Source organism: Actinotalea alkalitolerans, from assembly GCF_023369855.1.
Taxonomy (GTDB): domain Bacteria; phylum Actinomycetota; class Actinomycetes; order Actinomycetales; family Cellulomonadaceae; genus Actinotalea.
In genome coordinates, this window is record NZ_JAMBPP010000009.1 from 1 (window position 1) to 115,343 (window position 115,343).

At 71.8% G+C, this 115,343-nt stretch carries 104 protein-coding genes (1 of these 104 running past the window's edge); 34 read left to right on the top strand and 70 right to left on the bottom strand.

Going from position 1 to position 115,343, the window contains the following annotated elements:
- Positions 1-375: helix-turn-helix transcriptional regulator (locus M1R94_RS12340; protein WP_249382008.1), on the top strand; the 375-nt coding region annotated here is incomplete at its 5' end.
- 447 nt (positions 376-822) lie between these two features.
- Positions 823-1,227, top strand: coding sequence for a hypothetical protein (locus M1R94_RS12345; RefSeq protein ID WP_249382009.1), 405 nt, complete (start codon positions 823-825; stop codon positions 1,225-1,227).
- Between the two features lie 370 nt (positions 1,228-1,597).
- Here the strand turns inward: M1R94_RS12345 and M1R94_RS12350 are convergent, their stop codons facing one another.
- A complete protein-coding gene (locus M1R94_RS12350; RefSeq protein ID WP_249382010.1) occupies positions 1,598-1,870 on the bottom strand; it encodes a DUF4190 domain-containing protein in 273 nt (90 codons plus the stop codon).
- Positions 1,871-2,120: 250 nt separating this feature from the next.
- Entirely contained in the window at positions 2,121-2,828 is a 708-nt protein-coding gene (locus tag M1R94_RS12355; RefSeq protein WP_249382011.1) for a GntR family transcriptional regulator, read from the bottom strand.
- 169 nt (positions 2,829-2,997) lie between these two features.
- On the opposite strand from M1R94_RS12355, the gene M1R94_RS12360 reads away from it, so the two are divergent.
- Together M1R94_RS12360 and M1R94_RS12365 are read left to right on the top strand one after the other, a co-directional pair.
- Complete coding sequence (locus M1R94_RS12360) at positions 2,998-5,868, top strand: FAD-binding and (Fe-S)-binding domain-containing protein (RefSeq protein ID WP_249382012.1); 2,871 nt, start codon at positions 2,998-3,000, stop codon at positions 5,866-5,868.
- Positions 5,865-6,500: a cysteine hydrolase family protein gene (locus M1R94_RS12365; protein ID WP_249382013.1), complete on the top strand. Its 636-nt coding sequence runs from the start codon at positions 5,865-5,867 to the stop codon at positions 6,498-6,500. Before M1R94_RS12360 ends, M1R94_RS12365 begins: the two co-directional genes overlap by 4 nt.
- A gap of 139 nt (positions 6,501-6,639) precedes the next feature.
- Here the strand turns inward: M1R94_RS12365 and M1R94_RS12370 are convergent, their stop codons facing one another.
- Positions 6,640-7,644, bottom strand: coding sequence for a LacI family DNA-binding transcriptional regulator (locus M1R94_RS12370; RefSeq protein ID WP_249382014.1), 1,005 nt, complete (start codon positions 7,642-7,644; stop codon positions 6,640-6,642).
- A gap of 172 nt (positions 7,645-7,816) precedes the next feature.
- Between M1R94_RS12370 and M1R94_RS12375 the strand changes: the two genes are divergently transcribed.
- The 4 genes from M1R94_RS12375 (at position 7,817) to M1R94_RS12390 (ending at position 11,615) form a co-directional block, all read left to right on the top strand.
- The gene (locus M1R94_RS12375; RefSeq protein ID WP_249382015.1) at positions 7,817-8,842 is read left to right on the top strand and encodes a TRAP transporter substrate-binding protein; all 1,026 of its coding nucleotides are present in this window, start codon (positions 7,817-7,819) and stop codon (positions 8,840-8,842) included.
- 85 nt (positions 8,843-8,927) lie between these two features.
- Positions 8,928-10,061 carry a M24 family metallopeptidase gene (locus tag M1R94_RS12380; protein ID WP_249382016.1) on the top strand — a complete coding sequence of 378 codons (1,134 nt, stop codon included), beginning with the start codon at positions 8,928-8,930 and terminating at the stop codon, positions 10,059-10,061.
- Positions 10,062-10,147: 86 nt separating this feature from the next.
- Positions 10,148-10,909, top strand: coding sequence for a 5-deoxy-glucuronate isomerase (locus M1R94_RS12385; protein WP_249382017.1), 762 nt, complete (start codon positions 10,148-10,150; stop codon positions 10,907-10,909).
- Between the two features lie 34 nt (positions 10,910-10,943).
- Complete coding sequence (locus tag M1R94_RS12390; protein WP_249382018.1) at positions 10,944-11,615, top strand: ribulose-phosphate 3-epimerase; 672 nt, start codon at positions 10,944-10,946, stop codon at positions 11,613-11,615.
- 13 nt (positions 11,616-11,628) lie between these two features.
- Here the strand turns inward: M1R94_RS12390 and M1R94_RS12395 are convergent, their stop codons facing one another.
- From M1R94_RS12395 to M1R94_RS12405, 3 genes are read right to left on the bottom strand one after another with little or no spacing between them, the layout of a single operon-like run.
- Positions 11,629-12,402, bottom strand: coding sequence for an SCO1664 family protein (locus M1R94_RS12395; RefSeq protein ID WP_249382019.1), 774 nt, complete (start codon positions 12,400-12,402; stop codon positions 11,629-11,631).
- Entirely contained in the window at positions 12,399-12,956 is a 558-nt protein-coding gene (locus M1R94_RS12400) for a DUF3090 domain-containing protein (protein WP_249382020.1), read from the bottom strand. Before M1R94_RS12400 ends, M1R94_RS12395 begins: the two co-directional genes overlap by 4 nt.
- 9 nt (positions 12,957-12,965) lie before the next feature.
- Positions 12,966-13,682, bottom strand: coding sequence for an MSMEG_4193 family putative phosphomutase (locus tag M1R94_RS12405; protein ID WP_249382021.1), 717 nt, complete (start codon positions 13,680-13,682; stop codon positions 12,966-12,968).
- Positions 13,683-13,816: 134 nt separating this feature from the next.
- Between M1R94_RS12405 and gtfA the strand changes: the two genes are divergently transcribed.
- Positions 13,817-15,340, top strand: a complete 1,524-nt coding sequence (gene gtfA, locus M1R94_RS12410) for a sucrose phosphorylase (protein WP_249382022.1) — start codon at positions 13,817-13,819, stop codon at positions 15,338-15,340.
- Positions 15,341-15,429: 89 nt separating this feature from the next.
- Here the strand turns inward: gtfA and M1R94_RS12415 are convergent, their stop codons facing one another.
- Both M1R94_RS12415 and M1R94_RS20425 read right to left on the bottom strand, forming a co-directional pair.
- On the bottom strand, positions 15,430-16,440 hold the full coding sequence (locus tag M1R94_RS12415; RefSeq protein ID WP_249382023.1) for a TIGR00341 family protein: 1,011 nt from the start codon (positions 16,438-16,440) through the stop codon (positions 15,430-15,432).
- 109 nt (positions 16,441-16,549) lie between these two features.
- A complete protein-coding gene (locus M1R94_RS20425) occupies positions 16,550-17,014 on the bottom strand; it encodes a WhiB family transcriptional regulator (protein ID WP_283253345.1) in 465 nt (154 codons plus the stop codon).
- A 161-nt stretch (positions 17,015-17,175) separates the two neighbouring features.
- Between M1R94_RS20425 and M1R94_RS12425 the strand changes: the two genes are divergently transcribed.
- Positions 17,176-18,417 (top strand): MFS transporter, encoded by a 1,242-nt coding sequence (locus M1R94_RS12425; RefSeq protein ID WP_249382024.1) that lies wholly within the window; start codon positions 17,176-17,178, stop codon positions 18,415-18,417.
- A gap of 32 nt (positions 18,418-18,449) precedes the next feature.
- Here the strand turns inward: M1R94_RS12425 and M1R94_RS12430 are convergent, their stop codons facing one another.
- The gene (locus M1R94_RS12430; protein ID WP_249382025.1) at positions 18,450-19,001 is read right to left on the bottom strand and encodes a DUF427 domain-containing protein; all 552 of its coding nucleotides are present in this window, start codon (positions 18,999-19,001) and stop codon (positions 18,450-18,452) included.
- 484 nt (positions 19,002-19,485) lie between these two features.
- Between M1R94_RS12430 and M1R94_RS12435 the strand changes: the two genes are divergently transcribed.
- Both M1R94_RS12435 and M1R94_RS12440 read left to right on the top strand, forming a co-directional pair.
- The gene (locus M1R94_RS12435) at positions 19,486-21,423 is read left to right on the top strand and encodes a putative bifunctional diguanylate cyclase/phosphodiesterase (protein WP_249382026.1); all 1,938 of its coding nucleotides are present in this window, start codon (positions 19,486-19,488) and stop codon (positions 21,421-21,423) included.
- A gap of 10 nt (positions 21,424-21,433) precedes the next feature.
- The gene (locus M1R94_RS12440; RefSeq protein WP_249382027.1) at positions 21,434-21,994 is read left to right on the top strand and encodes a DUF5317 family protein; all 561 of its coding nucleotides are present in this window, start codon (positions 21,434-21,436) and stop codon (positions 21,992-21,994) included.
- A 3-nt stretch (positions 21,995-21,997) separates the two neighbouring features.
- Here M1R94_RS12440 and M1R94_RS12445 read toward each other — a convergent pair whose 3' ends face one another.
- Together M1R94_RS12445 and M1R94_RS12450 are read right to left on the bottom strand one after the other, a co-directional pair.
- A complete protein-coding gene (locus M1R94_RS12445) occupies positions 21,998-22,498 on the bottom strand; it encodes a VOC family protein (protein WP_249382028.1) in 501 nt (166 codons plus the stop codon).
- A 90-nt stretch (positions 22,499-22,588) separates the two neighbouring features.
- Complete coding sequence (locus tag M1R94_RS12450; protein WP_249382029.1) at positions 22,589-23,977, bottom strand: UTP--glucose-1-phosphate uridylyltransferase; 1,389 nt, start codon at positions 23,975-23,977, stop codon at positions 22,589-22,591.
- Positions 23,978-24,148: 171 nt separating this feature from the next.
- On the opposite strand from M1R94_RS12450, the gene M1R94_RS12455 reads away from it, so the two are divergent.
- On the top strand, positions 24,149-24,811 hold the full coding sequence (locus M1R94_RS12455; RefSeq protein WP_249382030.1) for an SRPBCC family protein: 663 nt from the start codon (positions 24,149-24,151) through the stop codon (positions 24,809-24,811).
- 9 nt (positions 24,812-24,820) lie between these two features.
- On the opposite strand, the gene M1R94_RS12460 is transcribed toward M1R94_RS12455, so the two are convergent.
- Genes M1R94_RS12460 through M1R94_RS12475 form a run of 4 tightly spaced genes read right to left on the bottom strand, consistent with a single transcriptional unit; the run spans position 24,821 to position 28,045 of the window.
- A complete protein-coding gene (locus M1R94_RS12460) occupies positions 24,821-25,528 on the bottom strand; it encodes an ATP-binding cassette domain-containing protein (RefSeq protein ID WP_249382031.1) in 708 nt (235 codons plus the stop codon).
- Positions 25,525-26,181 carry a molybdate ABC transporter permease subunit gene (gene modB, locus M1R94_RS12465; protein WP_249382032.1) on the bottom strand — a complete coding sequence of 219 codons (657 nt, stop codon included), beginning with the start codon at positions 26,179-26,181 and terminating at the stop codon, positions 25,525-25,527. Before modB ends, M1R94_RS12460 begins: the two co-directional genes overlap by 4 nt.
- Positions 26,181-26,996 (bottom strand): molybdate ABC transporter substrate-binding protein, encoded by an 816-nt coding sequence (modA, locus tag M1R94_RS12470; RefSeq protein WP_249382033.1) that lies wholly within the window; start codon positions 26,994-26,996, stop codon positions 26,181-26,183. Before modA ends, modB begins: the two co-directional genes overlap by 1 nt.
- Entirely contained in the window at positions 26,993-28,045 is a 1,053-nt protein-coding gene (locus M1R94_RS12475) for a substrate-binding domain-containing protein (protein WP_249382034.1), read from the bottom strand. The genes modA and M1R94_RS12475 overlap by 4 nt, the downstream gene beginning before the upstream one ends.
- 256 nt (positions 28,046-28,301) lie before the next feature.
- On the opposite strand from M1R94_RS12475, the gene M1R94_RS12480 reads away from it, so the two are divergent.
- Positions 28,302-29,804: a stealth family protein gene (locus M1R94_RS12480; RefSeq protein ID WP_249382184.1), complete on the top strand. Its 1,503-nt coding sequence runs from the start codon at positions 28,302-28,304 to the stop codon at positions 29,802-29,804.
- A gap of 205 nt (positions 29,805-30,009) precedes the next feature.
- Positions 30,010-31,896, top strand: a complete 1,887-nt coding sequence (locus tag M1R94_RS12485; RefSeq protein ID WP_249382185.1) for a DUF4914 family protein — start codon at positions 30,010-30,012, stop codon at positions 31,894-31,896.
- A gap of 4 nt (positions 31,897-31,900) precedes the next feature.
- Here M1R94_RS12485 and M1R94_RS12490 read toward each other — a convergent pair whose 3' ends face one another.
- From M1R94_RS12490 to M1R94_RS12505, 4 genes are all read right to left on the bottom strand, one after another.
- Positions 31,901-32,743 (bottom strand): SMP-30/gluconolactonase/LRE family protein, encoded by an 843-nt coding sequence (locus M1R94_RS12490; RefSeq protein WP_249382035.1) that lies wholly within the window; start codon positions 32,741-32,743, stop codon positions 31,901-31,903.
- Between the two features lie 25 nt (positions 32,744-32,768).
- A complete protein-coding gene (locus tag M1R94_RS12495) occupies positions 32,769-35,183 on the bottom strand; it encodes a glycoside hydrolase family 31 protein (RefSeq protein WP_249382036.1) in 2,415 nt (804 codons plus the stop codon).
- 87 nt (positions 35,184-35,270) lie between these two features.
- On the bottom strand, positions 35,271-36,092 hold the full coding sequence (locus M1R94_RS12500) for an ABC transporter permease (protein WP_249382037.1): 822 nt from the start codon (positions 36,090-36,092) through the stop codon (positions 35,271-35,273).
- On the bottom strand, positions 36,089-37,102 hold the full coding sequence (locus M1R94_RS12505; protein WP_249382038.1) for an ATP-binding cassette domain-containing protein: 1,014 nt from the start codon (positions 37,100-37,102) through the stop codon (positions 36,089-36,091). Before M1R94_RS12505 ends, M1R94_RS12500 begins: the two co-directional genes overlap by 4 nt.
- A 214-nt stretch (positions 37,103-37,316) precedes the next feature.
- Here M1R94_RS12505 and M1R94_RS12510 point away from each other — a divergent pair, with 214 nt between their 5' ends.
- Both M1R94_RS12510 and M1R94_RS12515 read left to right on the top strand, forming a co-directional pair.
- A complete protein-coding gene (locus M1R94_RS12510) occupies positions 37,317-37,796 on the top strand; it encodes a TlpA family protein disulfide reductase (RefSeq protein ID WP_249382039.1) in 480 nt (159 codons plus the stop codon).
- Positions 37,768-38,256 carry a DUF4395 domain-containing protein gene (locus M1R94_RS12515; protein WP_283253346.1) on the top strand — a complete coding sequence of 163 codons (489 nt, stop codon included), beginning with the start codon at positions 37,768-37,770 and terminating at the stop codon, positions 38,254-38,256. Before M1R94_RS12510 ends, M1R94_RS12515 begins: the two co-directional genes overlap by 29 nt.
- A gap of 43 nt (positions 38,257-38,299) precedes the next feature.
- Here the strand turns inward: M1R94_RS12515 and M1R94_RS12520 are convergent, their stop codons facing one another.
- A complete protein-coding gene (locus M1R94_RS12520; protein ID WP_249382041.1) occupies positions 38,300-39,673 on the bottom strand; it encodes an MFS transporter in 1,374 nt (457 codons plus the stop codon).
- 137 nt (positions 39,674-39,810) lie between these two features.
- On the opposite strand from M1R94_RS12520, the gene M1R94_RS12525 reads away from it, so the two are divergent.
- The gene (locus M1R94_RS12525; RefSeq protein WP_374109464.1) at positions 39,811-40,188 is read left to right on the top strand and encodes a TraR/DksA C4-type zinc finger protein; all 378 of its coding nucleotides are present in this window, start codon (positions 39,811-39,813) and stop codon (positions 40,186-40,188) included.
- 6 nt (positions 40,189-40,194) lie between these two features.
- On the opposite strand, the gene M1R94_RS12530 is transcribed toward M1R94_RS12525, so the two are convergent.
- From M1R94_RS12530 to M1R94_RS12570, 9 genes are all read right to left on the bottom strand, one after another.
- Positions 40,195-40,476: an HU family DNA-binding protein gene (locus M1R94_RS12530; RefSeq protein ID WP_249382042.1), complete on the bottom strand. Its 282-nt coding sequence runs from the start codon at positions 40,474-40,476 to the stop codon at positions 40,195-40,197.
- Between the two features lie 25 nt (positions 40,477-40,501).
- On the bottom strand, positions 40,502-40,693 hold the full coding sequence (rpmF, locus tag M1R94_RS12535) for a 50S ribosomal protein L32 (RefSeq protein WP_465245964.1): 192 nt from the start codon (positions 40,691-40,693) through the stop codon (positions 40,502-40,504).
- Positions 40,672-40,794 (bottom strand): type B 50S ribosomal protein L36, encoded by a 123-nt coding sequence (gene ykgO, locus M1R94_RS12540; RefSeq protein WP_249382044.1) that lies wholly within the window; start codon positions 40,792-40,794, stop codon positions 40,672-40,674. The genes rpmF and ykgO overlap by 22 nt, the downstream gene beginning before the upstream one ends.
- Positions 40,791-41,057: a type B 50S ribosomal protein L31 gene (locus M1R94_RS12545; RefSeq protein ID WP_249382045.1), complete on the bottom strand. Its 267-nt coding sequence runs from the start codon at positions 41,055-41,057 to the stop codon at positions 40,791-40,793. The genes ykgO and M1R94_RS12545 overlap by 4 nt, the downstream gene beginning before the upstream one ends.
- Before the next feature lie 10 nt (positions 41,058-41,067).
- A complete protein-coding gene (rpsN, locus tag M1R94_RS12550) occupies positions 41,068-41,373 on the bottom strand; it encodes a 30S ribosomal protein S14 (protein ID WP_249382046.1) in 306 nt (101 codons plus the stop codon).
- A gap of 1 nt (position 41,374) precedes the next feature.
- On the bottom strand, positions 41,375-41,545 hold the full coding sequence (gene rpmG, locus M1R94_RS12555; protein ID WP_249382047.1) for a 50S ribosomal protein L33: 171 nt from the start codon (positions 41,543-41,545) through the stop codon (positions 41,375-41,377).
- A complete protein-coding gene (gene rpmB / locus M1R94_RS12560; RefSeq protein ID WP_249382048.1) occupies positions 41,545-41,781 on the bottom strand; it encodes a 50S ribosomal protein L28 in 237 nt (78 codons plus the stop codon). The genes rpmG and rpmB overlap by 1 nt, the downstream gene beginning before the upstream one ends.
- Positions 41,782-41,886: 105 nt before the next feature.
- The gene (locus tag M1R94_RS12565) at positions 41,887-42,393 is read right to left on the bottom strand and encodes a metallophosphoesterase family protein (RefSeq protein ID WP_249382049.1); all 507 of its coding nucleotides are present in this window, start codon (positions 42,391-42,393) and stop codon (positions 41,887-41,889) included.
- Positions 42,390-43,028 carry a nucleoside/nucleotide kinase family protein gene (locus tag M1R94_RS12570; protein ID WP_249382050.1) on the bottom strand — a complete coding sequence of 213 codons (639 nt, stop codon included), beginning with the start codon at positions 43,026-43,028 and terminating at the stop codon, positions 42,390-42,392. The genes M1R94_RS12565 and M1R94_RS12570 overlap by 4 nt, the downstream gene beginning before the upstream one ends.
- 111 nt (positions 43,029-43,139) lie before the next feature.
- Here M1R94_RS12570 and M1R94_RS12575 point away from each other — a divergent pair, with 111 nt between their 5' ends.
- The gene (locus M1R94_RS12575) at positions 43,140-43,355 is read left to right on the top strand and encodes a hypothetical protein (RefSeq protein ID WP_249382051.1); all 216 of its coding nucleotides are present in this window, start codon (positions 43,140-43,142) and stop codon (positions 43,353-43,355) included.
- Here the strand turns inward: M1R94_RS12575 and M1R94_RS12580 are convergent.
- From M1R94_RS12580 to M1R94_RS12615, 8 genes are all read right to left on the bottom strand, one after another.
- The gene (locus M1R94_RS12580) at positions 43,342-44,487 is read right to left on the bottom strand and encodes a bifunctional 2-methylcitrate synthase/citrate synthase (protein WP_249382052.1); all 1,146 of its coding nucleotides are present in this window, start codon (positions 44,485-44,487) and stop codon (positions 43,342-43,344) included. The two genes, M1R94_RS12575 and M1R94_RS12580, sit on opposite strands and share 14 nt — an antisense overlap.
- Positions 44,488-44,525: 38 nt before the next feature.
- Positions 44,526-45,452 (bottom strand): methylisocitrate lyase, encoded by a 927-nt coding sequence (gene prpB, locus M1R94_RS12585; RefSeq protein WP_249382053.1) that lies wholly within the window; start codon positions 45,450-45,452, stop codon positions 44,526-44,528.
- On the bottom strand, positions 45,452-46,978 hold the full coding sequence (locus tag M1R94_RS12590) for an MmgE/PrpD family protein (RefSeq protein WP_249382054.1): 1,527 nt from the start codon (positions 46,976-46,978) through the stop codon (positions 45,452-45,454). The genes prpB and M1R94_RS12590 overlap by 1 nt, the downstream gene beginning before the upstream one ends.
- Entirely contained in the window at positions 46,975-47,667 is a 693-nt protein-coding gene (locus tag M1R94_RS12595) for a GntR family transcriptional regulator (protein WP_249382055.1), read from the bottom strand. The genes M1R94_RS12590 and M1R94_RS12595 overlap by 4 nt, the downstream gene beginning before the upstream one ends.
- A 170-nt stretch (positions 47,668-47,837) precedes the next feature.
- Entirely contained in the window at positions 47,838-49,469 is a 1,632-nt protein-coding gene (locus tag M1R94_RS12600; RefSeq protein WP_249382187.1) for a ribonuclease J, read from the bottom strand.
- Positions 49,470-49,679: 210 nt separating this feature from the next.
- Positions 49,680-51,272, bottom strand: coding sequence for a peptide chain release factor 3 (locus M1R94_RS12605; RefSeq protein WP_249382056.1), 1,593 nt, complete (start codon positions 51,270-51,272; stop codon positions 49,680-49,682).
- Complete coding sequence (locus tag M1R94_RS12610) at positions 51,269-51,706, bottom strand: MerR family transcriptional regulator (protein ID WP_249382057.1); 438 nt, start codon at positions 51,704-51,706, stop codon at positions 51,269-51,271. The genes M1R94_RS12605 and M1R94_RS12610 overlap by 4 nt, the downstream gene beginning before the upstream one ends.
- A gap of 66 nt (positions 51,707-51,772) precedes the next feature.
- Positions 51,773-52,675 carry a diguanylate cyclase domain-containing protein gene (locus tag M1R94_RS12615; RefSeq protein ID WP_249382058.1) on the bottom strand — a complete coding sequence of 301 codons (903 nt, stop codon included), beginning with the start codon at positions 52,673-52,675 and terminating at the stop codon, positions 51,773-51,775.
- 428 nt (positions 52,676-53,103) lie between these two features.
- Here M1R94_RS12615 and M1R94_RS12620 point away from each other — a divergent pair, with 428 nt between their 5' ends.
- Positions 53,104-54,561 (top strand): SulP family inorganic anion transporter, encoded by a 1,458-nt coding sequence (locus M1R94_RS12620; protein WP_249382188.1) that lies wholly within the window; start codon positions 53,104-53,106, stop codon positions 54,559-54,561.
- A 73-nt stretch (positions 54,562-54,634) separates the two neighbouring features.
- On the opposite strand, the gene M1R94_RS20785 is transcribed toward M1R94_RS12620, so the two are convergent.
- A complete protein-coding gene (locus M1R94_RS20785) occupies positions 54,635-57,247 on the bottom strand; it encodes a LuxR C-terminal-related transcriptional regulator (RefSeq protein ID WP_249382059.1) in 2,613 nt (870 codons plus the stop codon).
- A 283-nt stretch (positions 57,248-57,530) separates the two neighbouring features.
- Here M1R94_RS20785 and M1R94_RS12630 point away from each other — a divergent pair, with 283 nt between their 5' ends.
- From M1R94_RS12630 to M1R94_RS12650, 5 genes are all read left to right on the top strand, one after another.
- Entirely contained in the window at positions 57,531-59,099 is a 1,569-nt protein-coding gene (locus M1R94_RS12630; protein WP_249382060.1) for a phage tail sheath family protein, read from the top strand.
- 62 nt (positions 59,100-59,161) lie between these two features.
- Entirely contained in the window at positions 59,162-59,641 is a 480-nt protein-coding gene (locus M1R94_RS12635; RefSeq protein WP_249382061.1) for a phage tail protein, read from the top strand.
- Positions 59,638-60,141 (top strand): hypothetical protein, encoded by a 504-nt coding sequence (locus M1R94_RS12640; protein ID WP_249382062.1) that lies wholly within the window; start codon positions 59,638-59,640, stop codon positions 60,139-60,141. The genes M1R94_RS12635 and M1R94_RS12640 overlap by 4 nt, the downstream gene beginning before the upstream one ends.
- A 3-nt stretch (positions 60,142-60,144) precedes the next feature.
- On the top strand, positions 60,145-60,324 hold the full coding sequence (locus tag M1R94_RS12645) for a DUF6760 family protein (protein WP_249382063.1): 180 nt from the start codon (positions 60,145-60,147) through the stop codon (positions 60,322-60,324).
- Positions 60,311-60,784, top strand: coding sequence for a phage tail protein (locus M1R94_RS12650; RefSeq protein WP_249382064.1), 474 nt, complete (start codon positions 60,311-60,313; stop codon positions 60,782-60,784). Before M1R94_RS12645 ends, M1R94_RS12650 begins: the two co-directional genes overlap by 14 nt.
- Positions 60,785-63,080: 2,296 nt before the next feature.
- Here M1R94_RS12650 and M1R94_RS12655 read toward each other — a convergent pair.
- A complete protein-coding gene (locus tag M1R94_RS12655) occupies positions 63,081-63,548 on the bottom strand; it encodes a hypothetical protein (protein WP_249382065.1) in 468 nt (155 codons plus the stop codon).
- 499 nt (positions 63,549-64,047) lie between these two features.
- Between M1R94_RS12655 and M1R94_RS12660 the strand changes: the two genes are divergently transcribed.
- From M1R94_RS12660 to M1R94_RS12690, 7 genes are read left to right on the top strand one after another with little or no spacing between them, the layout of a single operon-like run.
- Positions 64,048-64,242 (top strand): hypothetical protein, encoded by a 195-nt coding sequence (locus M1R94_RS12660; RefSeq protein WP_249382066.1) that lies wholly within the window; start codon positions 64,048-64,050, stop codon positions 64,240-64,242.
- Complete coding sequence (locus M1R94_RS12665) at positions 64,242-64,898, top strand: CIS tube protein (protein ID WP_249382067.1); 657 nt, start codon at positions 64,242-64,244, stop codon at positions 64,896-64,898. The genes M1R94_RS12660 and M1R94_RS12665 overlap by 1 nt, the downstream gene beginning before the upstream one ends.
- The gene (locus M1R94_RS12670; protein WP_249382068.1) at positions 64,895-66,706 is read left to right on the top strand and encodes a phage baseplate assembly protein V; all 1,812 of its coding nucleotides are present in this window, start codon (positions 64,895-64,897) and stop codon (positions 66,704-66,706) included. Before M1R94_RS12665 ends, M1R94_RS12670 begins: the two co-directional genes overlap by 4 nt.
- A complete protein-coding gene (locus M1R94_RS12675) occupies positions 66,706-67,149 on the top strand; it encodes a GPW/gp25 family protein (protein WP_249382069.1) in 444 nt (147 codons plus the stop codon). Before M1R94_RS12670 ends, M1R94_RS12675 begins: the two co-directional genes overlap by 1 nt.
- Positions 67,149-69,095 (top strand): putative baseplate assembly protein, encoded by a 1,947-nt coding sequence (locus tag M1R94_RS12680; protein WP_249382070.1) that lies wholly within the window; start codon positions 67,149-67,151, stop codon positions 69,093-69,095. Before M1R94_RS12675 ends, M1R94_RS12680 begins: the two co-directional genes overlap by 1 nt.
- A gap of 42 nt (positions 69,096-69,137) precedes the next feature.
- Positions 69,138-69,683: a phage tail protein gene (locus tag M1R94_RS12685; protein WP_249382071.1), complete on the top strand. Its 546-nt coding sequence runs from the start codon at positions 69,138-69,140 to the stop codon at positions 69,681-69,683.
- Positions 69,676-70,182 carry a hypothetical protein gene (locus M1R94_RS12690; protein ID WP_249382072.1) on the top strand — a complete coding sequence of 169 codons (507 nt, stop codon included), beginning with the start codon at positions 69,676-69,678 and terminating at the stop codon, positions 70,180-70,182. The genes M1R94_RS12685 and M1R94_RS12690 overlap by 8 nt, the downstream gene beginning before the upstream one ends.
- Positions 70,183-70,233: 51 nt before the next feature.
- Here M1R94_RS12690 and M1R94_RS12695 read toward each other — a convergent pair whose 3' ends face one another.
- The 21 genes from M1R94_RS12695 to M1R94_RS12795 all read right to left on the bottom strand — a co-directional run bounded on the left by M1R94_RS12695 (position 70,234) and on the right by M1R94_RS12795 (position 102,774).
- Positions 70,234-76,560 (bottom strand): carboxypeptidase regulatory-like domain-containing protein, encoded by a 6,327-nt coding sequence (locus M1R94_RS12695; RefSeq protein WP_249382073.1) that lies wholly within the window; start codon positions 76,558-76,560, stop codon positions 70,234-70,236.
- 16 nt (positions 76,561-76,576) lie between these two features.
- On the bottom strand, positions 76,577-79,183 hold the full coding sequence (locus M1R94_RS12700; protein WP_249382074.1) for a carboxypeptidase regulatory-like domain-containing protein: 2,607 nt from the start codon (positions 79,181-79,183) through the stop codon (positions 76,577-76,579).
- A gap of 1 nt (position 79,184) precedes the next feature.
- Entirely contained in the window at positions 79,185-81,407 is a 2,223-nt protein-coding gene (locus M1R94_RS12705) for a carboxypeptidase-like regulatory domain-containing protein (protein ID WP_249382075.1), read from the bottom strand.
- A gap of 5 nt (positions 81,408-81,412) precedes the next feature.
- The gene (locus tag M1R94_RS12710) at positions 81,413-82,075 is read right to left on the bottom strand and encodes a Pvc16 family protein (RefSeq protein WP_249382076.1); all 663 of its coding nucleotides are present in this window, start codon (positions 82,073-82,075) and stop codon (positions 81,413-81,415) included.
- A 198-nt stretch (positions 82,076-82,273) separates the two neighbouring features.
- Complete coding sequence (locus tag M1R94_RS12715) at positions 82,274-82,663, bottom strand: DUF4280 domain-containing protein (RefSeq protein WP_249382077.1); 390 nt, start codon at positions 82,661-82,663, stop codon at positions 82,274-82,276.
- A gap of 38 nt (positions 82,664-82,701) precedes the next feature.
- Positions 82,702-83,247, bottom strand: a complete 546-nt coding sequence (locus M1R94_RS12720; protein ID WP_249382078.1) for a septum formation family protein — start codon at positions 83,245-83,247, stop codon at positions 82,702-82,704.
- 159 nt (positions 83,248-83,406) lie between these two features.
- On the bottom strand, positions 83,407-84,831 hold the full coding sequence (gene pyk / locus M1R94_RS12725; RefSeq protein ID WP_249382079.1) for a pyruvate kinase: 1,425 nt from the start codon (positions 84,829-84,831) through the stop codon (positions 83,407-83,409).
- Between the two features lie 79 nt (positions 84,832-84,910).
- Positions 84,911-86,401: a glutamate synthase subunit beta gene (locus M1R94_RS12730; RefSeq protein WP_249382080.1), complete on the bottom strand. Its 1,491-nt coding sequence runs from the start codon at positions 86,399-86,401 to the stop codon at positions 84,911-84,913.
- Positions 86,394-90,953, bottom strand: coding sequence for a glutamate synthase large subunit (gene gltB, locus M1R94_RS12735; protein ID WP_249382081.1), 4,560 nt, complete (start codon positions 90,951-90,953; stop codon positions 86,394-86,396). Before gltB ends, M1R94_RS12730 begins: the two co-directional genes overlap by 8 nt.
- Before the next feature lie 183 nt (positions 90,954-91,136).
- Positions 91,137-92,048: a prolipoprotein diacylglyceryl transferase gene (gene lgt / locus M1R94_RS12740; protein ID WP_374109465.1), complete on the bottom strand. Its 912-nt coding sequence runs from the start codon at positions 92,046-92,048 to the stop codon at positions 91,137-91,139.
- A complete protein-coding gene (gene trpA, locus M1R94_RS12745) occupies positions 92,045-92,866 on the bottom strand; it encodes a tryptophan synthase subunit alpha (protein ID WP_249382082.1) in 822 nt (273 codons plus the stop codon). The genes lgt and trpA overlap by 4 nt, the downstream gene beginning before the upstream one ends.
- The gene (gene trpB, locus M1R94_RS12750) at positions 92,863-94,119 is read right to left on the bottom strand and encodes a tryptophan synthase subunit beta (protein WP_374109467.1); all 1,257 of its coding nucleotides are present in this window, start codon (positions 94,117-94,119) and stop codon (positions 92,863-92,865) included. The genes trpA and trpB overlap by 4 nt, the downstream gene beginning before the upstream one ends.
- Positions 94,120-94,151: 32 nt before the next feature.
- Positions 94,152-94,964 (bottom strand): indole-3-glycerol phosphate synthase TrpC, encoded by an 813-nt coding sequence (gene trpC, locus M1R94_RS12755; RefSeq protein ID WP_249382083.1) that lies wholly within the window; start codon positions 94,962-94,964, stop codon positions 94,152-94,154.
- Positions 94,965-95,108: 144 nt separating this feature from the next.
- Entirely contained in the window at positions 95,109-95,600 is a 492-nt protein-coding gene (locus M1R94_RS12760) for a DUF2752 domain-containing protein (protein WP_249382084.1), read from the bottom strand.
- Between the two features lie 6 nt (positions 95,601-95,606).
- A complete protein-coding gene (locus M1R94_RS12765; protein ID WP_249382085.1) occupies positions 95,607-96,017 on the bottom strand; it encodes a CD225/dispanin family protein in 411 nt (136 codons plus the stop codon).
- Positions 96,018-96,047: 30 nt separating this feature from the next.
- Positions 96,048-96,335: an HGxxPAAW family protein gene (locus M1R94_RS12770; RefSeq protein ID WP_249382086.1), complete on the bottom strand. Its 288-nt coding sequence runs from the start codon at positions 96,333-96,335 to the stop codon at positions 96,048-96,050.
- A gap of 111 nt (positions 96,336-96,446) precedes the next feature.
- A complete protein-coding gene (locus M1R94_RS12775) occupies positions 96,447-97,067 on the bottom strand; it encodes a Trp biosynthesis-associated membrane protein (protein WP_249382087.1) in 621 nt (206 codons plus the stop codon).
- Positions 97,064-98,644 carry an anthranilate synthase component I gene (locus M1R94_RS12780; protein ID WP_249382088.1) on the bottom strand — a complete coding sequence of 527 codons (1,581 nt, stop codon included), beginning with the start codon at positions 98,642-98,644 and terminating at the stop codon, positions 97,064-97,066. Before M1R94_RS12780 ends, M1R94_RS12775 begins: the two co-directional genes overlap by 4 nt.
- The gene (gene hisI, locus M1R94_RS12785) at positions 98,641-99,036 is read right to left on the bottom strand and encodes a phosphoribosyl-AMP cyclohydrolase (protein ID WP_249382089.1); all 396 of its coding nucleotides are present in this window, start codon (positions 99,034-99,036) and stop codon (positions 98,641-98,643) included. Before hisI ends, M1R94_RS12780 begins: the two co-directional genes overlap by 4 nt.
- Positions 99,037-99,082: 46 nt before the next feature.
- Positions 99,083-100,951, bottom strand: coding sequence for an ABC transporter ATP-binding protein (locus M1R94_RS12790; RefSeq protein ID WP_249382090.1), 1,869 nt, complete (start codon positions 100,949-100,951; stop codon positions 99,083-99,085).
- Positions 100,948-102,774, bottom strand: a complete 1,827-nt coding sequence (locus tag M1R94_RS12795) for an ABC transporter ATP-binding protein (protein WP_249382191.1) — start codon at positions 102,772-102,774, stop codon at positions 100,948-100,950. Before M1R94_RS12795 ends, M1R94_RS12790 begins: the two co-directional genes overlap by 4 nt.
- A 277-nt stretch (positions 102,775-103,051) precedes the next feature.
- Here M1R94_RS12795 and M1R94_RS12800 point away from each other — a divergent pair, with 277 nt between their 5' ends.
- On the top strand, positions 103,052-103,714 hold the full coding sequence (locus M1R94_RS12800) for a TIGR03085 family metal-binding protein (RefSeq protein WP_249382091.1): 663 nt from the start codon (positions 103,052-103,054) through the stop codon (positions 103,712-103,714).
- Between the two features lie 18 nt (positions 103,715-103,732).
- Here M1R94_RS12800 and hisF read toward each other — a convergent pair whose 3' ends face one another.
- The 10 genes from hisF to M1R94_RS12850 all read right to left on the bottom strand — a co-directional run bounded on the left by hisF (position 103,733) and on the right by M1R94_RS12850 (position 114,436).
- A complete protein-coding gene (gene hisF, locus M1R94_RS12805; RefSeq protein ID WP_249382092.1) occupies positions 103,733-104,503 on the bottom strand; it encodes an imidazole glycerol phosphate synthase subunit HisF in 771 nt (256 codons plus the stop codon).
- A 9-nt stretch (positions 104,504-104,512) separates the two neighbouring features.
- On the bottom strand, positions 104,513-105,385 hold the full coding sequence (locus M1R94_RS20790; protein WP_249382093.1) for an FKBP-type peptidyl-prolyl cis-trans isomerase: 873 nt from the start codon (positions 105,383-105,385) through the stop codon (positions 104,513-104,515).
- Between the two features lie 133 nt (positions 105,386-105,518).
- On the bottom strand, positions 105,519-106,880 hold the full coding sequence (gene pafA, locus M1R94_RS12815; RefSeq protein WP_249382094.1) for a Pup--protein ligase: 1,362 nt from the start codon (positions 106,878-106,880) through the stop codon (positions 105,519-105,521).
- A gap of 3 nt (positions 106,881-106,883) precedes the next feature.
- Entirely contained in the window at positions 106,884-107,624 is a 741-nt protein-coding gene (gene prcA, locus M1R94_RS12820; protein WP_249382095.1) for a proteasome subunit alpha, read from the bottom strand.
- The gene (gene prcB / locus M1R94_RS12825; RefSeq protein WP_249382096.1) at positions 107,621-108,463 is read right to left on the bottom strand and encodes a proteasome subunit beta; all 843 of its coding nucleotides are present in this window, start codon (positions 108,461-108,463) and stop codon (positions 107,621-107,623) included. The genes prcA and prcB overlap by 4 nt, the downstream gene beginning before the upstream one ends.
- A 6-nt stretch (positions 108,464-108,469) precedes the next feature.
- Complete coding sequence (locus M1R94_RS12830) at positions 108,470-108,667, bottom strand: ubiquitin-like protein Pup (RefSeq protein WP_249382097.1); 198 nt, start codon at positions 108,665-108,667, stop codon at positions 108,470-108,472.
- A gap of 82 nt (positions 108,668-108,749) precedes the next feature.
- Entirely contained in the window at positions 108,750-110,381 is a 1,632-nt protein-coding gene (gene dop, locus M1R94_RS12835) for a depupylase/deamidase Dop (RefSeq protein ID WP_308199908.1), read from the bottom strand.
- Between the two features lie 22 nt (positions 110,382-110,403).
- Positions 110,404-112,098, bottom strand: coding sequence for a proteasome ATPase (arc, locus tag M1R94_RS12840; protein WP_249382098.1), 1,695 nt, complete (start codon positions 112,096-112,098; stop codon positions 110,404-110,406).
- 74 nt (positions 112,099-112,172) lie between these two features.
- On the bottom strand, positions 112,173-113,288 hold the full coding sequence (locus M1R94_RS12845; RefSeq protein ID WP_249382099.1) for a tRNA (adenine-N1)-methyltransferase: 1,116 nt from the start codon (positions 113,286-113,288) through the stop codon (positions 112,173-112,175).
- Positions 113,289-113,299: 11 nt separating this feature from the next.
- Entirely contained in the window at positions 113,300-114,436 is a 1,137-nt protein-coding gene (locus M1R94_RS12850) for a site-2 protease family protein (protein ID WP_249382100.1), read from the bottom strand.
- Positions 114,437-114,487: 51 nt separating this feature from the next.
- Here M1R94_RS12850 and M1R94_RS12855 point away from each other — a divergent pair, with 51 nt between their 5' ends.
- On the top strand, positions 114,488-115,343 hold the 5' portion of the coding sequence (locus tag M1R94_RS12855) for a RecB family exonuclease (protein WP_249382101.1). 119 nt of this gene lie beyond the right edge of the window; 856 of the gene's 975 nt are visible here — the first part of the coding sequence; its start codon is at positions 114,488-114,490; its stop codon lies beyond the right edge, outside the window.

A 115,343-nucleotide genomic window follows, 5' to 3' on the forward strand; every position in this document is an offset into this window, starting at 1 on the left:
CGAGCAAGCCCACTACGCGGCCCTCAACCGAGCGCCGCAACCCGCATAGGAGCGGCAGAGAACCTGGGGCGCTTCACATCGCTTCCCGAACGGACCTACAGCCCCGAGGAGGTCGCCGAGCGCCTCGGCACCTCGCGGTGGTGGATCCGCCAGCAGGTCCGCGACGGCCGGCTCGAGCACCTGCGGCTCGGCAAGGCAAGGATCCGGTTCACCGAGGCCCAGGTCGCCGCCATCGTCGCCAACGCCACCGTGGCGCCCTCCCCCACGCCTCCGCGTGAGCCGATCGACACCGCGGTGCTCGGCCCGACGGTCCGCTCCTTGGGCGCCCACCGCACCCGCCCATCCGCCAGACGAGACGGCACGGAGGTCCTCTGAGAGCTCGAGAACAGCGACCCCCACGGGGACAGGACCGGTGAACTCGCTGCAAGGCGTCTCAACTGCTCCCAACGTTTCCGCAGGTCAGCGACCTGCGAGGATCAGGCGTGGGCAGCCGTCTCACCATTCGGACGGTTTCGAATCCCACTCGGGGCACGCGTCTGACCTGCGGAAACGCAGCAGTTCTTGTCCCCGCAGGGGGGACAGATCCGTCCCCCTGCGATGCGCCATGGGACACGACGAGCATCGAGAAGCGAGCCCGCTGGGACGGCACGGTGGCGTTCCGCGTGGGGTGGCGCGACCCCACGCAGGTGTCGACCCCACACCCGGGACCGGTCGAGCCGGTGCAGCGCAGGGGTGACGGAGTCCACCGGTGATGGATCGACGCCAAGGGCGCTAGGTTTCGTCCCATTCTTGATCATCGGCAGGGGGTAGTGGCGGTGCTGGGTGAGAGTCGAGCGCGCCTCGTACCTGATGGAGGTCACCATGTCTGATGTCCTTGTCTACCGGGACGCCCGCGCCGCTGCTGTGGAGCCTGGTGTCCTGATCGCAGCTGCATGTGAACGGTGGACGAGCGCGGTGTTCGTGCCCGAGGAAGGTGACCTCAGCAGCTCCACCCACGGCCAACTGCAACTCACGTCAGCTCAGGGCACTGTCCTGGTGGAGCTCTTGGCATCTACCGGCGGTCTGAATGTTCAGGGTGACGACGAGTCCGTCGCCGAGTTTCTGGTGTGGCTCTCCCACTGGCCTGGGTTGCCCCCTGGCTGGATGGCGTGGCCCTCCCAGAGCCCCGAACCGCTGCCCCTCAGCCCCGGACTGACCGCGCTGCAGGTCCTGGACTCCGAACGCTAGAGGCGCTCGCGTGGCGTTCAGCGGGCCCTCCCCGTGACCCCTCGCCCACTCGCCAGCCCGTGAGGGAAGACCTGCTAGAGCGATCTCGTCGTCCGAGAGGCGCGCCCCGCGCCAAGGGTTCCGCACGAGAGGTTCGCCCTCATAGGAGATGTGGTCGAGATCCAGGCTCTCGGTGCTGAGATCGTGGCCTATCTTCCGACGCCTGACTGCGAACGGACGGCCGTGCGCTCATCACGCTGGCGGACGACGAGGTCATCGACGATCTCACCATGGCTCCAGCGGATGACGATCCGGTTCGAGCGGAGGTCGTTGAGCCACTGGTTCGTCCGACTGCGCAGCCGACCGTTCCTGCGGATCACCACCGCGGCCCTCACGTAGGACGAACGAGCGGGGCCGCGGCGGCCACCGCGACGTAGAGAACTCCCAGGGCGATCCCCACCACCGCCATCCAGCGCCCGTGCCCCGTCGCGCGGGGTGTCCGGACCAGCGCCGCAGCGCCGAACCCGACAGCGAGGAGCTGAGGAACGAGGAACGCCGACAGGGGCACGCAGAGGATGCCGGCGACGAGGCTGGTGGCCGCCAGGGGGCTGTACCGCGCCAGGCGCGACCGAGGGTCCGACGCCGCGTCAACCTGAGGATCCATACCGGGAGGGTAGCGGCGAGCCTGCTGCTCCGTCTGAGCCGTTGATCCCTCGCCGAGGAACCAGATCGGGTCCGCGTCCACCCGAGGAGAGACGTGAGGGCGATGAGCTCCCAGCGCTCGAGCCGCACCTGCGCCCCTCGCCGTCACCCTGGCACCACGTGCCCGTGCGTCCAGAGCCCCGCCGGTCGAGTCCGTCGCGCGGTCGCCGCCGCGCGCCGTGACCGCCGTCGGACCCGCGAGAGCCCTCCGCTCAGCTCCCCGCAGATCCGGTCGGCAGCGCTGAGGACGGCACGAAGGCCTCGGGTCCCGCCTCTCCGCCGAGGCTCGCGGCGAGACGCTCACGGGCCCTGGCCAGATGCTCGTCGAGCATCGCGGCCGCGCCGTCGGCGTCGCCCGCCGCGATCAGCTCGAGGATCCGGGCGTGCTCGGCGACGATGATCTCCGGGCTGAGCTCCTGGCGGCCCTGGAGCTGGGCCATGCAGAGCTTCACCTCGAAGGCGAGCGAGTGGTAGACCGCACTGGTTCGCGGGCTGGCGAGGGCGTCGATCAGGCTGGTGTGGAAGCGCATGTCGGGGTCGACGATCTGCCAGGACCCCGCGGCCCAGATCGCAGCGATCTCCGCGTTGGCCTCCCGTGCCGCCTGCGGCACCGTGCGGCTCCCGGCCAGGCGACGCAGCACCTCGGACTCCAGGTAGGTGCGCGTGCGGTAGATGTCGCGCACGTCCGCGGGGCCGAGATGCACCACGCGCGCGGTCTTGTGGTTGTGACGGACCAGGACCTTCTCGCCGGTCAGCCGCTCGATCGCCGCTCGAGCGCTGGCGCGGGCGACGTCGTAGCGGTTCGCGACCTCCTGCTCGGTCAGGGGGGTCCCCGGGGCGATCGCCCCCGAGACGACCTTGTCGCGCAGGTCGTCGACCAGCGCGTCGACCAGGCTCGTCACCACGATCCCTCGAGCCATCGTCGCCTCCTCGAACCCGACGCAACAGCGGGGCCCTCTAGGACTCTTGTCACTTGCGTCTACTTGTCCGACAATATAGCGATCTCGAAGGGCCAGCGATCTCGAAAGGGAGAGTCGTGACAGTGCTGCTGCCGACCACCGTGCGCCATCCCTGCGCGGCGCTGCACAGATGACACACTCCCCCGCACCCGCGAGCCTGCAGACGTTGCTCACCGAGTGCGTCGCGGACCCGGCCCAGGTCCGCACCGACGACCTCTCGCGTCACGCCCTGTCCCACGACGCCTCGCACGTCCTGCTGCTCCCCGCAGCCGTCGTCACGCCCCGCGACGCCGAGGAGGTCGCCCGCCTGATGCGTGCCACCGCGAGCGCCGGCATCCCGCTGACCCTCCGGTCCGGCGGCACGAGCCTGTCCGGGCAGGCAGGTACCGACGGGGTCCTGGTCGACGTGCGCCGGCACTTCACCGCGGTCGAGGTGCTCGACGACGGCGCACGGGTCCGGGTGCAGCCCGGCGTGACCGTCCGACAGGTCAACGCCCGGCTGGCGCGGTACGGCCGCACCCTCGGTCCGGACCCGGCCAGCGAGGCGGCCTGCACCCTGGGCGGTGTGGTGGCCAACAACTCCTCGGGCATGGCCTGCGGGACGGCCGAGAACAGCTATCGCACGCTCGAGTCGCTGGTCGCCGTCCTGCCCTCGGGGACGGTGGTCGACACCGGTGCCCCCGACGTCGAGGTGACGCTCCGGGACCGCGAGCCCGACCTGCACGCCGGTCTCCTCGCCCTGCGCGACCGGGTGCTGGCCGACCCTGCGTCACGGGCCACGGTCGCCCGGCAGTTCGCGATGAAGAACACCATGGGCTACTCGATCAACGCCCTGACCGACTTCGACACCGTCGCGCAGATCCTGGCGCACCTGCTGGTCGGCAGCGAGGGGACGCTCGCCTTCCTCGCCTCGGTCACTCTGCGCACCGTGCCGCTGCGCACCCATGCGTCCTCCGCACTGCTGGTCTTCGACGACCTGTACGCCGCGAACCGCGCCCTGCCGGCCCTGGTGTCGACCGGTGCCGCGACCCTGGAGCTGATGGACGCCACGTCGTTGCGGGTGGGGCAGACGGTGCCGGGCGCACCTGCGGTCGTCCGGGCGCTCACCGTCGACCGGCAGGCGGCCCTGCTCGTGGAGTACCAGGCGACGTCAGCCGTCGAGCTCGACGCGCTGGCCGCTGCAGCGCGCCCGACCCTGGACTCGCTCCCCCTGAGTGCGCCGCTCGACCTGAGCACCGATCCCGCCGTCCGCGCCGGGCTGTGGGGCCTGCGCAAGGGGTTGTACACCGCTGTGGCCGGCGCGCGCCGCAGCGGGACGACTGCGCTGCTGGAGGACGTCGTCGTACCGGTCGAGCACCTGGCCGAGACGTGTGCCGCGCTCACGCGGCTGTTCGACAGGTACGGCTACCAGGACTCAGTGATCTTCGGTCATGCCAAGGACGGCAACATCCACTTCATGCTCACCGACAGGTTCGAGACGCCCGAGCAGCTGCGCCGCTACGCGGACTTCACCGAGTCGCTCGTGGACCTCGTGCTCAGCAACGGCGGCTCGCTCAAGGCCGAGCACGGCACCGGGCGGGTGATGGCCCCGTTCGTCCGGCGCCAGTACGGCGACGAGCTCTACGCGGTGATGCGCGAGGTCAAGAGGCTTTTCGACCCGCGCGGCCTGCTCAACCCGGGGGTGATCCTCACCGAGGACCGGCAGGCGCACCTGCGCCACATCAAGCTCGCTCCGTCCGTCGAGGCCGAGGTCGACCGGTGCGTCGAGTGCGGCTACTGCGAGCCGGTGTGCCCCTCCCGGGACCTCACCCTGACCCCGCGGCAGCGGATCGTGGTGCGCCGCGACATCCGGGCCGCCGAGCTCGCAGGCGACACCCGCACCGCCGCGAGCCTCGAGCGCGCCTACACCTACGCCGGGGTCCAGACCTGCGCGGTGGACGGCATGTGCAGCACCGCCTGCCCCGTTCAGATCGACACCGGACAGCTCGTCAAGCGGTTGCGCCGCGCGAGCGTCCCGGCTCCGGCCGCGGCGGTCTGGACGGGCGCCGCCCGGCACTGGGCCGGCACGACCACCCTCGCCCGCACCGCACTCGACCTCACCGACGCGCTCCCGCCGGTGCTGGGAGCGGCCCTGCGGGGCGTGAACACGGCGGCGCGCGCGGTGCTGGGCGCCGACAACCTCCCGCTGTGGTCGAGCGAGCTGCCCGGGGGCGGAAGCTCCCGGCGGCGACCGGCGCCCACCGGCACGCCGTCGGCCGTGTACCTGCCCGCGTGCGTCAACGTGATGTTCGGACCGGTCGAGGGCCCCGGCGTCCAGCAGAGCCTCGAGGCGTTGTGCGCGGCCGCGGGTATCAGCCTGCTCGTGCCCGAGGGGATCGACGCGCTGTGCTGCGGCACCCCGTGGTCCTCCAAGGGTGTCGACGCCGGGTACGAGGCGATGCGCGCCGCCGTGCTCCCGACGATCCGGGTCGCGACCCAGGACGGTCGACTGCCGGTGATCTGCGACGCGTCCTCGTGCACCGAAGGCCTGCGGCACCTGGTCGGGAGCGACCCGGACCTGCACGTCCAGGTGATCGACGCCGTCGCGTTCGTCGCCGAGCACGTGCTGCCGCTGCTCCCGGACCATCCCCGGCGTGCCTCGCTGACCCTGCACCCCACCTGCTCCTCGACCCAGCTGGGGCTCAACCCCGACCTGGTGCGGGTGGCGCAGGCCGTCGCGCAGGAGGTCACCGTCCCGCTCGACTGGGGCTGCTGCGCCTTCGCCGGCGACCGCGGGATGCTGCACCCCGAGCTGACCGCCTCGGCCACCGGGCCAGAGGTCACCGAGGTCGCCGCGGTGGGCTCCGCGGCGCACGCCTCGTGCAACCGGACCTGCGAGCTCGGCATGACCCGGGCCACCGGGGTCCCCTACCGGCACGTGCTCGAGCTCCTCGCCGAGCAGGCCCTCCACGACCGCCCGTTCGACCGTCCGCACACATCCAGCAAAGGAGCACGGAGATGAACACGGAGAGCACGGCACTGGTCCTGATCGAGTTCCAGAACGACTTCACCACCGAGGGCGGCACGCTGCACGGCGCCGTCAGCGAGGTCATGGAGTCCACCGGGATGCTCACGAACGCGCGGCGAGCGCTCGAGGCCTCTCGCGCCGCCGGGGTGACGGTCATCCACAGCCCGATCGCCTTCCAGGAGGGATACCACGAGATCACCTCCCACCCCTACGGGATCCTCAAGGGGGTCGTCGACACGTCCTCGTTCGTCAAGGGCAGCTGGGGCGCGGAGATCGTCGGCGACGTCGCCCCGGCCGACGGCGACATCGTCATCGAGGGCAAGCGCGGGCTGGATGCCTTCGGCTCGACCAACCTCGACTTCATCCTGCGGTCCAAGGGCATCACCACTGTGGTGCTCGCCGGGTTCCTCACCAACTGCTGCGTGGAGTCGACCATGCGGTCGGCCTACGAGAAGGGCTTCGAGGTTCTCACCCTGACCGACGCCGTCGGCGCGACGTCCCAGGCCGAGCACGACAACGCGATCCAGTACGACTACCCGATGTTCTCCAAGCCGACGACCGTCGAGGAGTACGTCGCGGCGCTGCAGGGCGCCACGGTCTCGGCCGACACCTCACGGGGGTACTGACCCGCATCCCGGAGTCCGCGGGCACGCCCGCGGCCACTGTCGTCGCGGTGGCCGCGGGTGTGATCAGTGGGCGAACGCGTCGACACGCCGGGTCGAGGGCGGCGGCCATGCGACCGACCTTGTCGTGCGGGACGTCGTCTCAGCCCGGAGCCCGTCCCGTGGACTCCCTGACCACGAGCTTCGTCGGCAGGACGAGGGGCTCCCCGGTCCACGAGCTCGCACCCCCGATGAGGGCGATCACGTTGCGCACCGCCGTCTCCCCCACGGCGTGCAGCGGCGAGGCGACCGTCGTGAGCCGCGGGGAGACGAGCTCCGCGACGTTGGCGTTGTCGAAGCCCACCACGCTCACGTCGTCGGGTGTCTGGTTCCCCGAGGCTCGAGCCGCATGGATGAACCCCACGGCCACGAGATCGTTGAAGGCGACCACCCCCGAGGTGGGGTGCTCGCCCCACAGGGCCGCACCCTGGACCCCACCCTCGACGGTGGGAGCCACCGGACCCACCCTGCGCACCCGGACGCCGAGCTCGGCGGCGACGGTGCGCAGCGAGCTCCATCGGAGCCCGTCAGCCCAGGATGCCTCCGGTCCGGCCACGTAGGTCACCTGCCGGTGGCCGAGCTCGGCGAGGTGGGTCAGTGCGTAGCGCATGCCCCGGACGTTGTCGTGGACCACGCTCGGGACCCCTTGCACGGCCCGGTTGAGGACTACCATCGGGCGCTGCTTGGCGATCTGCCGGATCGCGGAGTCCGTCATCCGGGAGCTCGTGAGGACCAGACCGTCGACGTTGGGGATCGCCCGCTCCATGGCGACCCGCTCACGCGCCGCGGACTCCTGGGTGTTCGCGAGAAGGAGCGTGAACCCTGCTGCCGAGGCCGCGTCCTCGCATCCCCGGATGATCTCGAGGTACCCCGGGTTGGCGATGTCGGTGAGCAGGAGCGCGATCATGCCCGTCGGCGCGGAACCACGCTGGGTGTGCAGCCGTGCCCTGTAGCCCAGGGTTGCCGCGGCGGCCAGGACGCGCTCGGCGGTCTCGGCCCCGACCCGACCCGGCCGGGAGAACGTGCGGGAGACCGTCGCGGTGGAGACGCCGGCAGCACGCGCCACGTCGTAGATCGACGGCGGGTGCGCAGCGCCGCGCTCTGGCATGCCGCCACCCTAACCGCTGGTAACAAGTGGCAACACGTTGGGAGTTGCGCCCGGACGATGAGTGGATGGGCATCGCCGCCCCGCGAAAGACCTCGGGGCAACGCATCGGGACGCACGTCGTGCTCCCCCACGAGAGGAATCCGCAATGAGGCGAAACAGAGCACTTCCGACGATGGCAGTCACTCTTCTCGCAGGGCTCGTCCTGGCCGGCTGCGCGGGAGACGCCGAGCCAGGTGCCACCGGGGCACCGGAGGCCACGTCCGGTGAGTCCGGCACGGCCGGCGGGTCCGTGGAGTGGCGGATCGCCCTGAACCAGACCGCCGACCACCCCATCACCGTCTCCGTGCAGGGCATGGCCGACCGCGTGAACGAGCTCACCGAGGGTCGGGTGGACATCGAGGTCTTCCCCAACGAGTCGCTCGGCGCGCAGGCCGAGGCACTCCAGCTGGTCGCCGACGGCACCATCGAGCTGGCCATCATCAGCGGCCCACAGCTCGAGAACATGAACACCGACTTCCTGGTGTTCAACCTGCCGCTCGTCTTCGACGACATCGACCACCAGATGTCGGTCGTCAACGACGACGAGATCGTCGGAGACCTGTACGCCTCCCTCGAGGACCGGAACGTCTCGGTCCTCGGCGCCTACACGGCGGGCGACCGGAACATCTACACGACCGACAAGCCCATCGTGACCCCGGCGGACACCGCAGGTCTCAAGATCCGGGTGCAGGAGTCGGAGACCCACCTCAAGATGATCGAGCTCATGGGGGGCTCACCGACACCGATGGCGTTCGGTGAGGTCTACACCGCCCTGCAGTCAGGCGTGCTCGACGGAGCCGAGAACAACGAGGTCTCCTACGTGAGCCAGCGCCACGTCGAGGTCGCGCCCTACTTCTCCTACACGCGCCACCTCATCGTCCCCGACTACCTCGTGGCGAGCACCAGCTCGCTCGACGAGCTGTCGGCCGAGGACCGAGCCATCTTCGACGAGGAGTTCCTTGCCTCCGTCGAGGAGCAGGTCGCCCTCTGGGCGACGGCGACCGACGAGGCCATCGCGGCGATGGAGGAGGCCGGGGTCGAGTTCAGCGACGTCGACACGAGCCTCTTCGCCGATGCGATCGCACCGCTGGTCGACTCCTCACTGACCTCGGACAACGCCCGCGCGATCTACGACGCCACCCGCGCGGCGGCAGCCTGACCTGGGCTCCCGTCCGGGCGCGGTGCGCCCGGACGGGAAGCGGGTGCCGCACGCGGAGCCAGGACAAGGGAAGGGGGTCGGAGCGATGCACGAGCCGGAGCAGGCAGTCTCAGCCGGAGGGCAGCTCGAGCAGCTGCGCGACCTCGCCCGGGCGCGCGGGGTCCACACCCTGGTGCTGCGTTCGCCCGCGACGCTGTCCTGGTTGACCGGGGCGCGCTGGCACACCCAGCAGTCCCTGCACTCCCCCTGCTTCGACGTCGTCCTCGACGGGCTCGACGGGTCCCCCGGCAGCCCGGTCGGTGTGCGGGTGGTCACCTCCGTCATCGAGGCACCTCGACTGCGCGACATCGAGCTCGCCGGAGCCTTCCGCGACGACTACGAGATCGACACCGTCGACTGGGACCAGGACCGCACCGACCGCCTGCCCGCGGGGCCGGGGGTCGGGTCGGACGAGGCAGCGCGCGACCACCCCGGAGGGCGTGTCGACCTCGCCGACGCAGTAGCCGGTCTACGCCGGGTCCTGACACCGTGGCACCGCGCCGAGCTCACCACGCTCGCCGCGGAGTCCACCCGCCTCGTCGGGCAGGTCGCACGCACGGTGCGCACCGGTAACCAGGAGCGTGCGATAGCCGGCCGTCTTGCCGGCGCTCTGGTCACCGCCGGGATCGACCCGGTCGTGCTGTTCGTCGGGAGCGACCATCGCCTCACCACGCACCGGCACCCGCTGGCCACCGGCAGACCCGTCGAACGCGTCGCGATGCTGGCCTGCGTCGTCCGGCGTCGGGGCGTGGTCGCGAGCGTGACCCGTGTGGTCGCACCGGGTCGTCTGACCTCGCAGGAGCACGATCGATACCTCGCGCTGCTGCACGTGGAGGCGGCCTTCCTGAGTGCCACCCGTGTGGGCACCACGCTCGGCGAGGCCTTCGTCGCCGGCACGGCGAGCTACGCCGAGCACGGCTTCGACCCGCTGGAGTGGCGGCGCCACCACCAGGGCGGTCTGAGCGGGTTCGCGCCGCGCGAGGCCCTGGCGACCGCGGCGTCCAGGATCGAGCTGGCCGACGGCATGGTCTGCGCATGGAACCCCACCGGTGACGGCTGGAAGGTCGAGGACACCACGCTCGTCGGTCCGCAGGGGCCCACGACGCTGGACCTCGACCCGGGCTGGCCGACGCTGACCGTGGCAGGGCGCCGTCGGCCGGACGTGCTGCGCCTCACATGACAGCACCGCACATCCCCCGGGTTCGCTGAGGACGCCGCCCCCCGACCCACCTGACCCACCCGACCGAGCGACCACTGGAGCACGCGATGAGCACCCAGCTGCACTACACACCCCGCGAGACCCTGCGCCGGATCGAGCCGGCAGACATGGGCATGGTCTACACCTCTGCCGAACGCCTGGAGATCCACTCCGAGGTCCAGGTCGAGACAGGCCCGGAGGAGGTCGTCCTGCTGTGCATCGAGGGATCCGTCGACTACACCGTCGGGGAGCGGACGGGCACGGCCGTCCTGCGCGACGTCCTGTACCTCCCGCCAGGGTCCACAGCGACCCTGCACGGCCAGGACGCCGTGGTCATCCGCTTCGGTGCACCGTGCGACCGGACCACGAGCTTCGCCCACATCGCGTTCGCCGACGCCGACGGGGACCACCGGCACAAGGTCTACGGCGCGGTCGAGAACGGCACCCGCCGGGACGTGTGGAACCTGATCGACGAGTCGTTCGACTCCCAGCGCTTCCTCGTGGGCCTGTGCAAGGGCGCGGACGGCGGATGGACCGCCTGGCCCCCGCACGAGCACGGCGCGAAGCGGGAGGAGACGTACGTGTACTTCGACATGGGCGACTCCTTCGCAGCGCAGTTCGTCTACGAGGAGGACGCCATGGACGACCCGACGACGGTCGCCCTCGTGCGCAACGGGCACCTGGTCTCGGTACCCAGCGGCTACCACCCCAGCGTGGGGTCGCCGGCCGGCGGCATCTTCTACGCCTACTGCATGACCTCCGTGACGCCCGAGGACCGCGACTTCATGGACCTCACGATCCAGCCCCTGTACGGCGACCGGTTCATCTGAGCACTCGCCGTCGCACCCTCCGGGAGGAACCCGCATGATCAACGCCCCGTCGCTGGCGAACTGCGACTTCATGGACCTGCCTGACCAGGTGGCGCAGTTCGTCGACGCCGGGGTGAGGTTCTTCCACGTCGACGTCATGGACCAGCACTACGTCCCGAACCTGTGCTTCCCGGTCAGCTTCGTCGCCGACCTCAAGCGCCGCTACCCGCAGGTCGTGGTGGACGCGCACCTGATGGTGAGCGCACCCGACGTCTACCTCGACCGGCTGGCCGAGGCGGGCGCCGACTACGTGAGCTTCCCCTCGGACGCCACCAGCGTCGTCCGGCGGACGCTGGGCGCGATCCAGGAACGCGGCATGAAGGCCGGTGTGATGATCAACCCGTCCCAGCGGGTCGACGTGATCGAGCCCTACCTGCCCTACCTCGACTTCGTGGTGCTGATGACCGTCGAACCCGGCTTCGCCGGGCAGCGGTTCCTGCCGGGCTCCCTCGAGCGACTCGACGCGCTGGTCGCGATGCGCACCGCAGCGGGCTCCTCGATGCTGATCGAGATCGACGGCGGTGTCGACCACGAGATGGGGGCGGAGTGCGTCCGGCGTGGTGCGGACATCCTGGTCAGCGGGGTCTTCACGGTGTTCGGGCAACCCGACGGGATCGTGTCCGCGTGCCACCGCTTCCAGGCTGCGATGGACGCCGTCGAACGGTGACCGGCCAGGACCGTCAGAACAACGGCCACGGGACGGCCGGCATGTCGCCGTCAGGAGCGGGAAACCGCCCCGCCTGGAGCAGCTGGTCGCACCGTGCGGCGAGGGCGAGGACCTCCGGGCGACTCAGATGACCGACGAGCTGGTCTGCGAGATCCCCACCCAGGCGTGAGCGCACCCGCTCGACCCCCACGACCTCGTCGGGCGTGAGCGCCTCCCCCAGCCAGCCCCAGAGCACCGTCCGCAGCTTGGGCTCGACATGGAACGTGACGCCGTGGTCCACCCCGTAGCGGTGCCCGTCCGCCCGGGGCAGGACGTGGCCGCCCTTGCGGTCCGCGTTGTTCACGAGGACGTCGAACACCGCCATGCGTCGCAACGACGCGGAGTCCTCGTGGATCACCGTCACCCCCCGGCCGGCCTCGTCCGTCCCCTCGAGCACGGTGCGCCACCCCTCGGTCGGCACCGCCGAGGTGGCGACCACGTCGACCGGGTCCTGCCCGGGGTCGGGCTCCTGCCACAGCTGGGCCATGCCAGGACCGTAGGGACCCTCGCGCAGCCAGGTGCGAGGGACGACGTCCCAGCCGAGGGTCTGGGAGACCAGGTACGCAGCGACCTCGCGGTGCGCGAGGGTGCGGTCCGGGAAGTCCCACAAGGGCCGCTCGCCGGCCACCGGCTTGTAGACGACCGCGACCTCACCGATCCGGCCCACGAACGTCGCGTTCGAGGCGACGGTGAGGCGACCGACGATCTGGAGCTCGTCGCTGTCGAGGTCGACGTCGGGAGCGGTCACACGTCGTCGCGCGATCCGCAGACGTGACCGTCCTCGTCGATCGCCTCACCGCAGAGGGGGCAGGGCGGTCGCCCTGCCCGCACCACCCGGCGCGTGCGCTGCGCGAAGGCACGGGCCGTACCGACCGGGATCCGGACGACCAGCACCTCGCCCGGCTCCTGCACATCCGGTCCTGGCGCGGGGTCGTCCTCGTCCGGGGTCACCACGAGAGGGAACGCCTCGATGACGACCTGCGCGGTCCGCGGATCCCAGCCGAGGCGCATCGCACCGGCGCGGAACTGCTCCTCGACAGGCTGGTCGAGGGGGTCGTCGTCGAAGAGCTCGACGGGCGTCTCGGTCGGGACGCTCACGCGGTTGGCCTCGTCGGCCACCAGGTCGTCCAGGAGCTCGTCGATCCGCTCGGCGAGGACGGCCGACTGCTCCTTCTCCAGGACGACGCTGGTGGACCGGGACCCGGTTCGCGCCTGCAGGTAGAACGTCCGTTCGCCGGGGCGACCGACGGTGCCGACGACGACGCGGTCGGGCCAGTCGTACTCGTGGACGATGAGGGGCATGGCGCGAGTTTACGAGGGAGTCGGGCCGAGGGGGTGAGCGGTCCCGTGCCCCGCTCCTCCCCCGACCGGCGCATCGGTCTCCGGACCGTGGGTACCGAGCCACGCCAGGTCTGCGAACTCGGTGTTCGTCGCGACCACCTCCGGCCGGGTGGGCCCGTACCTGACGACGGAGATCGACGCGGGACCGACCGTGATGCGCTGGAAGAGGTCGAGGTGCATGCCCAGCGCGTCGGCCAGGACGGACTTGATCACGTCGCCATGGCTGACGGCCACCCAGACCGCACCCGGACCGTGGCGCGCCTCGAACGCAGCGTCGTGCCGCCGGACCGATGCCACCGCCCTGGCCTGCATGGCCGCCAACGACTCGCCGCCGGGGAACGCCGCGGCCGAGGGCTGGGTCTGCACCACGGTCCACAGCGGCTCCTTGGCGAGGTCAGCGAGCGTCCGACCCTGCCACTGCCCGTAGTCGCACTCGGTCAGAGCCCCGTCGATCTGCGTCGGCGGTGGGTCCTTCTGCCGTCCCACCAGGATCCGCGCCGTCTGACGGCAACGCTCGAGCGGGCTGGAGACCACCCCGACGAGCGGCACCACGCCGAGCCGTTCCGCGGTGCGCGCGGCCTGCGTGCGCCCGACCGCGTCGAGCCCGACCCCGGCCGTACGCCCGGCGAGGACACCCTGGGCGTTGGCGGTGGTGCGACCGTGCCGGACGAGGATGACGGTGGCCATCCCTGCAGCCTAGGCAAGCACGCAGCCGGACGGCTGATTGCTTCCCGCGACCTGGTGATCCGCGAGACGGTGGAGTTCATCACCACGAGAACCCTGGGCCGGGCACCCGGCCCACCGACGACGGAGGCGGGACCATGAACCAACCCGATCGGCACACCCCACGCCCGGGCGTGACCCGTGGACCTCAGCTCATCGCCTACGCCGATCGCTTCGGTGGCACGGTGGCCGGGCTGACGGCCCTGCTCCGAGGCCCGCTCGTCGGTGCCTTCGACGGGGTGCACGTCCTACCCTTCTTCACGCCCTTCGACGGCGCCGACGCAGGCTTCGACCCCGTGGACCACACCCAGGTCGACCCCCGGCTGGGTGGGTGGCAGGACGTCGCCACCTTGGCCGACGAGCACACCGTGATGGCCGACGTCATCGTCAACCACGTCTCGAGCGACTCGGCCCAGTTCCAGGACGTCGTGCGGGAGGGCAGGCGCTCACCCTGGGCGCCGATGTTCCTCACCTTCGACGCCGTGTTCCCCGACGGCGCGACCGAGGCCGACCTCGCGGCGATCTACCGACCCCGGCCCGGCCTGCCCTTCACCGCGATGACGCTCGGCACCGAGCGGCGCCTGGTGTGGACCACGTTCACGCCCGAGCAGGTCGACCTCGACGTACGCAGCCCCCTCGCCTGGGACTACCTGCGCACGGTGATCGACACGCTGACCTCATCGGGCGTGGGCATGCTCCGACTCGACGCCGTGGGTTACGTCGCCAAGGTTCCCGGCACCACCTGCTTCATGATCGACGAGGCCGCCGAGGTGGTCGGCCGCATCCGCGAGCACGCGCACCTGCGCGGGGCCCAGATGCTGCTCGAGATCCACGGGCACCACCTCCAGCAGATCGAGGCCGCACGCACCGTGGACCTCGTCTACGACTTCGCCCTGCCTCCCCTGGTCCTGCATGCCTTCGCCGCGGGCGACGCCGGACCCCTGGCACGATGGCTCGACATCCGCCCGACCAACACCGTGACCGTCCTGGACACGCACGACGGCATCGGCATCATCGACGCGGGTCGCGGACCGCAGGGCCAGGACGGGCTGCTGACCGACGAGCAGATCGACCGGCTGGTCGAGTGGATCCACGAGCAGAGCGGTGGCGGCAGCCGCGCGGCCACGGGTGGTGCGGCGTCGAACCTGGACCTCTACCAGGTGAACTGCACCTTCTTCGACGCCCTCGGGGCCGACGACGACCGCTACGTCCTGGCCCGCCTGATCCAGCTGTTCGTCCCCGGGATCCCGCAGGTCTACTACGTCGGTCTGATGGCGGGGCGCAACGACATGGGGCTCCTCGAACGCACCGGCGTGGGACGCGACATCAACCGGCACCGCTACGAGCGCCAGGAGATCGACGCCGAGCTGGCGCGACCCGTCGTCCGGCGCCAGCTCGCGGCGCTCCGGCTCCGAGCGGGCCACCCTGCGTTCGAGGGCGAGGCCCGGTGGCGGGTCGAGGGCACGGTGCTGCACGTCTCGTGGGCGCACGGCCAGCACCGCGCCACGCTCGAGGTCGATGTGGCGGCCGTCCGCGGGGTGGTGCGCGCGACGGGTCACGACGGGGTCCTGCGCGAGTCCACGGTCGAGGGCCTCGAGGCGATGGTGACCGCCGTGCTGTGACGCTCACGGTGCACCTGGTGGTGGTCGCCCAGGCCGCAACCGCTTCCATCACACTGATCCGGAGAAGCCTGCTCGTCCCGTGCAGCCCACTACCCGCCGATGACCGCTGCGTCCAGCTCCTGACCGACCAGGGTGGTCACCACCACGGAGAACCCGTTGGGGACCCGGCCCTCGAGCGCCACGACCAGGTCGTCGACATCGGGCAGGTCGCCGGGTGTGCGCACCTGGACGTAGAACGAGCCCGACACCAGGTCGACGTCGTCGACACGGCCGCCGGGCACGGCCGAGACCCATGTCTCGGCGGTCACGGTGACCCGGTCGGACCAGATCGCGACCGCGTAGGTGAAGGCCGAGTTCGCTGCCAGCGGCACGAGCACCAGCACGAGCAGGGTGCCGATGGCCACGAACGCTCGGCGCGGGGACAACGGGGTGCTGCCCGATACCTCGGTCGCGTAGCCCGCAGCGGTGAAGACCAGGACGCCCACGAGCACGAGGGCGACGACGTTCGACCCGAAGAGCACCAGGGCACCGCCCGCCAGGAACCAGGTCCCCTGGCCGATGCAGACACCGACGACGACGAGTGGGGGCACCAGGGAGATCGCGATCGCCACCCCGGGCAGGACGGCGGCGACGTCACGCCGCGCGAGCGCCACCGCTCCCGCTGCACCCGTGGCCACCGCAGCGACGAGGTCGAGCAGCCCCGGCGAGGTCCGGGCCGCGATCTGGCCGTTGGTGAAGAGGTCGACGTCTCCAGGGACCAGGAACGCGAAGACCACCCCGACGAGGACGACCAGCCCACCACCCAGCACGACGTGCCGCAGCGACCGTCCGGTGAGCAGGGCGTCACGCAGCACGACCCCCAGCGCGACCCCCATGATCGGGACCGACAGCGGCGCGATGATCATGGCGCCGATCACGGTCGCCGTGGAGTCGGACATCACCCCGGCCGCCGCGATGACCGCGGAGAGGGTGAGCATCGTCCAGAAGGCCGACCGCCTCGAGGCGACGTCCCCGGCCGCGAGGTCCACGTCGCCCGCGAGCTCACCGAGCGTGCGCCGCTGGGCGTCCGGCAAGAGGTGCTGGCCCCACTGCCCTCGCATGACCGCAGCCTTCCACGCTCAGCCCCGCACCACCACACCCCGGCGGTGACCTGGGAGCGCGGGCAGCCTTCTCGTCCCACGCCCCGGTCTACGCCTGGTGCGTCGCGAGTCACCGAACAGGTCGTTCATCGGGCGACCGTACGACGGCCGCGTGCCGCGCGTGCTGCCGGGGCACGGCGGGGGGACGACCACGACCGCGCTTGGTCGCCACGACCACACCGTCGACCACGACCTCGCCGCCCCACACACCCCACGGCTCACGCCGCGCCAGCGCACCCTCGAGGCACGCCACGCGCAGCGGGCAACCCTGGCAGAGCGCCTTGGCGCGTTCGGCGTCCACGGTCCGCTCGGCGAACCACAGAGCGGGGTCGTCCGCGCACGGCGTCGGCGCCACGTCCATACCGAGGACCGACAGGCCGTCCGGCGAGGAACCCTCACCCGCCCGGCCACGACGGCCCGTGCTGATCCGGGGCCGCCTGCCGACCCGACCGGGACCACCTGACGCGCCGGAGCCACCGCCCACGGCGGGCCCGTCGGCACCGACCGTCACCTCGCCGTTCCCTCGATGTTCCATGATGCGTTCCAGGACGATCTCCCTCCGGCTCCCCAGGGCATCCGCACCCTGCTAGAGAGGACCCCGCAACGGCACCGGACTCATCGGGCAGGACCGACCGATCCGTCGACGACCGAAATGGGCGGGACGCGCGTGCGGCGCCCGGCTAGGGTCTGGACCTCGTGAGCCGACTCGTCGAGACCCTGGTGCCGACCCGCCTCGGCACGGGCTTCCGCTGGCTGCTCGCCTCGTCCTGGATCAGCAACCTGGGTGACGGCATCGCCCTGGCTGCGGGGCCGCTGCTGGTCGCGTCGTTGACCCAGGACGCCCGTCTGGTGGCGCTGGCCGCCACGGTGCAGTGGTTGCCGCCGCTGATCTTCGGGCTCCTGGCCGGGGCACTCGCCGACCGGCTCGACCGGCGCCTCATGGTCGTGGTCGTCGACCTGGTCCGCGCGGCCGTCCTGGCGCTGCTCGTCGTCGCGATCCTCACCGAGCGGGTGTCGATCGCCGTGGTGCTGCTGGCTCTCTTCCTGGTAGGGACCGCCGAGGTCTTCGCCGACAACACCTCGCAGACGCTGCTGCCGATGCTGGTGGACCGTCGTGACCTCGCGGCGGCCAACCAGCGTCTCCAGGCAGGCTTCATCACCGTGAACCAGCTCGCCGGGCCCCCGCTCGGTGCCGCACTGTTCGTGGCCGGCTCGGTGTGGCCCTTCACGGCGCAGGCCGTGGTCGTCGCCGCGGGCGCGGTCCTGGTGTCGCGCATCGTCCTTCCGGCCCACCGGCGTGACACCGCCCGTCGTACGCACCTCAGGCACGACATCGCCGAGGGGTTTCGCTGGGTCAGGCACCACGCCGCGGTACGCACCCTCGTGCTGACCATCTTCATCTTCAACATCACCTTCGGCGCGGCCTGGTCGGTGCTCGTGCTCTACGCGACCCGACGCCTGGGTCTCGGTGAGCTGGGCTTCGGCCTGGTCACCACCGTCGGGGCGCTCGGCGGCCTGGCCGGGATCGTGTCCTACGGGTGGATCACCCGGCACGTGAGCCTTGGCAACGTCATGCGCATCGGGCTGGTGGTCGAGACCCTCACGCACCTCGGGCTCGCGATCACCACCCGACCCTGGGTCGCGATGCCGATCTTCTTCGTCTTCGGCGCCCATGCGTTCATCTGGGGGACGACCTCGATCACCATCCGCCAACGGGCTGTCCCGTCCGCGCTCCAGGGCCGGGTGGGCAGCGTGAACCTCGTCGGGGTGTTCGGCGGTCTGGTCCTCGGTTCAGGTCTGGGAGGTCTGCTCGCCGAGCGATGGGGCGTGACCGCGCCCTTCTGGTTCGCCTTCATCGGGTCGACCGTCTTCGTCGTGCTCATCTGGCGTCAGCTCGCGCACATCGCCCACGCTGACGAGGTGCCCGCACAGGTCTAGGCGTCCGCCGTCCGGTGCGCCGGGACCGGCACTCACCAACCGGTCGTCCCTCTGGCGCCCTTGAACGGGCCGACGACGCGACTCGTCCTCCACCCGCCGTAGAAGTCGCCCTCCTGAGCCTGGACGACCTCACCGTCGACGGTGCACAGGGTCATCCGACCGGGGTACAGCGCGACGTGGTCACGCAGGGCCTCGTACCCCGGCCCCGGCGTCGGATAGGTCCAGGCCGCTGCCCGGGCGAGGACCTCGCGCCCCGCGGCGTCCCGGCCGAGCACGTCGAAGTACACCGCCCGACCCTTGAACTCGCACCAGCTGGTGGCACCCACCGGAACCAGCGAGCCCGGGGCGACGGCGTCCGACGGCAGGTAGTACGTCGGCGGGTGCGACGTCTCCAGCACCCGCAGCGAGCGTCGCGTGTCGACGACCACACCAGCGCCCAGCCGGACCACCACGTGCTCCTCGCATGGCCGGACCACCGGCGGGCGCGGGTAGTCCCAGACCGACTCCTGCCCCGGCCCGGGCGGTTCGGCCGGCGCCCCAGCGGGCGGTGCTGTGCGGGGTCTCCACGGGTCCGAACCAGTCATCGCCATACTTGACAGTAGCCTCGAACCTGTGCAGTCGGGCGTTGTCAATGGCGATCATGAGATTCCACCCGCCACGTGCACAGAAATCACCCGCTGGACCCACCGATACGGGATGATCGCTCAAGGCCGCGCCCCTGCCGGCCGATGACATCAACGGATGACTAGCGCACCTGACGTCCGCCCCGCCACGCGGGGTGGGGTGGACGGTGGCAGGGGCGACCGGAGGTCGCGGTGTCATCCCTCAAGAGAAGGATCTGACCATGGACAAGTGGCGCATCGCCAAGAACAGCACGATCGTCCGCCTCTCCGCGAGCGCCGGCACGCTCGTGGCCGTCGTCGCGCTCGTCGGCGCAGGGCATAAGTGGGTCTGAGCACACACTCGGGTGACGGCGGGGCCAGGAGACGACTCCTGGCTCCGCCGTCACTCCTTGACGGCTTCGTCGGCGCTGTGTCCCTCCTCGGAGCAGCGGGTTTCCTCGTCGCGATGGTCGGCACCGCCTGGCCCCCCGCCACGCACGTCGTCGTCTGGCCGGTCGTCTTCCTCGCCGTCGCGGCCCTTGTCGGCGAGGTGAAGCCCCTCCCGATCACCCGCGACGACGAGCCGGTCGAGACGATGTCCACCTCGGGGCCCTTCGTCCTCGCGCTCGTCGCGGTCGGCGGAGTCGGGATCGCGGTCCTCATCCAGGCTCTCGCGAGCCTCACCGACGACCTGCTGCACCGACGTAGCGTCACGAAGTCCGCCTTCAACACCGCGCAGTACACCCTGAGCGTGCTGGCAGCACGGATGGTCTTCAGCTGGCTGACCGGCATCCCCTTCTTCGCCGGCCCGCTCACCGTCGAGCTGCAGCACCTCGGCCCGCTCCTGGCCGCCGGTGTGGCCATGGTGCTGGTCAACCGCCTCCTGGTCGCGGTCGTGGTCGCCATCGTCACGTCCCAGTCGGTGTGGACGACCGTCAGGGACGACGCCCGCTTCGTGACCGCGACCCACGTCGTCCTGCTCTGCATCGGGGCGGTCGCGGCGATCGTCGCCGGGGACGGCGTGGCCGTCCTGTTCCTCCTGATCCCGCCGGTCATCGCGGTCTACCTCACCGCGGCCGCCGCCGTCCGTCACGCGCACCAGGCCTCGCACGACCCCCTCACCGGGCTCGGCAACCGGGACCGGCTGTCCAGGGGGCTGGACAGCCTGCACGCCGTCGCTCAGCGGACCCATGCCGGCGGACCAGGACTCGTGCTGATCGACCTCGACCACTTCAAGGACATCAACGACACCCTGGGCCACCCCGTCGGCGATCTCCTGCTCCAGCAGGTCGCCGAGCGCCTGAGCACCGCACTCGACGACGAGGACCTGGTGCACCGGCTCGGCGGGGACGAGTTCGCGGTGATCGTCGACGGTGACCTGGTCGAGACGCAGCTCGTCGCCCACGCCCTGCTGGCCTCGCTCGAGGCGCCCATGAGGATCGGCGAGCTCGAGCTCCTGGTCCGTGCGAGCGCCGGTGTCGCGTGCGCCCCGCACCACGGCGCCGACACCGAGACGTTGATGAAGAACGCGGACATCGCCCTGTACCAGGCCAAGCTCGAGCGAGACAGGATCAGCACCTACTCTGCGCTCTTCGACGTCAACACCGTCGAGCGCCTCCAGCTGCTCGCCGACCTGCGTGCCGCCCTCGACACCGGCCAGCTCGGTGTGGCCTTCCAGCCCCAGGTGGACCTGGCGACCCGCCAGACCGTGGGAGTCGAGGCGCTCATCCGGTGGGAGCACCCCACCCGCGGGCCCGTCGCCCCCGACGACTTCATCCCGTTGGCCGAGAACTCCGGACTCATCGCCGAGCTCACCGCCTACGTGCTCGACACCGCGCTGAGAGCCCTGGCCGGTTGGCGCGAGGAGGGCCACGACCTGCGGATGGCGGTCAACCTCTCGGCCCGGCACCTGTCCGACCTCGCCCTGCCCCGGCAGGTCCACGACGCGCTCACCCGGCACCACATACCCCCCGGCGCGCTGGTCCTAGAGGTCACCGAGACCGGGATCCTCGCCGACCCGGCACGCGTCGACGTCGTGATCGCGGCGCTGCGCCGGCTGGGTGTCGCGATCGCCGTCGACGACTACGGGACCGGCCACGCCTCGCTCAGCTACCTCAAGCGCCTCGAGGTCGACGAGCTCAAGGTGGACAGGTCGTTCGTCAGCGACATGGGTCGTGACCACCACGACTTCATCATCGTCCGGTCCACCATCGCGCTGGCCCGCGACCTCGGCCTGCGGGTGATCGCCGAGGGCATCGAGGACGAGGGCACGGCCCTGACCCTGCGCGGGCTGGGCTGCGGCGTCGGGCAGGGCTACCACCTGGGCCGCCCCACCACGCCCGAGCTGATCCAGGTCCGGATGGACGACGAGCGCCGGGTCACGACGACCCCCGGCTCACCCTGAGGAGGCTGAGATGCTGCTCCTCGCGGCCTGCGTCGTCGCCCTGCTGTCACCCGTCGTCGTCGGGCGCTGGCCTGCACGACTGCTGCTGCACCGGTGGCGTCACCCGACGCTGATCTGGGTCACCCTCGTCCTGCAGGTGGTGGCCCTGCAGGTCAGCCTCCCCGGCGCGGTGGCCCCGGTGCTGCACGTGGCCACCTACGCGGCCGCCCTGGTGTTCATCTGGTTCAACCGAGGCATCGCAGGTGTGCCCGTCGTGGGCGCGGGCGCCGCGTCGAACGGCATCACCATCGCGCTCAACGGGGGGACTCTCCCCGCCTCCCCCTCGGCGGTCGCGGCGGCGGGGGTCGACCCCGGCGACGGGTTCGCGAACTCAGCGGTCGTCGAGGACCCGGTGCTCTACTGGCTCGGGGACATCTTCGCCTGGCCGACTCCCCTCCCGCTGGCCAACACCTTCAGCGTCGGGGACGTCCTGATCGTCGTGGGCGTGCTCGTTGCGGTGTGGGCAGGAACCTCGCGGCTGGGTCGGGTCCCTGCGCACGAGGACCAGGATCAGCAGGGCACCACGGCGTGAGGGTCAGGTGCGGGGCGCGACCTGCTGGTCACCCGCGAACGCTGCCTCGAGCGCAGCCACGTCGAGCTTCCCCATGCCGAGCATCACGGTCGTCGCGCGCGCGACCGCGGCGGGGTCGGCTCGGGTCATGATCTCGTCGAGGGCACGCGGCACCACCTGCCAGGACAGCCCGAACCGGTCCCTGAGCCACCCGCACCGACCAGGGGAACCCCCGTCGGCGGTGAGCACCTCCCAGTAGTGGTCCACCTCCTGCTGGTCGTCGCAGGTCAGGTACATCGAGAACGCATCGTCCAGGGTCAGGGCCGGACCGGCGTTCAGGGCCGTGACGGGCATCCCGTCCAGGACGAACTCGACGATGAACGGCGCGCCTGCCTCGACGCCGGGGATCCCGTCGGGCGCACTGACCACGCGCGTCACGGACGAGTTCGGGATCACGGTGGCGTAGAAGGCGGCGGCCTCCTCGGCACGGTCGTGGAACCAGAGGTGCGGACGGACGACTCCCATGGCGGTCTCCCTGGTGCAGGGCCCACCCGGCGTGGGCGGACCGTCACCAGAGCAGACCGGGGTCTGGGCGGGAACTCATCGGCCTCCGGCTCAGGAGATGCCGTGCGGCCCCACCGACGACCCGGCAGGGACCCTCGACGGCGCCCCCTGGTCGCTCAGCACTCCTTCACCGACCACGACGACGTCCTCCTCGAACGTCCAGTCCCCCCGGACCCGCAGCGCGGTCGCGGCAGCGAGCGAGGGCGCCACCGGGACCCGCCGGTCGAAGGCACCGATCGTCTTGTAGTAGCCGGGGTCGAGGTCGACCAGCGGAGCATCGACCTGGGCGACCAGCAGGTGGTCCTCGGTCGAGCGGTACACGTCCGAGCGCAGCACCAGCAGGTCGTTGGTGGTCTTGACCGGCAGGAAGCGGGAGCGGTCGACCTCGAGCACCGTGGCACCGTCGAAGACCTCGATCGCTGCGCCCATGGCCGACTCGATCTGCACCACGGGGGTCGAGGAGGCGTCGGTGGGGTCGACGGTCTTGTCGTTGCGGATCAGCGGCAGGTCGAGCACACCGGCCGTCCGCTCGAGCTCGGCCGCGAGGGCGCGCAGGTCGAGCCAGAGGTTGTTGGTGTTGAAGAACGGGTGGGTCGAGATGTCCGCAGCGGCATCGGCGTCCTCGGGGAGGGTCTGCGCGGTCTCCCGCAGGACGATCCGACCGTCGGCCCGACGCACCACCAGGTGACCGCCCTTGCGGTCGGCGGGCGTGCGACGGGCCACCTCGGCGGCGAACGGGGCACCCGTGGCCGCGAACCACCCGGCGATGCGGGCCTGGGGTGCCGCGCCCAGGTTGTCGGAGTTCGAGACGGTGGCATAACGGAACCCCGCGTCCAGCAGTCGCCCGAGGGTCCCCGAGGCGTGCAGAGCCGTGTACAGGTCACCGTGTCCCGGAGGGCACCACTCCAGGTCGGGGTCGGCCGGCCAGTCCACCGGGGTGAGGTCGTCGGCGCGCAGCTTGGGCTCGCGGTTCTGCAGGAAGTCCAGCGGCAGGCCGTCCACGGCGAGGTCGGGGTGGGCGGCCAGCGCCGCGAGGGTGTCGTCGCGGGTGCGGAAGCTGTTCATCAGGACCAGGGGCAGTCGTGCGCCGGTGGCGGCCCGCGCGGCCAGGACCTGCTGGGCGATCACGTCCAGGAAGGTCTGCTCACCACGGACCCGCAGCAGCGACTTCGCGCGGTCCATCCCCATGGAGGTCCCCAGCCCGCCGTTGAGCTTGATCACCGCGGTGGCCGCGAGGGCGTCACGGGCCGCCTCGGGGTCCACGTCGAGGTCGACCAGGCGCGGCACGTCCCGCAGCGGCTCGACGTCGCTCTCCGGGATGGCCCCGGTCTCTCCCGACTCGAGGAGGTCGTAGAAGCGGGCGAAGACGTCGATCGCGGTCTGCGCGACCCCCGCCTCCTGCATCTTGGTCCGGGCACGGGCACGTCCGTCAGCGCTCATGCCCACGATGCTAGGGCGCGCACCGCCCTGCGCGCCTGGTGGACCCGTCACGCACGACACGCCTCGCGTCGTCTCGGCTGCCAGGACCTCCGTCCTGCCGCTGACAGCCGTGCCGGGCGGACACTGCCCACCAGGGCACCCTGTCCGGTCCACCGACGACGGAGGTCGAGGATGCGTCCGACCGGCTCGATCGAGTCGCCCCTGCTGCGCGGCACCCCGTGGTTGCTCGGCGGTGCCGCCCTCGTCGTCGCTGCGCGCGTCGGCCGGCAGTGGATGGCCACCTGGGGCAGCACCGCCGCAGAGTCCACCCAGGTGCTTCCCGGCGACGACCTGGTCCGCGACCCGTTGAGGTGCGTCACCCGGGCCGTCGACATCTGCGCACCGGCCGACGCGGTCTGGCCCTGGATCGCGCAGATCGGGTCCTCGGACCTGGGGCGCGCCGGCTGGTACTCCTACGACAGGTTCGACAACGGGGGCGTGCCGAGCGCCGACCGGCTGCTCCCCGAGGTTCCCGCGCCGGAGGTGGGTCAACCGTTGGTGAGCGATCCGGACTTCGCATGGACCGTGCGGGCCGTCGAGCCGGGTCGAGCCCTGGTGCTGGACATCCGGCCTCCTGGGAGGCTCGCGGTGCACGCCACCTTCGCCCTGGTGGTCGAGCCGGTCGACGCCGACCGCTGCCGGCTGGTCGAACGGTCCTGGTGGGACATGCGGCCCCGATGGGCGGGGGTTCCGGCCTCGCTCGCCTTCGAGACCGTCGACTTCGTGATGATGCGCAAGCACCTGGTCACCGTGCGCGCGCTGGCCGAGTCCGCCCACCGCGTCGGCCGGTCCTGAGCGACGCCCTCAGCTGCCCCCGCGGGGCACGTCCCCACCGACCCTGCCCGGCTCGACCGGGACGGTCGTGTCGGCCAGCTCGCGCACCTCGTCGGGGTCGTGGCTGACCAGGAGGGTGGGGATCGAGCCCGTGGTCACGACATCGCGCAGCAGGGCCCGCAGCCGCAGACGTGTCTGGCGGTCCAACGCCGACAGCGGCTCGTCGAGCAGCAGCAGACCCGGGTCGCCGGCCAGGGCGCGTGCCAGCGCGACCCGTTGACGTTCGCCGCCGGAGAGGGTGCGCGGGGCGGCTGACGCCAGGCCCCCGGCACCGACCCGGTCGAGCTCGTGGCGCGCCCTGTCGCGTCGTTCGGCGGTGCGTCCGGTACGGACCGCCAGGGCGACGTTGTCCAGCACCGAACGGTGCGGCAGCAGCAAGGCGTCCTGGAAGACCATCCCCACGTGCCTGTCCTGGGTCGGGACGTGCAGGCCGGTGGTGACGTCGCAGACCGGGCGACCGTGCAGCAGCACCTGACCGCGCCGGGGTCGCAGCAGCCCGGCGATCAGCGCGAGGGTCAGGGACTTGCCCGAGCCCGACGGTCCCACGAGCGCCGTCACCGGGCCGTGAGCGTCGGTCAGCGCGAGATCCACGATGACGGTGAACTCGCCCACGTGAAGGGATGCGTCGACCTCGACCACGGCACGGCCCCCGGTGCCGCAGCCGGACAGCACGGTCATACTCCCGCCCGGGAGAAGCGGTTGACCAGCAGCAGGACCCCGATCGCGACGACCGAGAGGATCGCGGCCATGGTTCCAGCCCGCAGGTCGTCGCCCTGCTGGACCGCGTCGTAGATGGCGATCGGCATGGTCTGCGTGCGCCCGGGGATGTTGCCCGCGACCATCACCGTCGCCCCGAAGTCCCCCAGGGCCCGGGCGAAGCCCAGGGCGACCCCGGCGATGATGCCGCGGCGGGCCAACGGCAGGGTGACGTGCAGGGCAACCCGCCACTCGGGCAGTCCCATGGTGCGCGCGGCGACCTCGAACCGCGGGTCGACCGACTCGATCGCCGCACGCGCCGTACGCAGGCAGAAGGGCAGCGCCGAGATCGTCGCGGCGACCACTGCCCCGGCCACCGTGAAGACCAGGGGCGAGCCGACGACGTCCTCCCACAGCCGTCCCAACGGGCTACGTGTGCCCAGCACGACGAGCAGGTAGTAGCCCAGGACCGTGGGGGGCAGCACGATCGGGAGACTCGCGAGGGCCTCGAGCAGGCCCCGACCCCAGAAGCGCCCCTTGGCCAGCAGGTAGGCGCCCCCGACACCCAGCACGGCAGCCAGCACGGTGGCGATGCTCGCCACGCGCAACGAGAGCAGCAGCGGGAACCAGTCCATCAGCCGGTGCCTGCGGGCAGGTCGGTCGGCAGCTCGAAGCCGTGACGGGCCATCAGCTCACGGCCCTGAGGGCTCGCGACGAGTGCGGCGAACTCGGCGGCAGGTCGCACGCGCTCGCCGCCGGCAGTGACCACCAGTGCCTGGTCGAGCGGTTCGTGCAGGTCGGCGGGCACCGCAGCGACGTGCGAGGCCGGGCCCGCCAGGGCCAGCGAGAGTGCCACGAGAGCAGCGTCCGCGTTGCCCGAGGAGGCCAGGCGCAGGGTGTCCGAGGCGTTCTCGCCGAAGACGAGCCGGTCCTGCACCTGCGCGTAGATGCCGGCCCTGCGCAGCGCCTCGACAGCGGCGACGCCGTAGGGGGCGTGGTCGGGGTTGGCGACGGCGATACGACCGTACCGGGGGTCGACGAGGTCACCGATGGCGACCGGACCCTCGGCGGTGTCCTCGCGCACCCACACCACCAGGCGGCCCACGGCGTAGGTCGTCACCGTCGACGGATCACCCACGCCTGCGTCCAGGACGTCGTGCACGTAGGCGACGTCGGCTGAGGCGAAGACCTCGAAGGGCGCGCCGTTGACCAGCTGCTGGGCGAGCTGTCCCGAGGACCCGAAGGTGAAGGTGACCTCGTGACCGGTCTGCTCGCGGTACAGCGCGCCGAGCTCGGTGAACGCCGGGCCGAGGTCCGCGGCCGCCGCGACGAGCAGCGGCCCGTCCTGGGAGCCCTGGACCGCCCCGGTCGGTGCTCCGCAGGCCGTGGCCGACGCAGCGAGCGCGAGGGCGACCAGCGAGCACACCGTGCGGCGGAGGGCGCCCGTCACGCGGCGCCCGTACGGTCGCGGGCGCCGCCCGGGGCGGGGCCGGTGACCTCGTACCCGGGGATCGCGGCAAGTCGCCGGATGAGGTCAGCGGTCGAGAGCAGCTCGACCAGGGCGAGGGCGGCGGGGTGCTCGGCGTGCTGCTCGGCGACCCAGATCTCCACGTGGTGCTCCTCGAGGGGGGTGAAGGACAACCCCGCGGACAGTGCCGCAGGCTCCATGGTCACCGCGGCCGCGGCACCGTGCAGCACCCGGGTGACCGCCTCGCGGTGGCTGCGCGCGACAGGTCCGCCCGGGACCGTCGCGCCGCCGGCGGCCATCGCGCGCTGGAACGCTGCCTGGGTTCCCGCCCCTGCTTCACGCTGCACCACGTGCAGACCGCGTTCGGCGATCCTGGCGGGGGTCGGTGCGGCGTGGCCGACGGGGCCCGCCAGACCCACCTGCCAGCGGGCGAGGTGGTGTCGGCGGACCGCTCCACCGGGGCGCGGGAGCGATCCGGGTGTCCCGTGCACCAGTGCCGCGTGGATCGAGCCCGCTGCCAGGGACGCGGCAGCCGCGGCGCTGCTCGCGTGCACGGGGACCAGTGCGTGGCCGCTCCGCCGGGCGAGCAGACCGGCGAGCAGCCCCAGCGCCGGGTCGCAACCGGCGACGAGCAGGCCGTCCTGGCGGGTTCCGGGGTGCCACCGGACACCGTCGGCGGTGGTGACACCGTCGGCGACGCCCCACCACGGCAGCACCGTCTCGGCGCCTCGAGCAGCAGGAAGAGGCGCACAGACCAGCCGGTCACCGACACGGACCCCGGTCACCGGGGTCCCCTCGTCGACCTGCGGCTCGAGCATCACGAGCTCAGGTGCCGGTGCGGGGCCGGGGGCGAAGAGCTCCTCGACGGGGGCGTCGAGCGCCCGGGCCAGGGCGAGCGCGGCATCCACGCGCGGGGCGTGACGCCCGGTCTCGACGGTCCCGACCAGCTGGCGCGTCACGCCCGCGCGGCGGGCGAGCTCGGTCTGCGACCAGCCCCGTGCCAGCCGCGCGGTCTCGACCGGATGGAGCATGCCAAGAAACTAGCAGGTGCCGGTCTTCTGACGCAGCGTGTCTCCGCCCGGCCACCGTTCCGACCCCAGCCTCCTCGGCCGCGGTTATCATGGTGGGTCCGGGTGCCACAGACGGGAACCGGACGACCACCTCCCCGTCGGCCCAGCGCCTCCTTCGACGAACGGACGCGCCATCATCACCGTCCCCACAGGTCTTCCCGCTCCTGCCCACCCGGCGACCGGGTCGACGGCACTCACGGGCGACGTCACCGGCCGGATCCTCGCCCGGCCCGACGTCGTGATGTCGCGGGGCCGGTGCACGGTGGTCAACCGGACGCTGACCCCCGACCAGGCGATGATCGAGGACCTCCTCTTCGTACGGGACGTGCTGGACGAGGCGGGCATCGACCACCTGCTGGTCCGGGGCAACGGACGCCGACCCGTCCTGGCGGTCGCCTGGACCGATCGACGGGCGCTCTACGCGGCCCTCACCACGGCCTGCGCCGACGAGCCCTTCTACGTCAAGGCCGTCGACGCCGAGCGCGCTCGCCTGCGGCTGGTCGCCGACCGTGGGCTGACCAAGACCCCCGGTGCGCGCATCCTGCGGCTCCACCGCCCGCGCGTCGAGCCCGTCAGCGGGTTGCGCTTCGGCGCCTCGCGCAGCGTGCAGATCGAGCTGTGGGTCTTCGAGGACGAGACCATCACGCTCCCGGTCGAGAACTCCCTGACCCGTCGCACCCTGCCCCGGCACGAGGCCGTCCGCAGCCACGTCGAGCAGCACGGACGGACCTGGCAGACGATCGAGACGATGTTCTCCGCCCACGCGAGCGACGTCGACTTCGAGATCGACCTGGTGTTCTCGTGGGTCGACGGGTCCTCGGACGAGTGGCAGAAGGCCCGCGCGGCACGCATGCAGAGCTACGTCGTGGGCGAGGGCGACGACTCCGAGGCACGCTTCCGCCAGGTGGACGAGCTGCGCTACGCGCTCCGTTCGGTCCACATGTACGCGCCGTGGGTCCGCCGCGTCTTCGTGGCGACGGACTCCCCGCGACCGGCCTGGCTGGCCGAGCACCCGCGGGTGACCTTCGTGCGCAGCGAGGAGTTCTTCGCCGACCCCTCGGTGCTCCCCACCCACAGCTCGCACGCGGTCGAGTCCCAGCTGCACCACATCGAAGGGCTCTCCGAGCACTTCCTGTACTCCAACGACGACATGTTCTTCGGCCGCCCGGTCGAGCCGAGCATGTTCTTCTCCCCCGGTGGCGTCACCAAGTTCATCGAGTCCCCCACGCGGATCGGCCTGGGTGGCAACGACGCGGTACGCAGCGGGTTCGAGAACTCCGCACGGGTCAACCGCGGCCTGCTGTTCGAGCGCTTCGGGCGGGTCACCACCCGTCACCTCGAGCACGCCGCGACGCCGCTGCGCAAGAGCGTGCTGGCCGAGATGGAGGTCGCCTTCGCCGAGCAGTTCGCCGCGACCGCCGCCAGCCGGTTCCGTTCGAGCACGGACATCTCGGTGACCAACTCGCTCTACCACTACTACGCGCTGATGACCGGGCGGGCCGTCGTGCAGGACTCGGCCCGCACCCGGTACGTCGACACCACCTCACGCGCCGGGCTCGACCAGATGCAGGCGCTGCTCGCCTCCCGGTCCACCGACATGTTCTGCCTCAACGACGGCAGTGCACCCGAGGTCGAGGCCGACGAGCGCGCACACGCCGTCCGTGACTTCCTGGCGCGGTACTTCCCCTTCAGCGCACCCTGGGAGAACCCCGACCGCTGAGCCGGCGGGACGCGCCCGCACGAGGACGGCGGCCCCGCGCGTCACCCCGCTCTCGCACGTGCCAAAGGTCCTATGACCTGCCGGTCGACCGTACGTAATCTCGCGGCAAAGAGATGACCGTGTCCTGCCCCCCGACCCGGGATGCCGGCGGACCGCGGAACCGCCGTGAACCGCCGACCGAGGAGCAGACCGCGTGAGCCCGAGCATGCCCGGAGTGACCCTTCCCGCCGACCTGCAGGCAGCCCTGGCCGACTGCGACCGCATCGTCGTCCCGCAGACCCGTGCCGAGCTGTACCAGCTGGCCCTGGGCCCGGCCGGCGGTCCGACCTTCGCCGTCGAGTACGACGTCGACGGTGAGACGGTCCGTGAGGCCGACGTCGTCCGGTGCAAGAACGGCATCGCGGTGAACTACCCCGAGGACTACCTGCGCCGTCGCGACCCCGACTGCATGCGGATCGCCGACGACCTGCCCTCTGACAAGCCGCGCTACCGTGACGTCTTCGGTGCGGAGTTCGCGCCGGTCAAGGCGCAGACCCTCGACTGGCTCTCGGACCAAGAGCTCGTCGTCGTGCCGTTCATGGCCGGCGGGCCGACCTTCGGGTACCCCTCGCTCGCCGTCTGCCCGCTCAACGCGGCCTTCTTCGCGCTCGCACTGGTGGACCTGCAGGGCTGGGTCACCTTCGAGGAGATCGGCCCGTTCACCCCTCGCTCGATCCTCTACGTCGCGCCGCCGTTCCGTCAGACGCACTTCGACGGACGGCAGGTCGTGGTGCACGACCGCTCGACCACGCTGCACGAGGTGTTCGCCTACAACCTCTACCCGGGACCGAGCGCCAAGAAGGGCGTCTTCTCGGTCCTGCTGGACATCGGTGAGCAGGAGGGATGGCTCACCGCCCACGCCTCGTCCGTCCGGGTCACCACGCCCTACGAGAACGAGACGATCATCATGCACGAGGGCGCCTCCGGCGGGGGCAAGTCCGAGATGTGCCAGGAGATGCGTCGCCAGGAGGACGGTCGCATCCTGCTCGGGACCAACGTCGTCACCCAGGAGCCCTACGTCATCACCCTGGGCGAGACCAGCGCCCTGGCCCCGGTCACCGACGACATGACGCTGTGCCACCCCTCGGTCCAGAACGGCACCGGCCGGCTCGTGGTCGCCGACGCCGAGGACGGGTGGTTCGTCCGGGTCGACAACCTCACCGAGTACGGCGAGGACGTGCACTTCGAGCGGATCTGCATCCACCCCGAGGAGCCCCTGGTCTTCTTCAACATCCAGGGAGTCCCCGACGCGACCGCGCTGCCGTGGGAGCACACCCTGGACTCGACCGGCAAGCCCTGCCCCAACCCGCGGGTCGTGGTGCCCCGTCGGCTGGTCAAGGGGGTCGTCAACCAGCCGGCCGCGGTCGACGTGCGGTCCTTCGGTGTGCGCATGCCTGCGTGCACCCGCGCGGAGCCGAGCTACGGGATCATGGGGATGACCCACATCGTGCCCCCCGCCCTTGCGTGGCTGTGGCGGCTGATCGCACCCCGTGGCGACAAGAACCCCTCGATCGGCGAGAGCAAGGCCACCACCGACGCCCTGGCCCACGGAGGGATGGTCGCCGAGGGGGTCGGGTCCTACTGGCCCTTCGCCACCGGGACCAAGGTCGCCGCCGCGAACCTGCTGCTGCGTCAGATCGTGGACGCCTCACGCACCCGCTACGTGCTGACGCCCAACCAGCACATCGGGGCGTACAAGGTCGGCTTCGCCGCCGAGTGGCTGACCCGCGAGTACCTCGCGCGCCGTGGGGCCGGGTCGATCCGCCCCGAGCACCTCACCCCCGCCCGGTGCGCGCTGTTCGGGTACACGCTGCACGAGATGAAGATCGACGGTCAGCTCGTGCGACCCACCTTCCTGCGGCCCGACCAGCAGTCCCAGGTCGGGGTGGAGGCCTACGACGTCGGTGCGCGCATCCTGCAGGACTTCTTCGCCAGCGAGCTGGCGCAGTTCCTCACCGACGACCTGGACCCCCTGGGCCGGCAGATCATCGAGGTGTGCCTGCGCGAGGGCTCGATCGAGGACTACGCGGCGCTGACCCCGCTGCCCGCCTGAGGGCTCAGCCCGCGTAGGGCAGCACCGGACGCCCCGGCACGTCCACGCGCATCCGGAACAGCGCACCAGCGTCGGGCTCCGGGTCCTCGAGGTTCTCGCGAGAGGTGGTGATGTACAGGTCCCGCAGGTCCGGGCCGCCCAGGGTGCAGGCGGTGACGAGCCGCACCGGCAGGTCGACCTCGTGCAGGGTCGTGGCCTGCGGGGAGTAGCACCGCACCCGGCCGACCGCGTTGAGGGCGACCCACACGTTGCCGGCCGAGTCGACCGTGAGCCCGTCGGGGCGTCCGTCACCACCCGGGTGGAAGACACGACGTCTGCTCAGCCGTCCTGCGACGACGTCGAAGACGTCGGTGGTCCCGGTCGCGGTGTCGTTGTAGTAGGCGCGACGGCCGTCGGGCGAGAAGTCGATGCCGTTGGAGATCGTCACGTCACCAAGCTCGACCGCGACCTCGCCGTCCGGCGAGACCCGGTAGAGGCTCGCACCGCCAGGGGTCCGGTCGTAGGGCATCGACCCTGCGTACAGCGTCCCTCCGGGGTCGCACCCACCTTCGTTCATCCGCACCCCACGGTCGGTCCACATCTCGGGCAGCGCCACAGGGAGCTCGTCCGCGCCGTCGGCCAGGCCGAGACCACGTTCGAGCCCCACGACGTAGCCCCCACGCACCCGCGGGCGGACGAAGGCGGCGACCTCGCCGACGTGGAGGCGGTCGACCCGCCCGTCCTCACGCAGGGTCAGGAGGTCGCCCGCGAGCATGTCGACCCAGCGCAGACCACCCCACGTCGGTGACCAGCACGGCCCCTCCCCGTGGTACGCGACGGCCGGCGTGACCTGCTCGAGCGTGCTCATCGGTTCTCCTGTCGTGGGATGGGCTTCACAGGTCGATCTCGACGACGAAGTCCTCGGCCCTCCGGGGCAGCACGACGTGCCGGCCCTCGTGGTCCAGCGGCTCGCCGTCGAGCAGCACCCGCTCGGGCGACGACCCGTGGACCACGAGGTGGTAGGCCGTCCGGGCGTGCTCGGGGTACCCCTCCCCCTCGACCACAGCCGTGAGCCGCAGCCTCGACCCGGATCGCCTCACGCCGAAGGTCGTCTCGTACCGCGCGCCGTCAGCCTCGGCGAAGGTCACGCCGTCGTCCTCGTGCAGTCGCGAGGTGTGGTCGAGCTCGTCCTGCGGGACGAACAGGTGCAGCTCGACCACCTGCGGGTGGTACCCGGCCGTCGAGCGCGGCGCGCTGTCCCACATCGGGATCACCGCGCCCCCGCGAGCGTAGAGCGGGATGTGCTCCATCGGGGTGGCCGCGACGACGAAGCGGCCTCCGCCCATCGCCTCGCCGGTGTGCCAGTCGTACCAGCTCCCCGCCGGGAGGTAGACCTGGCGTGCGGTCATCCCGGCCTCGACCACGGGGGCCACCAGCAGGTCCGGCCCCAGCAGGTACTGGTCGTCCAGGTCACGGACCGTCGCGTCGTACTGGTGGTCGAAGACCAGCGGTCGTTGCACCGGGGCGCCGGTGCGCGAGGCCTCGAGGAAGGTCGCGTACAGGTAGGGCATGAGCCGGTACCGCAGCCGGACGGCCTCCCGGGCGAGGTCATGGACGACGTCGCCGAAGGACCAGACGTACTGGTCGAGGTTGTCGACCGCCGAGTGGTTGCGGCAGAAGGGGGTCAGGGTGCCGTACTGCATCCAGCGCAGGAAGAGCTCGGCATCGGTGCTGCCGAAGAAGCCGCCGACATCCGCCCCGACGAAGGCCTGGCCCGAGACGCCCAGTCCCGACGCCATGGGCATGCTGAGCCACAGGTGGTCCCAGCGCGACATGTTGTCGCCCATCCAGTTGGCGGCGTACCGCTGGATCCCCGCGAAGCCCGCACGCGACAGCACGAAGGTACGTCGGTCGGGCATCGCCTCAAGGAGGCCCGCAGTCGTCCCCATCGCCATCAGGAGGCCGTACTGGTTGTGGTAGCGCTCGTGCGAGTGCTCACCACGGCCGAACCGCATCGCGCCGGGGTCGATCGACCCGGTCGCGGGCTCGTTCATGTCGTTCCAGATGCCCGCGATGCCGGACCGGACGTGCTCGGCGTTGAGCTCGCCCCACCAGGCACGGGCCTCGGGGGTCGCGAAGTCCGGGAAGACGGTGTTGCCCGGCCAGACCTGACCGATGTAGTGGTCACCGCCCTCGGTGCGACACAGCACGTCGCGCTCGACGGCCTGGTCGTAGACCGGGTACCCCGGGTCGTGCTTGATCCCGGGGTCGACGATGGTCACGACCCGCAGACCGTCCTGCTCGAGCCGGGCGAGCATGCCCGGCACGTCGGGGAACCTCTCGGTGTCCCAGGTGAAGACCCGGTAGCCGTCCATGTGGTCGATGTCGAGCCAGAGCGCGTCGCACGGGATCTCGCCCTCGCGGTGACGACGGGCGATCCTCTCGACGTCGGCCTGCGAGTAGGCGGCCCAGCGGCACTGGTGGTAGCCCAGCGACCACAGCGGCGGGACCGCGGTGCGACCGGTCAGCCAGGTGTACGCCTCGAGGATCGCGGGCATGTCCGGCCCCGCGAAGACGTACTCGACGTACTGCCCGCCGGCGGCGTGGATCGCGTACTCCTCGGCCCGGGTGAAGTCGTAGGCGGTGCGGTAGCCGTTGTCGAGGAACGACGCCGACATCGTGCCGTCCTGGGCCTGGTGGTAGAAGAACGGGATCGAGACGTAGTACGGGTCGAACTCGGTGCTCGTGCTGTCCGAGCGGGGGTCGTCGGCCGAGACCTGCGCGGTGAACTCCCCCGCGGCGTCCGGGTTGAGCACGTCGGTGTTCCAGAGCGTGAAGTCGCGACCCTTGCGGTTGTGGTGCCCGGTCTTCTCCCCGAGCCCGTAGATCGCATCGGACTGGCGGCACCGGCGCCGCACCACGAACGCGTCGTTGAGGGTCGCGTAGGTGCCGAACGAGCCGTCCGCGTCCCGGGCGGTCTGCACGACAGGAGTGCCGTCCGGGCGGTGGACGTCGATCCGGAACGGGTCCGACCAGAGCGAGAGCACCAGCGCCGAGGTCCGCAGCCGGACCACCCCGTCGCCCTGCTCCACCTCGAGCTCGACATCGGCCGAGAGCGGGTCGACGCAGACCGCGTGGGTGGGCGACTCGTCGAAGACACCGCCCCGGCTGATCGCGACCCGGACCACGTCCGGACGGACGACGTCGATGCGCAGCTGCTCGCCGTGCAGGTCCGCTCTCAGGCCCCGGTCGGTCCGGTGGACCTCGCCGAGCCGCTCGAACCTCAGGTAGTGCTCCGTGGTCAGCATCGTGCCCCGTTCGTCCGGTGGAACCCCCAGCCTGCCGTGGATCGACCACGCAGGCACACCGCGCGGGGCCTGCGAGCGGTGCGGCGGCTACCGGGCGGCGGCGCGCTGGTACTGCCGCACCGTGAGCGGGACGAAGATCACGAGCAGCAGCACACCCCAGACCAGCGTGTAGAGCACAGGGTTCTGCAGGGGCCAGGCCGTGGGCGGGGGCGTGCCCGGGATGATGTTGCCGAACAGCTCCCTCGCGGCCTGGGTGACGCTCGACACAGGGTTCCACTCGGCGAACGCCCGCAGCGGCCCCGGCAGGTTCTCCGAGGGCACGAAGGTGTTGGCGATGAAGGTCAGCGGGAAGATGACGATGAACGAGGCGTTGTTGAACACCTCCGGGGTGCGCACCAGCAGACCCACGTAGGCCATCAGCCAGCTGATGCAGTAGGCGAAGAAAAGCAGCAGCCCGTAGCCGAGCACGGCCTCGGCGACCGAGCTCGTGATGCGCCAGCCGACCGCGAGCCCCGTCAGGCTCATGATGAACACCGTCAGGACGTTGTTGACCACGTCCGCGGTGGTCCGCCCGACCAGGACCGCCGAGGGCGCCATCGGCAGCGACCGGAAGCGGTCGATGATGCCGGTCTTGAGGTCCTGCGCCATGCCCGACCCGGTGATCGTGGCCCCGAAGATCATCGTCTGGGCGAAGATCCCCGCGATGAGGAACTGCCGGTAGAGCGCCGGGTCGACCTCGGGAGCCCCGGGGAGGGAGATCGACCCGCCGAAGACGAAGGCGAAGAGCAGGACGAACATGATCGGGGACACGATCGACCCCACGAGGAGGTCCGGCACCCGCTTGATCCTGATGAGGTTGCGGCGGGCGATCGTCCACCCGTCTGCCAGGGCCTGGCCCGGACGGTTCATGCGCTCTCCTCCTGCGGTGCGGTCTGCTCCTGGGCCTGGCGACCGGTCAACGACAGGAAGACGTCGTCCAGGGTGGGACGCCGGATCCCGGCGTCGAGCACCTCGATCCCTGCGTCGTCCAGCGCGCGCAGCGCCCCGATCAGGGCCGCCGCACCACCGTTGACCGGAGCCGTCACCGTCCGGGTGTGCTCCTGCGTGGTGAGCTCTCCCGCCGCGAGGGGCGCCAGCGCGTCCCGAGCCCGGGGCAGGTCGTGCGGGGATGCCACGGCGATCTCGACGCGCTCACCCCCGACCGTCGCCTTGAGCTCGTCGGAGGTCCCCTCGGCGATCACCCTGCCGTGGTCGATCACCGCGATCCTGTCCGCGAGCCGGTCCGCCTCCTCGAGGTACTGGGTGGTCAGCAGCAGGGTCGTCCCGCCGGAGACCAGCTCGGAGATGACCTCCCACATGCCCAGACGGCTGCGCGGGTCGAGCCCGGTGGTCGGCTCGTCGAGGAAGAGGACCTCGGGCTCGGCGACCAGCGCCCCGGCCAGGTCCAGCCTGCGTCGCATGCCCCCCGAGTAGCCCCGCACCGGACGCCTGGCGGCCTCGGTCAGGTCGAACCGCTCGAGCAGCTGCCAGGCACGCTCGCGTGACCGCCGGGCACCCAGGTGGTAGAGGCGTCCGACCATGTCGAGGTTCTCGAAACCGGTCAGGTGCTCGTCGACCGCGGCGTACTGCCCCGAGACGCCGATCGTGGAGCGCAGCCGTCGAGCGTCCCGCACGACGTCCAGACCACCGACGGTCGCACTCCCGGCATCAGGGGTCAGCAGGGTGGTGAGCACCCGCACCGCGGTGGTCTTGCCCGCGCCGTTGGGGCCGAGCAGACCCATGACCGTCCCGCGCTCGACGACCAGGTCGAGGCCGTCCAGCGCCCTGACCGACCCGTAGCTCTTGGTCAGCCCTTGGGCGACGATCGTGCGGGTGTCGCCCACCGTCTGCCCGCCGGTGCTGCCGTCTGTCGCGTGCATGTGGTCTCCAGCGTCAGGGGGGCGGTCTCGCAGGACCCGGCTCGCGGCGGCGGACTGGCCGCAACCGTGGATCTGACCGATTGTCAGAGCATGCCCGCGCGCGGAGCCGAGCACCACGGAATTCGCTGCGGGTGGAATGGCGCACCGCCCAGCAGCGTTGTCCAGGAGGCTGCGCCACCCGGCGCACGGACCACGACCCTCGACAGGGGCCCTCGTGACGGATCTTGCGGAGCTCCCCGCGCGAGCAGGTCTCGTGATCGGGCTCCTGGCGTTCGCCAGTGCGACGTGGTGGATCGCTCGAGGACGCGACAGGTCGTTCCGAGCCGCCGAGCAGGGAACCTCACGCGCCGGCGTCCTCACCGCGGCCGACCTCGGCCACCCCCTCGCCGAGCGGGCGACGTTCGTCCTGTTCTCCTCGGCGCACTGCAGCACCTGCCCCCAGGTCCGGCGGGTGCTCGCCGGGGTCGTCGGGGAGGAGGCCGGGACCCACGTCGTCGAGATCGCCGCCGAGTCACACATGGGTCTGGTGCGACGGCACGCCGTGCACCGCACCCCGACGATCCTGCTCCTCGACGCGACGGGTACCGTGCGCTCGCGCACCGCTGGCCCGCTGACCGCATCGGCTGCACGCGATGCCCTGGCCCGGATCGACGACCTCACCCCCCATGACATCCCCTGGAGCCCCCGTGCCTGACCCGAGCGCCCTGCCCCCGGTCCACGAGACCGTCGTCCAGGGCATCGACCCCCGTGGCGCCCGGTTCGGCGCCGCGCTGACCTCGGTGCTGCTCGTGGCGGTGCTCCTGCTGGGCCCGGGTACGGCCGCGCTCCTGCTGCTCGCGATGATCAGCGCGCTGTTCGCGATCGGCGTGCTGCGAGGCGTCCCGGGCACGGTCCAGGGCTGGGTGTACCGACGACTGGTCCGCCCGCGACTGGCACCCCCCGTCGAGCTCGAGGACCCCCGCCCACCGCGCTTCGCCCAGCTCGTCGGCCTGCTGGTCACCGGGGTGGGTGTGCTCCTGGGTACCGTCGGTCTGGCTGCGGCGGTCCCGGCCGCCGCCGCGATCGCTCTGGTCGCTGCCTTCCTCAACGCGGCCTTCGGCTTCTGCCTCGGGTGCGAGATGTACCTGCTGCTCCGACGTCTCGCCCCGGCCTGAGGAGAAGGTCGTCCCTGAGGGACGATCGGCCCGCCCGAGGCGGTCAGCGTGGGGCGAGAGCCGTCTCGCCCGGCTGCTCGAGCGAGTCCCGCAGCTCGGGCGAGCCCCGCTGGAGCATGCGGTGGACCGTGAGGTGCATCCACACGAAGCTCACCAGGGTCAGCACGAAGAGCAGGAAGAAGGTCGACTGGGGCATGCCGGTCCAGGCCTGGAGGTAGGCGAACATCGGGGGCAGGAAGAACCCACCGAGGGCCCCGAGGGTCCCGACCAGCCCGCCGACCGCCCCGACGTCCCCGGGGAAGTACTCGGGGATGTGCTTGAACACCGCGGCCTTGCCGACCCCCATCGCCACACCCACGACGAAGACCAGGGCGGTGAACGCCCACACGCCCAGCTCGTAGGGCAGCACCTCACGCAGACCGCCGGGCTCGTACTGCTCGGGGACCCGCAGCACGATGTAGCCGTACGGCATCATCAGCACCCCCGTCGCGAGCAGCATCGTGGTGAAGGTCGCGTACATGACACGGCGTGCACCGAAGCGGTCCGACAGGAGCCCGCCGAAGGGACGCAGCAGGCTCGCGGGGAAGATGAAGAGCGCGGTGAGCAGGGCTGCCTCGTGCAGCGGCAGACCGAAGACGTCGACGTAGTACTTGGGCAGCCACGCGGCCAGCGCGACATAGGCACCGAAGACGACGACGTAGTAGAGGCTGAACCGCCACACCCGCAACCGGCGCAGCGGCCCCAGCATCGAGCGCACCGACCGACCGCGGCCGGGCATCCTGTCGTGCCGGGGGGTCCCGAGCCACATCGCGACCGCCATCAGCACCAGGAGGGCCGAGTACAGCGCGGGGACGAAGCGCCAGCCGCTCAGGCTCAGGCCCGCCACGGTGAGGCTGGGGACGGCCACGATGAGGGTGGGCCCGATGAACTTGGTGACCGAGGCCCCCACGTTGCCGGCACCGAAGACCCCCAGCGCGAAGCCCTGCCGCTCTCGCGGGTACCAGGCCGAGTTCCAGGTGATCCCGACGCTGAAGGCGTTCCCCGCGAAGCCCGCGAAGAAGGCGAAGACGAGCAGGAGGGCGAAGCTGTTCGCCTGGGAGACCAGGAACGTGGGCACGGCCGTGGCGAGCAGCATCGCGATGAAGACGCGACGGCCTCCGAAGCGGTCCGCGAGCATCCCCGCCGGCAGCCGCCACAGCGCACCGTTGAGGATCGCGGTGGCCGTGAGCCAGGAGAGCTGGACGTCGGTGAGCCCGAACTCCTCGCGGATCGGTATCCCGAGCACGCCGAACATCAACCACACCGCGAACATCAGGGTGAAGCCGGTGGTGGAGAGCGCCAGGACGCGCCGCCTCGGTCCGGGTGGGTCGGACGCGGTGGCCGGGGTGTACGGCGGCGGCTGTGCTGTCGTGGTCACGGCGTCCTCGCGGTGTCGGCGGTTCCTGCGCCCGAATACTCCCAGCAGGTTCCGGCAGAACCCGGGTCGTTGGGCCCAAGGCTCCCACGTCGCCCTCCGGGCATGACAGGCGGGCACCGCGGGCCCACGATGAGGGAGTGACCGGGACGGGACCGACCGACGAACCCCGACGCGCACACGAGCGGGTCGAGGCCTCGCTCGCTGCCGCGCAGGACGACGCCACCCGACGACTGGCCTCGCTCGTCGCTGGCTTCGAGGAGATCGTGGCTGCCTCGCAGCACTCCAACGCCGACGACGAGCACGACCCGGAGGGGACGACGATCGCCTTCGAGCGATCGCAGTCCGACGCCCTCGTGCAGCACGCGCGTGCACGCCTGGACGAGGTGGCCGCGGCACGAGCACGACTTGCCCGAGGGTCCTACGGCATCTGCGAGGTGTGCGGACGGCCGATCGACCCCGAGCGTCTCGAGGTGCGACCGACCGCCCGCACGTGCCTCACCTGCGTGCGGCGCTGAGCCGGCTCAGCGCTTGACGGCCTCCTTGAGCGAGCTCCCGGCGGTGATCCGCACGGTGTGGCCGGCCGGGATCTCGAGGGGCTCGCCCGTCCGCGGGTTGCGACCCGTGCGGGCGGCGCGCTCGGTCCGCTCGACGGCGAGCAGCCCGGTGAGCCGGACAGCCTCCCCGTCGGCCAGGGCCGCCACCAGGACGTCCTGCAGGGCGGTGAGCGCCGCATCCGCCTGAGGACGGGTCAGGTCGGCACGGGCTGCGATCTGCTGGACGACATCGCTGCGGTTCAAGGGCATAGGGGTTCTCCTCGGGTGGGTCGACTCACGGGTCGACGGTGATCAGACCGCGCTGGACTGCGCGGACGAGTGGGCGGGGCACTCGGACCTCGCCCGTAGCAGTCTGCACCGTCACGAGCTCGACGGCCGTGGCCTTCCACTGGGCGCGCCGTGATCGCGTGCGGCTGCGGGACATCTTCCTCTTGGGAACCGCCATCAGCCCTGCCGTCCCTTCCATCGAGGGTTCTTCTTGTTGATGACGAAGGTCTTGCCGTGCCGCCGGACGACGATCGAGCCGTCCTTCTTCTTGAGCGAGGCCAACGAGGCACGGACCTTCATGACGGACCCGCCCCGGTGGGCTCGAGGCCGTAGCGTCGGCGGAACTTCTCGACCCGGCCAGCGGTGTCCAGAACCCTCGTCTGGCCGGTGTAGAAGGGGTGGCTCGTGCTCGAGACGTCGACGTCGACCACCGGGTAGGTGCCGCCGTCCTCCCACTCGATCGTCGTGGTCGATCGCACGGTGGACCGGGTGAGGAAGGCGAACCCGGTCGAGACGTCCCGGAAGACGACCGGGTGGTAGTCCGGGTGGATCCCTTGCTTCATGTCACTTCTCCTACCAGCTGGACTTGGTGATGCCCGGGAGCTCGCCGCGATGGGCCATCTCCCGGAAGCGGATGCGCGAGAGCCCGAAGGTCCTCAGGTGACCGCGGGGGCGGCCGTCAGCGACGTCGCGGTTGCGCAGCCGGGTCGGGCTCGCGTCGCGCGGCAGGGCGTGCAGGGCACGCATCGCCTCGGCGCGCTCGGCGCTGCTCGCGGCAGGGTCCACCGAGGCCCGTTTGAGATCGCGGCGCCGGTCGGCGTAGCGCGCGACGACCTCACGGCGTTGCTCGTTGCGGACGATCTTGCTGGTCTTGGCCATCTCAGCGCTCCTCACGGAAGTCGACGTGCCGACGCACGACGGGGTCGAACTTGCTCAGCACGAGCCGGTCGGGGGTGTTGCGACGGTTCTTGCGCGTCACGTAGGTGAATCCGGTGCCGGCGGTCGAGCGGAGCTTGATCACCGGGCGCAGGTCCTGGCGCCGTGCGGCCATCAGACCTTCACCCCTCGCGCGCGGAGCTCGGCGACCACGACGTCGATCCCCCGGCGGTCGATGGTCTTGATCGCACGGGTGCTCACGTCGAGCGTGACGTGGCGGCCGAGGGTCGCGACCCAGTAGCGCTTGCGCTGGATGTTGGGGTTGAACCGGCGCTTCGTCCTGCGGTGCGAGTGGGAGATCGAGTGGCCGAAGCCCGGGGTGATCCCCAGCACCTGGCAGACGGCGGCCATGGGCGACTCCTTGAGCAGGTGGGTGCTGCCGACGGGTGCCGACCGGACGACAATAGGTATTGATACTCATTCTCGTCAACTCGTCCTCGGGCGCGGACCAGCACCTCAGAGGTGGTGCAGGGTGACCTCGATCGCTGCTGGCCCCAGGCCCGGACCCACCTCGACGGTCATCCACGTGTGGTGCGGCTGCCGTCGCCGGTCGGTCGGCGAGCCAGGGTTCAGCAGCCTCATCCCACCCGGGCTGACCGAGTCCCACGGGATGTGGCTGTGGCCGAACACCAGGACGTCGGTCTCGGGGAGCTGTGCGTCCATCCGGCGCTCACGTCCCGCTGCGGCGCCGGTCTCGTGCACCACCGCCCACCGGAGACCCTCGATCGTCTCCCGGGCGACCTCGGGGAGCCGGGCACGCAGCTCCTGCCCGTCGTTGTTCCCCCAGCAGGCCAGCACCCGCCGAGCGCGGCGCTCGAGCTCGTCCAGCAGCCCGACCTCGACCCAGTCCCCCGCGTGCACGACCACGTCGGCCCGATCGACCTCGGCCCAGACCTCGTCGGGCAGCTGCCGGGCTCGTCGGGGCCAGTGGGTGTCGGCGAGGAGGAGCAGCCGGGTCGTCATCGCCCCGCACCCCGCTCGACCACGGCCGGGTGCCGGGGGTCGTCGACCCGGACGACCAGGTCTGCGACCCGCTCAGGATCGACCTCGTCGCGGTAGCGTCCGAAGGCCGGCAGGGTCCACCCGTCCTGCTCGGGGGTACGACGGGCAAGGGTGTCCGGCCGTAACGACAGGTGCACTGTCAGGTCGAGCTCGAGCCCACGCCCCAGCAGCAGGGCGCCGTCCAGGACGAGCACCGTCGCCGGTGGCGCCTGCTCGTACGCCGCTCGCGTGGCGCGGTCACGCCCGACGTCCCACAGGGACGGGAGGTACCTTCCCGAACCCTGCGGGCCCAGCGGTAGCAGCACCTCGCGGTTCAGTGCGTCCGTGTCCAGCCAGTCCTCGTACAGGGCGTCAGGGTCGTCACGACCGTGCTCCCACCGCAGCGACGCCGGGCGCAGGAAGTCGACCGCTGAGACCCGGACCACCGGCCTGCCGGCTGCACGCAGCGGCGCGACGAGGGAGTCGGCGAGCTCGTCCGGGAGGGAGGGCGCCGGGCCGTCGACAGCGACCCGCAACCGCCCCGAGCCGCTCATCGAGACCGCCCGCTCGACCACGTGGTCGACGACGGCACTCGGGGACCGGGGACGCACGCGCACCCGTCCAGTGTGCGCGTCCCGGACTCTACGAGCAGGTCGCGGCCGCAGAACGTACCGTGGAGAGCCGAGCTGCACCCCCTGCACGTGGGGACGCCGACCCAGGAGGCCCAGATGAGCGAGCACGACCTGACCGACCGTCAGCCGGTGACCGGGACGCACCCACCCACCAGCGGGGTCCTGCTGTTCGTGATGTGTGCGGTCCTGCTGGTCGGGGGCTTCTACCTGATGGCGCTGTCCGTCGAGATCGACTCGGGTCTGCTCTTCCTGGTGGGCCTGGGGGTCAGCAGCCTGGGCTTCCTTCTCCCCCTGCAGATCACACCGAGCTGAGGCCCCCGGGGACCGGGGTGGCTCGCAGGTCTCGCTCCTGCGGTCCGTCGTACGCGCTCAGCGGCCGGATCAGTGCGTTGGCAGCACGCTGCTCCATGATGTGGGCGGTCCAGCCCACCACCCTGCTCGCCACGAAGAGCGGGGTGAACGTCAGGGTGTCGAAACCCATCAGGTGATAGGCAGGGCCCGAGGGGTAGTCGAGATTCGGCAGGATGCTCTTGCGAGCGACCATCGCTCCTTCGAGCGCGGCGTACAGGTCGCCCAGGTCCGCACGGTCGTACTCGGCGACGAGGCCGTCCAGCGCGGCCTTCATGGTCGGGACCCTCGAGTCCCCGTGCTTGTAGACGCGGTGGCCGAACCCCATGATCGTTCGCCTGGCGGCGAGCGCCTCGTCGAGCCAGGCCTCGGCCCGGTCCGCCGTGCCGATCTCGTCGAACATGTGCATGACCGCCTCGTTGGCACCACCGTGCAACGGGCCCTTGAGGGCACCCACCGCCCCGACCACCGCCGAGTACAGGTCGGAGAGCGTCGAGGTGATGACCCGCGCGGTGAAGGTCGAGGCGTTGAACGAGTGCTCGGCGTACAGGATCATCGACACCCGGAACGCGTCGGCGACCACGGGGGCGGGCACCTCGCCGAAGGTCATGTGCAGGAAGTTCTGCGAGTGGTCGAGGTCGTCGCGCGGGGGCACGAGGTCCTGGCCCCGCCGTCTGCGCTGGTCGTAGGCGACCACCGCGGGGATCTGCGCGAAGAGCCGCACCGACGTCGCGAGGCTCGCCTCGGACGAGGCGTCGTCCGTACGGGGGTCGTGGGCGCCGATCACGCTGATCGCCGTCCGCAGGACGTCCATCGGGTGGGCCGAGGTGGGGAGTGCGTCGATCACCGCACGTACCTCGGGCTGCAGCGCACGCTGGGAGCGCTCGGCCTGCTGGAGCGCGGCCAGCTCGGCGGCGGTGGGCAGCTCGGAGTGCCACAGCAGCCAGGCCACCTCCTCGAAGGAGTGGGCCGCGGCCAGGTCCTGCACGCGGTACCCGCGGTAGAGCAGCGAGTTGCTCTGCGGGGTGACCTTGGAGATGGCGGTCGTGTCGACGACGACACCGGCCAGGCCCTTGCGGATCTCGGTCTCGGTCATGCTCGCTCCTTTGCGGTCATGCGACGGTCGGCCGACGGTCACCCGACGGCGTCGGGCGGTCCGTCAGGACTGGTGGGGTCGTAGGTGAAGATCGCGGAGTCGAAGTGGTTGTAGCCCTCGTAGTCGAGCAGCTCGTAGAGCCGGGACCGGTGCTGCATGCTGGGCACCTCGGAGGCGAGCGACCCCTCGCGCAGGATCGTGTCCAGCCCTCGCTCGGCCGCGCCCATCGCCAGACGGAGCAGGGAGACCGGGTAGATCACGATGCTCACGCCGACGTCCGCGAGCTGACCTGCGGAGTAGAGCTCGGACTTGCCGAACTCGGTCATGTTCGCCAGCAGCGGCACGTCGACCGCGGCGCGGACCGCCTCGAGCTCGGAGAGGTCCCGCATCGCCTCGGGGAACACCGCGTCGGCGCCCGCGTCCACCAGGTGCCGCAGCCGGTCCAGCGCCGCTGGCAACCCGTGCACGCCCCGCACGTCGGTCCGCGCCATGATCAGCAGCGCGGGGTCACGCCGGGCGTCGACCGCCGCGCGGATCCTGCGGACGGCCGTGTCGGTGTCGACGACGGCCTTGCCGTCCAGGTGCCCGCACCGCTTGGGGTTGACCTGGTCCTCGATGTGCAGCCCCGCGACCCCTGCGTCCTCCAGGGCCTGCACGGTGCGGGCGACGTTCATCGGTTCGCCGAACCCCGTGTCCGCGTCGACCAGGGCGGGCAGGTCGGTCACCCGCGCGATCTGGCGGCTGCGGTCGGCGACCTCGGTGGCGGTGGTCAGACCGATGTCCGGCAGCCCCAGGTCGGCCGAGAGCACAGCGCCCGAGATGTAGACACCGTCCATCCCCTTGTCCTGGATGAGCCGCGCCGACAGCGGGTTGAACGCCCCCGGGAAGTGCAGCAGCTCACCTGTGGCGAGCCTGGCGCGCAGTCGGGCCCGCTTGGTGGCCGCATCGGTCCGGGCGTAGAGCATCAGAAGATCCCCTCGGGGACGACGGCCGTGCGCAGCAGGTCCGCGGGGGCACGCACCGTGAGGTCGGCGAGCTCGCCGGCGGCGAGCTCGGGCAGCCGCTGGGCGACGTCCAGGAAGCGCTCGACCTCCTCATCCCCCAGGACGTCCGTGGCCAGGCTGCGGAACTTGGCCACGTACTGCGGGCGGGCGAAGGGTCGGGCACCTGCCGGGTGGGCGTCGGCCAGCGCGAGCTCGTCGACGACGACGCGACCGTCCCTCAGCGTGACCTCGACCCGGCCGCCGAAGGCCTTCTGCCCAGGGTCCGTCGAGTGGTAGCGCTGCGTCCAGGCAGGGTCCTCCGCGGTGGTGATCGACCGCCACAGCCGGACGGTGTCCTCGCGTGACGCGCGCTCGGGTCGGTAGGAGTCCACGTGGTGCCACGCACCGTCCTGCAGCGCCACCGCGAAGATGTAGGGGATGGAGTGGTCGAGGGTCTCGCGGGAGGCCGTGGGCTCGTACTTCTGCGGGTCCCGCGCCCCCGAGCCGATCACGTGGTGGGTGTGATGGCTCGTGCGGATCACGATGCCCTCCACGACGTCCGGGTCGCGCAGCTCGGGGTGCTCGGTCCCCAGCCGGCGCGCCAGGTCGATCAGCGCCTGCGCCTGGTACTCGGCCGAGTGCTCCTTGGTGTACGTGTCCAGGATCGCGCGCCGGGCCTCGCCGCGGCCGGGGAGCGTGACCTCGTAGGCCGCGTCGGGCCCGTCGAGCAACCAGGCGATCACGCCGTCCTCCCCCTCGTAGACGGGGGTCGGGGAGGTCTGCCCGCGCATCGCGCGGTCGACGGCCTCGACCGCGACCTTGCCCGCGAAGGCCGGGGCGTAGGCCTTCCAGGTGGAGATCTCCCCCTTGCGTGACTGCCGGGTGGCGGTGGTGGTGTGCAGCGCCTGGCCGATGGCGTGGAAGACGACCTCGGGGTCAAGACCGAGCAGGCTGCCGATCCCGGCGGCCGCCGAGGGGCCGAGGTGCGCGACGTGGTCGATCTTGTGCCGGTGCAGGCTGATCGCGCGGACGAGGTCCACCTGGACCTCGTAGCCCGTCACGATCCCGCGCACGAGGTCGGCGCCGGTCAGGTCGCGCCGCGCAGCGAGGTGCTGGGCGACGGCCAGGACGGGCGGGATGTTGTCGGCCGGGTGCGAGTAGTCCGCGGCGAGGAACGTGTCGTGGTAGTCGAGCTCACGCACCGCCACACCGTTGGCCCATGCCGCCCACTCAGGGCTGACCCGGGTCTCGCGGCCGGCACCGAGCACGGTCGCCCCCGGCGAGTACGGGTGGGCCAGGGCCTGGCTCCGGGCGGCCGCGACCGGTGCGCGCACCAGTGACGCCGTGGCGACCGCAGCGTTGTCGATCACCCGGTTGACCACCATGTCGGTCACCTCGGGATCGACCGCCACGGGGTCGGCCGCCAGCTCGGCGAGCCGCCACGCGAGCTGCTCGCGGCGGTCCAGGTTCGCCGAGCTCGGGTGCACGCGGACGGTGTGGGTGATCACGTCAGGACTCCAAGGGCCGTAGCGGGTGGGTCGGGCCAGGGCGAGGTCGGTCGGTCGCCGAGGCTCGCCAGGATGGTCGCCAGGCTCCGACGCAGGTGCACGGCCGTGGCCTGGGCGGCCAGGGTCTCGTCCCTGTCGAGAACGGCCTGCGCGATCAGGAGGTGCTCCTGGGCGGCCTGCAGCAGGCGCGGGGTGTCGTCCCGGGAGAGGCGTCGCGCCCGGGCGACGTGGGTGCGCAGCCCCTGCAGGGACCGCAGCAGGTACGGGCTGTCGACGGCCGCGTCGATCGCCGCGTCGAGGTCGGCGACCAGGAGGTAGTACGCCGAGCGGGTGGGGTCCTGGTCGGTCAGCAGCTCGTCGGCACGGGCGAACCGTGCGCAGAGGTCCTCGAAGACCCCGGCCCGGCGTCGACGTGCGGCCAGCCGGGCGGCCTGGGTCTCGAGCGCCTCACGGAGCTCGAACAGATGACGGACGTCGTTCGCGGCGAGCTCTGCGACGACGAGCGTCCGGCCCTTGCCGACGACGGCGAGCCCGTCCGAGGCGAGGCGCCGCAGGCCTTCACGCAACGGTGTCCGTGAGACGCCCAGCCGGGCGGCCTGCTCGACCTCGCTCAGCACGGTGCCCGGGACGAGCCGCCAGGCGAGGATGTCCTCCCGCAGGGACTCGTAGACCCGGTCGCTGGCGCGCATGCTGGCCACACTACGCCGAGAGTCAGCGGTTTTGTATACAACGGGAGGGATCGGCCGCGGTTCCGCGGGGTGTGACCTTGCAGACGGGGCCTTGTTGCATGCAGCGCAGTGGGCGGCCGACGCCGCCCTGGGGACCCGGCGTCAGCGGGCCTCCAGGACGGCGAGCGGGCTCAGGCGTCGACGACGATCGCGATGACAACCGGCTCACGCCGGTAGGTGCGCTGGATGTAGCGCGAGACGGCGTTCGCGATGACCCCCTCCAGCTTGTCGATGTCCGTGGTCCGCTGCTCGGCGGCACGGTCGAGGGCCTTCTCGACCTCGGCGGTCGCCCCGTCGAAGGTGTGGTCGTCGTGGACGAAGCCTCGCGTGAGGTACTCGAGGGGCTCGGCCAGCGTCGTGGTGGTCGTGTCGACCAACGCCACCACGGTGATCACCCCGCCCTCGCGCAGCAGACGACGCTCCTTGAGGGTGTCCTCGGTCGCACGCCCGACGGTCTGGCCGTCGACGTAGACCAGGCCCGCGGGGACCTGTCCCGAGATGGTCGCGCGCCCCTTGACCAGGTCGATCGTCACACCGTCGCGGCCGATGATCACCCGGTCGGGATGGACACCCGTGCGCACCGCGAGCTCGGCGTTGGCGTGCAGGTGCTTGGACTCACCGTGGATCGGCAGGACGTTGCGAGGCTTGACGATGTTGTAGCAGTAGATCAGCTCACCGGCGCTCGCGTGGCCCGAGACGTGCACCTTGGCGTTGCCCTTGTGCACGACCTTCGCGCCCAGGTCGGTGAGCTTGTTGATGATCCCGTAGATCGCGTTCTCGTTGCCCGGGATGAGGGAGCTCGCGAGCAGCACCGTGTCGCCCTCGCCGACCCGGATCTGGTGGTCGCCGTTGGACATCCGCGCCAGCGCCGCCATCGGCTCGCCCTGCGAACCGGTGCAGATCAGGGTGACCTTGTCGTCGGGCATCGACTCGAGCTTCTTGAAGTCCACGACCAGACCGCGAGGGATGTTCAGGTATCCCAGGTCACGGGCGATCCCCATGTTGCGCACCATCGAACGCCCGACGAAGGCGACCTTGCGCCCGTTGCGGCTGGCTGCGTCGAGGACCTGCTGGATGCGGTGCACGTGGCTCGCGAAGCTCGACACGATGATGCGACGCGGCGCGGTCGCGAAGACCTGGTCGATCGCGGGGGTGAGCTCGCGCTCGGAGACCGTGAAACCGGCGACCTCGGCGTTGGTCGAGTCGGTCATGAAGAGGTCGACCCCCTCCTCGCCGAGACGGGCGAAGTGGCGCAGGTCGGTGATCCGGTCGTCCAGCGGGAACTGGTCCATCTTGAAGTCACCGGTGTTCAGGACCATGCCGGCACCGGTGCGGATGGCCACGGCCAGACCGTCCGGGATGGAGTGGTTCACGGCGACGAACTCCAGGCCGAACGGGCCTGCCTTGTGGGTGTCACCCGCGGCGACCTTGACCGTCTTCGGCCGGATCCGGTGCTCCTTGAGCTTGGCGTCGATGAACGCGAGGGTGAGCTCCGACCCGATCACCGGGATGTCAGCGCGTTCCTTGAGCAGGTACGGGACGCCGCCGATGTGGTCCTCGTGCCCGTGGGTCAGGACGATCGCGACAATGTCTCCGAGCCTGTCCCGCAGGGAGGTGAAGTCGGGGAGGATGACGTCGATGCCCGGCTGGTGCTCCTCGGGGAACAGGACTCCGCAGTCCACGACGAGGAGCTTTCCCTCGAACTCGAAGACGGTCATGTTGCGGCCGATCTCACCCAGGCCACCCAGCGGGGTGATGCGCATCGCCCCGCGAGGGACGGGCGGGGGGGTGCTCAGCTCTAGCGTGTGTGCGAACTGCACGGGATCAGGCCTCCATGAGGATCGAGGGCGGTGTCGCCCTGGGTGGATCAGTGGTCGTACGACGTTCTCTGGTCCTAGCCTCCCACCGAACAGGTCTCGGGCTCGTGCTGGGCGCCGGCCGCGCGCTGGTGGGCGCCGCGCCCTCGGCACCTCTCAGGTCGACGAGCCGGGCAGCGCCGTGAGGGTCAGCTCGGGGATGTCGCGCTCAAGGGATCCCAGGCGCCACTTGTCGCGCAGCAGGGCCAGCATCGTGCCGTCGGCGCGGCGTGCGAGCTCGACCCCGTGGCGTCCCGCGAGCAGTGCGGCGTCCCCGTCCCCGACGAGCCGCGCGAGCGAGTACTCGAGGCGATCGGTGCGGATCTCCGCGTTGAACTCGTGCTCCATCCGGAACGCCGCGACCTCGAACTGCAACGGGCCGACCGCGGCGAGGATCGGCGCGCCGTCCCCGCGCGCCTCCGAGACCAGGACCTGCACCACGCCCTCCTGCTCGAGCTGGGCGATACCCCGTCGGAACTGCTTGGACCGGCCGGGATCGGCCACGCGGGCCGAGATGAAGTGCTCGGGGGCGAACACGGGCATCGGCGGGAACTGCACGTGCGGACCGTCCTGGTCGTACAGGGTGTCCCCGACGGCCAACGAGGTGGCGTTCACCAGACCGACGATGTCGCCCGGGTACGCGGTCTCGACGACGTCGCGGGTCCGGCCGAAGACCGACAACGCGTACTTGGTCGCGAACGGTCGGCGCGTCCCGGCGTGGGTCACGACCATGCCGCGGCGGAACTCGCCCGAGCACACCCGGACGAACGCGAGGTGGTCCCGGTGGCTCGGGTCCATGCCGGCCTGCATCTTGAAGACGAACCCGCTGAAGGGCGCCTCGACCGGCCGGAGGTCTCCGGTCACGTCCTCGCGAGGAGCGGGCGAGGGCGAGAGCTGTGCGATGACGTCGAGCAGCTGGCGTACGCCGATGTTGCTCAGCGCCGCTCCGAAGAGCAACGGCGAGGACTGGCCGGCGCGGAACGACTCGAGGTCGAAGGGGCCCAGCAGGGAGGCCGAGTCGGTGGCCTCCTCCATCTCCATGGGCAGCCGCTGGGTGGCCTGCTCGAGGGTGAGGTGCTCCTCCTCGGCCAACGCAGCACCTCCGGGGGCCCTGCGGTAGAGGGTCACCTCCTGAGTGCGGCAGTCGAGGAGACCGTGCAGGAAGCCCGACTCGCCCACGGGCCAGGTCAGAGGCGTGGGCCGCAGGTCGATCCGCTGCTCGAGCTCGTCGCACAGCGCCAGGGCATCCTGACCGGGCCGGTCCCACTTGTTGATGAAGGTGATCACGGGGATCTGCCGACGGCGGCAGACCTCGAACAGCTTGAGGGTCTGCGGCTCGAGGCCCTTGGCGGCATCCAGGAGCATCACGGCGGCGTCCACCGCCATCAGCACCCGGTAGGTGTCCTCGGAGAAGTCGGCGTGGCCCGGGGTGTCGAGGAGGTTGATCACGACGTCCTCGAAGGTGAACTGCAGCGCGGCGGAGGTGATCGAGATCCCGCGCTTCTGCTCCATCTCGAGCCAGTCCGAGACGACGCCTGAGCGCCCCTGCTTGCCGTGCACCGCACCGGCCTCGTTGATCACGTGGGCGTGGAGCGCCAACGCCTCGGTGAGGGTCGACTTCCCGGCGTCAGGGTGGGAGATCACCGCGATGCTGCGCCGTCGGGCGGCAGCCTCGCGGGTCGTCGCGGGAGGCGAGGTCAGGTCGGTCACCGAGATGGGTCCATCACCTTCCGTCGGCGCCGGGTCTCCCGGCGCAGGCTGTCCGCGAACTGCTCTGCCGATGTGAGCTGGGCCCGCAGACTCGTGCACCGCTCCTCGGCGGCCAGGCGGTACATCGCGAGCCGATCGAGGAGCGCCTCGTCCTCGGTCGCACTCGAGCCGCCCTTCTCGAGCGAGTCGAGCAGCACCAGCAGGTCACGCATCTCCTCGAGGCTGAAGTCCAGCGGCTTCATCCGCTTGACGAGCTCGAGGCGTGCGATGTCCGGCTCCGAGTACAGCCGGAAACCGCCCTGCGACCTGCTCGAGGGGGTGACGAGCCCGACCTCCTCGTAGTACCGGATGGTGCGGAGCGACAGACCGGTACGGTCGGCGACCTCACCGATCTGCTTCTGGTCCGACCCCACAGGTGCCTCCGTCTCCCCCACGACCGTCGAGTCTACCGTGACGGGAGGGATCCCCTGCTGCCGACCAGGACGAGGGGCAGCCGGGGCTCAGGTGACGGTCGTGAGCTCGCCCGTCGAGACCCCTCGGCGACGAGGGGGCCTCGACTGCGCACCGGGACCCTTGGTGATCTTGGAGAGGTACATCGCCTTGTCGGCGCGCCGGACCAGGTCGATCGGCGCCGCCCCCGGCTCGGCGAGGGCCGCGCCCACGCTGACCTGCACGGCGATCCGGCCCGCCGCGGTGGCGACCTCGCCGGACAGGGCGCGCGACATCCGCTCGGTGAAGCGCTCGAGCGACCTGCCACCACGCAAACGGGTCAGCACCGCGAACTCGTCGCCCCCCAGACGCGCGACGGTGTCGGTGCTCCGGGTCATCGACCGCAGCCGTTCGGAGACCCCGACGAGGACCTCGTCACCCACGGCATGACCGTGGGTGTCGTTGATCGGCTTGAAGCCGTCCAGGTCGATCACCGCGAGGGCCACCAGGGTCCCGCTCTCCACGGAGATCGCCTCGGCGAGCCGCTCCTCGAACTCGTAGCGGTTGGCCAACCCGGTCAGCGGGTCCGAACGCGCCTGCCGCCAGAGGCGAGCAACCGTCCGGTCACGCTCGTGCTCGTAGGCGGCACGGTGACGCGCGTCCTGGAGCAGGAGCCAGATCGTCGTCGGGCCGGCGCCGTGGGCGACCCAGCGCACCGACTCGACCGGGAGCAGCGCGCCGTCGCTCATCCTGGCCCACTCCCGTTCGGGGAAACGGCCGGTCGGGTCGCGGTTGGTCAGGACGAAGAGGTCTGCCAGTCGTGCCCCGACCGCTCGCCCGGCGGGCATGCCGAACAGGGTCTCGGCGGACGCGTTCCAGTACGACACGCACCCGTCGGTGTCGCTGCCCACGATCGCCAGCGGGCACGCGTCGAACGCATCCGGCGCATCACCCGCCGATCCCGCACCGGTCACCAAGGCACCTCGTCGCACCCTCTCGCAGCGGGTGGTCTGCCAAGATCACCCTGAGCCGTCGCGACAACCTACTGCGAGCAGCGCGGGGGTGGGGGCCGTCAGGCCCATCATGCCCCGGTCGGCCGACGAAGATCACTCGATCGTGGCCACCTGGTGGTGCCGGTGCGTTACACAGACGGGTCCAGCGGCTGGACGCAGCAGCAACTCGACCCTCACGTCAAGGTACGATCGTCCCTGCTGGTCGAGCGTGCCGACAGTCCGGCGCCGATCCAGCCCTCGCGCAGTGCTGCGCCCCCCTCACCCTCTCCCCGGTCACTCACCTGTGCCGGCCCCTGGGGCGCGCGCGCCCCCGAGTGAACGGATGTCGCGTGACCGAGACCACCCGTGCAGTACCCCGCGTGCCCGAGGCCGACGAGACCAACTCGGTCATGAGCGCGCTGCGCTCACCGAGGAAGCTGCGGACCGAGGTGCTCGCCGGGCTCGTCGTGGCGCTCGCGCTGATCCCCGAGGCGATCGCGTTCTCGATCATCGCGGGGGTCGACCCGCGCGTCGGCCTGTTCGCCTCGTTCACGATGGCCGTCTCGATCGCCTTCCTGGGCGGACGTCCGGCGATGATCTCCGCAGCGACCGGTGCGATCGCCCTGGTCATCGCCCCCGTCGCACGCACCTACGGTCTCGACTACCTCATCGCGACGGTCATCCTGGCCGGGATCCTCCAGGTCGTCCTGGGCATGATCGGGGTGGCTCGTCTGATGAGGTTCATCCCCCGGTCGGTCATGGTCGGGTTCGTCAACGCGCTCGCCATCCTCATCTTCACCTCGCAGCTGCCGCACCTGATCGACGTGCCGTGGCAGGTCTACCCCCTGGTCGCCGTCGGACTCGCCATCGTGTTCGGCCTGCCGTACCTGACCAAGGCCGTCCCCGCTCCCCTGGTGGCCATCGTCGTGCTCACCACGGCCACGGTCTTCATGGCCTTCCAGGTCCCCACGGTGGGTGACGAGGGAGAGCTGCCCCGCAGCCTCCCCTCGCTGCTCGTCCCGGACGTCCCGCTGAACCTGGAGACGCTCCAGATCATCGCCCCGTTCGCGCTGACCATGGCCCTGGTCGGCCTGCTCGAGTCCCTGATGACCGCCAAGCTCGTCGACGACGTCACCGACACGCACTCGAACAAGGTGCGCGAGAGCTGGGGTCAGGGCGTCGCCAACATCATCACCGGCTTCTTCGGGGGCATGGGTGGCTGCGCGATGATCGGGCAGACCATGATCAACGTCAAGGCTTCGCGGGCACGCACGCGCATCTCGACCTTCCTCGCGGGTGTCTTCCTGCTGATCCTGGTCGTCGGCTTCGGCGACGTCGTGGCCGTCATCCCGATGGCAGCGCTCGTGGCCGTGATGATCTTCGTGGCGATCGCGACCTTCGACTGGCACTCGATCCAGGTCAGCACCCTGCGGCGCATGCCGCGCAGCGAGATGATCGTGATGCTCTCGACCGTCGGCGTGACCGTCGCCACCCACAACCTGGCCTACGGCGTCATCACCGGTGTGGTCGTCGCGATGGTGGCGTTTGCGCGCCGCGTGGCGCACCTGACCGAGGTCACCAGGATCGACCAGGTCGACGACGACGTCCGCGTCTACGCGGTCACCGGTGAGCTGTTCTTCGCCTCGTCGAACGACCTCGTCTACCAGTTCAACTACAACGACGACCCGGCCAACGTCGTCATCGACCTGTCCGGCGCCCACATCTGGGACGCCTCGACCGTCGCGACCCTGGACGCCATCACGACCAAGTACGCGAACAAGGGCAAGACCGTCACGATCCTCAACCTCGACGACGACAGCGCCAGACGCCACGGGCTGCTCGCAGGGCAGCTCGGCGCCGGCCACTGACCCGTCCCGTCCGAGCGGTGTCGACGAGCCGTCCGGGCCGGGTGGCTCCGCACCGACCGGGGGCCGGACGGGGTCAGCTGTGCAGCGCGGCGCCCAGGTCCTGCCTGCTGCGTACCCCGAGCTTGGCGAACACCCGAGCGAGGTGGCTGTCCACGGTGCGCACCGAGACGGTGAGCCGCTCCGCGATGGCCCTGCTGCTGAGCCCGCCGGCCGCCAGCCCGGCGATCTCCCGCTCGCGCCGCGTCAGCCCGGGGCCGTCGCCTCCGGTCGGCAGCCACACGCCGCAGCGGGCGAGCTCGCGGGAAGCCATCTGGGCGAGCTGGTCGTCCCCGTCGACCAGGGCCGAGGCATGGGCCACCAACGCCTCGGGCCGCCGTCCCACCAGGGCGAGCTCCCGCATGCGCGCCAGCACGGCGTGCCCCGACGACGTCACGGGCCCCTGCTGCCGCTCGGCGACGAGCAACCGGTGCAGAGCCTCGAGCTCGGGGCGACGCAGGTCGTGCTCGGCGCTCCAGCCGGCCAGGCGCAGGGCGTCCCGTCCCACCGTGGGCAGCCGCAGCCAGGCGGCGGCGTCGAGCAGGTGCAGCCGGACGTCCGACTCGACCGAGCCCGACACCCGCAGCGGTGTGCGCTGCGCGAGCTCCATCAGGCGGTGAGCCCCCGAGACGTCGCCCACCGCGGCCGCCGCCAACGACTCGATGGCCGCGCCGTACGCCCCCATCCCGTGGGGGTCCAGCAGTGCGAAGCGGGCGTTGGCCGCGTGCAGCTCGCGACGGGCATCGCTCCACTGCCCGTGACCGGCGGCCAGCAGACCCCGGCCGAGGTCGCCGAAGGCGTGGAAGACCGTGAACCCCGAGTCGTGCTGGGTGTCCATGAGCTCCTCGGCGCGGCGCAGCTCCCCCGCCCAGACGAGGACGACGAACTGCGCGACCTCGATCTCGGCCGACATCCACGGGACGTGGTCGGCCTGGGCCACGGCGACGCGCGTCAGACGCTGGGCGAGCAGGTCCGCCTCGACGAAACGCCCGTGCTGGCCCAGCGCCAGGACCGTCGGGTTGCCCAGCCGCAGCGCCTCGATCCGCGGGAAGGGCGTGGCCTCGAGGATCGAGAGCGAGGGTTCGAGCGTCTCGGCGAAGCGGCCTGCCCGACCCAGCCGCAGCAGCCGTGCCGCATCCAGGGCAGGCCCGTGCTCGTGGGCGTCCGCGTCGAGCTCCCTGCGCAGCTCCGCGATCGTCGCGAGCGAGCCGTCGACGTCGTCGCCGTGGTGGTGGGCGAGGTCGGCGTGCTGCTCCGCGAGCCGGATGGCCAGCATCCGGTGCTCACCCGTGGACGGGCCGGCCAGCTGCTGGGGCACCTCGGCCAGGTCCCGCAGAGCCCGGGAGGAGTCCCCCATGAGGCGCCAGGCCTGGGCTCGCAGGAGCAGCACCCGCGCCCGGAAGACCCCGGACTCGGGGTTGTGCTCGAGAGCGGCGTGCCCGATCTGGACGGCGACCGCCGGCTGGTAGAGGCCGAGGGCAGACTCCATCGCCTGACGCAGTCGCGCGGGGGGCTCGCGGACACCGCACTCCAGGGCCCACACGACCGACCGCAGCAGGGAGGTCGGCGTCTCACGCTGGAGTACCGGTGACGTCGCCGCGGACGAGCGGACCGCGGCGAGCAGCCGACGGCGGCGCTCGAGCGGGACCAGGACACGGACCGCGTCGCCGTACATCGGGGGGGTGACCCGCACGGTGGGGACCAGACCCTCCTCGACCCGGGACCGGTGGCCGACCGTGACGAGGCCATCCTGCACGAGCCGGTCGAGGGCACCGTCCTGGATCAGGTGGACCACCCTGTTGACGGGGACCGGCTCGGACAGCGCGACCAGGTCGAGCGCCTCACGGACCGCCGGTGACAGGCGTGCGAGGTCGCTGCGCACCACGTCCACCACCCGTGCACCCGGTGCCGCGCCGCTCAGCCCGACCCAGACCCCGTTGCGGTGCTGCAGGACGCCGGCCTCGAGCTCGCTGCGGACCAGCTCGCGGACGTAGAAGGGGTTGCCCAGCGTCTGGTCCCAGATCCGCTGGGAGGTCTCGGTCGTCATCGTCCCGCCCAAGGCCTCCTGCAGGAGGTCACGGACCTCGGGCCGGGACAACGGGACGACGTCGACCCGGTCGGCCACGGCGTCCTTCCACAGCTCGAGCCAGGGCGAGGCGCTCGCACCGCTGACCCGGAAGGTCGCGAGGAGCTGGATCTCCCCCTGGCGGGCCAGGCGGGCGAGCTCCTGGGCGGTCGACGGGTCGAGCAGGTGCGCGTCCTCGACCCGGACCACGGTCCGCGTGTCCGGCGGCGTGCGGGGTGCGGGGACGGTCGTCGGACGGGCACCGCTACGCCCGCCCTGTGCCAGGTCCGGGATCCGGGACGGCCCGCCGGGAACCGTCGTGTCGGTGCCGAGCGCCGAGGCGGAGAGGGTGATGAGGCGGCGTCCCGCCGCGGCCGGGACGTCGGCCAGCGTCTGGTCGACCAGGCAGGTCTTGCCGACGCCGGCCTCGCCGACCACCACGACGCTGCGACCCGCCGCCAGGGCCGACCTGATGGCCGCCGACTCGCGCCGGCGCGGGCTGATCGGCCACCGGCCGTCGACCAGCGCGACCGGGATCTCCAGCGCTCGGACGGTCGTCCCCTGCCGTTCGATGATCTGCGACACGCGCGTCCTCCAGGTCATCGAGCGGGACGGACAGCCGACGGCACCGGCAGCAGCGTGCTCTCCGCTACTACCGGTGTACCTCGGCACAAAAGACGTCGCGCATTAGCAGACGTCTCCCGTCCTGTGCACGGGACCAAAGTCAGGTCTCACCTGGCGCCTGGACAACATCGGTAGGGATTACCGATGTCGGCGGTGCGGTGCCGTTCCTAGTCTCCTGGTGACACCCCATCACTTGGTCCGCGCCTCGGCACCGAGGATGCGGGCGCGAACCGAGGGAGAGCTCGTGGCCACCTACACCGCACCAGGCGTCTATGTCGAGGAGGTCCCCTCCTCGCAGAAGGTCCTGGCGTCCGCGCCGACGGCCGTCGCCGCCTTCGTCGGCTTCACCGAACGGGCACCGCTCGACGACCCCAACGACCCCGAGGGCCTCGCGCCGCGCCTGGTGACCAGCTGGACCCAGTTCGAGCAGCTGTTCGGCAGCTTCGTCGCCGGGGCGGTCCTGCCGCTCTCGGTCTTCGGCTTCTTCCAGAACGGCGGCTCGCTCGCCTACATCGTCCGCGTCCCGAACTCGGCCCCGGCCGGTGAGCCTGCGCAGCGCGCGCTTCCTGCCGCCGACCGCTCCCTCGGCCTTCCTCTCACGGTCACCAGCGTCGCGCCTGACGCGAACATCACGGTGGTCGTCGAGACCGTCGAGGCGGACCCGGACAGCGAGGGTCCCGCACCGTTCACGCTGACGATCGTGCTCGACGGCGAGGACGTCGAGTCCTACCCCGACCTCACCTTCGGCGGCCCCCGCGACGCGGCGACCGTGATCAACAAGACCTCGACCCACGTGAAGGTCGAGCTCTCGCTCGAGTCCGACGTGGACCTGGGCAGCCAGCTCGAGCTGCTCAAGCCGGGCATGTTCTCGCTGCACAAGGCAGACCCGGTCGCCGTCCCGGTGACCGGGCGCAAGTTCGCCGGCTCCGAGTCGAGCCGGTCGGGCATCAACGGCCTGGCCATCGCCGAGGACGTCACGATGGTCGTCGTCCCGGACCTCGTCACCGCCGCCACCCGCGAGGACGGCAGCGTCGACCTGAACCTGTGGAAGGCCGTGCAGACCGCGCTCATCGCGCACTGCGAGCTGCACCCGAACCGGATGGCCCTGCTGGACGCCCCTCCCGGGATGGGACCGCAGCAGATCAAGGAGTGGCGCAGCGAGACGGCCATGTACGACTCGGCCTTCGCGACGCTCTACTACCCGTGGATCAAGGTCGAGAACCCGATCGGCCTCAACGGCGACGCCGAGGTCTACATCCCCCCGTCGGGGCACGTCGCCGGTGTGTGGGCGCGAACCGACGACACCCGTGGGGTGTGGAAGGCCCCGGCCAACGACACCATCCGCGGGGTGCTCGACGTCGAGCGGGCGATCACCCAGAACGAGCAGTCGCTGCTCAACCCGATCGGGATCAACTGCATCCGGCCGTTCGGCACCCGGGGCATCCGGATCTGGGGTGCCCGCACCCTGGCCTCGGACACCGACTGGCAGTACATCAACGTCCGCAGGCTGTTCAACATGGTCGAGTCGACCATCATGGACGGAACGCAGTGGGCCGTCTTCGAGCCCAACGACGTGACTCTCTGGGAGGGCGTCTCGCGCACCCTCAGCGGGTACCTGCACGGCCTGTGGCAGGCCGGGGCCCTGTTCGGCGCATCCGCCGCCCAGGCGTACTACGTCAAGTGCGACGCGACCACCAACACCCCGGAGTCGATCGACGCCGGGAAGCTCATCGTGGAGGTCGGCCTCGCACCTGTGAAGCCTGCCGAGTTCGTGATCTTCCGCATCAGCCAGACCAAGCAGTCCGCGGCCTGACCCCGTCCCGGCCCGGCCGGCCGACGTCGGCCGGGCCCCATCATCTGAACTGAGGAGCACAAGTGGTCGACGGACTGTTCACCAATGACCCGATCATCGCGCAGAACTTCTTCCTGGAGGTCGACGGCGAGGTCATCTCCACCCTGATGAGCGTCTCGGGCCTCGACATCGAGGTCAGCGTGAGTCGCTCGAAGGTCTCGGGCAAGGGCGGTGCGCTGCAGGAGGTCAAGGGCCTGGGCAGCGCGACCCAGACCACCGACCTGACCCTGACCCGCGTCGCCCCGCTCGACTCCACGAGCGACAAGCTCTGGAAGTGGTTCAACGACATCCGCGGCACCGGCCTGGTGGCCACCGACCGTGCGGGCCAGCGCAAGAACGGGTCCATCGTCCTGTACGACTCGGCCCGCAACGAGGTCGCCCGCTTCAACTTCTTCAACGCCTGGCCGAACAAGATCTCGACCGACCAGCTCAGTGTCGACAGCACCGAGGTCGTCAAGGAGACGGTCACGCTGGTGATCGAGCGACTCGAGCGGGTCAAGTGACCCTGCAGACCCGCTACGACTTCACGCTGCCGCGCGGCTACGTCGATGCCCAGGGCGTCGTCCACCGCGAGGGGACGATGCGACTGGCGACCGCCCGCGACGAGCTCGAGCCGCTGCGCGACCCGATGATCGACGGGCCGGACGACCCGCGCCTGACGATCGTCGTCCTGGCTCGTGTCGTCGAGCGGCTCGGCACCCTCCCGATGGTCACGGCACGCGAGGTCGAAGGTCTGTTCGCAGCCGACCTGGCCTTCCTCCAGGACTTCTACGGGGTGATCAACTTTGGCAGCCAGACCGAGTACGAGGAGCTGCTCGCGGCACAGCGGGATGCAGGCGCCCCGGTCACGACGCAGGGTCCGGCCGCACCGTCCCCGGCCGTGCCGCCGGCGGAACAGCCCTCCCTCGGCTCCGACGAGTCCCCGGTCCCGGTCGGTGCGCAGCCGGTGTACTCGCGGCCGACCCGGGCGGCGATCGAGGAGATCCCGCAAGACGGTCGGTGACCTGTGCTCCGCTACCCGGCCGAGGCGATCTGGCAGGAGATCGCCTATCTCGCGTACCACCTGCACTGGCCGATGTCCGACCTGCTCGACCTGGAGCACCTGGATCGTGTGCGCATGGTCCGGGCGGTGTCGTCCTTGAACGAAAGAGCGTGGGAGGCGGTGCGGGACAGTGGAGGTTCCTGAGAGACAGCCTCTCGGCGGCGAGCCGACCACCGCCGGGTGGTTCGTCTTCGAGGTCGACGGCGTGCAGATCGGCACCTTCCGCGAGGTCAAGGGCCTCGAGCTCACGGTCGACATCGAGCAGTACGTCGAGGGCGGTCAGAACCAGTTCGTGCACAAGCTCCCGGGCACCATGCGCTGGCCGAACATCGTCTTCACCCGAGGCATGGTCGCGAGCGACGCGCTGTTCGCGTGGGTGACGACCTCGGCCGGTGAGGGCTTCGCGGCCAACGGCAACAAGGTGGTCCGGAGCACCGCGGCCATCACCGCGATGAGCTACACCGGCGAACGCCTGCGGGCCTGGGAGTTCGACGACGCCTTCGCCGTGCGCTGGGCCGGCCCCGAGTTCAGCGTCGACAGCGACGAGCAGCTCGTCGAGCAGCTCGAGGTCGCCCACAACGGGTTCCGGGCGAAGACCTCATGAGCGAGACCGTCGGTCGCGCCGCCGACGCCCCTCCCGCCGGGGAGGCGAACCCCGCCACGCTGCTCGGACGCAGCGTGCGAGCGCGGTTCCGCCGACCCGGTCCGGTGCCTGGCGCCCGGCCCAGGACCACCGTCGGCGTGCTCGCCCAGGCGAGCACGAGGTTCACCGCCTCGACCGGCCGTCCGCTCGCGGTCCGCCGGAGCCTGAGCGTGCCCGCACAGGTCGCCGACCCCTCGGGCTTCACGGTGCGAGCACCCCGCTGGTGGCTGCCCGACGAAGGCGCGGGGTCCACGAAGGTGCCCACAGTCCCCACGACCACCCCTGCCCTGCCCCGTCGTGGCCTACGGCGTGCCGCGCAGCGGGTACCCGACCAGAGCACGTGGCGCCCCGGGGGCGTGTCCTCGGGCGCAGCCCCGCAGGCCGTCCCGATGCGCCTGCCGGCTGAGGTCATGGCGGCCGGGTCGATGCTCACCTCGCACGACACCCGTCGTCGGTCGGCGTCGAGCCCGCCGACATCGGTCCCGGGCGGGACGGACCGCCCGCCGGGGACGCGCGCGGGGGGCGCCTCACCGCCGCCGGCACCTCAGGGTGCCCGGGTCAGCTCCCCTGACAGGACACCGGCACCCGGCAGCCCCGCCACCCAGTACCTGCGCCGTCGACTCGCGGCGTCCCGTGCCTCGTCGCACGCTCGCGCGCAGACCGAGCAGGGCACCCGAGTCCACACCGAGCAGAGCACCCGCGCACGCACCGAGCAGAGCGCCCGCACCCACAAGGGGCAGGGTGCCCGGCCGTCGGCCGTCAGCCGTGGCGTGATCGCACGTGCAACCGTCTCGGGTACCGCGGGACCGGTGCCCGGAGGGGCGGCATCTGCTGCAGTTCGACCTACCTCGCCGAGCACGCCCCGACCCTCGGCCGCCGCACCACGCCGCACCGAGGGGGTCACGTCGCCTGGACCGGAACCCCTCGCGACCCATCCGGCCGTGGCCGGGCCGCCGGTAGCCGCGCGTCCGGTGCGCACGGCTGCCGCCCCCGGCCTCACCGGACCGGTGCCGTCGAGGGCCCCCGCGGGCGGAGTCGGGTCGGGCGCGTCGCCGTCCACGACCGGCGCCGCGCTCACCGACCATCCGTCCTCGCTCGGCCTCGTGCGTCGGTCCACCTCCCAGGAGCACGCCGACTCCGGGTCCCCGCTGCCGGCGCACCGCTCCCCCGGCACGACCAGGACGCCGGGCCTTCCGGCGGTCGCCAGTCGATCCGCCCGCCACGTCGCAGCCGCCTCGCCGCGTGCGTCGTCGCCCACCGTTGCCCTCCCCGCCGTCCATCCGCTGGCGGTCGCCCAGCCCCTCTCCGTCCGGCGCCGGTCGGCCGCGACCGGCGTGACCAGGACGTTGCTGCGTGCCGTGGGCGTGCCCGTCCGGGTCGCTGGCGTCCGGATCCCCGCGCCCACGGCTCCCCGGGCGGGGGCGACGGTGCAGACCCCTCGAGGCGCCACCGACCTCTCGACAGGTGGCCCGACGTCACCAGGCGAGCACCGTCACCTCCACCACGCGACGGGTCCGGTCGCGGTCGGCGCCGTCGCCGCACCCTCCACACCCTCCGCCCCCACCACCGTCCGACCGCAGCCCGCTGCGGTCACCACCGCCATACCGGCAGGGCACGGCGCCCCCGCACCCGCCGAACCCACGCTCCCCGCCCCGGGAGGGCGACGCGCAGTGCAGGTCCCTGGTCGTCGCCTGTCGCACCACCCCACCGGGCGTCGGCAGTCTCCCGCCGACCAGCTGGCCGTGCGTCGCTACAGCGGTCTGGCACTCTCCGCAGCCCCACTGCCCTCGCGCCGTGCCGACGCTCGGCCGCCGGGCACGACCGGCGCCCCGTCGACGACGACCATCCCGCACACCGTCCGTCGGAGCATGCGCGCGGCGTCCGCAGCGGCACGGCCCGCCGCAGCGACCGGGGCGCTCCTCGTGCGCGCGATGCCCGCGGGTCACCTCGCGCGCGCGATGCCCGCGGGTCAGCTCGAGCGTGCGGCTCCCGCCGGTCACGGCCCGCTCCCGTCCGCTCACCGCGGGTTGCTCCCTGGCCACCAGGTGCTCGTGGCGCGCCCGATGCGAGTGGCACGCGGAGCTGTGACCTTGAGCCCCGCCGGACCGACAGGTTCGGGGACCGCGACCCGAACCCCGTCCGGCGCATCGGCGCAGGCCTCGACGACTGCAGCACGGCCGTCCGCAGCAGCAGCACGGTTCGCAGCGGGCCGGCCCTCCACTACCGCGCACGGGCCGGACTCCACCGGCCGGGCGTCTCACGTGAGGCGTCCCCGCCCGGCACCGGTCCGCCGGCTCACGCTCGGCGCCGCGGTCGAGGACCCGCAGGACAGGTGGCCCCTGGGCATCGCACCTGCCGCACGCCCGGCCTCGACCCGACCCCACCCCGGCAGGCCGGCACCCACCGCCGCGGCCGCCGGCTCCGCGCGACCCGGTGCGGTCCGACGCAGCTCCGTACGTCCCTCGGAGATCGCCGCGACGAGCGGCACCGCAGGGCGGCCCGGCACCCCCGGATCGTCCGGGTCGCCGACGTGGTCCGGGTCGCCGACGTGGTCCGGGTCGCCGACGTGGTCCGGGTCGCCGACGCGGTCCGGTCCGCCCACGCGCCCCGGGTCCCCCACGCCCTCCGCCTCGGTCGGAGCGTCCCGTGCGCCGCAGCCGACCGCGACGGCCTCCCTGCCTGCAGCCGGTCCCCGGTCGACGGCCGCCCCACGGTCGACGACCACCTCCTGGCTCCTCGGCTCCGCGTCCACGCAGGTCCGTAGGTCACCCGGTCGACCGTGGGCCGTGCCAGGTCTGGTCCGTGGCCTGACCCCACCAGCCGGCCCCACCAGCACCTCGGGGGCAGGCTCGCTCGCCGGCTCCCCGCACGCCGGTCCCCCGCTCGGCGGATCGCCGCTCCCCGGGTCGTCGACAGGCGACGCGCGACGGACCTGGTCCGCCTCGGGTGACCGGGCGGTCCTGCCACCCCGGTCCGCAGCGATCCCTCGGTCGCGGACAGCCCCGGCGCAGGGCCTCCGACCGGGCGAGGACCCCCGACCTGTGGTCCGTCGCTACACCACGCCATCCGGCCCGTCCTCGGGCACGCCGGCCGCAGCCCTTCCCCCGACCATGCGCGCCCTGCTCGCGGCGGAGGCCTCAGGCGCCCTGGGTGCTGCGAGCCCTGGGGCCACCCGGTCCACGACCGTCCGCCCTCCTGGCTCCATCCACCTGGAAAGTCCCACCATGAACCCAGCCGCCCCTGACGCGCCCGCGAGCCCGTTCTCGATGCGCGGGCACGACGCGCCTGCGCCCGCTGCCGCCTGGCAGCCGTCGGGCGAGGTCCTGGACCTCATCACCGAACGGGTCGTCGAACGCCTCGAGGACCGCGTCGTCGAGGAGATCGAGCGCCGTGGCCGCCATGTCCGTGGGGTGTTCTGATGCCGGCGACCGAGAAGGCGTTCCTCGAGATCGAGAGCGGCGAGCGGCTGCCGTGCCTGTTCAACCCCGCGCAGCTGGCGATCAGCCGGAGCAACACCTGGGCGGGGGATGCGATGCCCGGCCGTGGCGTTCCCCAGCTGCGATACACAGGTGCCCAGTCGGGCACGCTGTCCCTCGAGCTCTTCTTCGACACGACCAACGCCGGTGTCCCGGTCACGCGGTACACCGGGAAGATCCTGGCCCTCATGGACGTCGACCCGTCCCTGCCCGGCGCCAACGAGGCGACCAACAACGTGCGGCCTCCCTACGTCACCTTCCACTGGGGCGACCTGCACTCCTTCAAGGCCGTGGTCGCACAGCTCGACCTGACGTTCACCTACTTCTCCTCCACGGGCATCCCGCTGCGCGCCACCCTCGCGCTCACGCTCAAGCAGTACGAGCCGTCCAAGGCCTTCGGCCCGCAGAACCCCACGTCGGGGACACCGAGCCCGCACCGGGTGCACCGGGTCCAGTCCGGGGAGACCCTCGACCGCATCGCCGCGCGGTACTACGGCGACTCGACCCGCTGGCGCAGCCTGGCGTCCGCGAACTCCATCGACGACCCGCTCGCCCTACGCCCTGGGGCGCTCATCTCGATACCGAGGATGGACACGTGAGCGCGACCGCCGCGCCGCCGGCCACGGACGGCATGGCGCTCGCGCCCGTCGTGACGGTCGACGGCATGCTCCTTCCCGCCCCCTGGGCCGACGCGCTCGTCGAGCTGCGCGTCCGGCGCGCGGTGCGCACCATCGGTCGATGCACGTTGCGCTTCTCCGACCACGGCTACACGCTGGCGAAGCAGAGCAGGCTCACGCTCGGGGCGCAGGTCAAGGTCGAGGCGAAGGCAACCGTCTCCAGGAGCCCGCAGGTCCTCCTCTTCACCGGTCAGGTCACCTCGTCGGGCATCGAGCAACGCGACGGAGGACCGCCCGAGCACGTCGCGGTCGTCGAGGACAAGGCCTACGCGCTGAGCCGAGCGAGCCGTGCCGCGACCTTCCTCCAGATGACCACCTCGGACATCCTGACCAAGGTGGTGACCCGCTGCGGGCTCAAGGCCGATATCGCCCACCACCCCACCCTGCTCGACTACGCGCTGCAGACCGACAGCGACCTCCACTTCGTCGACGAGCTCACCCGTCGCGTCGGCTACGACTGGGAGGTGGTCGACGGGACCTTCCACGCCTGGGAGTCCCTCAACGGCTCCGCGATGCGAGGGCAGGGCATCGGACCGACCGTGACGCTGACCCTCGGTGAGACGCTCCGGGAGATCTCGGCGAAGGTCTTCGGCGACGCACCGACGTCGGTGACGGTGCGCGGCTGGGACATGATGGCCAAGGAGGCCATGGAGGCCCGGGTCGCCCTGCGGCGGGACGGGCACCCCAAGGGCCTGACGACCCTCATGGGCGACGTGCCCGGGGATGTCGCCCCCCGACTCTCCACCACGGTCGGCGCGCTCGACCCCACCGACGCCCAGGTGATGGCCTCGGCCCAGGTCCAGTCGGTGGGCATGGTTCTCGCGCGAGGTCGCAGCGCCGTCACCCCGACGCTGCGCCCCGGGGTGATGGTCGACGTGCACGGCGCCGGGCCGGCAACCGGTGCGTACTACGTGCAGGAGGTCGAGCACCTCTACCGGCAGAGCGGGTTCCACACCCACTTCGTCGCCGGTGACCGACCCCCGACCCACCTCGGCGAGGCCGCCGGAGACCGGTCCGGCCCGACGTCGAGCTTCACCCACACCGGTCTGGTCGTGGGCATCGTCACCGAGATCAAGGAGGACCCCCAGGGCATCGGCCGGGTCAAGGTCTCCTTCCCGGGCCTGGCGAGCACGGTCGAGTCCGAGTGGGCACGGGTCGCAGCGGTGGGTGGTGGCGCCGACCGAGGCATGGTCATCCTCCCCGAGATCGGCGACGAGGTCCTGGTCGGCTTCGAGGGAGCCGACGTCCGACGCCCGGTGGTCCTGGGCGGGCTCTTCGGCGGGAAGAACAAGCCACCCGCCGAGATGCAGCGCGACGGCAAGGTCCAGAACCGGCGACTCACCTCCCGGCTCGGCCACGTCGTAGAGCTCGGTGACGGCGCCCAGGACAAGGAGCAGCACATCCGTCTGGCCCTCGCCGGGGAGCAGGTCAGCCTGCGTCTGGGCAAGGACCGCGCCGACCTCGCCCTCCCGGAGGGCGTCCCGCTGAAGATCGCCTCGGGCAGCTCGTCGATCACCATGGACGGCAAGGGCGGGATCGTCCTCGAGGGCAGCACGATCGCCTTCAAGGCGCAGCAGAAGATCCTCCTCGAGGCGCCCGAGGTGACCGCCAAGGCCCAGTCCAAGGTCGCCCTGTCCGGGGCCATGGTGGACATCAAGGCCTCGGCGACGGTCGCCGTGGAAGGCTCGGCCCAGACCACGATCAAGGGCGGGATGGTGCAGATCAACTGATGGACGCCCACCACCCCCGGATGCTCGCCGGGACTGCGGGCCCCGACGCCTCGTTCATCGGGCGCGGGTTCAGCTGGCCGCTCGAGGTCGACCACCGCGGGGCGATCCGGCTGACCGACGGAGCCGAGGACCTCGACCGCTCGATCCGCGTCGTGCTGCTCACCGCCCCCGGCGAACGACTGATGCGCCCGCAGTTCGGCTGCCGCATCTGGGACCTGCTGTTCGAGCCGGTCAACGCCAACCTGATCGGCCTGATCTCCGAGGCGGTCCGTGACGCCCTGGCCCAGTGGGAGCCACGGGTCGAGGTCCTGGACGTGCTGCCCGCCCAGGACGACGACGACTCGGGCCTGGTCCGCATCTCGATCACCTATCTCGTCAAGGCGACCAACGACCGCCGCAACCTCGTGTACCCCTTCTACGTGATCCCGCGTGAGGACAGCTGATGTCGATCCCCCCACCCAACCTCGACGACCGGTCCTTCCAGGACATCGTCGACGAGACCAAGCGCATGATCCCGCGGTTCACCCCGGAATGGACCAACCACAACGTCTCGGACCCGGGCGTCGCGCTCATCGAGCTCTTCGCCTGGATGAGCGAGATGGTGCTGTTCCGGGTCAACCAGGTCCCCGAGAAGCTCTACGTGCACTTCCTCAACCTGGCCGGGATCGAGCTGTTCCCACCGACGGTGGCCCACGCCGACGTGACGTTCTGGTTGACCGCACCTGCCACCCAGCCCGTCGGCGTCCCCGTCGGAACCGAGGTCACGACCTCGACCGCAGCGACCGACCCGGTGATCTTCTCGACCGTGCGAGAGGCCGTCGCAGCACCACCCCGGATGCGAGCGGCGCACACGACGCGTGCCCGCGAGGAGCAGGTCGTGGACGGCTGGGACGACCTGACCTACCTCGGCAGCTCCCTGACCTGCTTCACCTCTGAGCCCGTGCAGGCCGGTGACGCGCTCGCCCTGGGCTTCGCGGACTCCCTCGCGGGACTCGCGCTGCGGCTGACCGTGGAGGCGACCGCGGAGGGCATCGGCGTCGACCCGGCCGACCCCCCGCTCGCCTGGGAGGTCTGGACCGGTGAGGCGTGGACCGCCGTGGAGGTGCGGAGCGACAGCACCGGTGGGCTGAACCGCAACGGCGAGATCGTCCTGCTCGTCCCGCAGGCGCACGAGCCGCTCACCCTGGGTGGGACGGTGGCCCACTGGCTGCGCGTACGTCTCGTGCACCCCGCACCGGGCCAGCCCACCTACAACGCCTCGCCCCGGATCGCGGCGCTGCGCGCCGACGTCGTGGGGGTCACGGTGCCGGCCGAGCACGCGACGAGCACCGGTCAGGAGAACCTGGGCCGCTCGACCGGCGTGCCTGCCCAGCAGTTCCGTGTCGGCTCGGTCCCGGTAGCCGCCCGCCGCGAGGACGAACGGGTCCGCGTCGTGGTCGGCGAGGTGGTCACCGACTGGACCGAGGTCGGCGACTTCTCGCTGTCCGGCCCGACCGACCTGCACGTGGTCTGGGAGTCGACCACCGGCACCGTGCGTTTCGGTCCCCGCATCCGCTACCCGGACGGCACGGTCCGCCAGCACGGTGCCGTGCCCCCCGACGGCGCTGTGGTCCAGGTGACCGGGTACCGCTACGGGGGTGGTGCTCGGGGCAACGTCGGAGCGCGGACCCTCAGCTCGCTGCGGTCGACGGTCCCGTTCGTCGGGGGCGTGGTGAACCTGCACCCCGCCGGTGGTGGCGTCGATGCCGAGACCGTCACCGAGGCCAAGGTGCGGGGTCCCCTGACGCTGCGCACCGGGCAGCGTGCGGTCACGGCCGGCGACTTCGAGAGGCTCACCCGCGAGACCTCGGTCGAGGTCGCCCGGGCCAGGTGCCTCCCGGCGACGCAGACCCCCAACGGTGCCGTACGTGTGCTCGTCGTCCCCCAGCTGCGCACCGACCCGCGGACGCACCGCATCGACGACTTCGCCCTGTCCGAGCCGCTGCTGCGCTCGATCAGCGACGTCCTGGACGCCCGCCGCACGGTCGGCGTGGCCGTCGAGGTCGGGACACCGTACTACCAGGGCGTGAGCGTGGCGGCACTGGTCAAGGCCCTGCCCGGGCGGCCCGCCGCGCTGGTGCGCCAGCGTGCGCTGGACGTCGTCGACCGCTACGTGAACCCGCTCACGGGTGGTCCCGACGGGACCGGCTGGCCGTTCGAGCACGAGATCAGCGCGGCAAGCATCGGCCAGCTCATCGAGGCCGTCGAGGGGGTCGAACGGGTCGAGGAGCTGTTGCTCTTCGAGTACGACCTGCGAACCGGCCGCCGGCTGGGCAGCGGCCGCGACGTGCTGCTGCCCGAGGCCCACACCCTGTTCCTGTCGGCCGAGCACCGGGTCGTGGTCCGGTGACCCGCTCCGTCGCGCGCCTGCGCCCACCCGAGGGGGGCCGGCGTGCGCAGTGACCAGTGGATGCTCTCCCAGCTTCCGGTGGGGATGACCAGCGACGACTTCTTCACACGCTTCGTGTCGATCTTCCAGGAGGAGGCCGGCACCCTCCTGGCCCATGCCGACAACCTCGAGCACCTGGTCGACCCGTCGCTCGCGCCGCCGCAGATGGTGCGCTGGATCGCGACCTGGATCGGGTTGGCCGGCCTGGACCCCGGTCTCCCGGACGACTCCGCACGCAAGCTGGTCGCGACCGCGTCGAGCACCCTGGGGTGGCGCGGCACGAAGAGCGGCCTGACCGCGATCCTCGAGGCCTACAGCGGTGGACCCGTGCACGTCCAGGACGGCGGTGGGGTCTGGCGCGAGGGCGAGGCCCCCGCGGATCCCGCGTGGGTGGTCATGTCCGTCGCGTCGACAGGTGGCCTGACCGAGGAGGACTTCGTGGCCCTGCTGGCCGACCACGTACCCGCGCAGGTCCGTGCCGAGCTCTGGGTCGGTGACCGGCTCGTGTGGCCCCAGCCGTCGATCCGAGAGGTGGTGCCCGGTGACTGAGCCCTGGACCGCGATGCCCGACGAGCCCCTGCGCGGCGGCACCGAGGACGACGGCCTGCAGGACACCATGACCAGCTGTCCGGAGTGCGGGACCACCTCCGTGGTCCGCCCCTCACGCCGCGACGCAGAGGACTTCTGCCCGGCCTGCGACTACCCGCTGTTCTGGGCCCGGAGCTACCCGGCCGCCACGGCGCCGGCGGGCGACTCCGACGACGCACGACGTCGGGCACCGGGAGCCTCGGGGGCGACCCTGATCGCCACTGTCCCCTGCCCGAGCTGCTTCGAGCTGAACCTCCCCGGAGCCTGGCTGTGCATCCGATGCGATGGCAGCATGACGCCGCCGCCACCCCCGGTCCCCGCTCCGGTGCTGATGCCCGTGCTCGTCCCGGACCCGGTCACGGTCCGCGAGCCGACGCCTGCCGAGCGGTTCCCGTGGTGGTGGTTCGTCGCGATGGTGGTCGCCGTCGGGGGCTTCTGGGCCGTCAGCACCTTCCTCTGAGCGGGACCCTGCGGCCGGCGCCCGCGGTGACGCAGCGGTCCGCCTGAGGGGTCAGGGAGCCGTCACGGTCACCGGCGGGGACGTCGACGCACGGTAGTAGCTCTCCGCACCGGGCCTGAAGATGGCGTAGAAGCTCTGGGACACGCCCGTGGCCGTCCAGGCGACCGTCCCCCCGATCCCCGCAGTACCCACCGACACACCGTTCGGCGCAGTCCCGCGGTAGACGGTGAACGTCCCGGGAACCCCGCCCGGGCTCCGGGTCGGCGTGAAGGTCACGATCTCCCCGGTCGCCACACCCGTGGACGGGCTCGCCACCAGTGCGGCGACCGTGACCCCGTACACCGTGACGACCGAGGAGACCTCGGAACCCGTGTGGGTGGTGGTCTGCACGTACCTGGCGGTCAGGGTCGAGGTGCCCAGCGCCAGGCCCGCGGTGACGGCCCCGGTCAGGTCGAGACCAGCCCCACCCGTCGTGTCGACGGTGGACGTGCCCAGCACCGTGGACCCGTGCAGGAAGGTGACCGACCCGGTCACGACCGGGTCGCCGCCGGGGCCGGTGACGCGGACGGCCAACGTGGCAGGGCTACCCCGGTCGATCGTGGCGGGCGGCGAGACGAGCGCCGTCGTGGTCGGGACACGGACCGTCACCGAGGTCGCGGTGGCCGTCGTCGACCCCGCGTGAGTTCCCGTCCCGTTGAACCGGGCGGTGAATGCGCTCACCCCACCGGTCCACGCCGAGGTGTCCGGGGTCAGGACGGCGGTCCGCGTGCCACCCGATGACGAGACGGTCACGTCCGGGGTCAGCTCCACCCCGTCACGCAGGAAGGTGACCGTCCCCCCGGTCAGCCCTGCGGTGCCGCCCTGGGTCGTCACGCTCGCCGTCAGGGTCAGCACCTGACCCGGGGACACCGGGTGCGGTGCGGCCGCCAGCGTCGTCGTCGTCCCGGTCCTGGCCAGGGTGAACGAGGCCGTGACCTCCGGTCCGGCCGAGGCGATGGCGATGCTGCGCGTCGTCGGGGAGATCGTCCACCCCGCAACAGCGGGGGTGATGGTGTAGCTCGACGTCCGGTCCAGGTGCACGACCTCTGCCCCTGCACCGATCCCGACGGACCCGTCCACGACCACCGTCCCCGTACCTGCCCCCGAGCTCCGGGTGATCACGAAGGGCAGTGAGGCCGGGGCGTCGGTGGCGGTGGACGTCGCCACGACCCGCACCCGCACCTCGGAGACGACCAGTGCCACCACGGTCGCCCCCTCGGCGACCGGTGCGCTCGTCACGCCGTAGTGGCCGGTCGGGCCCGAGACGGACGCCGTCCACGCACCGGGCGGGACCTGGTTGAAGGTGGTGCGGAACTCCCCGCCGCCGGCCCGGACCACCGGCTGGGCGGCCAACGAGAGCCCACCGGTGGCCTCGGGGTCCAGGGCGACGAGCGCACCGGTGAGGTCGAAGCCCTGCTCCGAGGTCACCGTGACCGTCACCTGGCGCGTGACCGTGTACAGCACGAGGTCGACCGAGAGCACCTGACCGCCCCGGACGGTGACGGCGCGGGAGGTGCCCGAGTAGCCGGTCGCGTCGACGGCGAGCACGTAGGAGCCGTCAGCCACGCCCACCAGGGTGAACGCTCCATCGGTGGTGGTCGTGGAGTACCCGAGGTCTGCCTGCGTTCCCGCCTCGAGCAGGTCGACCGTCGCACCGTCCAGAGGTACGGCCGCGGCGGCCCCGGCCTGGCCGGACACCGTCCCGATGACGGTGTTGGTCCGTGCCGCGATCGGCAGGCTCAGCACGGTCGGCTCCCCGGCAGCGACCGTGATGCTGACCGTCAGCGGCGCGAAGCCACCGCCCGAGATCGCCAGCGTGTAGCTGCCCGGCTCGATCCCGGGGAAGAGGTACAGGCCGTCGGTGGTCGGCGACGGGCACGTGTCGGTCGTGGTGGCGCAGTCGATGGTCACCGTCCCGTCGACTCCGACCAGGGCCACCTGGAGCCGGTCGACCTCCGTCGACCCCGCGTTCTCGGGGTCGTAGACCGTCAGTCGGAGGTCGACCGGAGTCGCCCTGAGCAGCAGGTTCACCGCGACCTCGGTGCCTCCCGCGACCGGGACCGACCGGGACGGGGCGCCGTCGGCAAGCCCGTAGCCCGGGGCCACGACGGTGACGGTCCACGTCCCCTCGACCAGCCCTTGCGTGCTGGCGGTCCCGGTGATCCGGTAGCCCCCGGAGGTGTCGGTCGTCGCGGTGAAGACCCGCCCGCCCGCCTGCTCGGCGCGCACGAGCACACCCGACAAGGTCCGGGTCGCGCCGGTCGAGGTCTGGACCGACACGGTGCCGGTGATCGCCCCCAGCTTGGTCACCGTGACCGGCACGGCGTTCGTCTGGCCCGGGGCCACGGTGACGGTGAAGGTGTGGAACGCGTGACCGGCCGCCTGCACCAGCACCTGGTAGCTCCCGCTGGCCACCTCCCCGAAGCTCACCTCGTTGGTGCCGGCGATCGCTGCGGTGGTGATGTTCCCCGAGGCCGGCCGGATCAACGTCACGACGGGGTCCTGCACCGCGGAGCCTGGGGGTGCACCGGCGACCACGGCGACGGTCAGCTCACCGAACCGGGGAAGGTCCAGGGTGATCGGGCCGTAGGCGTCGGGGAGCACGGGGACGGTGAAGTCCACGACCGTCGAGTCGAACCCGGCGAGCGAGGCCCTGACCCGGTAGACGCCAGGACGCACCATGGTGCCGTCACCGTCGGCCGGCTGGGACAGGTCGCCCCACACGAGCCGGGCCTGGCCGGGCGTCCCGGTCGCCACCGCGCGCACACCCGCACTGCCTGCGCCGGGCGGAGCGCGCTCGACGTCGAACTCGGTGGCTAGCATCTGCGCGGGTGTCAGGGAGGCCCCACCCAGGAAGGTCATCGTGCCGACGAAGGGCCGTCCGGTGGGCTCCAGGACGAGAGGTGCGGTGAGGTCGGCGATCGTCACGTTCGACCAGCTCAGCTCACGGTAGGCGGGCGGGACGCCGGGGCTCGCGCCGGGGACCCTGACGGTGATGCTCACCTGGTCGGTGACCAGTGGCAGGTACACCTTCCAGGTCTCGTCGACGTCCGCCGGGGTCGGCACGACCTCGAAGACCCCGTCGGCACCGGTCAGCACGGTCGCCGTCGTGGTGACCGGCACCAGACCGGAGTACCCGGTGACACCGCTCAGCTGCACGCTCGCCCCCGGGACGGGGGTCAGGGCGCTCGGGCTGAGCTGGGTCGTGACCACGCCCTGGAACGAGGCGCGCGGTCGGGTCAGCACAGCCTGCATGGCGATCTCCTGGTTGGTGCCCAGGGTCACCACAGCCGTGGAGGCGGTCAGCGAGATCGTCGCGGTCTCACCCTCGGGAACCGTCTCCCAGGCGATGTCGAACCGGTAGGAACCGGGAGGCAGGTGGGTCACCAGGACGCGCCCGTCCGCGCCGGTCCTCCAGGGGTCGGGGCGCGGGGTGAGGGGCCCGTCGGACAGCCGGACCGGGGTCACCACCGCACCCGGTGCGGGCAGCAGCGCGGTCGAGCCGCTGTCGGTGAGCACGGTCAGCGCCAGCCGGGCGAGGCGGTCCAGCGTCGCGTCGTACCGTCGCACGTCGCCCGGGGTCAGCACGATCGCGACCGCTGGGACGGTGAGGTACTCGTCGTCGCCCGGGACCACCATGACGTCGAACTGCCCGCTGCCCAGACGCTCGAGCGCGTACGAGCCGTCCGGTCGGGTGCTTGCGCACTGCGCGCCGCCGGTGATGGTGCACGACACCTCGCCGTCAGGCTCCTGGGCTGTCACGCAGTCGCCCAGCGGACCGCTCTCGCCGGTGGGCCGCGCCACCACGCAGGTCCCCGCCGGGACGGCACCGACCCGGGTCAGCACGGTTCCGACGACCGAGGGCGAGGGGAACAGCGCGACCTGGGCCGCCACGACCGTCTCACCCATCGCCACCTGCACCCTGACCCGACCCGGCTCGTAGCCGGGGGCAGACAGGGTCAGGGTGTAGAGGCCGGGCAGGAGCCCCTCGGCACCGGGAGCCGGGACGGTGTACTCGAGGTCCGGGTCCGAGGTCACCTCGATCGTCCGGATGGACCCGTCCGCGGCCGGAGCGGTCAGCGTCACCGTGATCTCGCACCTCTCCGGCGTGCCGTCGGGCTCGAGCTGGAGGTTCGAGCAGCTGATCACGCCGTTGGTGCGGGCATCCGAGACGCGCCCACGGATGAAGGAGGTGGACAGCAGACCGTCCCCGGGGATCACCGTCATCATCAGGTCCGAGCTCACGGCTCGCCCGGCGGTGACCGTGACCGGTGCGAAGGCGTCCAGGTGACCGAAGAGCTCGGCCGAGAGCACGTAGTCCCCCGGCACGATGCCGTTGAACCGGAAGGTGCCGCGGTCGTCCGAGGTGCTCATCGTCTTGTAGGTGTTCTCGCCGTCGCTGAGCGTCAGGCCCGCACCGCCCTTGCCAAGACCAGCACCGTCGACCAGGGTGCCTTGCACCACCCCGGTGGACAGGCCGAGCCTGACGTCCAACGTGGCCGCGTCCGCACCGGTCCCCAGGGTGACCTGGCTCGTGTGGGAGGCGAACCCGTCGCCGCTGACGGTGACGGTGTAGGTCGACGGCACCGGCAGATCGGCCAGGATGAACGCACCGGTTCGGCCCGAGGTGACTGTCGAGGCGCTGCGGGTGACCACCCCGTCGGTCGCGGTGACCGTCACCCCACCCAGCCCACCGACGCCTCCCAACGCGTCGGGCCCGGTCACCGTCCCGGCCAGTGCCGCGACCCCCCGGTCCAGCGTGAGGTCGACCTCACGGCTCGCACCGGCGGCGAGGTCGACGAGTCGGGACTGCGCGCCGAACCCTTCACCGGCTGCCGTCACCAGGAAGGTGCTCGGTGTGGACAGACCCTCGACGGACCATCGCCCGACGTCGCCCTCCGTCGCGGTGCTCGTGGTGACGACGTTGGTGCCGTCGGTGAGAGTCACCGCCACCCCTCCGACCGCACCCTGCGGCCCGACGACGCGGCCCGACAGGCTGCCCGACCCGGCGACCATCTCGACCTTGATCAGTGATGCCGCGGCCTCGGCGCCGGTCATCACGAACCGCTGCGTCTGGAAGCCCTGCTTGGACAACGTGATGAGGTAGTTCGACAAGGGAGACATCCCGGCGAAGGCCCACGTGCCGTCCTCCAGGGACGCGGTGCTCCGGGCCGCGTCGGCGACCTCGGTACGGACCAGCGCCAACGACGAGGCAGGCACCTTGCCGAGAGGTGCCCCGTCGGAGGCAGCGGGCACGGCGAGCGCAGCGGTGAGCACCTGCGCGCTGCCATCTCCCGCACCGCCGCTCTGCGCCTGCCCGAGCTGCGCCGCGGCCGGAGTCACCTGGCCCGGACCTGCGTCACCGCCCACGATCTGGCTCGCCGGCACCACCTGGACCCGGAAGCCCGCGGGGTCGGCGGCGCTGATGATCCCGCCGATCCGCACGTGCTCGCTCCGGCCCGCCGGGGCGTCCTGGTCCTGCGCGTCGCCGTCCCTGCTGCCCGGCTCGGAGCCCTCGGCCCCCACGCCGGCACCCGACCCGCCCGCGAGCGTGCTCTCGGTACCCACCCGCTGAGCGATCCAGGGCGCACCGATCACCACCCCGGTCAACCACAACGCCGCCACCACGAGCATCGACAGCGCACGGATCGCACCCGAGCCCAGCAACGGTCGTGCGGTCAGCACGGCCTGGGAGCGGGCGGGCGCCTGGTCACCGGTGGCCGCGAGGACGAACGTCCGACGGTTGCGGTGCCCGACCACCTGCGGGTGCAGCACGGTCAGGCGTGCGGGCAGCCGGACCGTGCTGCGCGCCGGCACCCGCACCTGCTCGTCGGTCAGCTCGACCCGCATCCCCTTGACCGGGCGCACGGCGAGCCGCAGCCGGACGTCCTGCTCACCGCTGTTGCTCAGCACGACCGAGACCCGACGACCGAAGACCGCCGACGACTCCGCGGGCTCCACGCCCATCATCACGGTGCTCGGGGCATCGACGCGGAGCTCACCCTCGACCATGGTCGCCACGGCCCGTGCCGCACCGCGACCGCTCACCTGTGCCTGGACGGCGAGGGCGAAAGGATAGGTGCCGGGCACGGCACCGGGCCCGATCCGGACCAGGAGGTCGACCGAGATGGTCGCGTCGGCCGGGACGTCGGCCACGTGCCGGGGCAGCGGGAGCCACTCGCCGTCCAGACCCAGGGTGGTCACCGTGATGTCGCGCGGACCGTCGGCCAGGTTGCGCAGGTGGACACGGACGACCGCCTCCTGCCCGGAGGCTCCGTGCGCGTCCGGCTCGACCAGCACGCTGGGCGCGAGGTCACCGGTGGGTCGAAGGCTGCTCATGGTCTGCTCACGTCGCTCAGTGGCCGGGGAGGTCGAAGTCGTTGACGACCTGGTCGCTCGCCTGCACCGTGAGGGGCCGCGAGGTGGCTACCGGTGCGCCGCTCGCGGAGTACCTGACCTCCAGGATGTAGGAGGCGGGTGCGTCGACGTCAGCCAGCACGTACCGACCCTCGCCGTCGGTGCGGACGCTCGCGACCGGTGGTGCCGCCGTGCCGTACTGATCCGCCCGGTAGAGGTCGACGATCGCCCCCACCGTGGGGGCCTGCAGCTGGCGGACCCGCCCACTGATGCTCGCCGGCGAGACGAGCACCGGGTCGACCCGCTGCTCCTGACCCGCCACGAGGGTCACGATCGACGACGTCGGACGGGTCCCCGGACGGCTGAACGTCAACGTGTAGGTCCCCGGTGGCAGGCCCTCCAGGACGAACGAACCCGCCGAGGACGCCGGGGTCGAGGCCGAGGTCACTACGAACTGCGCCTGCCCCGAGCTCGCCACGACCTGGACGTTGCTCGCAGGGCCGACGATCACACCGCCCGCATCGCTCTGCCGCACCGTCCCGAACAGCCGGGCCGTCGACAGGCGCATGCGCACGTCGACCGCCGACGCGCTGGGCGCCCCCGTGGTCACCCCGCCGAAGCCGTCGACGCTGATCGACAGGACCTGCGACTCGAGGTTCTCGCGGGAGAACGTCACCGTGTACGTGCTGGGGATGCGCAGCCCGGAGACCGCCCATGAGCCCACCGGCCCCTGGCTCTGCGTCACGGTCTGCCGCGTGGTCGCGCCGTCGCTCACGGTGACGGTCACGCCACCACCGTCGCCCGGGGCCGTCACCGTCCCCGAGAGGGTGCCGGCGGCGGCACCGAGGGTCGCCGAGACCCCGGTGAGCTGCTGCCCCGCCGCGAGGTTCAGGTTGAGGGTCGCCGGCGCGAAGCCGTCGGCACCGACCACCACGGTGAACGTGCCCGGCGTGGGCAGACCGCGCAGGGTGAACGACCCGACGTCGTCCACGGTCAGCGACTCGGTGCTCACCTGCTTGTCCCCGAAGGTGGCCACCACCGAGGCGCCGCCGACGGGCCCCGCGGTGCCCGTGACCGTGCCCGAGATCGAGCCGTCGCCGTCGAGGAGCTGGATCTCGACACCGGACCTGCTCTCCCCCGCGGCGACGTCGATCCGCTGCACCTGCGTGCTGTACCCGACCTTGGCCGTGACCAGGTCGTACACCCCCGGCGACGGGACCTGCGTGAGGTCGAAGGTGCCGTCCCCACCGACCGGGACGCTGCGCACCACGGCCCCTGACGTCGCGGTGTCGGTGGCCTCCCCTGGCTCGGCACCCACCTGTCCCAGCAGCGGCGCGGTGTCCAGGGGCATCTCGAGCCGGACGGTCGCCCCTGCGACGTCGTCCCCCACGACGGTCCCCGAGACGCTCGCGGGCACCCCCCCGACCAGCACCGTCAGGTCGCCCAGCCCCTGACCCGCGGAGACCTCGACGGCCTCGGCGTCGGCGTCGGTGGCGGCGGCCGGGTACCAGACCTCGTCGAAGCCCGCGGCGCGGAACCGCAGCTTGTACGTCCCCGCGGGCAGCGAACCGAGGCCGAAGGAACCGTCCTCGTCGGTGGCGACCGTGGCGACCGGGGCGGCGGTGTCCCCCTCGTCGAACGTCTCCACGGTGACCCCCTCGACGCCCTCCCCGGTCGAGAGCAGGAGCACGCGCCCACCCAGGGAGGAGGTCCCGGTGAGCGAGCCGCCGTCGCGGGCCTGGGCGACCTGCAGGGCCAGGTCCCGGTCCGCGGCCGACCTGCTGACCACGCTGTGCAACGCCGTGGTGATGACGACGGCGAAGATCGAGACCGCCAGCAGAAGGCCGAGCATCGCCAGCAGTCCGCGGCTGAAGACGGGCTTCTGGATGAAGACACCCATCGCGTCCGGACGGGTGCCCTCCGGCACCGCGTCGAGACCCGGGTCAGCCGTGGTCGGGCGCTGCGGCGGCGCAGGGGCACCGCCGGCCATGACGTCCACCCGGCGCCGGGTGGGTGCCTTCTGCTCGTGGACCCGCAGCTCGAAGGCACGCGGCTCGGGTGAGCCGAAGAGCCGACGTCGGGCCGTCACCCGGAGCTCTCCGACGGTGTGCTCACCGGGGCTGAGCAGGAACCGGGGCGGGTCGACGGTGAAGGTGATCTTGCGCTCGGGGTCGCTGCCGACCAGGGTGGCCCCGACCATCGTGTTGCCGCTGTTCTCGATCACCACGCCGAAGACCCCGCGGCGGCCCCCGGTGACGACCGAGGGGTCCAGCCGCACCTCGACGCGGCGCGATCCCGCGACGTCGACCACGACCTCCTCGACGGCCGTCTGCTCCGGGGCGGTGAGCTCGCGCACCTGCACGGCCATCCGACGCTCACCCGCGGGCAGCCCGACGGGCAGGTCCATCCGGACGGTCACCACGGCCGACTCCCCCGGGAAGAGGGTCGGTTCGGCATCGTCGACCCGCACCCATGCCGGGTCGGCTCCCAGCAGGCGCACCGCATAGCCGCTGATCACCTCACCGGTGTTGGTGATGGTGACGACGACCACCGAGGGCTCACCGACGCTCGCTGCCAGGCGACGCGGCTCGAGATCGATCTTCACCTCAGCGCACCGCCGGAAGCCGCAGGTCCTGGCTCGCCGACCCACCGGCCTGCACGGCGACCACGGCGGTCTCCACGACCCGGCCGGACCGCGAGAGCGTCACCGCGTAGGTGCCCGGCGGGAGCTGGGCGAAGACGTAGTCACCCGCCGACCTGCCGGCCACCGCTGTCGAGATGGTCGTCCAGACCTGCCTGCCGTCGGTGGCCTGCACCTCGACACCTGAGGCACCAGCGCCCGCGGCATCTCGCACGACCCCGCGCACCGTGCCCCACGAGGGGCGCATCGTCACGGCCACCGGCGCCGTCGTGCCGCCGGTCAGGTCCACCGCCACGCTCTGCGGCGCGTAGCCGGCGAGCGTCGCGGTGAGCGAGTAGAGACCGGGCTCGAGTCCTGCCAGGGTGAAGGCCCCGACGGTGCCCGTGGTCAGGCTCGTGGCCTGCACGGTGCTGGGCCCGCCGCCGACGGTGACGCTCGCGCCACCCAGCCCCGTCCCGTCGGTGGCCAGCACCCTGCCCGTCACGGTCCCTGCGCCACCCCCGAGCGCCACCACCAGGTCGCTGCGCACGCCCCCGGCGGACAGGTCCACCACGACCGTGGCAGGCGTGAACCCCTCCTTGGTGAACGTCACGACATAGGTGCCCGGGGTGGGAAGGAGAGGGATCACGAAGGCTCCGACCATCCCCACCGTCGGGGTGCCCACGACGACGTCCGTCCCGTCGACCGTGGTGGAGACCTCGACGCCACCCAGCGGCAGCCGGCCGTCGGTCACGGTGCCGCTGATCTGCCCCGTCCCCGAACCGAGATCCACCGTGGTCGCGAACCGCTCCTGGCCACCGTCGACGTGCTCGGTGGTGGTGGTGGGCAGGTAGCCCTCGGCGGTGAAGGTCAGCTCGTAGGTGCCCGGTGCGGGAAGGCCCGCGAGCACGTAGGTGCCGTCCGGTGCCGCCTCGACGGTCTGCGCCGATGACTCGTCCTCGCGGTCCCACATCGCGCGCGCCACGACCTGTGCCACCACCGGACTGGTGACGTCGCCGACGTCCACCGTGCCCCGGATGGTCGCGGGGGCACCCGAGACGGTCACGTCGACCCCGTCGGTCACCGTCTGGCCCACAGCGAAGACCGGTGCGGCGTCGGCAGGACCGGTCGCAGCGGGGTACCAGACGGTCTCGTAGCCCTCGCCACGGAAGCTCACCAGGTAGCTGCCCGGAAAGATGCCCGCGACCGCGAAGGTGCCGTCCTCCTGGGTGGCCGCCGAGCCGACCACTGCCCTGCTGCCGTCCCCGGCGGTCCGCCACGCCTCCACCGTGATCCGGCCCACGCCCTCCCCGTCGCTGAGCGCCAGGACCGTGCCGGCCAGGGTCCCCCCCACCCCTGCAGCCAGCACCCCGTCCCGTGAGACGCTCCCGGCGGGCATCGCTCCGGGAACGCCCGCTGCGCCGTCGGCCGGGTCCGAGGTCGCGGCGAAGAACGACGGCGGGGCGGACTTGGTGTACGCCTCGGAGCCGAGGACCTGCCGGATCCCCAGCAGGAAGATCGCCGCCCACACACCGACGATCGCGAGCAGCACCAGGGCGGTGAGCAGACCACGGCTCAGCAGCGACCGCTGCCGGAGTACCAGCGAGACCACCTCGTGCTGGTCGAGCGCGGTCGCCTCGACGCGCAGAGGCCGGTCCCGGTCACCGCCGACGAGCTGGCGGGGACCCTTGACCTGCACGGCGCAGCGCGCTGTCGCCCCAGGCTCGACGCTCACGGTGGACGGGGTGATCGCGCACTGCAGGGTGCGGTCGCTGTCGTTGGCCCGCAGAGCCACGTCCAGCGCGACGTTGCCCTGGTTGCGGACCTGCACCTCGAAGGTGGCCCGCCTGCGGGCGCGGATCACCGTGGGCGAGGCGGCCAGCGCGAGGTCGGGCCGACTGCCCACGACCACCGAGACGTCGTGGTGGACGACGTCGCCCCCCGGCACCTGACCGGTGACCTGGACCGTCACCGGGTGGGTGCCGGCCGGGAAGGTGCTCGGCAGGTCGAGCTGGACCACCATGTGCCCGGTCGCGTCCGGGAACAACGGCAGGACAGCCGGACGCGAGGTCGCCAGGTCGACCGGCAGACCCAGCACGTGCGCGGTGACGCCGTCGATCACCGTCCCGGTGTTCACGACCTCGAGCGGGATCTCACCAGCCCCTCCCGGGGCGACGTCCAGGACGTCGACCGTGCTGAGCACTCTCATGGTCGCTACGCCCCTCCGTCAGCGACGGTCGAGCGCAGCACGCCGTCGGCGTCGCGCCGGGACCGCAGCCCGGAGGTGTCCCCCGTCCCGGGGCGGGAGACCGCCGCGGTGGGTGGGACGGGTGTGGCCATGCCCTCGATCGAGCTGACACCCCGGGGCGCGGACTCCCAGCCGTAGGCGTCGCTCGCGACCGTGGCCAGCAGGGTGAACGACGCCTTGAGGTTGCCTCCCAGACCGCCCCACAGGTCGCGTGGCCGGTTGACCTCGTCCACCGCGAGCGTGAGCTGGACGTTCGAGGACAGCGGGGTGCTCAGGTGCTCGGGCGGTAGCACCTGCTGGGCGATGAGGCGCGTCAGCACATCACCCAGCAGCAGGTGCTCGTCGCGGGTGCTGCCCGCCCAGGCACTGACCAGGTAGGACAGCTGGACCATCGGCAACGGCGCCCGACGCTCGAGGCCGCCCTCGGCCCCCGGTCGTGAGGAGCCGGGCCGCGGAGGCAGGGGGCTGCGGGAGACCAGGTAGAGGAAGCAGTTGACCGTGACCCGGTTGACCTGGGCGGCCCAGGTGCCCGACGGCGCCTCGAAGGAGATGTCGCCCACCTCGTGCGACAGCGGCAGGGCGGCACGCAGATAGCTCTCGAGCCCGTCCTCGACGGCGGGGATCAGCACAACCGGTGTTCCCTTCTCCGTCGTGCGGCGCCCGGTCCTCGCGGCCCGGCGTCGGGTCGTGGGCAGCGGGCAGCACGGACCCCTGCAGGCCTTGTCGAGGCTACGAAGCCGTGCGGGTGCGCAGCATCGGTAATCCCTACCGATCTTCCGCGGGCCTGCCGAGGTGACGGCTCGAGGGCCCTGGCGGGGGTCCGGTTCTCAGCCCTCGGTGGTCCGGACCGACCCGGGGTTGACGACCTGCACGACACCGCCGTAGGCGCAGGTGGTGGTGGCCCCGGCCGTCAGTGCGGGCTTCCCGCCGATCATGGTCGTGACCGCACCGCCGACCCACGGGGTCGTGACGGGGATGCAGGGCATCGGGGTCAGCACCCCCAGGGCGGCCGCCGTCGCTGCGACGACCATCGGGTTGGAGGTGCTGCTGCACATCCCGAACGGCGGGATGTTCATGATCGGTGCGCCGTCCGCGATGCTCGCGGCGGGCTTCCCCTCGATCATCACCCGGGCGAGCGGGAGGACGGTCAGCGCTGCCGGGGCGAGGCCGAAGCTGCACTGGATCAGTGCTGTCGCGGTCACTGCGGGCTTGCCCATCGACGGGTCCCTCCTTGCGGGTCACGACGCCTCTCCGGTCAGAGAGAGGTGCCTCGCGCCGAGGTCGACGTCTGCGCCCCGGTCGTGGTGATGAAACAGGTCACGTCGTGGTCACCGCCCTGCTCCCAGCCGCGGGCCGAGGGCAGGAGGTAGGTGAAGAACAGGTCCGAGTCCCGGTAGTCCACCCCGGTGTACTCCCGGAACTTCTCGATGCACGCACCGTCGGCGAACGCCACCAGGACCGCGTCGCCGGGATAGCTGTCGGGCCGTGAGCCGTCGGGCTGGGTGTAGGGCACCAGCGCGAAGACCTCCTGCTCGTGCGGTTCCGAGCAGGCGACCCGTCGGAGGTCAGCGACCTCGCTGGTGATCTCCTCGGGGGCGAGCACGCAGTCCCCCACCTCGACGTCCAGCACCGACACGGTCTCGACGGTCGCGTCGCCGAAGAGCGAGCAACCGGTGAGCAGGCCTGCCGCCCCGATCGCCGCCGCGGTCAGACGCAGGACGGCGATCGGGGCGCTCGACGTCGCCGTCCCGCGCAGGGCGTGGCTGCGCGGCGGATGGTCGATCCTTGACTCGCTGTGCACGTCCCGACGCTAGCCGCCGCTCGCGCGAACTCCCTCAGTAGTTTGTGCGGTACTTGCGCCGGCGCCCCGCCTCGACGGCAGCGCACGCCGTGCAGGGACGACGAAGGCCCCGGGATCGCTCCCGGGGCCTTCGTCGTCAGCGTTGCCGCTGCTCGTGCCTCAGCGCTTGTGCGCCTCGGTACCGATCTTGTGGACCAGCAGCGAGTTGGTGGTGCCCGGGACGCCGACCGGTGCACCGAAGACGATGATCACACGGTCGCCCTCCTCGGCCAGCCCGTGCGCCCGCAGCGTCTGGTCGACCTGCATGACCATCGCGTCGGTGTGCGCGACCTCGGGGACCTCGTAGGTGTTGACGCCCCAGGTCAGGGCCAGGGTGTTGCGCACCTGGGTCTCCGGGGTGAACGCGAGCAGCGGGATCGCCGAGCGCAGGCGCGACATGCGCCGGGCCGAGTCACCGGACTGCGTGAAGGTCACCAGGTACTTGACCGACAGGGTCTCGCCCACCTCGGCGGCAGCGCGGGTGATCGCCCCACCGCGGGTCTGCGGCGAGGTGCCCAGCGGGGCCATCCGCTCGCGCCCGTGCTCCTCGGTGTTCTCGATGATGCGGGCCATGGTGCGGACCGCCTCGATCGGGAAGTCGCCCACACTCGTCTCGCCCGAGAGCATGACCGCGTCGGCACCGTCGAGCACCGCGTTGGCGCAGTCCGAGGCCTCGGCGCGGGTGGGCCGCGGTGCCGAGATCATCGACTCGAGCACCTGGGTGGCCACGATGACCGGCTTGGCGGCGCGACGGGCGAGCTCGACCGCGCGCTTCTGGACGATCGGCACCTGCTCGAGCGGGAGCTCGACACCCAGGTCACCGCGGGCGACCATGATGCCGTCGAAGGCGTCGACGATCTCCTGGAGGTTGTCCACGGCCTGAGGCTTCTCGACCTTGGCGATGACCGGGACCGTCCGGCCCTCCTCGGTCATGATGCGGGCGACGTCGTCGTAGTCCTCGGCAGAGCGGACGAAGGACAGCGCGATGATGTCGGCACCGATCCGCAGTGCCCACCGCAGGTCGTCCTCGTCCTTCTGGGACATGGCCGGCACGGAGACCGCGACACCCGGCAGGTTCAGGCCCTTGTTGTTCGACACCGGACCGGCGACCTCGACGCGGGTCACGACGTCCGTGCCCTCGACCGCGGTGATCCGCACGGCCACGCGGCCGTCGTCGATGAGGATGCGGTCGCCGACCTTGGCGTCTCCCGGCAGGCCCTTGTACGTGGTGGAGGCGAGCTCCTTGGTGCCGGACACCTCCCGCGTGGTGATCGTGAAGACGTCGCCCTCGGTGAGCTCGACCTTCTCCTCGGCGAACCGGCCCAGCCGGATCTTGGGGCCCTGCAGGTCGACCAGCACCGCCACGGCCCGGCCTGAGGCCTTGGCCGCGGCACGGACGTTGTGGTAGACGGCCTCGTGGACGCCTGTGTCACCGTGGCTGCGGTTCAGCCGCGCCACGTCCATCCCGGCGTCCACCAGGGCCTGGATCTGTTCGGGCGACTCGGTCGCGGGTCCGATCGTGCACACAATCTTCGCTCTACGCATGTCTCCAGCCTATGTCCTGGGGCCTGGGACCTTCTGTCCCGTCCAACCCGTGGCGTGCCTGTAGAGCCGACGTCGGCCCTCAGGGTCGTAGCGGTCGCGTGCTCGGTGTCACCGGGACGGGGAGCTCGGTGCGTCCCCGCAGGTACGCGTCCACCCCGGCGGCGGCACCCCGGCCCTCGGCGATGGCCCACACGATCAGGGACTGCCCACGGCCGGCGTCACCCGCCACGAACACCCCGGGCACCGACGTCGCGTAGTCCTCGCCCCGGGCGATCCACCCACGGCCGGTCACGTCGGTGCCGATCTGCTCGACCAGCACCTCGGTCTCCGGGCCGGTGAAGCCCATGGCGATGAGCACGAGGTCGGCCGGGATGTCCTTCTCGGTCCCCTGGGTGGGCACCCGACGGCCGTCCGGCAGGTAGGTCGTGGTCGCGACCCGGAGGGCCCGGACGGCGCCGTCCTCGTCACCGACGAAGCCCACGGTCGAGGCGAGGTAGGTGCGTTCGCCGCCCTCCTCGTGCGAGCTCGACACCTCGTACAGGACGGGATCGGTGGGCCAGGGCTCGTTCTCGGGTCGCTCGGTGGGCGGCTGCACACCGATCGCCAGGGTCGTCACCGAGGCGGCACCCTGCCGGAGCGCGGTGCCCAGGCAGTCCGAACCGGTGTCGCCGCCGCCGATCACGACCACGTGCTTGCCGGTCGCCACGATCTGGTCGGCCACCTCACGCCCGGCCACGACCGCGTTCGCCTGGTGCAGGAACTCCATCGCGGGGTGGATGCCCGCCAGGCCCGCCCCCGGCACCTTCAGGGCGCGCGGGACCGGTGCCCCGGTGGCCACGACCACCGCGTCGTACCGTGCACGCAGCTCGGTCCAGGTGATGTCCTTGCCGATCTCGACACCGGGACGGAACCGGGTGCCCTCGGCCTGCATCTGCTCGATCCGCCGGTCGATGTGGACCTTCTCGAGCTTGAAGTCCGGCACGCCGTACCGCAGCAGCCCACCGATCGCGTCGTCCCGCTCGAACACGGCGACCGTGTGACCGGCCCGGGTGAGCTGCTGGGCGGCCGCGAGCCCGGCCGGTCCCGACCCGACCACGGCGACCGTGCTGCCGGTCAGGAAGTACGGGACCTGCGGGGTGACGAGCCCGCGGGCGAAGGCCTCGTCGATGATCGCGACCTCGACGTTCTTGATGGTCACGGGCGGCTCACTGATGCCCAGCACGCACGAGGTCTCGCACGGCGCCGGACAGATGCGTCCGGTGAACTCCGGGAAGTTGTTGGTCGCGTGCAGCCGGTCGCTCGCCTCGGCCCACTGCCCCTTCCAGACCAGGTCGTTCCAGTCGGGGATGAGGTTGCCCAGCGGGCAGCCGGTGTGGCAGAAGGGGACCCCGCAGTCCATGCATCGCCCAGCCTGCTGCTTGAGCATGACGTCGTGCTCGTGCCCACCGTCCGGGTCGAGGGTCGACCGATGCTCGACGACCTCGCGCCAGTCCATCAGCCGGACAGGCACCGGACGGCTCGGCGGGAGCTCGCGGTCCCGCACCTTGAGGAACCCCCGAGGGTCAGCCACGCGACACCTCCAGGATGTGGTCCCACACCCCCGGTGCTGCAGGGTCGAGCCCCTGGTCCTTCGCCGAGGCCAGGCTGGCCCGCATGCGCTGGTACTCGGTCGGCATGATCCTCGTGAACCGGTCCAGAGCAGCGGGAAGGTCGGCGATCAGCTCCGCGGCGCGCCGCGAACCCGTCTCCTCGTGGTGCTCACGGAGCAGCTGCTCGACGACGACGGCGTCCTGCTCGTCCAGGGCGGTCAGGGCGAGCTCGCCCGAGGCCAGCGCCGGGCCGTTCACGGCACCGGGGCGCAGGTCCAGCACGTACGCCTGACCACCGGACATCCCCGCACCGAAGTTGCGGCCCGTCCGCCCCAGCACCATGACCGTGCCACCGGTCATGTACTCGCAGCCATGGTCGCCCACCCCCTCGACGACGAGGGTCGCCCCGGAGTTGCGCACCGCGAACCGCTCGCCCACCACGCCGCGCAGGAAGATGCTCCCCGACGTCGCCCCGTAGCCGATGACGTTGCCCGCGATGACGTCGCTCTCCCCCGAGAGGACCGACGCGTGGTCGGGGCGGACCACGATGCGGCCGCCCGAGAGACCCTTGCCCACGTAGTCGTTGGCGTCCCCCGCGAGCCGCAGCGTGATCCCCCGCGGCAGGAAGGCCCCCAAGGACTGCCCGGCCGAACCGGTCAGGGTGACGTCGATGGTGCCGTCCGCGAGCCCGTCGGCGCCGAAACGCTTGGTGACCTCGTGGCCGAGCATCGTGCCGACGGTCCGGTTGACGTTGCGCACCGGCAAGGCGATCCGCACCGGCTCGCGACGCTCGAGCGCATCCTGGGCCAGGGTGATCAGCTGGTTGTCGAGGGCCTTGTCCAGACCGTGGTCCTGGCTGGTCGTGCGATGCAGCGACGAGCCGTCCGCCGGCTCGGGCCGAGCGAGCACCGGGCCGAGGTCCAGCCCTTCGGCCTTCCAGTGCGCCACCGCTGCTCGGGTGTCCAAGGACTCCACGTGACCGACGGCCTCGGCGATGGAACGGAAGCCGAGCGAGGCGAGGTACTCGCGCACCTCGGTGGCGATGTACTCGAAGAAGGTCTCGACGAACTCGGGCTTGCCGGTGAACCGGGCCCGCAGCTCAGGGTTCTGCGTCGCGACGCCGACCGGGCAGGTGTCCAGGTGGCACACGCGCATCATGATGCAGCCGCTGACCACCAGCGGTGCGGTCGCGAAGCCGAACTCCTCGGCGCCGAGCAACGCACCGACCACGACGTCGCGACCGGTCTTCAGCTGGCCGTCGACCTGCACGACGATGCGGTCGCGCAGGTTGTTGAGCACGAGGGTCTGCTGGGTCTCGGCCAGGCCGATCTCCCACGGGGTCCCGGCGTGCTTGAGCGAGGTCAGCGGGCTGGCGCCCGTGCCACCGTCGTGACCCGAGATGAGGACGACGTCGGCGTGCGCCTTGGAGACACCCGTCGCGACGGTGCCCACCCCGAACTCGCTGACCAGCTTCACGTGGACCCGGGCAGCGGGGTTCGCGTTCTTCAGGTCGTGGATGAGCTGGGCGAGGTCCTCGATCGAGTAGATGTCGTGGTGCGGCGGAGGGGAGATCAGGCCCACACCGGGCGTGGAGTGCCGTGTCGCGGCGATCCACGGGTACACCTTGTTGCCCGGCAGCTGCCCGCCCTCGCCGGGCTTGGCGCCCTGCGCCATCTTGATCTGCAGGTCATCGGCGTTGGTGAGGTAGTCGGCGGTCACGCCGAACCGTCCCGAGGCGATCTGCTTGATCGCGCTGCGGCGCTCCGGGTCGTGCAGGCGCTCGACGTCCTCGCCGCCCTCGCCGGTGTTGGAGCGTCCACCCAGCCGGTTCATCGCGATCGCGAGCGTCTCGTGGGCCTCGGCCGAGATCGAGCCGTAGGACATCGCCCCGGTGTTGAACCGCTTGACGATCTCGCTGACCGGCTCGACCTCCTCGAGCGGGACGGGGGTCCGCACACCCTCGGCGAAGGTCAGCAGACCCCGAAGGGTGAGCAGTCGCGCGGCCTGGTCGTCCACCCGACGGGTGTACTGCCGGAAGACGTCGAGCTGACGGGTCCGGGTCGAGTGCTGCAGGCGGAAGACCGTCTCGGGGTCGAAGAGGTGCTCCTCGCCCCCCCGGCGCCACTGGTACTCCCCGCCGACGGCGAGGCGACGATGGGCCTGCGGGTTCCCGCTCGCCGGGTAGGCGTCCTCGTGACGCGCCGCGACCTCGGCCGCGATGACCTCCAGGCCGATCCCGCCGAGCCGGCTCGTGGTACCTGCGAAGAACCGGTCCACGACGTCCTGCGCGAGCCCGAGGGCCTCGAAGACCTGCGCCCCGCGGTACGAGGCGAGGGTCGAGATGCCCATCTTGCTCATCACCTTGAGCACGCCCTTGCCGAGCGCCTTGATCAGGTTCGCGACCGCCTTCTCGGGCGAGATCTCGCCCAGCGAGCCGTCACGGGCCAGACCTTCGACAGTCTCCATGGCCAGGTATGGGTTGACCGCCGCGGCGCCGTAGCCGATGAGCAGTGCCACGTGATGGACCTCGCGCACGTCACCCGCCTCGACCACGAGGCTCACCCGGGTCCGCGTGCTGCGCCGCAGCAGATGGTGGTGCACCGCGCTCGAGAGCAGCAGCGAGGGGATGGGCGCCAGGTCACCGTCGGAGTCGCGGTCGGAGAGCACCAGGAAGCTGACCCCGGCCTCGATCGCCCGGTCGACCTGCTCGAAGATCTCCTCGAGCCGGGCCAGCAGCGCCTCGTGCCCGCCGTCGACCCGGTACAGCCCGCGGACGATCTCCGAGCGGAAGATCCCCGCCAGCGCGGGGTCACGGTCGATCCGGACCACCTTGGCGAGCTGGTCGTTGTCGATCACCGGGAACGGCAGGATCAGCTTGCGCGCGTGCTCGGGCACGTCGGCCAGGAGGTTCGGCTCAGGACCGATCGCCCCACCGATCGAGGTGACCAGCTCCTCGCGGATGGCGTCGAGCGGTGGGTTGGTGACCTGCGCGAACATCTGGGTGAAGTAGTCGAAGAGCAGACGCGGTCGGGCCGAGAGCACCGCGATCGGGGTGTCCGACCCCATCGCACCGAGCGGTTCGCCCGCAGTCGAGGCCATCGGGGTGAGGAGGATCTTGAGCTCCTCCTCGGTGTACCCGAAGGCCCGCTGCCGGCGGCGCACCGAGGCAGGGCTGTGCTGCACGTGCTCACGCTCGGGGAGCTGGTCGAGGAACACCGAGTGCTCGGCGACCCACTGGGCGTAGGGACGTTGCGCCGCGAGCTGGGACTTGATCTCGTCGTCGGCGATGATGCGCCCCGCACCCGTGTCCACCAGGAACATGCGGCCCGGCTCGAGCCGACCCTTGCGCACGATCGTCGAGGGGTCCAGGTCCAGCACACCGGTCTCGCTCGCCAGCACGACCAGGCCGTCCTGGGTCACCCAGTACCGGCCCGGGCGCAGCCCGTTGCGGTCCAGCACCGCCCCGATCAGCGTGCCGTCGGTGAAGGTCAGCGCCGCGGGACCGTCCCACGGCTCCATCAGCGAGGCGTGGTACTCGTAGAAGGCCCTGCGGTCGGGGTCCATCTCGGCGTGGTTCTCCCACGCCTCGGGCACCATCATCAGCACGGCGTGCGGGATGCTCCGCCCGCCCAGGTGCAGCAGCTCGAGGACCTCGTCGAAGGTCCCAGAGTCGCTGCCACCGTCGGTGCAGATGGGCAGCAGCGGGTCCAGGTCTCCCAGCACCTCGCTGGCCAGGGTGCTCTGACGCGCCGCCATCCAGTTGCGGTTGCCGCGCACGGTGTTGATCTCACCGTTGTGGGCGATCAGCCGGAAGGGCTGCGCGAGCGGCCACGACGGGAACGTATTGGTCGAGAACCGCGAGTGCACCAGGGCGATCTCGCTCGCGTACCGCGGGTCGGAGAGGTCGGGGAAGAAGGGCTCGAGCTGCGCTGTGGTGAGCATGCCCTTGTAGGTCAGCGTGCGCGCAGACAGCGAGGCGAAGTAGATGCCCAGCTCGTGCTCGGCCCGCTTGCGGACACGGAAGGTCCGCCGGTCCAGCTCGACGCCGCTGAGCTCGCGCGTGGTGTCCGCCACCACGAGCTGCCGGAAGACCGGCATGCTCGCCCGTGCCGTGGGGCCCACCAGGCCCGCGGTGACCGGGACGTCCCGCCACGCGAGGGTCTCCAGACCCTCGGCGACCACGAGCTTCTCGATCGCGGTGACGGCCTCGTCCCTCGCGTCGTCGTCGGTCGGCAGGAAGGCCATGCCGATCGCGTAGTGGCCGGCAGGAGGCAGCTCGGCCGCGACCACGTCCCGCACGAAGGCGTCGGGGATCTGGGTCAGGATCCCCGCACCGTCGCCGCTGTCGGTCTCCGCACCCACCGCGCCGCGGTGGTCGAGGTTCAGAAGGGCAGTCAGACCCGCGTCGACGATGTCTCGTCCCGGCGTGCCTCGGAGGGTGGCCACGAAGGCCACACCACAGGCGTCATGCTCGCTCGAAGGGTCGTACAGACCCTGTGCGGCCGGCGCGGTGCGCAGGACCGGCTGGCTCATCGTCCACCGTCCTCGTTGTGCCCAGGCAAGGTTGCCCGGGTCGTGTTGTTCTGACTACCCCGGGACGACGTCGGCCCAAGCGTCGCGACGATACCCGGGTGGCTCCCCGGCCACCTAGACCGGGACACGTGAAGTTTCTCACGCGTCGCGGGCGGGGAGACAGGGGACGGCGGGCCGTCACGCTCAGTGCGGGTCGGGGACGTCGGCTTCCTGGTCGGCCGGTGCCCGCAGCTGCGGTGTGGTCTCGCGTCCGGGGTGTCGACGTCCGACCAGCACGAAGGCTACCAGCGCACCGAGGCCGACCACGATCGACGTCCAGACGTTCAGGCGCAGGCCCAGCACCTGCTCGGCCGGGTCGATCCGGAGCATCTCGATCCAGAGCCGTCCCACCGTGTACGTGAGCACGTAGAGCCAGAACACCCGGCCGTGCCCCATCCGGTACCGCCGGTCGAGCCAGATGATCAGGGCGGCCGCGGCGAGGTTCCAGAGCATCTCGTACAGGAACGTCGGGTGGAACAGGGTCTCGGGTGGGTACCCGTCGGGGAACGAAGGCCCGGCAGGGTCGATCCGCAGACCCCACGGCAGGTCGGTAGGCCCACCGAAGAGCTCCTGGTTGAACCAGTTGCCGAGCCGCCCGATGGCCTGCGCGACGAGCAGACCCGGCGCGACGGCGTCGGCGAAGACGGCGAACCGCACCCCCTGACGCCGTGCACCGATCCATGCCCCGACCCCACCCAGGGCGATCGCTCCCCAGATCCCCAGGCCACCCTCCCAGATGGCGAAGGCCTTCATCGGGTCACCGTCAGGCCCGAAGTAGGCCGCGGGCGAGGAGACGACGTGGTAGATCCTCCCTCCGACGATGCCGAAGGGCACCGCCCAGAAGGCGATCTCGAGCACCGTGTCGGGGTCGCCACCGCGCTCGGCCCACCGGCGGCGGGTGAGCCACAGGGCCGCGACGATACCGGCCATGATCGCCAGGGCGTAGGCACGCAGCGGGAAGGGCCCGAGGTACCAGACGGACTGCGACGGGCTGGGGATCTCCGTGGGGAGCAGACCCCCTCCCAGCAGCGGCAGGAGCTGGTGAACGGCGTTCACCGGGCCTCCCCTCGCACACCGGCGGCGAGGTCCTTCACGACGGCCGCCAGCGCGGTCAGACCCTCGGCCGGCGAGTCCGCCTCAGCCAGCGGACGGACCAGTGCGCTGCCCACGATCACCCCGTCGGCGTAGGCGGCGACCTCGGCGGCCTGTGCCCGGTTGCTGACCCCCAGGCCCACGCAGACCCGTTCGGCGCCCGCTGCGCGGGTGTCCGCGACCAGCTGCTCGGCGTGGGCGCCCACGCTCCCGCGAGTTCCGGTCACGCCCATGGTCGACGCCGCGTAGACGAACCCGCGCGTCGCCCGGGCGGTCATCGCGAGCCGCTCGGGCGTCGAGCTCGGCGCGACCAGGAAGACCCGGTCGAGGCCGTGCACCTGCGAGGCCTCGATCCACTCACCCGCCTCGTCCGGGATCAGGTCGGGCGTGATCAGACCGGCCCCCCCGGCCGCCGCCAGATCGCGCGCGAAGGCGTCGACGCCGTAGCGGACCACGGGGTTCCAGTAGGTCATCACCAGCACCGGGACGCCGGTCGACGCGACGGCCTCGACAGCGGTCAGGGTGTCCCGCACCCGGACACCACCGGCCAGCGCCTGCTCGACCGCCCGCTGGATGAGCGGGCCGTCCATGACCGGGTCGGAGTACGGGACGCCGAGCTCGACGACGTCCACGCCTGCGTCGACCATGGCGCGTGCGGCGTCGATCGAGCCCGGCAGGTCGGGGAACCCGACGGGCAGGTAGCCCACCAGGGCCGACCGCCCCTCGGCACGGATCTGCTCGAGGCGCTCGGTGGTGCGGGCACGGACCTGCTGGTCGGTCACGACTCCCCCTCGTCGAGCAACGAGAACCACTCGGCAGCGGTCTCGACGTCCTTGTCACCGCGTCCCGAGAGGTTGACCAGGATCACGGTCTCCGGCGCCCCCGCCTCGACCGCCTCACGACCCAGCTGCATGGCACCGGCCAGCGCATGGGCCGACTCGATCGCCGGGATGATCCCCTCGGTCCGGCTCAGCAGCCGGAAGGCCTCCATGGCCTGCGAGTCGGTGATCGGGCGGTACTCCGCCCGACCGATCGAGGACAACCACGCGTGCTCGGGCCCCACACCCGGGTAGTCCAGACCGGCGGAGATCGAGTGGCTCTCGATCGTCTGCCCGTCCTCGTCCTGCAGGAGGAAGGACCGGGCGCCGTGCAGCACACCGGGGGCACCCCCGGTGATGGTCGCCGCGTGACGACCGGTCTGCACGCCGTCGCCACCGGCCTCGAGGCCCACCAGACGCACGTCGGCGTCGTCGAGGAACGCGTGGAAGATGCCGATCGCGTTCGAGCCTCCCCCGACGCAGGCCGCGACGACGTCGGGCAGGCGCCCGGTCAGCTCCAGCACCTGCTCGCGCGCCTCGACACCGATGATGCGCTGGAAGTCGCGCACCATCGCGGGGAAGGGGTGCGGCCCACCCACGGTGCCGAACATGTAGTTGGTCGAGTCGACGTTGGTGACCCAGTCGCGCAGCGCCTCGTTGATCGCGTCCTTGAGCGTCCGCGAGCCGGTGGTCACCGGGACGACCTCGGCACCCAGCAGGCGCATCCGGGCGACGTTGAGCGCCTGACGGCGGGTGTCCTCCTCGCCCATGTAGACCACGCACTCGAGGTCGAAGAGCGCGGCAGCCGTCGCGGTCGCGACGCCGTGCTGGCCGGCGCCCGTCTCGGCGATGACCCGCTTCTTGCCCAGCCGACGGGTCAGCAGTGCCTGCCCGAGCACGTTGTTGATCTTGTGGGACCCGGTGTGGTTGAGGTCCTCCCGCTTGAGGATCACCCGGACCCCGCCGCAGTGCTCGGCGAACCGCGGGACCTCGGTGATGATGCTCGGGCGCCCGGTGTAGGTGCGGTGCAGCCTGGTCAGCTCGTCGTGGAAGTCCGGGTCGGCCTTGGCCTTGTCGTACTCGGCCGAGAGCTCGTCGAGGGCCTCGATCAGGGCCTCGGGCACGAAACGACCACCGAAGTCACCGAAGTACGGGCCCTCCCCCGCGGCGGCGCGGGTCGGACCCACGTCCTGGGCGTCCTGCAGCGCGTCGTCGATGCCGAAGGGGTCCTCCCGCGGGGGCAGGCCGCTCACTGACGCACCGCCCGCAGCGAGGGGTGGGCACCCGCGGCCACGAGGTCGGCGACCGCGGACCGCGGCTCGCGGCCGGTCACCAGCGACTCGCCCACCAGCACGGCGTCCGCGCCCGAGCGGGCGTAGTCCATCACGTCGTGCGGGCCACGCACCCCGGACTCGGCGATCCGCGCGACACCGGTCGGGATCATCGGCGCGAGCCGCGCGAAGGTCGTCCGGTCGATCTCCAGGTTCTTGAGGTTGCGGGCGTTGACCCCGATCACCCGTGCCCCGGCATCGAGGGCCCGCGAGACCTCGTCGGTGTCGTGCACCTCGACCAGCGCGGTCATGCCGAGCGAGTGGACGCGCTCGACCAGCGACGTCAGGACGGTCTGCTCGAGGGCCGCGACGATCAGCAGGACGAGGTCCGCGCCGTGGGCCCGGGCCTCCCAGACCTGGTAGGGCGTCACGATGAAGTCCTTGCGCAGGACGGGCACGTCCACCGCGGCACGAACCGCGTCGAGATCGGCCAGGCTGCCATGGAAACGACGTTCCTCGGTGAGCACCGAGATGGCGCAGGCCCCGCCGGCCTCGTACTCGACCGCCAGGGCGGCCGGATCGCTGATCGAGGCCAGGGACCCCTTGCTCGGGCTCGACCGCTTGACCTCGGCGATCACCGTGACGGCTTCCTCGTCACGCAGGCTGCTCAGGCACTCCTTGGCCTCGGGCACCCGCGCTGCACGTTCCTTGACCGCCGCGAGCGGGGTCCGGGCCTCACGGTCCGCCAGGTCCTTACGAACTCCGGCGACGATGTCCTCCAGGACGGTCACGGGCGCCACCTCTCTTGACGGACCCACCCCCGCAGGCCCTGTGTCAGACAGCCATCGTAGAGCCGTGGGAGTCAGGCTCCCGCCACGCCCACGGGCTGGGACCGGGCAGGGCAGGCGCGTCGAAGCCACCCGAGGGCTGGCCGGTCAGCCTCCGGGCGCGAGCCACGGGGCCAGGAACGGCGTGTTCCGGGCGACCGCGAACGCCAGGATCACGACCAGCAGCGCCCACAGAGCCCACGGCGGGGCGAGCCACCTTCGTGGTCGGCCGGTCACCGACCGCCAGGTCCACGCCACCCAGCTGGTCAGCAGGAAGAGCAGTGCGAGCGGGGTCAGGGGGTTCATCCCGAGCGCTGCCACGACGTCGAGGTTGACCAGGTCGTGGGTCGCCCGCAGCGACCCGCAGCCCGGGCAGTACAGGCCGGTCAGTGCGAGCAGCGGGCAGGTGGGGTACGTACCCGACCGGTAGGGCGACAGCGTCCCCACGACGACGAGGGCACCGGTCGCACCCGCGGCAACCACCGCGGGCGCGACCAGTGCCCTGATCCGCTGCGGCCAGCCGGCGGGCGCCTCACGCGCGGCGCCCACGACGACGTGTGTCGCGGGGTCGGCAGGTGCCCGGGTGGCCACAGGGGTCATCTGATGTCAGTACGAGTCGAGGTTCTCGAGACCACCGATGGAGAGCCCCACCGCGAAGACCAGCACGAGGTAGAGCACGATCACGACCACACCGGCCACCGCGGCCCAGATCGCGAACTGCTTGGCCTTCTTGGACGACGCGTACGCGCCCTCGACGTCGCCGGCCGCCCACTTGGTGTTGACCTGGGTCGAGAAGACGATCGAGAAGATGCCCACCGGCAGGCAGCACAGGATGGTCGAGAGGATCGCCCACACCAGGTAGTTGGGTGGCGGAGGCGAAGGAGGGGTCGAGCTGCCGCCGTAGTAGTTGGGCGGGGGCGGCGCCGATCCGTACCCGCCACCGGGCGGCTGCGCGCCGTACCCACCGCTCGGGGGCTGGGCGTCGTAGGGGTCCTGCGGGCCGGTCGGAGTACTCATGCAGAAGTCCTGACGTGAGGAGGGACGGAACTAGGACCCGGAGTGCGCCGTGTCCCGCGAATCGGTGGAAGGTCCTGGCTGGCCGAAACCGAGCATCTTGAGCACCCGCCCGACGATCACACCCAGCAGGACGATGCCCAGACCCACCCAGAACAGCCAGACCAGGGAGCCCATGACGGCCAAGGAGGCGACGACCGCACCCACGAGCACGAGGATCACCGTGGTCCAGGCCGCGGTGGTGTGACCGTGGTTGGTCGGAGGTGCCGAGGGAGGCAGGTAGGCCCGCTCGGAGGATCGGTCGAAGGACTTGTCTGCCATGCGTGCACGCCTTTCGTGGATTCGCCCCCGAACACTACCGAAAGTGAGGAGCCTGGGCTCCCAGTGCGCCGCGAGCCGCCCCTCTGGTTCCGGAGCAGTCGTGGGGCACGGTCAGGTGGGATCATCCCCGCGGGTCAGCGCGTCCCAGTCGGCGTGGTCGTCGGGGGGTACCGAGGAGCCCGGTGCGGTGCTCGAACGGTCCGCCCCAGAACCACCCCCGGCCGGGACCGCGCGCGGGTCATGACGGCTGCTCGGACCCTCCCAGCGCCCCGAGACCACAGCGACCCAACCACCCACCACCACCGACACGGCACCGAGCACCAGTGCCACCGCGGGCATCGAGGTCGGGGTAGCCGGAGCGGTCAGCTCGCCGACGCCCGTCGCGGCACGGGCCGCGGAGACGGCAGCGGGCGCCGGGTCCGTGACCACCCCGAGGGCCGACACCACGACGAGGGCACCACCCAGGACGACGGCCGCTGCGGCCAGCCGGCGACCCCACCGACCACCCAGGGCCAGCGCGAGGGCGGCGGCAGCCACCACCAGTCCGCCGGCGGTCACGCCGGGGGCGGCCGTCGACCCGGCGACCAGGATCTCGACCTCGGGCTCGACGGCGGTAGCGGTCAGCGCCCGCACCCAGGTCGCTGACCCGACCCCGAGCGTCCCGACCCCGAGGCCCAGCAGGGTCAGCACGGCACGGCGTCGGGCGACCGGCGACGGCGCCGGCTGCCTCACGCCCCCGCCGTCCGCAGCCGTGCGGCGATCTGGACGGCCCGGACCGCCGCGGCGGCCTTGTTGCGTGACTCGGCGTACTCGAGCGCCTCGACCGAGTCAGCGACGATCCCACCGCCGGCCTGCACGCTCGCCCGGCCGTCACGGATCAGTGCGGTACGGATCGCGATCGCCATGTCCATGTTGCCGGCGAAGTCGAAGTAGCCCGCGGTCCCGCCGTAGATGCCGCGCCGCGCGGGCTCGAGCTCGTCGATCAGGGCGATGGCCCGGGGCTTGGGCGCCCCGGACAAGGTGCCCGCAGGGAAGGTGGCGACCAGTGCCTGCAGCGCCGTGGCCCCCGGTCGCAGACGCCCCACCACCGTGGAGCAGATGTGCATGATGTGGCTGAACCGCTTGACGGCCATGAACTCGACGACCTCGACCGAGGTCGGCTCGCACACCTTGACCAGGTCGTTGCGGGACAGGTCGACGAGCATGATGTGCTCGGCACGCTCCTTGGGATCGGCGAGCAGCTCCTCGCCGAGCTCGGCGTCCTCCTCGGGGCTGCCCCCCCGCGGTCGGGACCCAGCGATCGGGAAGGTCACGACCCGACCCTCGGTGACCTTGACCAGCGTCTCGGGACTCGAACCGACCACCGCGAAGTCACGACCCTCGGCGTCCTGCAGACGGAAGTGGTACATGTACGGGCTCGGGTTGATCGTGCGCAGCACCCGGTAGACGTCCAGGGGGTCGGCGGGGCAGTCCAGGTCGAGGCGCTGGGACAGCACCACCTGGAACACCTCGCCCTCACGGATCGCCTCCTTGCCCGCGCGCACCGAGTCCTCGAACTCCTCGCGGGTGCTGCGGAACTCGAGCTCCGGCTCGGGCCGGTCGTCGAGCACCCCGGCGTTGACCACGACAGGGGCGACCAGTGCCGCCTGCATGCCGTCCAGGCGAGCGACCGCGTCGGCACGGGCCTCGTCGACCCGCTCGTCGGTGTCGTCGAAGTTGATCGCGTTGGCGATCAGCCAGACCGACCCGTCGACGTGGTCGACCACGGCGAGGTCGGTGGCCAGGCACAGGGCGAGCTCGGGCACGCCGAGCTCGTCGGGAGCCTTGGCGGGCAGCGTGGGCTCCCAGTGCCGCACGATGTCCCACCCGAGGGTGCCGACCAACCCACCCGTCAGCGGCGGCAGCCCGGGGATCGCCGGGGCCCGCAGCACGTCGAGGGTCGCCGCGAGCACCTCGAGCACGTCACCGTCGGTGGGGACGCCGACCGGCACGTCACCGAGCCACCGCGCCTGGGTGCCGTCGACCGTCAACGTCGCCCGGGAGTGCACCCCGATGAACGAGTACCGCGCCCACGTGCCGTCCACCTCGGCGGACTCGAGCACGAAGGTGCCCGGCCGACCCTGGGCCAGGGTGCGGTAGAGGCCGACCGGTGTGACGTCGTCGGCCAGGAGCCGTCGGACGACCGGGATCACCCGACGGTCTCGTGCGAGCTCACGGAAGGTGGCCAGCCCGGGCCAGGTGCTGCCCCAGGGGACGTCGACCGGGGCCTGCTGCGACCCGGCGCCGGGTACCGGCAGAGCGGGGGTCACGAGACCTCCTCCGCGCCGACGACCGCGTGCAGGTCACCACCCGCCTCGAAGCAGGTGCGGGTCCCGGTATGGCAGGCCGCACCGACCTGGTCGACCCGGACCAGGACGGCGTCGCCGTCGCAGTCCAGTGCCACCGACCGCACGTGCTGGACGTGACCCGAGGTGTCGCCCTTGCGCCAGTACTCCTGCCGCGACCGGCTCCAGAACGTCACCCGACCCGAGGTCAGGGTGCGCCCGAGTGCCTCGTCGTCCATCCACCCGACCATGAGGACCTCGCCGGTGTCATGCTGCTGGACCACAGCGCAGACGAGTCCGGCGGGGTCGCGGCTCAGGCGTGCCGCCACCGCCGGGTCGAGGGCCGTGCGAGGGGCAGGGTCAGGGGTATCGAGCACCTGACGATCCTGCCACGCCGGGCCGACCCTCGACCTCGCCGTCCGGTCAGCGGGTCTGTGCGAGCCACGCCGCGTGCATCCCCGCGTACGCGCCCTCGTGCTCGAGCAGCTCCGGGTGGGTCCCGACCTCCACGACGTGACCGTCCTCGACGACCACGACGAGGTCAGCCGCCTCGGCGGTCGAGAGCCGGTGCGCGATGGTCAGCGTGCTACGACCCTGGGTCAAGGCGTCCAGTGCGCGAGCGATCCGGACCTCGGTGGCCGGGTCGACCGCACTCGTCGCCTCGTCGAGCACGAGGAAGTCCGCACCGGCGAGATGCGCGCGGGCCAGGGCGACCAGCTGTCGTTCCCCCGCCGACATGCGCTCACCGCGCTGGCCGACATCGGTCCGCAGGCCGTCGGGCAGGTCGGCGAGCCAGTCCGACAGGCCGAGCTCGGTGAAGGCGTTCTCCACCACCGCGTCGATGTCCGGCGTCCCGGCATCACGCACCTCGGCCTGCGCCCCGCGTGCGCCGTAGGCGACGTTCTCCGCGAGGGTCCCCTCGAACAGGAAGCCCTCCTGCGGGACCAGCACCACCCGCTCGCGGAGGTTGGACAGCCGCACGTCGCGCAGGTCCACACCGTCCAGCAGGACCTGCCCGTCGGTCGGGTCGGCCAGTCGCGTCGCGAGCTTGGCCAGCGTCGACTTGCCCGAGCCGGTCGCGCCGACCACGGCCACCTTCGTCCGGGCAGGCAGGACGAGATCCACGCCGTGCAGCACCTCGGGTCCGTCGGGGTAGGAGAAGCGCACCCCGCGGAGCTCGACCTCAGCACCGCCGCGAGGTGTCACCACGCCGTCCGCGCCCGGGTCGACGACCTCGACCTCGGTGTCGATGACACCGATCACCCGGCGCCACCCCGCGACGGCGTTCTGGAGCTCGTTGAGGATCTCGGTGGCCATCTGGACCGGGCCGGTGAAGAGCTGCACCAGGAACAGGAAGGCCAGCAGCCGACCGACCGTGAGCGACCCGTCGATGCCGAGCAGGGTCCCCGCGACGACTACCGCGGACAGCACCAGGTTGGCCACCAGCACACCGCTCGAGAACACGGTGGCCACCCGGACCTGGGCCCGCACCATCGCGTCACGGGTCGACCTCACCGCGGAGTCGATCCGCCGCTGGGTGCGCTCACCGACGCCGTAGGCGCGGATGGTCTCGGCCCCGACCACCGCCTCGGAGATCGCGCCGAGCATCGCCCCGACGCTCTCCCGGACCGCGCCGTAGGCGGCGCTGACCCGCTTCTGGGCCGGTCGCAGGATGAGCACGAGCGGCAGGAAGCAGCCCCACACCACCAGGGTCAGCTGCCACGAGTAGACCAGCATGAGACCCGTGGCCACGAGGATCTGCAAGCCCGAGACGAGCAGCATGATCCCGCCCCACTGCACGAACAGGGAGATGGTGTCGACGTCGCTCGTGACCCGCGAGACCAGCGCACCACGGCGCTCGGTGCTCTGCGTCAGCACCGAGAGGTCGTGCACGTGCCGGAAGGCGCGCACCCGCAGGGTCGCCAGACCGGCCTCGGTCGAGGTGAAGAGACGGATGTTGACGAGCGCTGCGCAGGTACCCGCCAGGAGCAGGACCACCGCGGCACCGGTGACCAGGCCCAGCACCCGGGTGGTCTGCGGCCCCCCTTCGGCCAGGATCCCCGTGTCGATGGTCTGCTGGACCGCGACCGGGACCACGACCCGACCTGCAGCCGAGAGCACGGCCAGCACCAGGGTGACCCAGATCCCGTGGAGCAGCTGGGGCGAGATCTCGGCACCACGGCGCAGGGTCGCCCAGACCCCGGCGTCGCTCGCGCGCCGCAGGTTGGCGCGCAACGGCGCGGCCGGGCCGGCCGCGGGCGCTGCTGACCGGCGCAGGGACGGACGCCTCATCGGCCCTCCTCCTCGTCCGTGGTGGTGTCGGGGACGGTCCGGCGACCCGGAAGAGCCGACCTGCGACCGGACTCCACGAGGTAGGCCGTGGCCAGGTCGCGGTACCCCGGGTCGCGCGAGAGGAGCTCCTCGTGGCTACCGCGGTCCACCACACGCCCGTCATGGATGTGCACGATCTCGTCGGCGAGGAGCACCGAGGACATCCGGTACGCGACCAGCAGCACCGTGGGTCCGGCCTCACGCGGCGCTCCCGGACCGGCCCGCAGCCCGGCGAGGATCTCCTGCTCGATCGCGGGGTCGACCGCCGAGGTCGCGTCGTCCAGGACGAGCAGCCGTGGACGACGGACCAGCGCCCGGGCGATCGCGATGCGCTGCCGCTGCCCACCGGACAGGTTGGCCCCCCGCTCCCCCAGCGGCGCGTCGAGCCCCTCGGGCAGCGCGCGCACGACCGCATCGACCCGGGCCAGCCGCAGGGCCCGCCAGACGGCGTCGTCGTCGGGGGCACGGGGGTCGTCCTGGTCGGCCAGGGTGACGTTCGCCCGCACCGTGTCCTCGAACAGGAAGGCGTTCTGCGCGACGAGAGCCACCTGGTCGGTCAGGTCGCTCGCCCGCGCGTCACGCAGGTCGACACCGTCGACCTCGACCGACCCCGCGCTCGGGTCCTGCAGACGGCTGAGCAGTGAGACGACTGTCGTCTTCCCCGCCCCGGTGACTCCCACCAGCGCGACCGTGCGGCCCGGCGTCAGCTCGAGATCGATGCCGCTGAGCAGTCGCCGTGGGCCGAGCGGTGTGGGGACGGTGACCTCGACCCCGGTCATCCGGACATGGGCACCCCTGCCCTCACCCGGTAGCGGCACGTCGCCGGCCGGCATCTCACCGCGCGCGTCGAGCACCCTGGCGATCCGGTCGAAGCCGACCAGGCCCCGCGGCAGCTCACCGAGCACCCAGCCGAAGGCCCGCACCGGCACCGCCATGAGCGTCAGCAGGTAGGCCGCCGAGACGATCTCGCCGGTCTGCACCGCCCCGGCCGCCGCGCGGTGCGCGCCGACCAGCAGAACGATCAGCGTGCCCAGGCTCGGGAGCAGCTCGATCACCGGGTCGAAGACAGCCCTGACCCGACCCACCCGGACGTTGGCGGCTCGTAGGGCGTCGGTCCGCTCGGCGAACCGGCCCTGCTCGCGGTCCTCGGTCCCCATGGACTTGACCAGCAGCGCGGCCTCGAAGCTCTCGTGCGCGACGTCGGCGACCTCGGCACGCAGCTGCTGGGCGTGGGTGATCGCCGGGGACATGTACCGCTGGAACACGACGTTGGCCAGGACCGCCAGCGGAAGGACGCTCAGCGCCGTGACCGCGAGCAGCACGTCGATCCGCAGGAGCGCTCCGGCCGCCACGACGATCATCACCAGGACACCCAGGGCGAAGGGCAACGGGTTGAACACGCCTGTGGCGGCCTCCACGTCGGAGCTGGCGTTGGAGAGCAGCTGCCCGGTCGGGTGCGCGCGGTGCCACGTCATCGGCAGACGCAGGTACTGACGCGTCACCCCCCGACGGTGCCCGGCCTGCAGGCTCGCGTACCCGATGCCGGCGAAGATCCGGCGCCCGGCCACCGACAGCGCGAGGGTCACGGCGACCGCGACCAGGGCGAGCCCGGCGAGCCAGAGGTCGGCCCGCGCCTCGGCCGAACCACCCAGCGCGGGGATCACGACCCGGTCGGTCACGGCACCGAGCACCTGGCTGACCGCCACGGTGGTGGCTCCGAAGACCGCGGAGAGGCCGATCGCGGCGGCGTAGGTGCGGGGCTGCGACGCGATACCGCGCCACATGAGCTGCAGCGAGCGGCGCACCGCACCACCGGTCAGGGCCGCCGGCACCGACCCGTCGTCATGCCGGTCCGGTCGGTCGAAGCGTTTCGAGCGCGGGCGCACTCCACGTCCTTCCATCGTTCGAGGGGAGATGCACAGCATCGCACGAGGCGGTGACACGACGCCCCTCGGCCGGGTGCGACCGTGCCCAGGGCTGCGGGCAGGCGACCCGCTCCCCGATGCTCGCGACCGGCCCGGTCGCGACGCCCGCACGCGGCCTGGCGTGCGACGATGCACCATGCCCTGGCACCACCCCCTCGAGCGCGCTGCGCTGGCCGACGCCCTGACCCTCGCCGGTCCCGGAGCCCCCACCCTGTGCGAGGGATGGTCCACCGAGCACCTCGCCGCGCACGTGGTGCTGCGCGAGTCCGCGCCGCTCGTCGCGGCCGGCATCGTGCTCCGTCCGCTTGCGGCCCGCACCGAGCGGATGACGCTGGACCTGGGTGAGCGGTCGAGCACCCCCGAGGGCTACGCGGCCCTGGTCGACCGGGTGCGGACCGGCCCTGCCCCGTGGCACCCCCTGCGCTGGGCCGGGGACGCCCCCCAGCTGCTCGAGCTCTTCGTGCACACCGAGGACGTCCGCCGTGGGGCGCGCGACGAGGGAGTCGCCCCCCGGCCGGCGCCACCCGCTCACGTCGACGCGCTGTGGCGGGGCCTGTCGCAGGTGGCCAGGCTGCTCTACCGGGGCTGCCCCGTGACCGTGGTCCTGACCGACGGCGACGGTCAGCTGACCCGTGTCCCGTCCGGCAGGCGGGGAGCGGACCGGTCCGCGACCGTCGTGGTCCAGGGTCCGGTGGGCGAGCTCGCCCTGCACGCCTTCGACCGGGCCGGCGCCGCCCAGGTCACCGTCGACGGCGAGCCCGAGGCCGTCCGTGCGCTGGACGGGTTCCGGGCACGCTGACCGGCGGCATCCGATGGGTCAGCGGACGACGATCCCGCCGGCCCGCAGGTGGTCCTTGACCTGCCCGATGGTCAGGGCACCGAAGTGGAACACGCTGGCCGCGAGGATCGCGTCGGCACCGGCGCGTGCCGCCTCGAGGAAGTGCTCGGGTGTGCCCGCTCCCCCGCTGGCGATCAGCGGGACCGAGACCACCTCGCGCACCGCGCCGAGCATCTCGAGGTCGAACCCCGAGGTCGTGCCGTCCGCGTCCATCGAGTTGAGCAGGACCTCGCCCGCACCGAGGTCGACCGCTCGGCGTGCCCACTCGATCGCGTCGATCCCCGTGCCCCGACGGCCCCCGTGCGTGGTGACCTCGAACCCCGAGGGCGTGGCCGGACCGTCCACGACCCGCCGGGCGTCGACCGAGAGCACCAGCACCTGGCTGCCGAACCGTCGCGCGATCTCGGCCACCAGCGCTGGCCGCGCGATCGCCGCGGTGTTGACCCCGACCTTGTCGGCACCCGCCCGCAGCAGCCGGTCGACGTCGTCGGTGGTGCGCACACCACCACCGACCGTCAGCGGGACGAAGACCTCCTCTGCCGTGCGGTGCACCACGTCGTAGGTGGTGGCACGGTCTGAGGAGGACGCCGAGACGTCGAGGAACGTGATCTCGTCCGCACCCTCGAGGTCGTACCGCCGTGCGAGCTCGACAGGGTCGCCGGCGTCCCGCAGGTCGGCGAAGTTGACGCCCTTGACGACGCGGCCGGCATCGACGTCCAGGCACGGGATGACCCTGACAGCGGCAGTCATGCGCAGTCCTCAGCTGTTGCGGCCGTTGGCGGCCAGGATGTCGACGACGAAGACGAGGGTCTCGGTAGCAAGCTCCTGGTCGGTACCCCCATAGCCGAGCGACGGCGGGATGATGAGCAGGACCTGCGAGCCGACAGTCTGCTCGACGAGCCCCTCGTCCCACCCCGCGATGACGCTGCCCACACCGATCGGGAACGGGGCGGGCAGCTTGCCCGGGTCCCAGCTCGAGTCGAAGACCGTGCCGTCGGACCAGCGGACCCCGGTGAACTGGACGGTGATCACCTGCATCGGCTCGACCTGCGGCCCGGTGGCCTTGATCAGCGGCTGGACGACCAGCTCGCTGGGCGGCTCGCCCTCCGGGATCGTGACGGTCGGTTCGCCGTTCTCGGCGAGCTCGACGGTGGGCAGACCGTCACGGGGCTCGACAGGCTCGCCCGCCGCGCGGGTGGGAAGCAGGTCGAAGACCGCCACGGTCGACGAGCTCTGACCGTCCGAGGGCGGCGCGAGGTGCAGGATCCGCGAACCGACGGTCCGCCCGCTGAGCGCCCGGTAGATGTCGACCCCCAGGGCCTCGGCGCTCAGCAGGTAGGGACGCGGATCGCTGGTGAACGTCTCGCCGACCAGGCTCGCGTCAGCGCCGGCCTCGGCGTAGTAGTCCACGAGGATCGGTTGCCCGTCGGCCACCGAGGGCCCCTCGCCCTCCCAGACGACCTCAGCCCTGGCCTCACCCACGGTCAGGGGCGCCTCGTACTCCAGGACCGGGACCTGGCCCGGCTCACCGGTCACGACCACCTCCGGGGCAGAACCCTGCTCGGGTGAGCATCCCGAGAGGAGGGCGGCCGCCACCGTCAAGGAGGTGAGGACCGTGGTGAGGCGACGCACGGGGAGCCTTCCGGTCGGGCTGGGCAGACAGGGGTGCGACGCCCGAGCACACCGGCCCGGTCCGTCGCGTCGCTCACTGTACGTGCTCAGGAGACCCCGTTGTGCCCCCTGCGGGCGGACGCTCACACAACCCCTACATCGACTCCAGCAGCCGGTCCACGCGCTCGTCGACGCTCAGGAACGGGTCCTTGCACAGGACCGTTCTCTGGGCCTGGTCGTTGAGCTTGAGGTGCACCCAGTCGACCGTGTAGTCACGACGGGCCTCCTGGGCCCGCCGGACGAAGTCGCCCCGCAGCTTGGCCCGGGTCGTCTGAGGCGGGACCGCCGTGGCCTCGAAGACGTCGAGGTCGGTCACGACCCGTTCGACCATCCCCCTCGACGCGAGCAGGTTGTACAGGCCCTCGGTCCGCGAGATGTCGTGGTACGCCAGGTCGAGGCGCGCGATGCGGGGGTCGTCCAGGCTCAGCCCGTGCTTGGCCTGGTACCGCTCGATCAGCCGCAGCTTGATCACCCAGTCCAGCTCGCGGTCGACCAGGGCGAGGTTCCCGGTCCGCACGGCGCGCAGGCCCCGCTCCCACAGGTCCAGGGTCTGCTTGATCACCGGGGTCAGCTCGACCCCGGTGGCGACGAAGTCCTGGACCCGGGAGAGGAACTCCTCCTGGATCTCGACCGCGGAGGCCGTACGCCCGTTGGCGAGCTGCACCGGCTTGTTCCCGGTCCGGTCGTGACTGATCTCCCGGATCGCCCGCATGGGGTTCTCGAGCGCGATCTCCCGCATCGGGATGCCGGCCTCGACCAGCCGGAGCACCAGGTCGGTCGCACCGACCTTGAGCAGGGTCGTGGTCTCGGACATCGAGGAGTCCCCGACGATCACGTGCAGCCTGCGGTAGAGCTCGGCATCGGCGTGCGGCTCGTCGCGGGTGTTGATGATCGGCCGTGACCGCGTGGTCGCGCTCGACACCGACTCCCAGATGTGATCGGCCCGCTGGCTCAGGCAGTACGTCGCCCCGCGGGTGGTCGGCAGCACCTTGCCCGCACCGGCCAGCACCTGTCGGGTGATGAGGAACGGGACCAGCACGTCGGCGAGGCGTCCGAAGTCACCCTGCCGGCGCACCAGGTAGTTCTCGTGGCACCCGTAGGAGTTCCCGGCCGAGTCGGTGTTGTTCTTGAACAGGTGGATGCGGCCCGCGACGCCCTCGTGCTCGAGGCGTTGCTGCGCATCGGCGACCAGGCCCTCGAGGATCCGCTCCCCGCCCCGGTCGTGAGCCACGAGCTGACGCACGTCGTCGCACTCGGCTGTCGCGTACTCCGGGTGCGAGCCGACATCCAGGTACAGGCGTGAGCCGTTGCGCAGGAACACGTTCGAGGACCTGCCCCAGGCCACCACCTTGCGGAAGAGGTAGCGGGCGACCTCGTCCGCCGACAGCCCCCGCCCGCTGTCCACCGCGCACGTCACGCCGTACTCGGTCTCGAGGCCGAAGATCCTGCGGTCCATGACTCAGCCCTGCTCGGCAGGGTGCGACGGCGCAGGCGGTGGGTCGTCGACCTGCGTCGGGAGGAGGTCGGTCAGCATCGCGGCCGGCAACCGACGGAAGGCCCGGCGCGGGCGCGTCCGGTCGAGCACGGCGACCTCGAGCTGGTCGGGCGGGATGACCCTGGGCTCACCCTCGGGCTGCAGACCGAGCACCTGGACCGCCAGGCGCACCGCTCCGGACAGGTCCATGCCGGGCTGCCAGTCCTGCGAGAGACGTGCCCCGATCTGCTCGGCCTGCCCGCCCATCACGACGTGCCCGCGCTCGTCGGCGACCGACCCGTCGTAGGAGAGCCGGTAGATCTGGTCCTCCTCGGCGGTGGCGCCGACCTCGGCGACGACCAGCTCGACCTCGAGGGGCTTGGACTCGGTGGTGAACACCGTGCCCAACGTCTGGGCATAGGCGTTCGCCAGTCCGCGCGCGCTGACGTCGGTGCGGTCGTAGGAGTAGCCACGCAGGTCCGCGTAGCGCACCCCGGCCACCCGCAGGTTCTCGAACTCGTTGTACTTGCCGACCGCAGCGAACGCGATCCGGTCGTAGATCTCCGAGACCTTGTGCAGGGCCCGTGAGGGGTTCTCGGTGGCGAACGCGATGCCCTCGTCGTACGCGAGCACCACCACCGGGCGACCGCGCGCGATGCCCTTGCGGGCGTAGTCGGCCCGGTCCTTCATGAGCTGCTCGGGCGAGACGTAGAACGGCATGCTCATCGCTGGTCACCCCCCGTCGCCCCGGTCGCCCGGCGCGCCGACTCGACCTCGACCACCGCGGCGGTCAGTGCGTCGTCGTCGACCCGCCGGTACCCCTCGGCGGTGACCGTGGCCACCACCGGCCAGATCCGGCGCGCGAGGTCAGGGCCGCCCGTGGCGGAGTCGTCGTCCGCGGCGTCGACCAGTGCATGGAGCACGGTGCGCACCGCGTCCGAGGGCGTCATCCCGGGCCACCAGAGCTTCTTGAGCGAGCCCCGGGCGAAGACCGCCCCCGAGCCCACGCTGTGGTGCTCTCGCTCCTCGTACCGTCCCCCGGTCACGTCGTAGGAGAAGATACGCCCGGCCCTCCGGTCCAGGTCGTAGCCGGCGAAGAGAGGGACCACGGCCAGACCCTGCATGGCCAGCCCGAGGCTCCCGCGGATCATCGTGGCCAACCGGTTGGCCTTGCCGTCGAGCGACAGGAGCGTCCCCTCGATCTTCTCGTAGTGCTCGAGCTCGAGCTGGAAGAGCCTCACCAGCTCCAGGGCGAGCCCGGCGGTCCCGGCGATGCCGATCGCGGAGTACTCGTCTGCCGGGAAGACCTTCTCGATCTCCCGGCTCGCGATCATCGACCCCATCGTCGCGCGACGGTCCCCGGCCATGACCACACCGCCCTCGAAGGAGCAGGCCACGATCGTGGTGCCGTGCGGGCTCGCGGGCACCTCACCCACCGGCAACCCACGGCCGATCGGCAGCATCCCGGGGGCGTGCGCGGCGAGGAAGTCCAGGAACGAGGCGTTCCCGGTGGCGGTGAACGCCAGGGGCAGTCGACCCGAGGGGTCCGAGTTCTCCGGTGGCATCAGTGGTCACTGCCCGCCCTTCTGCACGAACCCGCGCACGAAGGACTCCGCGTTGGACTCCAGGACCTCGTCGATCTCCTCCAGGAGCGCGTCGACCTCGGCGTCACGCGCCTGCGCGCCCGGGGCGGTGGGGACCGGAGCCTCAGGGGCGTCGTCGTCCGGCCGGTCGTCGTGCTCGCGGTGGCTCTGTTCCTGCCCAGCCATGATGGACCTCCCGGTGCGGTGGACCTGACCCCTCGATCCTAGGCGGCCCGTGCGACACGCACGTCCCCCGGCCCGGCCGACCTCATTCGATGCCGAGCAGCTCGACCAGCGTGGCCGCGTCCGGTGACCGGTCCAGCAGCTCACCCACGTGCGCCCTGGTCCCTCGCCACGGGTCGCGCAGCGGGATCCGACGCAGGCTCGACAGGCTCGCGACGTCCAGGACCACCGAGTCCCAGCTCGCCGCCCGCACCTCCCCGCGGAACCGGCGGACCACGTTGCCGCGGAAGAACGCCCGGGTGTCCGACGGCGGCTCGTGCACGGCCTGCGCGACGTCGGCGTCCGTGGTCAGCCGCTCGACCGCGCCCGAGGCCTGCAGCCGGTGGAAGATCCCTCGCTCGGGACGCACGTCCGACCACTGGATGTCCATCGCGGCGAGCCGCGGGTGGTCCCAGGCCAGGTGGTCGCGTGAGCGAAGGCCCTCGAGCAGCCGCAGCTTGGCCACCCACTCGACCTCCCGCGCACAGGACATCGGGTCGTCGGCGAGCCGGTCGAGCACCGAGGCCCAACGGTCGAGCACCAGCCGGGTCGCCTCGTCGGGCGCACCCTGGGTGACCCCGAGCGCCGCCCGGACGGCCTCCAGGTAGGCACCCTGGACCTCGAGCGCCGTCATCCGCCGACCGTCCGCGAGGTCGAGTGTCTGCCGCAGGCTCAGGTCACGGCTGACCTGACGCACCGCGCCGACCGGGTCCGCCAGTCGCAGCCCCGCGAGCGGCGCGAGCAGCTCGGGGTGCGTCTGCCCCTCCTCGACGAGCCACAGCAGCAGCGAGGTGGTCCCCAGCCGCAGGTACGTCGCGACCTCGAGCAGGGTGGCGTCGCCGATGATCAGGTGCAGGCGCCGCCACCTGGTCCGGTCGGCGTGCGGCTCGTCGCGGGTGTTGACGATCGGCCGCCGCAGCGTGGTCTCGAGCCCGACCTCGGCCTCGATGTAGTCCGCGCGCTGCGAGAGCTGGAACCCGGCCCCCTGCCCGGCGACGCCCAGACCGACCCGTCCCGCGCCGGTGAAGACCTGACGCGTGACCAGGAACGGGGTCAGCAGGCGCACGATCTCCTCGAACGGGACCGCACGGTCGACCAGGTAGTTCTCATGGGTCCCGTACGAGGCACCCTTGCCGTCGACGTTGTTCTTGTAGAGCACGACATCCGGCATCGCCGGGTTCGCCGTCAGGGAGCGTGACGCGGCGAGCATCACGGACTCGCCGGCCTTGTCCCACAGCACCGCGTCGAGCGGGTTGGTGACCTCGGGCGAGGAGTACTCGGGGTGCGCGTGGTCGACGTACAGCCGGGCCCCGTTGGTCAGGATCGAGGTCGCAGCAGCCGGGTCGTCGTACTCCTCGCTGGCCGGGCGCGCGACGTGCGTGACGTCCAAGCCCTGCTGCGTCGGTCCGGACGGCGCCGGACGGTCCGGGTCGTCGGTGAGCAGCGACGGGTGCGCCGAGGCCCGTTGCAGACGGAACCCGCGCGCGTCCGCCAACGGGTCCTCGTCCTCGTAGTCCCAGCGTGCACGGGCACCTGCACCGTGCCCGGCGCGCTCGTCCACGAGCTGGGCGTACGCGGCCACCACGTGGCTCGACAGGAGCATCGGGTTGGCGTTCGGACGGCCCGGCTGGACCAGCCCGTACTCGGTCTCGATCCCCATCACGCGGCGCACTGTCACCCGGCCAGGGTAGTGCGGAGGGTCAGAGGTACTGGCCTGTGGGCGTCACCGTCTCGATGGTCCGGCCCGTCCCGGTGCCCCGCTTGCCCTGGACGATGGTGCGGATGAACACGATCCGCTCGCCCTTCTTGCCCGAGATCCTCGCCCAGTCGTCGGGGTTGGTCGTGTTGGGCAGGTCCTCGTTCTCCTTGAACTCCTCGACGCACGCGGCCAGGAGGTGCTCGACCCGGATCCCCCGATGACCGGTGGCCAGGAGCTCCTTGATCGCAGACTTCTTCGCACGGTCCACGATGTTCTGGATCATCGCGCCCGAGCTGAAGTCCTTGAAGTACAGGATCTCCTTGTCGCCGCTGGCGTAGGTGACCTCCAGGAAGTGGTTCTCCTCGGTCTCGGCGTACATCCGCTCGACGACCCGCTGGATCATGGCCTCGACAGCGGCATCCGCGTCACCACCGTGCTCGTCGACGTCGTCCTGGCTCATCGGCAGGGCAGCGGTGAGGTACTTGCCGAAGATCTCGCGCGCGGCCTCGGCGTCCGGACGCTCGATCTTGATCTTCACGTCGAGCCGCCCCGGTCGCAGGATCGCCGGGTCGATCATGTCCTCGCGGTTCGACGCGCCGATGACGATGACGTTGTCGAGCCGCTCGACCCCGTCGATCTCGCTCAGCAGCTGGGGGACGATCGTGGTCTCCACGTCGCTCGACACACCCGTCCCGCGCGTGCGGAACAGCGACTCCATCTCGTCGAAGAACACCACCACGGGCGTCCCCTCCGAGGCCTTCTCCCGAGCACGGGCGAAGATCAGCCGGATGTGGCGCTCGGTTTCCCCCACGTACTTGTTGAGCAGCTCGGGGCCCTTGACGTTCAGGAAGTAGCTCTTGCCGGGGGCACCCGGCGATCCGTCCGCCGAGGGGAGCACGACCATGTCGGCCAGCGACCGGGCCACCGCCTTGGCGATGAGCGTCTTGCCGCAGCCGGGCGGACCGTAGAGCAGCACACCCTTGGGCGGACGCAGCCCGTGCTCGCGGAAGAGCTCGGGGTGGGCGAACGGCAGCTCGACCGCGTCGCGGATCTGCTCGATCTGCGGCCCCAGGCCTCCGATGTCCTCGTAGGCGATGTCGGGGACCTCCTCGAGGATCAGCTCCTCGACCTCGGACCGTGGGATGCGCTCGAAGACAAAACCGGTGCGCGACTCGATGGTCAGCGCATCACCCACCCGCAGCGGGCCGTCCACCAGCGGCCCGGCGAGGCGCACCACGCGCTCCTCGTCGGCGCGACCCACGACCAGCGCCCGATCGGCACCGATGAGCTCCTTGACGGTGACGAGCTCCCCGACCTCTTCGTAGCCGCCGGCCTCGACGACCGTCAGGGCCTCGTTGAGCTTGACCTCCTGGCCTGGACGCAGCGTGGAGACGTCGACGGCCGGGGCGCTCTGGACGTGCATCTTGCGGCCTGCAGAGAGGATCTCGACCGATCCGTCCTCACGCGCGGCGAGGAAGGTCGCGAAGGTGCCGGGCGGCTTGCTCAGGTCGTCGAGCTGCTGCTGGAGCTCGACGATCCGGTCCCGCGCACCGCGCAGCGCCTCGGCGAGCCGCTCGTTCTTGCTCGCCAGGGCGGCGGCCTGACGTGCGGCGTCGGTGCTGGCCGGGCCTCCGACCGCGCCCGTGCCCCGTGCCGGCCCTGTGAGGTCCTGGCGGTCCTGATCCGGTTGGGTCATGGTGCCTCCCGCTGGTGCACGTCGCTCGACGCCCACGGGCGTCGGTCCGAACACCACGAGCCTATGCCGAGGCGTCAGTCGCTGCCGGGATCGTCCGCCGGCTGGTCGACGGCCGACGTGATGCCGTCCGTGCCGGCGGCCTCGGGCGTGAGGGGACCCGCCGTCCCGACCGGTCCGGTCGCACCGAGATCGCGTCGCACCCGACGGATCTTCTTGTCCGAGACGGCTCGCTCGCCGAGCTCCTCGGGATCCCAGGCGGTCTCGTCGAGCACCGGGTAGTTCCCCTTGGCCGGGCGGCGACGTCGGACCGGTGCGCTCACGCCGTCCGCCATGCGTCGGACGGTCAACAGGAAGCCGGTGTGACCCACCATGCGGTGCTGGGGTCGCACCGCGAGGCCCTCGAGGTGCCAGCCGCGCACCATCGACTCCCATGCCTCGGGCTCGGTGAAGCGGCCGTCGTCGCGCAGGTCCTCGGCCAGCCGCGACAGCTGGGTCGTGGTGGCCACGTAGGCGACCAGGACACCGCCGGGCGCCAGGGCACGGGCCACCGCGTCGAGGTTCTCCCAGGGGGCGAGCATGTCGAGCACGACCCTGTCGACCGACCCGTCCGGCTCGGCCGACGGCAGCACGTCGCTCAGGTCCCCGACCGACAGCCGCCAGGCCGGGTGGGTGCCGCCGAAGAACCCCTCGACGTTGGCCCGGGCGATCGCCGCGAAGTCCTCCCGGCGCTCGATCGACCTCAGGTAGCCGCCGTCACCCACCGCACGGAGCAGCGACATCGTCAGCGCCCCCGACCCGACCCCGGCCTCGACCACCCGGGCGCCCGGGTAGATGTCCGCCATGGCCACGATCTGGCCGGCGTCCTTGGGGTAGACCACGGCCGCCCCGCGCGGCATGGACAGCACGTAGTCGGCCAGCAGCGGGCGGACCGCGAGGTACTCGATGCCCGCCGTGTTGGCCACCACGGACCCCTCGGGCGCCCCGATGAGGTCGTCGTGGCGGAAGTACCCCTTGTGGGTGTGGAAGCTCGCCCCCGGGGCGAGGGTGATGGTGTGCAGCCGGCCGCGAGGGTCGGTCAGCTGGACCCGGTCGCCGACCCGCAGCGGGCCCCGTCGCGCGCGGGCCCCCGTGACGACCGGGATCTCGTGCTCGGCGGGAGGGGCGTCGGTGCGGTCTGCGTCGGCTGTCACGAGCCAGGAGTCTAGGTGGAGGGCCGCAGCGCGGTGACGACGTCCTGCGCCCGCAGCAGTCCGACCACCCGCCCGCCCGGTCCGGTCACGACCATGACCGGGGCCAGCCGGGCAGCTGCCGCCACCGCCCGCAACGCGTCGTTGCCGGTGAGCGACCCGTCGACCTCCGCCCCGGGAGGCAGGGGTACCGCGACGGCGGTCAGCGGCGTGGACCCCCGCAGCGCGACGGGGACCGCAGCGGCGGCCGCCCTCTCGACGACGCCCAGCACCTCACCCGAGGTACCGAGCAGGACGACGTCGGGCCCGCTCGCGTCACCGGGCACGGCCTCGTCCAGGGTGGCCGTGGCGACGGCTCCCACGGCGGGGGTCATCAGGTCCCGTACCGACAGCGCCTCGACGGCCCGTTCACCGCGCGCGCCCTGCACCGACCGGCTCGCCCCGCTCCACAGGAAGGAGGCGATCAGCACGGACCAGACCACCTGGAGGAGATCGTGCTCCCGGTCCTGCAGGGCGGGAGCCGCCAGGGCCCACAGCACGATGGCGGCCGCGACCGCGCGCCCGACCCACGCCGCGACCAGGGTCCCCCGGTGCCGTGACCCTCCCACCCTCCACACCAGGGCCTCCAGGACCCGTCCACCGTCCAGGGGAAGACCGGGCACCAGGTTGAAGGCGCCGACGAAGGCGTTGGCGACGGCAGCGGCGCCGACGAGCAGCGCGACCAGCGACGTCGAGGGGAGCACCGTCCACAGTGCCGCGCTGAGCCCGGCGAGCACCAGGTTGACCGCAGGCCCGGCGATCGCCACCAGCGCGCTCGTCGACGGGGTGGGTGCTGCGGCGCCGAACTGCGTGTGCCCGCCCCACAGGGTCACCGCGAGCTCACGGACGACCAGCCCACGCCGCCGCGCGACCGTCGCGTGGGCGAGCTCGTGCAGGAAGACCGAGCCGAAGAGCAGCAGGACGAAGGCCAGCGCGACGACGTAGGCCTCACCGCCGATCCCGGGGGCGAAGATCCGTACGGTCGGCGTGAAGAGCAGCGTGAGGACCACGGCGGCCACGACCCAGCCCGGTGAGACCACCACCGGCGCACCGGCGGCCCGACCCACGACCCATCCCTTGGTGCCACCGTGCGCACCGTCGGCTCTCTCCACAGGCGAAACCCTACGGGGGACCGTGTCGTACCGACGACGTACCCTGCAGGCGTGCCGACCGATCCAGCGACACCCGTCATGCTGCCCGCCCCGTCGGGCGGCCCCGCTCCGCTGACCGCCGACGTGACGGTCCCGGCCACCGGCGTCGACGACCTGCCGGACGGTCTGCAGGCCGGGCGACGCCCTCGCTCCGCACCGGGTCTGTCGCCCTCCCGGGCCAACGACTTCCTCCAGTGCCCGCTGCTCTTCCGCTTCCGGGTGATCGACCGGCTGCCCGAGCCTGCGAGCGCAGCCGCGGTGCGCGGGACGCTCGTCCACGCGGTCCTCGAGCGGGTCTTCGACGTCCCCGCCGGCCGTAGGACCTTGGACCACGCCCGCGGCCTGCTGGCTGGCGAGTGGGAGCGCATGGTGCGGGAGGAGCCGGCCGTCGCCGAGGTCCTCGAGGACGCCGACGACCTCACCGGGTGGTTCGACCATGCCGGTGCGCTGCTCGAGACCTACTACACGCTCGAGGACCCGAACCGGCTCGAGCCTGCCGAACGCGAGCTCACGGTCCGGACCGAGCTCGAGGACGGCCTGCAGCTGCGCGGGATCGTCGACCGGCTCGACGTCGCCCCCGACGGCGCCCTGCGCGTCGTGGACTACAAGACCGGGAAGTCACCGCGGGCAGGGTACGAGGGTGGCGCCCTGTTCCAGATGCGCTTCTACGCGCTGGTGCTGTCCCGTCTGCGTGGCCGGATCCCCGCCATGCTCCAGCTCGTCTACCTGGGCGACGGCACCCTGCTGCGGCACGTCCCGGACGCCGCCGAGATCGAGACCACCGAGAAGCGGGTGCGCGCCATCTGGGCGGGTATCCGCAGCACGGCGGAGCAGGGCAGCTGGCGGCCGCGGACCAGCAAGCTGTGCG

Excerpts from the sequence above, each read along its gene's own strand:
- gtfA (WP_249382022.1), top strand. The coding sequence starts at position 13,817 with ATGAACCAACCCGATCGGCACACCCCACGCCCGGGCGTGACCCGTGGA.
- M1R94_RS12660 (WP_249382066.1), top strand. The coding sequence starts at position 64,048 with ATGAACCCAGCCGCCCCTGACGCGCCCGCGAGCCCGTTCTCGATGCGC.
- M1R94_RS12360 (WP_249382012.1), top strand. The coding sequence starts at position 2,998 with ATGACACACTCCCCCGCACCCGCGAGCCTGCAGACGTTGCTCACCGAG.
- M1R94_RS12475 (WP_249382034.1), bottom strand. The coding sequence starts at position 28,045 with ATGCTCCATCCGGTCGAGACCGCGCGGCTGGCACGGGGCTGGTCGCAG.
- M1R94_RS12595 (WP_249382055.1), bottom strand. The coding sequence starts at position 47,667 with ATGCGCGCCAGCGACCGGGTCTACGAGTCCCTGCGGGAGGACATCCTC.
- M1R94_RS12495 (WP_249382036.1), bottom strand. The coding sequence starts at position 35,183 with ATGCTGACCACGGAGCACTACCTGAGGTTCGAGCGGCTCGGCGAGGTC.
- pyk (WP_249382079.1), bottom strand. The coding sequence starts at position 84,831 with ATGCGTAGAGCGAAGATTGTGTGCACGATCGGACCCGCGACCGAGTCG.
- prpB (WP_249382053.1), bottom strand. The coding sequence starts at position 45,452 with ATGCTCTACGCCCGGACCGATGCGGCCACCAAGCGGGCCCGACTGCGC.
- M1R94_RS12705 (WP_249382075.1), bottom strand. The coding sequence starts at position 81,407 with ATGAGAGTGCTCAGCACGGTCGACGTCCTGGACGTCGCCCCGGGAGGG.
- ykgO (WP_249382044.1), bottom strand. The coding sequence starts at position 40,794 with ATGAAGGTCCGTGCCTCGTTGGCCTCGCTCAAGAAGAAGGACGGCTCG.
- M1R94_RS12770 (WP_249382086.1), bottom strand. The coding sequence starts at position 96,335 with ATGGCAGACAAGTCCTTCGACCGATCCTCCGAGCGGGCCTACCTGCCT.
- hisF (WP_249382092.1), bottom strand. The coding sequence starts at position 104,503 with ATGACTGCCGCTGTCAGGGTCATCCCGTGCCTGGACGTCGATGCCGGC.
- M1R94_RS12505 (WP_249382038.1), bottom strand. The coding sequence starts at position 37,102 with ATGCACGCGACAGACGGCAGCACCGGCGGGCAGACGGTGGGCGACACC.
- M1R94_RS12830 (WP_249382097.1), bottom strand. The coding sequence starts at position 108,667 with ATGGCTGGGCAGGAACAGAGCCACCGCGAGCACGACGACCGGCCGGAC.
- M1R94_RS12790 (WP_249382090.1), bottom strand. The coding sequence starts at position 100,951 with ATGAGGCGTCCGTCCCTGCGCCGGTCAGCAGCGCCCGCGGCCGGCCCG.
- M1R94_RS12450 (WP_249382029.1), bottom strand. The coding sequence starts at position 23,977 with ATGAGCGCTGACGGACGTGCCCGTGCCCGGACCAAGATGCAGGAGGCG.
- M1R94_RS20425 (WP_283253345.1), bottom strand. The coding sequence starts at position 17,014 with ATGGAACATCGAGGGAACGGCGAGGTGACGGTCGGTGCCGACGGGCCC.
- rpmG (WP_249382047.1), bottom strand. The coding sequence starts at position 41,545 with ATGGCCGCACGGCGCCAGGACCTGCGCCCGGTGATCAAGCTCCGCTCG.
- M1R94_RS12485 (WP_249382185.1), top strand. The coding sequence starts at position 30,010 with ATGCCCGGAGTGACCCTTCCCGCCGACCTGCAGGCAGCCCTGGCCGAC.
- M1R94_RS12600 (WP_249382187.1), bottom strand. The coding sequence starts at position 49,469 with ATGCGCATCACCCCGCTGGGTGGCCTGGGTGAGATCGGCCGCAACATG.
- M1R94_RS12460 (WP_249382031.1), bottom strand. The coding sequence starts at position 25,528 with ATGACCGTGCTGTCCGGCTGCGGCACCGGGGGCCGTGCCGTGGTCGAG.
- M1R94_RS12430 (WP_249382025.1), bottom strand. The coding sequence starts at position 19,001 with ATGACTGGTTCGGACCCGTGGAGACCCCGCACAGCACCGCCCGCTGGG.
- rpmF (WP_465245964.1), bottom strand. The coding sequence starts at position 40,693 with ATGGAAGGGACGGCAGGGCTGATGGCGGTTCCCAAGAGGAAGATGTCC.
- gltB (WP_249382081.1), bottom strand. The coding sequence starts at position 90,953 with ATGAGCCAGCCGGTCCTGCGCACCGCGCCGGCCGCACAGGGTCTGTAC.
- M1R94_RS12765 (WP_249382085.1), bottom strand. The coding sequence starts at position 96,017 with ATGAGTACTCCGACCGGCCCGCAGGACCCCTACGACGCCCAGCCCCCG.
- M1R94_RS12675 (WP_249382069.1), top strand. The coding sequence starts at position 66,706 with ATGGACGCCCACCACCCCCGGATGCTCGCCGGGACTGCGGGCCCCGAC.
- M1R94_RS12385 (WP_249382017.1), top strand. The coding sequence starts at position 10,148 with ATGAGCACCCAGCTGCACTACACACCCCGCGAGACCCTGCGCCGGATC.
- modB (WP_249382032.1), bottom strand. The coding sequence starts at position 26,181 with ATGGACTGGTTCCCGCTGCTGCTCTCGTTGCGCGTGGCGAGCATCGCC.
- M1R94_RS12375 (WP_249382015.1), top strand. The coding sequence starts at position 7,817 with ATGGCAGTCACTCTTCTCGCAGGGCTCGTCCTGGCCGGCTGCGCGGGA.
- M1R94_RS12445 (WP_249382028.1), bottom strand. The coding sequence starts at position 22,498 with ATGGGAGTCGTCCGTCCGCACCTCTGGTTCCACGACCGTGCCGAGGAG.
- M1R94_RS12390 (WP_249382018.1), top strand. The coding sequence starts at position 10,944 with ATGATCAACGCCCCGTCGCTGGCGAACTGCGACTTCATGGACCTGCCT.
- M1R94_RS12565 (WP_249382049.1), bottom strand. The coding sequence starts at position 42,393 with ATGACGACCCGGCTGCTCCTCCTCGCCGACACCCACTGGCCCCGACGA.
- rpmB (WP_249382048.1), bottom strand. The coding sequence starts at position 41,781 with ATGGCCGCCGTCTGCCAGGTGCTGGGGATCACCCCGGGCTTCGGCCAC.
- M1R94_RS12405 (WP_249382021.1), bottom strand. The coding sequence starts at position 13,682 with ATGGCCACCGTCATCCTCGTCCGGCACGGTCGCACCACCGCCAACGCC.
- M1R94_RS12665 (WP_249382067.1), top strand. The coding sequence starts at position 64,242 with ATGCCGGCGACCGAGAAGGCGTTCCTCGAGATCGAGAGCGGCGAGCGG.
- M1R94_RS12575 (WP_249382051.1), top strand. The coding sequence starts at position 43,140 with ATGAGCGAGCACGACCTGACCGACCGTCAGCCGGTGACCGGGACGCAC.
- M1R94_RS12620 (WP_249382188.1), top strand. The coding sequence starts at position 53,104 with ATGAGCGCGCTGCGCTCACCGAGGAAGCTGCGGACCGAGGTGCTCGCC.
- M1R94_RS12440 (WP_249382027.1), top strand. The coding sequence starts at position 21,434 with ATGCTGCTCCTCGCGGCCTGCGTCGTCGCCCTGCTGTCACCCGTCGTC.
- rpsN (WP_249382046.1), bottom strand. The coding sequence starts at position 41,373 with ATGGCCAAGACCAGCAAGATCGTCCGCAACGAGCAACGCCGTGAGGTC.
- pafA (WP_249382094.1), bottom strand. The coding sequence starts at position 106,880 with ATGGACCGCAGGATCTTCGGCCTCGAGACCGAGTACGGCGTGACGTGC.
- M1R94_RS12680 (WP_249382070.1), top strand. The coding sequence starts at position 67,149 with ATGTCGATCCCCCCACCCAACCTCGACGACCGGTCCTTCCAGGACATC.
- M1R94_RS12400 (WP_249382020.1), bottom strand. The coding sequence starts at position 12,956 with ATGCCCCTCATCGTCCACGAGTACGACTGGCCCGACCGCGTCGTCGTC.
- M1R94_RS12350 (WP_249382010.1), bottom strand. The coding sequence starts at position 1,870 with ATGGATCCTCAGGTTGACGCGGCGTCGGACCCTCGGTCGCGCCTGGCG.
- M1R94_RS12500 (WP_249382037.1), bottom strand. The coding sequence starts at position 36,092 with ATGAACCGTCCGGGCCAGGCCCTGGCAGACGGGTGGACGATCGCCCGC.
- M1R94_RS12515 (WP_283253346.1), top strand. The coding sequence starts at position 37,768 with ATGACATCCCCTGGAGCCCCCGTGCCTGACCCGAGCGCCCTGCCCCCG.
- M1R94_RS12490 (WP_249382035.1), bottom strand. The coding sequence starts at position 32,743 with ATGAGCACGCTCGAGCAGGTCACGCCGGCCGTCGCGTACCACGGGGAG.
- M1R94_RS12795 (WP_249382191.1), bottom strand. The coding sequence starts at position 102,774 with ATGTGGCGCGGTATCGCGTCGCAGCCCCGCACCTACGCCGCCGCGATC.
- M1R94_RS12800 (WP_249382091.1), top strand. The coding sequence starts at position 103,052 with ATGCCCTGGCACCACCCCCTCGAGCGCGCTGCGCTGGCCGACGCCCTG.
- M1R94_RS12435 (WP_249382026.1), top strand. The coding sequence starts at position 19,486 with ATGGTCGGCACCGCCTGGCCCCCCGCCACGCACGTCGTCGTCTGGCCG.
- M1R94_RS12760 (WP_249382084.1), bottom strand. The coding sequence starts at position 95,600 with ATGACCCCTGTGGCCACCCGGGCACCTGCCGACCCCGCGACACACGTC.
- M1R94_RS12545 (WP_249382045.1), bottom strand. The coding sequence starts at position 41,057 with ATGAAGCAAGGGATCCACCCGGACTACCACCCGGTCGTCTTCCGGGAC.
- M1R94_RS12695 (WP_249382073.1), bottom strand. The coding sequence starts at position 76,560 with ATGAGCAGCCTTCGACCCACCGGTGACCTCGCGCCCAGCGTGCTGGTC.
- M1R94_RS12370 (WP_249382014.1), bottom strand. The coding sequence starts at position 7,644 with ATGCCAGAGCGCGGCGCTGCGCACCCGCCGTCGATCTACGACGTGGCG.
- prcA (WP_249382095.1), bottom strand. The coding sequence starts at position 107,624 with ATGAGCATGCCGTTCTACGTCTCGCCCGAGCAGCTCATGAAGGACCGG.
- M1R94_RS12415 (WP_249382023.1), bottom strand. The coding sequence starts at position 16,440 with ATGCGAGGGCAGTGGGGCCAGCACCTCTTGCCGGACGCCCAGCGGCGC.
- M1R94_RS12715 (WP_249382077.1), bottom strand. The coding sequence starts at position 82,663 with ATGGGCAAGCCCGCAGTGACCGCGACAGCACTGATCCAGTGCAGCTTC.
- prcB (WP_249382096.1), bottom strand. The coding sequence starts at position 108,463 with ATGCCACCGGAGAACTCGGACCCCTCGGGTCGACTGCCCCTGGCGTTC.
- M1R94_RS12455 (WP_249382030.1), top strand. The coding sequence starts at position 24,149 with ATGCGTCCGACCGGCTCGATCGAGTCGCCCCTGCTGCGCGGCACCCCG.
- M1R94_RS12380 (WP_249382016.1), top strand. The coding sequence starts at position 8,928 with ATGCACGAGCCGGAGCAGGCAGTCTCAGCCGGAGGGCAGCTCGAGCAG.
- M1R94_RS12530 (WP_249382042.1), bottom strand. The coding sequence starts at position 40,476 with ATGCCCTTGAACCGCAGCGATGTCGTCCAGCAGATCGCAGCCCGTGCC.
- M1R94_RS12580 (WP_249382052.1), bottom strand. The coding sequence starts at position 44,487 with ATGACCGAGACCGAGATCCGCAAGGGCCTGGCCGGTGTCGTCGTCGAC.
- M1R94_RS12355 (WP_249382011.1), bottom strand. The coding sequence starts at position 2,828 with ATGGCTCGAGGGATCGTGGTGACGAGCCTGGTCGACGCGCTGGTCGAC.
- arc (WP_249382098.1), bottom strand. The coding sequence starts at position 112,098 with ATGACCCAACCGGATCAGGACCGCCAGGACCTCACAGGGCCGGCACGG.
- M1R94_RS12365 (WP_249382013.1), top strand. The coding sequence starts at position 5,865 with ATGAACACGGAGAGCACGGCACTGGTCCTGATCGAGTTCCAGAACGAC.